Genomic DNA, 114,547 nt, shown 5'->3' with positions numbered 1-114,547 from the left:
GTATTCGTATGCATCTTTTTATTTGACTTTCTTTAGAAAAAAAGGAGATCTCATGATTAAAAAAGTGTTTTTCGATATATTTAGTGCTAAAAAATTCATGTTATGGTTTGGTTTATTTATTAGTACTATATATTTTATCCAATTGATCATACATACAATTTCTTATAGTTTACAAATCTATCCAGAGATTGCAACGGATATCTTTTTTACATTTTTAGTAACCATACCACTTGTTGTCTTATCATTTATTACTTATGGTGTATTAAAAAAAATAGAATATAAATCAACTCATTTTTAAGTTATGATTTTATATTAAAGTATCTATTTATCATTACTTTCTTATTTGGCTTTAAAAACATCAGTAATTCAGTCGGTTATTATATGACCGCTCTACAAGGTATATTCTTAATTGTTTTATTGATAATCTTACTGTCTTTATATAAGCGTTATTATAATGAAGAATATTTAAATAAACATGAGATGTTATATAGATTGTTTGCAGTAATTATTCTACTTGTAAGTATTTTAGCCTTTCAGTCTTTTTATCAAGTAGATTTTGTAGAGGTACAAGGAATATATTATCCTCTAGCTTTTATGTTAGAAGCTGTTGCTGCCAATTACCTAATTAGTTACTTTATATTCTTTGCTCAACTAAGTATTGGTATCCTTTCATTCTTAGTACTATATTTCCCTGGTATGAGAAAAGGGATTTTAACATTAGGTATATTAAATATTGTATTAAGTCTGTTATATGTACTTATACCAGATGCCATTTTATATGATTATTTCAGTTATTATGATATATACTATTACATAAGCATTGCACCATTTGTAAGTAGTCAATTTGTTTTACATATTGGTGTTGGTATGATTATTATGCATGCTTTAATGTATGCTAAAACAAAAAAAGAAAAGCCTATTAAAGTAGAAAAAGAAGATTCACTTAAAGTTATTGAAAAACTTTTTGAACTTAAACAAAAAGGTTATATCACAGAAACTGAGTTTGAGGAATTAAAGAAAAAAGAACTAGATAAACTCATAGGGGAGTAAATATTGGAAATCATTAATGGTCATGAAGTAGAATTTGATGAACTCAATCATGCTTATTACGTAGATGGTATAAGAGTTTTAAGTGTGTCTCAAATTTGTAAACTTGAAAACCAAGAAATGTATCTTGGGGTTGACCAACAAACACTTAATAATGCCGCTAGAAAAGGTCAAGGGTTACACAAAACCCTTGAACTCTATGAACAAGAAGGTATTATTGATCATAGAAGCCAAGAACTTTCAAACTATATAGAAATCAAAAAGAAATTAAATCTTAAGATGCAACATACAGAACGTATGATCTTAATTGAAATTGATGGAAAAGTGGTTTGTGCTGGCAGATTTGATTTAATGGGAACCATAGAAGGTATACCTGCATTAATTGACTTTAAAAGAACTAGTCAAATTCATCATAATTATGTAAAACTACAATTAAACCTCTATGCCTTAGGACTTAAACAATCATACGGCGATATTGTTAGTAAACTTATGATGATTAGACTTAGATTCAATGAGGTCGACGTTGTACCATTTGATATTGATGAAGATTACACCTTAAGTGTATTAAGAAAATATGTTAAACATGATGCAGTCTAAATGACTGCATTTTTTTATTCAATGACTCATGTTATAATAAACAATCATAGAAGAAATGCTGGTGAAAGAATGGATATCATAAACGGACATAAAGTAAATTACAGCGAAAGCGATGAAACCTTTTATGTTGATGGCAGAAGAGTTCCTTCAATTAGTGAAATCTGTATGGAAGAAATAAAGGATTGGACTTTACCTAATGCCACATTTAGTATAGAATCCATTGAAGGTAACCAAAGACTATCTGAATTAATTGAAATATATGAAAGCACAGGAGCAGTCGATTTTAACAGTCCTGAACTTATAAAATACATAGAAGTTAAAAAAGAATTTGGCATCACCAAAAAATATGAACCACATTTCGTTATACTGGAAGTAGAAGGTAGGGTCATCATTGGTGATATGGTAAGTTCACTTGTTATGATTGATAATCAATTAGTGTTGATGATTGTTCAAAGAGAATCGTTTGTTACCGATGAATTTATGAAACTTCACTTTAATCTATCTGCATTAGGTATTAAACAGACATATAATCAAGATATTCAAAAACTGATGTTTGTCAAACTTTTTGGTGAAACCATTGATGTTACGGAATTTGAAGTAAATTATGAAGCATCAATCCAAACATTAAAGAAATATATCAAGTAAAAAGCAGTCAAATGACTGCTTTATTTTTTGGTTAATTCTAATTTATCAGGTTCTAACTCTAAGCCTGCAAAGAGTACTAAGAGTGGCATCAAATGAATTGGTGCATAATAGGTATTATCAACTAATCCATGTACATGCGTGATGATTAATAGTGATGCAACGATTAATATCTTAAATCCCCATTTACTAACAAATGATTTAATGATTTCAAAGTGATGATAGATTAATGCAAAGAGCCCAATTAACCCCATGGTAGCCAGTGTATGTAAGAAGGTATTATGATAGCTTCTAAAGCTATTGTTTTCCCAAACATCAGAATACCAACTCTTACCCCAAATTGGTGATTCTAAGAAATACCTAATAGCATCTGTCCAGTCTTCCTCACGACCATTTAAGAATGAGTTTGTAGACATAAATGAGATTAAGAAATCATACATGAAGATAACAACTAAGATAGCAAGTAACCCTAAGATAGATGCTGTAATAACGATTGGTTTTTTATACTTTTTATAATCGATTTTAACGTATCTAAAGAATGCGTATATGAAGATAATACCAAATGCTACAACACCTAGATAAGCGCCACGTGAAGTCGTTAACACGATGGTAACAATTGATAAGATTAATGCTAATCCATAAAGAATTTTATTTATAATTTTCTTATCTGTAAATAAGTAATACATTGGTATTGGTAATAAATATGCTAAGACCCCACCAATTGAATTGCCAACGCCCCAACCAACATTAAGTCTGACATAGAATCCATCTTTAATATAACCCCAGCGCTCGTCGATTGCTAGTTTTAAGATATCAATCATTGAACCTGTACCAGCGTGATCAATAAAGTAAATGATGATCATAGTTAAGGTTTGAAGGATGACAACTAAACTTAAGTAGAATAAGGATTTGAATAAATACTCAAGATAAGGCTTTTCATTGGTTGAACGGTAGAATACATAAAGCATAGTATAGATTAAGCCCATTGATGAAATCATAACAATTGAAAACTCAAATGGTTTACCATCTAGTACATAGCCTAAGATTGATATTAAGTATGCAGCACTAAAGATTAATAATGATAACCCTAGTTTTCCAAGGGTTAGTTTTACCTTATAGTAGATAAAGTGGAAGATAAACGCTAGAACTAATATACCAATAACAACATATAATAACCAAAGCTCATTTAATGCTTCCATTCCCATATCTTGATTAGAAAGCATAATAATTGCATGTGGAATTAATGGGAATGTATAAATTGTTTCTTTATAGAAGATTAGAATTACTGATATCAATAAGACAAATAAAACAATACCAAAGAATTCTAATGAATCAAAAGAAGGTTTTGGTCCGATGGAATCTGTATTTATTAACCAAAATAAGAAGGTGAATAAAGAGATTCCAATTAGATAATATTTACTTTGTAGAAATGTTTCAAACTTTTGTCTCATCGATAACCTCTAATGTTTCATCAGAAATATGATCAAATACTGCAAATGACACATAAGTAACAATTGAATAGAATACGAAGTATTGTGTATTATCAATTAAACCATGTAACTGTGTCAAAATGTAAGTAAATAAGAATGCAGCCACTGCCTTATGTTTAATGTGTTTCTTGAATAAAGTACCAATTTGGAAGAAGTGGAAGATTAATACCAAGATTCCAAAGATACCACCAGTTGCTAGTACATGGAAGAATGTTGAATGGTAGACAGTTAATCTATTTTCATTACTATTTAGAATATATGATTCTGTATACCAACTCTTACCAAAGATTGGATAGCGTAGGAATTCACTCCAAGCACTATGTTCATGATCCCACCATAGTGTAATACGTCCAGTTAACATTCCATTTGGATCATCCATATCAATGGTTGAAAAGAATGAATTCCAAACTTCTTTAACAATGTTAGATAATAAGATCATAATAAAGCCGACAAGGAGTAATGAAATAACTAAATTAATCAGTTGTCTCTTATCACGTTTAAAGATTGCGTAAATAAAACATCCCAGTGCTGAAATTGTAATTGTAACAATACTACCTCTAGAATCAGATATATAGATCCAAAAACCAATCCAACCTAGTAATAACCAAGGGAAGATACTCTTTGGATATTTATGTAGATAATAGATGATTGATGAAGAGAAGAGGACTAATAAAATTGTTAAGTCATTAATATTACTCCAACCAGGTAAGAAATTAGTTGGGAAGATAATTAAGAAATCTCTTAATACATTATCGCCTTCATAAAGCGATAATCCATATAACCAACCAGAAAATAGTTGAAGTGATAGCATAATCCCCAGTAAAGCAAGTACTCTCATTAAATAATGTACTTGATTACCCTTGATCGTATTTGCATAGAATAGATAAATATAAGCATAGATGAATCCTAATGAGGATAAGAGTAAGGATACCTCATTAATTGGGGTATAAATCAGTGGAATAATAAAATAAAGGATAACAAAGATAAATGAGATACCTAAACTGTGTAATTTAATCTTTACTCGATAATTAATTAGGTGGAATGCCATCCCTATGAATACTAAAGCTAAATGAATAAAGATTTGCCATGCTTCATGAATTGAATCAATATCAATTTTAGTAATCCCAATTGAAAAGATAATTGATAGTAGAATAGGAATGGTATAAGTCGTATTCTTAAAAAACACCAAGATAACAAATAATGGGAGGGTTAATAAGAACATACTATATAAAGTAGTTGAGATAATCATATCCTCTGGAACATAAAATCTAAATGTCCATATAACAAAAGATATAAGGACAATAAGTGCAGGATATATATGACCTTGTAAAAAACGCTCTATTTTTTCTTTCAAGATAAACCTCTAAAGATGCTAATATCTTTTAATATAGTGTAACATATAAAAATAAAAAAAGGGGACTAAAAGTCCCCCCTATTAATATCCTTGTTCAAGCATCGCTTGATAAATGAACGAATCGAAAAAAAACTAAAATCAACCCCCAGTTAATAAAAAAATATACAAAATGTATAAAAATTATTTAAATAGTTAAAAAGATATGATATAATAGAAACCATATCAAAGGAGGTATTTGTATGATTAAGTACTATATGACTAATATGACTTTTTATGGAATTAAGAATGTATCTAAACCAATATCGTTTAAATTTTATCCTAGTACATTCTCTAAAGAAGTTGATTTATATAAAAAAAATATTAAAGCTATATATGGAGCAAATGGGGCTGGTAAATCAGCATTTGCTCACACCATGTACATTTATAAAATGTTAACAACTCAAAATTCAATTTTAAGTGATAATTTATTTAAAAGTGAATTAAAGGAATTGTTAAATAAAATTACCAATGAAGTATTTTTTAATGTTACTTTTATGGTATATAAAGGTAATCAAGTGTTAAGTAAATTCCGTCATGAATTATTATTGAAGAAGGCTGATGAATTCTATATTGAATATGAAAAACTTATTGAGGTTAAAAAAGATAAAGAAATTGAATTAGCCTACGTTAAAAAAGGAAAAATTTTAAATACGAAAATGTCTGAATCTGTAACAAATAATTTTAATAATTTGTTACTGAAAAGAACGCTAATTGATGTTGCAAATGAGTACCAATTAGGTATTAGTGACACCGAAATCAAACAACTTGATTTTTATGATAAAGTTTATTTACCATTTATTGGGTTTTCAAATAGAATTGAAGTTAAAACAGATTTAACAGACTACCATGGTTTCTATTTCAATGATAATAAGAATGAGTATGGTGAAACTATTGATGGAGTAGGTATTACAGGAATTTTTGGAACGGATTGGATAGTAAATAAGAGATCTAAAGAATCTTTTGAAAAGTTCATTTCGAGAATGGAAAGTTTTATCAAAGTTTTCAAGAAAGATTTAATGAAAATTGACGTTGAATATAAATTTAATTCTCAAGATACCTTACGTTCGAATCTAATTTTTCAATATAAAGATTTTCCATTACATGTTGAATTTGAAAGTGCAGGGATAAAAAAATTAGTAACATTATTTGCTCTATTTGAGGAAAAAGAAAGAGGATCAATTATTATTGTTGATGAATTAGATTCCAATATTAATGATGTATATTTAATGAAATTACTTGAATATTTTGTTAATAATCCAAAGGGACAACTAGTTTTCACAACACATAATATTACTCCAATGCAAGTCTTGTCAAAATCAAAATTTGCGATTGACTTTATTACAGAAGATGGGGAAATTGTAGAGTGGAAACAAAATGGAAATTATAATCCTGCAAAAGTATATCAAAATGGATTGATTGATGGATTACCTTTTAATATTTATCCATTTGATTTTATTGGTATTTTTAGTGAGGATTGATTTCTATGATAAAAAAACCAAAGCAAATTATTTTCTGCGTGGAAACCAGCGATAAAGAAAATTCAGACTCTATTTATATAAGAGAACTTGTTGATTTTTATTATGGTAACACATTCAAAACTAATAAAATTACCTATGATTTCATTCCATTAAATGGGAAATTCGGATATAAAAATACAGAAGTAATCAAATTAATAAAAGAAAAAAAGAAACTTGAAAAGAATACCGCTATTATCTATGTCCTAGATAAAGATGATCATTTAGTCAACCCAAGAGCAAATCAATTTATCTGTGATGCTACTAAATATTGTGAAATGAACCAGTATCACCTGATTTGGTTTGTTGAAGATATTGAGCATGTTTTTCTCGGACGTTCATCGAAAGATAAAAAAATTGACGCAAGAAAGTTTAGTAAGAATCGAAATATTAGTTTAATAAAATCAAAATGTTTTAAATATGATAATCCACAACATTCGGGTAAGAGTAATGCTTTAATAGTGTTAGCTAGTATTTTAGGTGATCCCGATCAAAATGTCAATTAATAATCTATAAGCAACTATTTCAAAGTTGCTTATTTTTTTAATATCCTTGTTCGAGCATTGCTTGATAGAGTCTGATAAATGATTTAATGTTTGCTCCCTTAACTAAATCATATGGATTACCATATAGGGTAGCTACTTCATAAATAGAATCAAAGATATTTTTCATAATTTCTTTTAACTTTAAATCAACAACATCAAAGGTCCATTGTGAGTGTGAAGCATTTTGAGCCATCTCTAAACCTGAAACTGAAACCCCACCAGCATTCGCTGCTTTACCTGGAACAAATAAAACTTTGTTTTCAATTAAGTAGTTTGTTGCATCCAAAGTAGTGGGCATATTAGCACCTTCTAAAACTGCCATGATGCTATTTTGAACTAGCTTCTTAGCATCATCTAAATCCAATTCATTTTGAGTTGCACAAGGTAGTGCGATATCTGCTTTAATGCCCCATAATGATTTAGGGTTAGTGTAAAACTGAGTTTCTGGATATTTAATAAAATATTCTTGAATGGATAGTTTCTCATCTCTTAATCTTTTTACAAATGCGATATCTAAGCCGTTTTCGTCATGAATAACACCATCTAATCCCGACATAGCAATCACGGTTGCACCAAGAAGTGTTGCTTTTTCAGCAGCTGGAATTGAGACATTTCCATAACCAGAGATAATAACTTTTTTACCCTTTAAATCTGTGTTATGGAATTTTTTTATTAAGTGTTCAGTCATATAAATTAAGCCAAAACCTGTGGCTTCATTTCTAACATAACTACCACCATAGTTAACACCTTTAGAAGTTAGGACGCCGTTATGTCTGTTAGTTATTCTTTTATACATACCAAACATATAACCAATTTCTTTGGTTGATACACCAGAGTCAGCAGCAGGTATATCAATATCTGGTCCTGAGTATTTCATGAGTTCAATCATGAATGCCTCACAAAATCTTTTAATTTCGTTTTCGCTTTTACCTCTTGGATTAAAGTCAGCACCACCCTTAGACCCCCCCATAGGAATACCGGTTAAAGCATTTTTTAGTGTTTGTTCAAATCCTAAGAATTTGAAGATAGATTCATTTACATTAGGATTAAATCTAAGTCCACCTTTATAAGGTCCTAAGGCTTGATTGAATTGAACCTTAAACCCACGGTTAACTTGTAAGCATCCATGATCATCTTCCCATACAACTTTAAATGATGCAGAAGTATCAGGTTCAACCATACGTCTTACAACATCTGTTTTGATCACTTCAGGGTGTTCGTCTAAATAATCTGTAATACTACCAAAAAATTCTAAAACTGTTTGTAGGAACTCAGGCTGATTAGGATATCTTTTTTGTAAATCAGCATATAGTTCTTGTAGATAAGTATTCAATTTTGTAATCCCCTTATTATGTTATTATTTTGAAATTCAAAGTATATTCCAAAAGTTATTATACACCAATTTAAAATTAAGGGTTAAAAAAGGTTTTTAAGATAAAAAAAGATGCTAGCAGAAACTAGCATCTGATTTCAAATTTATTTTTTAGCAACTAAAACTTTCTTTAATCTAGCAAATCTTGGTAAGCCATTTTCTTTTTGAAGTTTAGTTTCACCTTGGATTAATGGTAATGCATAATCGATATAGTCTTGAGTTAAACCTTTACCATCAGGTAAGATCCATTCTGCTGGGACTTTACGTTCTGTATTAGCAACAATCTTTAAAGGTAATAATGGGAACTTAGCTTTGTACTTAGCTGAATTTTCATCACGAACGATACCAACGAATTTATCAGTTGTACCAGCAACAGCTTTTTTAACTGCGATAGAACCAACTTTGAATGCTTCTTCAATATCAGTTTGTGAACCTAAGTGAGCAGCAGCACGTTGTAATAATGAGAATTCGATTGCACGTGTTTTAACGCCGAATTTTTCACCTACGTGTTTAGCTAAGATAGAAGCAGTACCACCAAGGTTAGCATGACCAAATGCGTCTTTCTTGATGTCAGCTTCTAATTCAGGAATGTATTTACCTTCTTTAGTTTTAATACCTTCAGAAACGACAACCATTACTGATTTACCAGTCTTAAGTAATGAACCAACTTGTTCGTAGAACTTGTCGATGTCAAATGCAACTTCTGGTAGATAGATTAAGTCTGGTTGTACGCCACCAACTGATGCTAATTGAGCAGCAGCTGTTAACCAACCAGCGTTTCTACCCATAACTTCAACAATAACGAATTGTTGAGTGTTATAGACAGTACCGTCTAAGTATAATTCCATGATTGATGTTGCTACGTATTTAGCAGCAGAACCATATCCTGGTGAGTGGTGGATACCGAATAAGTCGTTGTCAATAGTTTTTGGAACCCCAACAACACGACATTCCCAACCTGATTTCTTCATGAACTTAGAAATCTTTAAGCAAGTATCCATTGAGTCATTTCCACCGTTGTAGAAGAAATAACGAATGTTATATTTCTTGAAAACTTCAAGTAATCTATTGTAATCAGTTGCATCTTTATTTACGTCTTTTAATTTATAACGTACAGAACCGATTGCAGAAGATGGTGTATATTTTAATCTTTCTAATTCAGCTGGATCTTCTTGTCTGATATCATAGAACTCTTCATCTAGAATCCCTCTAATACCGTGTTTAGCGCCATAGATTTCTGTGATTTCTTCATGCTTTAATGCTTCTAAGAACACACCTGCAGCAGAAGCGTTGATTACAGAAGTTGGACCGCCTGATTGACCTAAAAGAGCAGCACCTACTAATTTAGCTTTAGCCATTTTAAAGTACCTCAACTTTCTTATTTGCACTACTAATTTATCATACAAATTACATATTTGCAAACACTTGTAATTTCTTTTTGATATTAATTTATTTATATAAATAATCATGTTATAATATGTAAGTCGTGAGAGGAAGTGACGAGATTAATGAGGATAGCTGTATTGACCTCTGGTGGAGATGCACCAGGGATGAATGCTGCAATTAGAGCGGTCGTAAGAAACGGTATAGAACAAGGACACGAAGTTTATGGCATCTGGGATGGATATCGTGGGTTACTTGAAGACCGATTCTTTCAATTAACATCTAAAGATGTTTCGGGGATGCTATCTCAAGGGGGAACAATGCTTGGTACAGCACGTGTACCGGAATTCAAAGAAGTGCCAGTACAAATGGTGGCTTATGACAATTTAAAGAATCGCGGGATAGATGCTTTAATTGTTATTGGTGGTGATGGTTCATATCGAGGTGCACTTGCGCTCCATGAACTAGGTATCCAAACTATTGGTATACCAGGTACTATTGATAATGACGTTTATGGAACAGACTATACAATCGGTTTCCATACGGCGTTAGACACAATCGTAGATGCGATCGATAAATTACGCGATACATCTAGTTCACATCGCAGATGTTCAATCATCGAAGTGATGGGACGTACTTCAGGGGACTTAGCGTTATACGCTGGTATCTGTGGTGGTGCCGAGTTCATCATTACACCAGAGAACCCATTAGATAAAGAAAAACTCATTAAAACTCTGAAAAAGCACCATGAAGAAGGCAGAAGACACGCGATCATTGTTGTAACTGAACAACAATTTGATGTACACAAATTGGCTGCAGAAATCACTATTAGAAGTGGATTCTCAAGCCGTGCGACCGTCCTTGGATATATCCAAAGAGGTGGCTCACCAGTTCCAGCTGACAGAATTCTAGCATCACGTATGGGAGCTTTCGCAGTAGAAAAAGTTATGGAAGGATTAAGCGGCGTATGTGTTGGTGTTAAAAATGACGAATTAGTCACATCACCATTATCAGAAATCATTAATCATCCAAAAGAACGTGCAGAATTGTACGATTTAGTAAGAAAAATCAAGTAAAATAGAGTAGAGATAGAGAAAGGTATTCAATTTAATGAAAAAGACAAAAATTATTTGTACACTTGGACCAGCATCAGAAAATAAAGAAATGATGACTAAATTAATTAAAGCTGGTATGAACGTTGCTCGTTTCAACTTTTCACACGGTGATTATGAAGAACACGGTGGTCGTTTAAAAACTTTAAGAGAAATCAATGCTGAATTAGGCACTTATGTTGCAGCATTATTAGACACTAAAGGACCAGAAATCAGAACACATGAATTCGACGGTAAAGTTGAAATCGTTAAGGGTTCTGAAGTTAGAATTGGATTTACTCCAGTTTTAGGTAATGCATCTAAATTCTCAGTTTCATATCCAGGTTTATTCGACGATATGAAAGTTGGAGAAATTGTAACTGTTGATGATGGTTACTTAACATTAGAAGTTATTGCTAAAGATGAAGCAGCTCGTGAATTAGTAACAGTTGCTAAAAACACACACACAGTTAAATCACGTCGTGGTGTAAACGTTCCAAACGTTGTATTAAACATGCCATTCATTTCTGAAAAAGATCGTTCAGATATCGAATTTGCTGCTAAGATGGGTTATGATTTCGTAGCTGCTTCATTTGTACGTCGTGCAGATGATGTTAAACAAATCAGAGAAATCTTAGATAACGCTGGTGGACAAAGAGTTCAAATCATTGCTAAGATTGAAAACCAAGAAGGTGTTGACAACCTAGATGAAATCATCGAAATCGTTGATGGTATCATGGTTGCTCGTGGTGACTTAGGTATCGAAGTTGCTAACGAATTAGTACCTATGTATCAAACAGAAATGATCGACAAATGTTTAGTTGCTGGTAAGATTGTTATCGTTGCAACTCAAATGTTAGAATCAATGCAAAAGAACCCAAGACCTACACGTGCTGAAGTTTCAGACGTATTCAACGCTGTAAGAGAAGGTTCACACGCAACTATGTTATCAGGTGAATCAGCTGCTGGTGATTATCCATTTGAAGCTGTTTCAACAATGGCTAGAATTGATGCTAAAGCAGAAACAGTTGTTGACTATGAAGTATTCTTAGATGGTTTCTACAAAGGTGAATCAAATACTGATGCATTAGCTAATGCTGCTGCTAAATTAGTATTAGATTACGAAGTAGATGTTATCTTAGCTGATGGTTTAGAAGTTGCTAAATCAATTTCTAAGTTCCATCCAAAAACTCCAGTAATCGCTATCGTTGAAGATGCGGCTGAAGCAAGAAGTCTTGCAATCAACTTTGCTGTATACCCTGTATTATCTTTAGATGAAGCAAATGACTTAATCGAAGCTTGGGGTATTCAAGCTGGCGAATTCGTCTTAGAAGTTTCTAAAGACTCAACTCGTTTACTACAAATCCAATAATTAATCAACCATATAAGGCTATTTTCCGAAATAGCCTTTTTTGTTCCTTTAACTACCCAAATTATATTACTTCGTATATAATAAGAGTACTATACTAGATAGGGGTATACCATCTTGAAAAAGTTTAAACAAGTGTGGAATGGCTCACTCGTTCGTTTTGTCGAATATGGGCTTGATAGTTTTATCATGATATTTAGTTTGATGACTGCCATTCAGATTCATCACTCATTTGCTTATGGCTATTTATATGGTTGGGACTTAATTATTGGTAAGTTCTGGCATTTTTATTGGCCTTTTTTACTTGTCTATGTACTTGTTACATTAATTGTATTAAAGATCTATAATGCGACTGTTATTAATAATACTTACAAGAATGCAATGGTAAACACAGCACTCGCATTAGTCTTCATGAATGCACCACTCATTATTTATAATTTCTGGCGATACGATAACTTTATTTTTGAACCCTGGTATTTATTTGTTGTCGTTGGTATTGAGATTGTAGTCTATGCAATTTATAAACGTATTTTCTATAAGATATTAGTTAAATACGACAGACAATATGCACTAATGGTTGGTCCTAAAGAAGAGATTGAATTACTGGCATCAAAATATATGTTATCTAAAGTGCCAAACCGTTTAATTAAGTATATTTATTACACGGATGAGAAAACAAAGATTGATTCATCAATCTATAATTTAATCGATGAAGTAGATTCAGTCTATATATCAGAAAACTTAGATACAAAAGCTAAAGAACTAATCTTAGATTATGCAGCTTATAAAAACTTTAAAGAAGTTTATGTCATACCACGTAAAATGGATGTCTTATTGATTGACTCAATATTTGAAACAATTGATGATTCACTTGTTTTACACGCTAAGAATATGCACTTATCAATTGAAATGCGTTTCTTAAAACGCACGATTGATTTAATTGTTTCATCGATTGGTTTAATTGTTGCAGCAATTCCAATGATATTTGTTGCATTAATTATTAAACTACAAGATGGTGGTCCAGTCTTTTATAAACAAGAAAGATTTAAACGATATAACCAACCATTTTACATTTTAAAGTTTAGATCAATGACACATAAACAAACCAAAGAACAAGAACAAACGCTAGCGACCAGAAATGATGCTAGAATTACTAAATTTGGCAAGTTTATCCGTGCGACTAGACTTGATGAACTGCCACAATTATTTAACGTCTTTAAAGGTGATATGAGTTTAGTTGGTCCTCGTCCTTATATGAAGAGTGTTGTGGATGAGGCTATGGAAAAAAATCCTGATTTCCTATACCGTAGTAATGTAAAACCTGGTATTACCGGTTTAAGCCATATTTATGGTAGATACGATACAACAAGCGAAGAAAGACTACGTTACGACCTCTTATATGTACGTAAATGTAGTTTATGGTTAGATATTAAAATTGTATTCTTAACGATACTTGTTATGTTTAATAAAGATGCGGGTCTTGGCCGTGCAAGAGAATTAACTTTCGCTGAACTTTTAGACTTAAAGGAGAGGGAACTCAAAAAGCTTGACGATTGTCAAAACGAAGTTTTTGAAGTTTTAGACAAAACGAAGTAAAATGGATTAATCACAGGGAGCAATTAAACATGAAACAAAATTCATTTGTATCAAGGATCAAAGTGTATAAATACTTAGTTTTTGACGCAATCTCGATTCTCTTAAGTTATCTATTAACTATTTGGTTATTAGATTTCATGGGTCTAGCTAACAGTTATGAAGGGCTCATCACTGCATTATTAGTCATCGTACCGACTAAACTTATTATCTACCTAGTAGTTGGTATTTACAGAATACTTACGCGTCATACTGGTTTTGAAGATATTGTAAGAATTATTGGTATCGTTATAGCAACCAACGTCGTTATCGTTGTATATATCATTTTATCTGGCGCTAAGTTTATGCCAGTATCTTCCTATGTCTTTATTACATTAATTGAAATTACAGCAATGATTATCCCTCGTATATTAAGAAGAATTAATAAACTTATCTCTCACAATTTAAGATGGATGAAAGCCATTGGTGCTAGAACCTTAATTATTGGTGCAGGCTCTGCTGGTGAATTAGTTGTCAAAGAAATTTATAAAAATAAAGATTTAAATAATATTCCTTCAGCATTTATTGATGATAACCCAGAGAAAATTGGTAAGAAGTTAATGGGTGTTGATATTGTTGGTACCTTAGAAGATGTTAGAGATGTTGTCTTAAAGTATCATATTGAAGAAGCCATACTAGCTATTAAAGATTTAGAAATTGCTCGTCAAACAAAACTTATTAATGAACTTGTTAATATGCATGTTAAGGTTAAACGTCTGAATTTAATTGAAGACTTTAATGAATCATCTAAACCTGCACTTGTTGATATTAAGGTAGAAGATTTATTAGACCGTGATCAAATCATTTTAGATAATGAAGGTATTGAATCATTTATTAAAGATGAAGTTGTTATGGTGACTGGTGGTGGTGGCTCAATTGGTAGTGAATTATGTCGCCAAATCTTTGATCTACAACCTAAACAATTAATTATCTTTGATATTTATGAAAACAATGCATATGATATTCAAATGGAATTAATGAGAAAATCTCAAAAAGATCACAATACTAAATATCCTGATTTACAAGTAAGAATCGGTTCAGTTTATAATAAAACACGTTTAGAAGAGATTTATAAACAGTTTGAACCAACCATTGTTTTCCATGCTGCAGCTTATAAGCATGTGCCATTAATGGAAGATAGTGCAGTTGAAGCAGTTAGAACGAATGTACTTGGTACGTTTAATGCCGCAACTTTAGCTGATAAATATGGTGTTAAAAAGTTTGTCTTAGTTTCAAGTGATAAAGCAGTTAGACCAACCAATGTGATGGGAGCTACTAAACGCTTTGCAGAACTTGTCATCCAATTCCAACAACAAAAAGCTAAAACAACAATCTATTCAGCAGTTAGATTTGGTAATGTCTTAGGTTCGAATGGTTCTGTTATTCCATTATTTAAAAAACAAATTGCAGATGGTGGTCCAGTAACTGTAACCCATAAAGATATTACTAGATACTTTATGACAATTCCTGAGGCTGTAGGGTTAATCTTACAATGTGGTGTTTATGCCAAACGAGGCGAACTATTTGTCCTTGATATGGGTGAACCAGTTAAGATTTATGACTTAGCTAAGAAGATGATTAAACTTGCTGGATTTAAACCGGACGAAGATATTAAGATTGAAGTTGTTGGCTTAAGACCTGGTGAAAAACTATATGAAGAACTTTTAGTAGATTCTAATGCAGAAACCCTTCAAAAGACTTCAAATAAGAAGATTTTCACAGAGGTTGTTGATAATCAATTACCTTCAATAGAAGGCATTGAAGATTTAATTGAAAAATATGATCACTTAAGCAATGAAGAGGTTAAAGAATTTGTTGCTAAAGTGGTTGGTACATATACAATTACAAATTAAAAAGCACTTATTACAGTGCTTTTTTGATGTAGAACTGAATCGGTTGTTCACATGTTAAAATTCAATAAATTATACATAAATGATAACGTTTTTTTGATAAAATACGTATATTTCACAAAATAAAACAACGGCTATATATATTTATATATAGCCGTTGTTTTAATAAAGTGTTGTTTATCCGTTGAAAATTATCATTTTTGTAGTATAATACTATTGAACTAACTTGTGATGGATAAAGCTGGGTTACCGTATGGTAGTAGGCGTAATGCTTAGAATTCCTTTGCTCCTAGGGTTGGTTCTTTTTTTTATCTTTAATGAGTTTTTTATAATTAATGAAAATATCGGGATCTTGTTGAATATCGTCAATAATTTTTTGTACAAGTAATATTGAATAGGTATATGATTGAGTTTTTCCAACAGAATGTTTGTAAGCAAATTGAGAGTTATCTTTAACATTATGAAATTTGATATATAAATCAAAAGTATGAGTGTTGAATGTTTTCTTGGCATTGTCACTGACCGGAGTGAATTCAATACCTAATTTCAATAATTCTTGATTAACATTATCGAGTACCATTTTGCTAGATAGTGGATGGGATGTATTCGGATCAACTATTTTATGAACAACTAATAAGTTAGCTTCTTTGTTTGAAGATTTAGCATATGTGAAATCTGCATCCTCAATATTTTTAACTTGTTTTATTGTCATTTGATAACTAACAGCTAATCCTCGTGGTACCGCATTATTTGTACTATTTTCAACAAGTATTTTTTTTAAATAAGTTTTTGTTGAACCTCTTTAGGGTATTTGCCTAATGCCTTTACAGTTTCATTTCCCGATGGTATAAACATTGTCATATAATTTGTTAATAGAATATCATTTATACTATGATTAAATAATTGTGTTAATTTATTGCAGTAATTTTGAGTACATGCTAGGAAAATCTCGTTAAAAAGTGTTGCATATTCAGGGATGATTAAATGATTTGCCATATTTCTTAGTCCAACGACTGATTCTAAATTTATTCTGACAGGGTCTTTAGAATTGGTCATAACCCTTTTTATCGCGTCTGAAAGTGAAATGGTTCTATTAATATTCTTATTATGATAATGAATAGATTTATTAATAGATAATAAATATGCCTTTAACATGAGTTCCCATGCATTACACATAAAAAAAGTGAAACCTTCAATTTTATATTTTATTGTTGGTTTGTTATAAATTTCAATTGCCAAAAGAAATGCTTCTTTACTTTTCTCAAGCATTGATTCAATTAATTCATTCTTTTTGGATTTCATAAATTTCACCTCTATTGATAGAGTTTTTGATTATATTATACTTCATTTCAAATAAAGAAAAAAAGACGGATTTTTATCTCCGTCTTAAAATTTGAATATATAATCTGTATAGTAGTTATAGTCTTCGTTTACATCAAGAATTGGAAGACCTAATTGACTTCTTTGACATTCAATTGCAATACTACTATATTTAGCACCTTTAGCTGCCACACTAAGATCAGTTCTAGATGCTGCATTTTGAGTGAATACTACCATCGTTGGATAGTTTGAACGAAGTTTTAATGTAATACCGTCTGCTGATAATCTTAAAAGTTCTTTATCTTTATTAGAATAATAAATATCATCTAAATGGTTATTATCATCAACAACTAAAACTTTAGGTGTACTAAAGTCTTTAAAGGTCCCTTTCACATCAATGATTTCATTAAATATGTTAGAATCTTTAGAGCGGATAGCAGTTGTTGTTGAATCAATGAAAAGTACATGATCTTCAATTGTTGGCTTATTAGTTAAATTGAAGTATGGGTGAACCGTTAAGTTACATAATGTTTCTTTGTCAGTTTTAGCAATATGTGTAACTCTTAGAGTAGAACCATTAATGATTTCATAAATGACTTTAATCATCATGTTTCCATAATAATGATTTTCTAAATCTTTTGAATAATAATCAAATTCAATCTTTTCAGCATTTACTTGATTGACATTAAATACTTGGTGTTGAATACCTTTTGGACCACCATGTTTAATAGATTCAGTTTCAAATTTTACATATTTTCTGGTTGTTTCTGTATTTGGTAAGAAACCAGCTGTACGACCGATTGTTCTACCATAAGATGTATTTTCAATAAAATCATCCTCAGTTAATGGACGTGACATTACAGGCTTTAAATCATTATCTTTCTTTAACCAAATTTGAACCATAGATGCTCCAAGAGATGTAAGTTCAACCTTGATTAAATTGTTTTCTAAATAGTAGTAGTTTAATTTATTCATTTTAAGACCTCGTTTATTATAAGAAACGTTTGTTTTCGCATGGTCATTATAACATGTAATGACTGAAAGATTTTTAAGAAATCGTAAAAAAACATAATTCTTATGTTTACATAAACGCTTTCTTTTAATATAATATGTTTAATAACCTTATATAAACTCTTATACAAAATCTTTATGGTTAGCGGAAGCTAATGCATTTTACTTCATTGTGCTTTATATGAAGTCATATTAAAGATTAAATTTTCATCAAGTTTTTCTTACATCACGCATTTAATCTATTATATAACACCTTTCTTTATAAATCTCGCAAGGTTCTTAATCCCCTTAGGCCTTTGCGGGATTTTTATTTATTGAAAAAAATAATAAAGTTGATTTCTTTCCTTAAATAAGCCATTAAATGAAAATTAATACCATTCCTATCACAAAATATTTTCAAGAAATGAAAAAATTAATCATATCAATTGACAATGATAATTCTTTCAATTAAAATCAAGCACATGATTGTGGAGGTGTGCGATGGTTAAATACACAAAAGAAGATATTTTCAAAAGTATCGAAGATCATGATGTTAAGTATATTAGATTAATGTTTACCGATATGCTAGGTATCATCAAAAATGTTGAGGTGCCAGCATCTAAAATTGAAAAAGTATTAAATAATGAACAAATGTTTGATGGATCTTCAATTGAAGGTTTTGTAAGAATCCAAGAAGCTGATATGTATTTATATCCAGATTTAAACACTTGGTTAATCTTACCTTGGGAACCAGTTAAAGAAGGCAGTGTGGCTAGACTTATTTGTGATGTCTATCGTCCAGATAAAACACCATTTCCGGGGGATCCAAGACTTCAACTTAAAAAACAACTTAAAGAGATGGAAAAGTTAGGATTCTCTAAGTTCAATGTAGGGGTTGAACCAGAATTCTTCTTATTCAAACTCGCTGAAAATGGACAAATCGGTATTAATTTCACAGATGAAGGTGGCTATTTTGATTTAGCACCAGTTGATGCAAGTGAGGATGTCAGACGTGACATCGCACTTGAACTTCAAAAGTTAGGCTTTGTTATTGAAGCATCACATCATGAAGTTGCATATTCACAACATGAGATTAATTTCCAATTTGATAATGCATTAGAGGCTTGTGACAACATCCAAACCTTTAAGTTAGTGGTTAAGAATGTCGCTAGACGTCATGGTTATCATGCCACCTTTATGGCAAAACCAGTGGCAGGTATTAATGGCTCTGGTATGCATACGAATACCTCACTTGCAGACAAAGAAGGAAATAATGCGTTTTATGATCCAAATACTAAGAATGGATTAAGCGAAACTGCAACTTACTTTATTGGCGGCATTCTAACCCACGCTAGAGAGTTTTGTTTAGTAACTAATCCTACGGTAAATTCATATAAAAGATTAGTGCCAGGTTATGAAGCACCATGTTATGTCTCATGGAGTGAAGCAAACCGTTCAACCATGATTAGAATTCCAGCCTCTCGTGGTAGATCAACAAGAGTTGAGGTAAGATCAGTTGACCCAACTGCCAATCCATATCTTGCTATGGCAACAATCTTAGCCTCTGGTTTAGATGGTATTCAAAACAAACTCTATGTTAAACCGGTTGAAAAGAATTTATTTACATTAGACGATAAAGGTAGAAGTGAACTAGGTGTATATAACTTACCTGATAATTTTAAAGAGGCGATAGATGAATTTGAAAAATCTGATTTCATGAGACAAGTTATAGGTTCTCATTTAGCAGATAAATTAATTACAGCTAAAAACAAGGAATGGGATAGTTATCGTACATATGTCTCACCATGGGAATTAAAAGAATACTTGAAGAAATATTAGTGGTTTGTTAGAAGTAACTAAATGAACGTTTATTGGGTATAATAAAAACAGTACATATACATAAACGGGATAAGCTATGGACAATAAACAAATTACTTTCAAATTAATCGAAGCTGCATTAAATAGAGAACAAATTACTTTTGAATTAGAAGATGAAAATGGTTTATTAAAATTACTTTTTGAAAACGGGTTAATAGGGCTTGTTTTTAATGCAATTGATGAGAAGAGTTTTAAAGAACCAAAACATTATCAAAAATTAAAAGAAATCTTTGGTCAGTATGTATCCAAAGATATCCAACAATTAGCCCTATTAGAATCTTTAAAGAAATTATTTTCTGATAACAAAATAGATCACATTTTCTTAAAAGGGGCTCATCTTAAATTGTTATACCCTGAAACCTATATGAGAGGTATGGGGGATATTGATTTATTAGTTAAAAAAGAACAATTTGAAGCAGCGAAAACTTTACTTGAATCAAATGGATACAAGTTTCAATCAGCAGAAGCACATCATCATGTTTATGATGCACCAGATGGTAGTTCAGTTGAATTGCATCAAAGTCTAACATCGTATTTTGAACCAGAGTTTGATCCCATTCTTTCTCAAGTTTGGGACTACATTTTAGAAAGTAGTAGTTACACTAAAGAACTAGTACCAGAATTTGAATACTTACATTTATTAGTACACTTAGTAAGACATATTAGAACATCTGGGGTTGGTATAAGAAGTGTTCTAGATTTAGATATTTTTTATTCTAAACTAGTTAAGAACGAAACATTATTAATGAAGTTTCTTGAAGAAACTAATTTAACATCCTTTTTCAATAAAATTGTCAAATTAAATCAAGTATTTAAAAATGAATCGACTCCAGAACCTGAAGATTTAGAAGTGATAGAATATATCATCTATTCAGGAATACATGGAAATGGTTCAGAACACGATCGATATTTAACAAAAAGAACCTATGAAAAAACTAGACAAAGTAAAGGACGTTTTAGATATTTCTTAGGTGAGGTATTTCCTAGTCGAAATAGACTTAAAGAAGGATATCCATATTTAAAGAAACATCCTTGGTTATTACCATGGGCATGGTTTGTAAGAATTTTAAAACAGCTGTTTAAACCTAAAAACACAATAAAACGCATAGAATCAATGACAGATGATAAGAACATGGAGAAGGTGGATAGAATTTATACGTATTTAGGTTTATAAGTTAACTGCGAATAATAAAGGGGATCCATCATGTGTGGAATAGTAGGATACATTGGTAAATCCAACGCAAGAGAAATCATTGTTACAGGTTTAGAACGACTTGAATACCGTGGTTATGACTCTGCTGGTTTAACCGTTTATAATGAAGAGAAAAATACGTTTGATATCTTTAAAGATATCGGACGTGTTTCTATTTTAAAAGAAACAACTAAGAAAGTATTATCTAGTGTTGGAATCGGACATACCAGATGGGCAACACATGGAAAAGTAACTACGCAAAATGCACATCCACATACTTCTAGTAGTGGCAGATTCATAATCGTTCATAATGGTGTGATTGAAAATTTTCAACAACTAAAAGAACAATACTTAAAAAATGTTACATTTAGAAGTGATACAGACACTGAAGTTATAGCTCATTTGATAGAAGGTTTTGCATCATATATGCATGTTGAAAATGCGATTTTAACAACACTTAAATTACTTCATGGGTCTTATGCATTATTAATTATTGATCAACATGATAGTAATACAATATATGCTGCAAAAGATAAACCACCACTACTAGTTGGAATGGCTGAAGATGGCGTTACAATCACATCTGATGTTTTAGCACTTGCTGGATACTCTAATAAATATCATGTCATGGATGATAAGACTTTTATTGTAGCAAATTCATCACAAGTTAAACTTTATAACTATGATCATCAAGAAATAAAAGTTAAATGGCAAGAACTTAAAATTGATGTTACCTTAACGGAAAAAGGTATCTTTGATCATTTCATGTTAAAAGAAATCAATGAACAACCTGGTGTCTTAAGAAAAATCATTAGTGAATACTTTGATAACTATCAAATTAAACTCAGTAAATCACTTATCAAATCAATTAAAGAATCAAATAGAATCTATATTCTAGCAGCAGGTACGTCAATGCATGCTGGTTTAATTGGCAAGTATTTCTTTGAAAAACTAGCTCTTAAACCAGTTGAGGTTCATATTGCAAGCGAGTTCGCATATAACATGCCGCTTTTAGTTGAAAGACCATTTTTCATTCTAATTTCTCAAAGTGGTGAAACAGCAGACTTAAGAGCTTGTCTTCAAAGACTAAAACAATTTAAATACACAACACTTACCATAACAAACGTCATTACATCAACACTTGCAAGAGAAGCAGACTACAAATTAGAAATTTTCGCAGGGCCAGAAATTGCAGTTGCTTCTACTAAGGCCTATGTTGCACAAATGGCAGTCCTAGCAATTCTTGCATATGAACTTTCTGTTAAACAATTTGATATCAAGTTAGAACTTGCAAAAGTTGCGCAAGCAATTGAAAACTTCTTATTTGATCCAACACCAATAAAACATTTAGTAGAAAAAACAATTGTTAAAGAACATGCCTTTTATATTGGCCGTGGTATGGATTATGCACTAGCATTAGAAGGTGCATTAAAACTAAAAGAAATATCTTATATTCATACAGAAGGATTTGCAGCAGGTGAACTTAAACATGGTACGATTGCATTAATCGAAGAAGGCACCCCAGTTATAGCAATCATCTGTGATGAGGCAATTAATATGAACACACGTTCTAATTTACATGAGGTAAGAAGCCGTGGTGCAGTTCCAATCATTATTACAATGGATTCTTTAAAACAAAAAGACGATGATATCGTCTTAGATGATGTTTATCCATTGTTAGCACCACTGTTAATGATTGTACCTACACAACTTATTGCATATTATGCAGCATTATCTCGTGGATTTGATATTGATAAACCAAGAAATCTAGCCAAAAGCGTTACGGTTGAGTAGTTTCGTAAATCAATATAGCTCATATTACTTGTAATATGTGTTTTTATGTGTGATAATAAAATTGTTCGATAACAAAACGAACAACTTTAGAGGTAGCCATGGATAAAAATCATTTCTTTTTTAAACCGACACCACTCTTAAAAGAATATCAAATGTTAGATTTGATCGCTAAAAATTCAAATATCACACAAAGAGAATTAAGCCGCAGTTTAAATGTGGCTCTTTCAATGATTAATGAGTACTTAGAAAAAGCTGAAGAAAATGGTTATATTATTAAAAACTACAAATCAAGTAAAGATGTCGATTATCATATTACATCTAAAGGTATTGAAAGAATTAAACTTCTAAATATCAGATATTTAAAAAGTGCGCTAGATGTTTATACATCTGCTAGAAGTGAAATGACACTTTTCTTAACTAGAATAATCAAAGATGGTTATAGACAGATTGTTTTATATGGAGCAGGGGATGTCTCTGACATTCTACTTAGAACATTAAATTATGATCATAGTTTGAAAATAGAAGTTGTAGGTATCATTGATGATAATCTAGATAAACAAAATACATCAATGCATGATATTCCAATATACCCTACAAATAAACTCTTAACTTTAATACATGATGGCGTGTTAATCTCGACATATCTTCATAAAGATAAAATTGAAGAAAAACTAAAAGCTTTAAATTATAACACTCATAAAATTATTCATTTATTTAAGGACTAACATTATATGCTATTTAAAATCTTTAAAAGAGTTATGGATTTCCTATTATCATTCATAGGATTAATTGTATTATCACCAATCTTTTTAATCATTATTATTCTCATTAAATTAGATTCTAAAGGACCAATTCTTTTTAAACAAAAAAGAGTTGGTAAGAATAAAAAACACTTTAATATTTTAAAGTTTAGAACAATGAGAATAGATACACCAAAAGATACACCTACTCATCTTTTAACAAATCCAGAACAATGGATTACTAAAATGGGTAAATTTTTAAGAAAAACAAGTTTAGATGAAATACCTCAAATAATTAATATCTTAAAAGGCGATATGTCCATTATCGGTCCAAGACCTGCTTTATGGAATCAATTTGATCTAATTGAAGAACGTGATAAATATGGTGCAAACAATATTTATCCAGGTTTAACTGGTTATGCTCAAATTAAAGGTAGAGATGAACTAGAAATCGTTGATAAAGCAAAACTTGATGGTTATTATGTTTCTCATATGGGTTTATGGTTAGATATCAAAGTGTTCTTTGGAACAATCTTCAGCGTTCTTAAATCAGATGGTGTTGTTGAAGGTGGTACTGGAACAAAAAATAAGAATCAAAAGAAAGAGAAGAAAGAAGATAAAGTATGAAACGTGTTTTAATTACTGGAGCAAATTCATACATCGGCATGAGTGTTGAAAAATGGTTATTAAAAGAACCAAATGAATACTTTGTTGAAACACTGGATATGAAAGATCCTAATTGGGTTAATTTTGACTTCTCTAAATTTGATGTAGTGTATCATGTTGCAGGAATTGCACATGTGTCTTCTAAAAAAAGTATGGCACCACTATATTTTAAAGTAAATAGAGATCTCGCAATCCAAACAGCAACCAAAGCTAAAGAATCTGGTATTAAGCAATTTATCTTTATGTCTAGCATGATCATTTATGGTAAAGATAATAAGATTGGTGATTTTAGACATGTAGATGTTAATAAATATGCACCGATAAATGCATATGGACAAAGTAAATTAGAGGCTGACTTAGCTATTCAAGCAATGTCTGATGATACTTTTAAAACAGTCATTATTAGAACTCCAGTTGTATATGGACCAGGAAGTAAAGGAAATTTTCCTAAACTTCAAAAGTTAGCACTTAAATTACCAATTTTACCGAACTTGAATAATCAAAGAAGCATGGTTTATATCGATAATTTATCTGAATTAATCAAACAAACAATTTCTTTAAATTTAAATGGTATTTTCTATCCTCAAAATGATAGTTATTTGTCTACAGTGAAAATCATGGAAATAACTAGAATTAATGCAGGGAAAAAGGTGAGAAAAACTAGATTCTTTAACTGGTTAATTCATCTATTTGGTTTATTTGTTCCATTCATCAATAAAGTGTTTGGAAATAAAACATATGATTTAGAGTTATCAAAATACAATTTTGAATATAATCTTGTAAGTCTTGAAGAAAGTATAAAGAGATCAAAAAGATAATGAAAAAAGTACTCATACTTGTTAACCATGATATTGTCATCTACAACTTTAGAAAAGAATTAGTACAAGAATTAATAGCACAAAATTATGAAGTATATATCTCATCACCATATGGTAATAGAATAGATAAATTAGTACAAATTGGTGCTAAATTCATAGAAGCAACTATTGATAGACGTGGTATTAATCCTATTAATGATTTAAAACTGATTAAATACTATAAAAAAATTATGAAAGAGATTAAACCTGATGTTGTATTAACTTATACTATTAAACCTAATATCTATGGTGGTATAGCAGCAAAAGCCTTAAATATCCCTTATATTGCCAATATTACTGGTTTAGGGACGGCTGTTGAGAAAAAAGGTCTACTACAAAAAATCACAGTCGCTCTATATAAATATTCTTTTAAGAAAATTAATACTATTTTCTTCCAAAATGAAGAAAATATGCAATTTTTCATCGATAAAAAAATCGGCATAGGTAAGCATCATTTGTTACCAGGTTCTGGTGTGAATTTAGAACAATTTAAAGTTGCTCCGTATCCAAGCGATGATGTGATTAGATTTGTATTTATTTCTAGAATCATGAAAGAAAAAGGTGTTGACTTCTATTTGGAGGCAGCTAGACATTTCACTTCAAAATATAAAAATGTTGAATTTCATGTTTGTGGTTTTTTAGAGGAAGATTATAAAGAAGTAATTGATAAGTTAGTTGCCGATAAGATAATTATTTATCATGGTTTGGTTGACGATGTTTCATTAATACACCAAGATATGCATGCAATTATTCATCCAACGTATTATCCAGAAGGAATAAGTAATGTTCTATTAGAAGCAGCAGCAATGGGGCGTCCTGCCATCGCATCAAACAGATCTGGTTGTAAAGAAGTGATTGAACATGGTAAAACTGGGTATCTATTTGAAACAAAGAATCAAAATGATTTAAACAATCAAATTGAAGCATTTATTTCTCTTACTAATTTAGAAAAACAACAAATGGGTTTAAATGCAAGAGATAAAGTACAAAATCAATTTGATCGTAATTTTGTCGTAAGCAAGTATTTAGAAAACATGCAGATGTTTTTGTAAAAAAACAAAATGCATCGATAATTGAGGATAAAAATATGCGAAGTACTATTATATATATTGGTGGATTTAAACTACCAGATAAAAATGCAGCAGCACATAGAGTGATTGGTATCTCTAAGATGCTGCGAAAATTAGATTATAATGTTGTTCTTGTTGGAATAAACAATGATCTTTCTAAAATGAGAAAAATTGATAAAATTTATGATTTTGAAGCTTGGGAAGTTCCATATCCGAAATCAAATAAGTCTTGGATAAAGTACTTAACAAATATAGATACTTATAAAGAAATACTTAAATCGTATGATAATGTTAGTCATGTTATCTTATACAATTATCCTTCAATTGCATTAAACAAAATCAGAAAATACAACCAAGACAATAATATTAAATCAATTGCTGATATTACCGAATGGTACGGGACAGAAAATGAAAACTTTGCCTTTAAAATAATCAAAGGTTTTGATACGTTCTATCGTATGATAAAAGTACATAAAAAACTTGATGGTTTAATTGTTATTAGCAAATATCTTGAAGATTATTATAATCAAAATAGTGTAGTAAGAATACCTCCTACGGTAGACTTAACTGATCCCAAATGGACAATTGAAACTGAATCTCATTCAAAATTTCCTAAATTTATATATTCCGGAAACATTGGTCGATCAAAAGATAATTTAAACTTAGTTTTAAGAATACTTTCAGGATTAAATGCCAATGTTAACTTTCAATTTAATATAGCTGGTATTACAAGAGAAAAATATTTAGAAAAGTATCCGAATGATTTTGAAATTGCAAATGATAAACGTATAAAGTTTTTAGGTTATTTGAGTCACATGGATAATATCAATGAGATAAAAAAATCAAATTATGTGATATTTTATAGAGATAATAGTAGACAAAACAACGCGGGTTTTCCAACAAAATTCGTTGAAGCCATATCCCTAAAAAGAATAGTCGTAACAAACAATATATCAAATGTTTCAGATTATCTTATCAATGAATTTAACGGATATCTAATTGATGATAATATTGAAGATACGTTATTAAAAATAATTAATAATCATCAAAAGAATCATGAATTTATTAAATCAAATATTGATTCAACGGTATTTGATAATAACAATTTCATAAATTTAATCAAAGAATTTTTTGAAAAAAAGTAATGAGGTTTATATATGAAAAAGGTAATGTTACATGTTGTAATGCCAAATCAAATTAGTGGTCCAAATATAACGGTAAAAAATATAGCTGAAGAATTGGCTAAAAAGTATGAAATATCTTTTTTGAATCAAAACTACCACGCAGGTGGAAAAATAAATAAGGCTCTTATAAAAGATTTGTATAGTCAAATTTTAAAAGAACAACCAGATCTGGTCCATATATCAGGATTACAGTCGGCTGGTTATCATGCTATGGTGGCTGCAAAGAAAGCAAAAGTAAAAACAGTATTAACTATTCATGGCTTTTCAAATAGTTCTACAAAAATAAGTAAGTTAAAAAGATTTTTATTTAATTCATATTTTGAACCTTATCAAATCAATCATTCTGATGTAACTTATACAGTTTGTGAATATGCACTTAAAAATAAAATTTTAAAAAATAAAAAAAATATTTATGGATTTGTTTATAACCCAATTGAAGAGAAACAACTTATCGATAAACAAATATTACATAAGATCGTAAATAAAAAAAATGGTGAGGTCATTATATCTTTTGCAAGTAGAATAGTGTATGACAAAGGTTATGCATTTACTATTGAACCAATTAAAAAGATAGTTAATGATTATCCACATGTAAAAATTGTATTTATTGGAGATGGAGAATTCTTACCTGAATTGAAAAACCAACTTCAAAATTTTGATCGCATTTATTTTTTAGGTCAACGAAACGATGTTATTGATTTATTATCTGGCTCAGATATTTTTGTTTTACCAACACTTCATGAAAACTTATCAAATGTATTATTAGAAGCAGGAATATCAAGAAATGCAATCATTACTACTAATGTAGGTGGGAATCCTGAAATTATTGATAATAACAAAAATGGTTTTTTAATTGAATCTAAAAATTCAGAACAACTTTTAAATAAGTTGGAAGAACTCATAAACAATGATAAATTAAGGGAACAATTTAGTGTAGAAATATATAATAAGGTTAAAAATGTTTTTAATACTAATGCAATAATTAATGAGATTTCATTTATCTATGATTCAGTCATTGATGGAAAAAGAATAAATAAAAAAGACTTTAACAAAAGATAAAAAGGAATAAGATGGAAATCAATAAACGTGGAATTTATAATTTAATATTTATTATTGTGTGCTCGATTCAAATAATCTTTGTAGTTTTTCCACCATTACTAACCATTCAAAATTCATTAATAATACAATTATTGTTAATGTTTTTTCAGCTTGTTTTAATATTTTTGTTTGATTATGAAAAGTTTAAAAATAGAATTAATTACTTACTGATAATTGGAATTACTTTTTCAAGCATTGTTTTATTCACCTATTTAGCTGGAAATGATTTTGTTGGTAACAGGTATATAAGTTTATTTTCTTTGGTATTTATATATTTTATTGCACAATTGAATTATAACAACAATAAGAAAATTATATTTTTAGTGTCAATATTTTACTTAACATCATTCGTTATTACATTTGTGAATCTAATCAATAATGGACATATCATGAGACTGATAAATAATACTTATGATCCTAGAAATGTCGAACTTTTATTACAAGGGATAGGAAATTATAATTTTTTATATACTACCATATTGATATATCCGTCAATATTATTTTTATCTTTTTCAAAAATCAAGTATAGAAACATTTTTAGAATTGTTTTATTATTAATGATTACTTTCATAACACTTTCAAATTATTTTACAGCATTAATTATCTGTGTTTTTATTACATTTTTAGCAATCGTACTTCATTTTCAATTACAAAAAAGTTTAATCTTTATTATTTTTTTTACAGTTGTCGTGGTTATTTTGACAATTACGTGGCCAACACCAGCAATAACATTAGTTGATTTTATTAGTTCGATAATTCCCGATGGATTAACTCAAACAAGATTAGAAGGATTTAAGAATACATTAATTGAAGGTAGTATGATTGAGACAACAAGATGGGCTCTAATGGAGACGAGCTTAAGAACTTTTTTTGAACATCCAATTATAGGTTCTTCATTTGTTAAACCTATTGGAGATAATTTATATGATAGTACTGGAAATCATTCTTTCTATTTGGATACAATTTCATTTTTTGGAATTATTTATACTATAGTGATATTCTGGTTGATTAATCAACCCATTTACAAAAATTATAACAAATTAACGAAAATAACCAAAAATTATGTACTATGTTTCTTTACTACATTAACATTTATATTATTATTCAACAATGCCGCTCCAACGATGATATACGCTTTATTGATTTTTATAACTGTAAAAAATTATTTGAATAAATCAACAAACTTAAAATATAATAACAAGGTATAAATATGATGAAAATTTATGGATTGATTTTAAATTTATTTGCAAAAATATTTGGTTTCGGAGATAAAATTTTTAGAAAAATATTCTATTATCCTTATGTAAGAGTTAAATTTAAAAAAATAGGTAAAAATGTTTATATTGGTAGAAAATCTAATATAACTTATAAAAATGTCATTTTAGGTAATCGGGTTTATATAGGTTATGGAGCATGGATAAATTCTGATAAGGATATCGTTATAAATAACGATGTTATGATTGGACCATTTGTTAAGATAATTGGTGGAGATCATAGAATTGATTTGATTGGTAGAAAAATGAACAGTGTAGGTATAAACGAAAAGTTAGCAGAACATGATCAAACAATCGTAATAGAGGAAGATGTTTGGATTGGTGCAAATGTCACCATTTTAAAAGGGTTAACTATAGGAAGGGGCTCTGTTATTGGTGCTAATTCATTAGTTACGAAAAGTGTTTTACCTTATACTGTTTATGTTGGCAGTCCAGAAAAAAAGATTAGGCAAAGATTTACTAAAGATGAAATAATTGAGCATGAAATAATTCTAAAGAAAACAAACTAGAAAATTATGTGCAAGGTAGCAAAAAGGAGAAAAATATGTTTAAAGATAAAATTTTATTAGTTACAGGTGGCACAGGATCATTTGGTAATGCTGTTGTTAACAGATTCTTATCAACTGATATTAAAGAAATTAGAATTCTTTCTCGTGATGAAAAGAAACAAGAAGATATGAGAAAGTTATATAACAATGACAAATTGAAGTTCTACATAGGGGATGTAAGAGACTACAATTCAATTGAAGGTGCATTTATTGGTGTCGACTACGTTTTCCACGCTGCAGCTTTAAAACAAGTTCCTTCTTGTGAGTTCTATCCGATGGAAGCAGTTAAAACAAATGTTATCGGTTCAGATAACGTCATTTCTGCATGTGTTAAAAACAAAGTTAAAAAAGCTATATTCTTATCAACGGATAAAGCAGCATACCCAATTAATGCGATGGGTATGAGTAAAGCTATGATGGAAAAGAACGTGATTGCACGAAGCCGTCAATTAACAGAAGGTGATACTGTGTTATGCTTAACTCGCTATGGGAATGTTATGGCATCACGAGGTTCTGTTATTCCTCTATTCTTAGATCAAATTTCGGTAAACAAACCAATTACAATTACTAACCCTGAAATGACTCGTTTTATGATGACATTAGAAGATGCAGTTGATTTAGTACTATATGCATATGAAAATGGTAATCAAGGTGACTTATTTGTTCAAAAAGCACCGGCTGCAACAATTGATGTTTTAGCTAAAGCTGTACTTGACTTAAAAGGCGTTTATCAAGACCCAGTCTACATTGGAACTCGTCATGGTGAAAAACTATACGAAGTTTTAGTTACTCAAGAAGAAATGATTAAAGCGGAGGATTTAGGTGAATTCTTCAGAATCCCTGCAGATAACAGAAACCTAAACTATGACAAGTTTGTAGAAAAAGGAAGCAAAGCATTACAAGTTGTAGATTCATATCATTCTCATAATACAGCAAGACTTGATGTTGAAGGTATGAAGAAATTATTATTAAAGTTAGATTTATTTAAGTAGGATTATTATGAAGATTTTAGTGACTGGAGCCAAAGGCTTTATAGGTAAAAACTTAATTGTTGAATTGAAAAATAGAGGATATAAAGATATCTTCGAATATGATATTGATTCTACTATAGATGAACTAGAAATATACACTAAAGAATGTGAATTTGTTTTTCATCTTGCAGGTGTAAATAGACCAAAAGAAGAAAAAGAATTTGTTGAAAGTAACTTTGGATTTACTTCAACACTTCTTGATTTACTTGTCAAATATAATAACAAAAGTACCATTATGCTTTCATCATCAATCCAAGCTGAACTTGATAATCCTTATGGAATCAGCAAAAAGATGGGAGAAGATTTACTCTTTAATTACAGTAAAAAAACTGGTGCAAAAGTTCTAGTTTATCGCTTTGTTAACGTATTTGGTAAATGGTGTAGACCAAACTATAATAGTGCAGTCGCTACGTTCTCATACAATATTGCAAGAGACTTACCTATAACAATCTCTAACCCTGCTAATGCTGTAAACCTTGTCTATATTGACGACTTAGTTAATGAATTAATTAACGCATTAAACGGTAATGAAAATAAAAAAGATGATTACTGTTATGTTGAACCAACATACAAGGCTACACTTGGTGAAATTGTTGATTTGCTAAATTCATTTAAAGCAAGTCGTGAAAATAGACAAATTCCTAATACAGAAAATGAATTTGCAAAAAAACTATACTCAAATTATTTAAGTTATTTACCAAAAGATCAATTTGCATATGATTTAAAAATGAATATTGATCATAGAGGTTCATTCACAGAATTCTTAAAGAGTCCTGACAGAGGACAAGTTTCAATTAATATTTCTAAACCTGGCATTGTTAAAGGTAATCACTGGCATCACACTAAAAATGAAAAATTCTTAGTTGTAAGTGGTAAAGGTGTTATCAGATTTAGAAAAGTTGATGAAAAAGAAGTTATTGAATATTTTGTTAGTGGTGAAAAATTACAAGTTGTAGATATTCCACCTGGGTATACTCATAATATTGAGAACTTAGGTGACACTGATATGGTTACAGTGATGTGGGCAAATGAAAAGTTTGATCTGGAAAGACCAGATACATACTTCGTGGAGGTTTAATATGAAAAAACTTAAAGTAATGACAGTTGTTGGTACACGTCCAGAAATTATTCGTTTATCAGCAGTAATGAAAAAACTAGAATCAGAAGAGGCGATTGAACATATCTTAGTTCATACTGGTCAAAACTATGACTATGAATTAAATGAGGTATTCTTTAAAGATTTAGAATTGAAAAAACCAGATTATTTCCTTGATGCTGCAACAGGTGGTGCAGTTGAAACAATTGGTAATATCTTATCTAAGATTGATCCAATTCTAGATGAAGTAAAACCGGATGCATTCTTAGTGTTAGGTGATACTAACTCATGTTTAGCAGCAATCGCAGCAAAACGTCGTCATATTCCAATTTTCCACATGGAAGCTGGAAATAGATGTTTTGATCAACGTGTACCTGAAGAAACTAATCGAAAGATTGTTGACCATATTGCAGATATCAATATGCCATACAGTTCAATTGCTCGTGAATACCTATTAAGAGAAGGTATTGCACCAGATAGAGTAATTAAAACTGGTTCACCAATGTTTGAAGTATTAAACCAACATATGGATAAAATCCAAAAATCTGATGTATTAAAGAGACTTAATTTAGAACAAGGTAAATACTTTGTTGTTTCTGCACATAGAGAAGAAAATATTAGTTCCAATAATTTCTTTGACTTAGTTGATACTTTAAATGCGATTGCAGAAATCTATCAACTTCCAATTATTGTTTCAACTCACCCAAGAACAAGAAAGATGATTGAAGCTAAAGGTGTTAAATTTCATCCATTAGTTCAAACATTAAAACCACTAGGGTTTGTTGACTACAATAAACTTCAAATCGAATCTAAAGCAGTATTAAGTGATAGTGGAACAATCAGTGAAGAATCATCAATACTAAAATTTAGAGCACTAAATATAAGACAAGCACACGAAAGACCAGAAGCAATGGAAGAAGGTGCTGTTATGATGGTTGGGCTAAAACAAGAAAGAATCCTTCAAGGACTAAAAGTTGTAGAATCACAATCAAAAGAAACAATTAGATATGTTGAAGACTATTCAATGCCAAATGTTTCTGAGAAAGTATTAAGAATTATTTTAAGTTATACAGACTATATAAATAGAGTTGTTTGGAGTAAATAAAGTTTAGATTTGAAAGATAAATAGTAGTAGAAAGGCATTAGTTAATCTAATGATAATGAATTAATATGTATAAGCATAAAGCAAAAAAAAATATCACAACTTCAATTATCTTTAAAATCATTATTCTTATATTAGGCATTTTGGCTAGAAGTTTTATCGTTAATTACTTAGGGAATGAAATAGCTGGTATTTACTCTTTATTTATTAGCATACTAGGTTTCTTATCTGTTGCAGATTTAGGCTTAGGGACAGCAATTGTATTTAGCATGTATAAACCCATGAATGAAAACGATATTAAAACAGTTTCTGCTCTTTATTATCTTTATAAAAAAATATATTTTTATGTTTTTGCAATAATAATATCATTTGGATTAGTTATCATACCATTTCTACACAATTTCGCAAAAGATGTAACTGATTTTGATAATCTATACGTAAACTATATAATTTATCTTTTTGCGACAGCTATAACTTATTTATATGCATATAAAACCTCTTACATAAATGCTAATATGGATAATTACATAACTAACAGTATAAGATCGATATTTCAGATATTAGAGTATATTATACAAGTTATTGTGATTATTTATACTAAATCATTTTTGTTATTTTTAATAGTTCATCTAATTAGTAATATTTTACAATGGACTATAACAAATCTGATTTTTGCGAAAAAATATAAGACTAAAATTATCGATTATACATTGTTAGACAAAAATATTAAAGATGAAATTTTTAAAAATACCAAAGCAATGCTATTTCATAAAATAGGCGGGTTAATGTCACAAACTATGGATAGCATTTTGATTAGCACATTTGTAAGTGTAACGATTTTAGGTATTTATTCAAATTATGTGTTAATAATTACCTCAATGACAGGAATTCTTTCATTGTTTTTCACTTCGATTACAAATGTCTTAGGTAATTATTTCACAACGAAATCAAATGAAAGTTATTATTCGTTATTTAAGAAGATTTACACAGTGAATTTCATTTTAGGTATTATTTTTTTCTTAGGTTATTATGCAATTATTGATAATTTAATAACATTATTATTTAATTCTGATGTTCTACTTGATGATACTTTTGTTATTATAATTTCAGTAAATTATTTTATTCAATTCATGAGACACGCAACTATTAGTTTTAAAGATGCAAGTGGCAAATTTTACGAAGATAGATATAAACCTTTATTGGAAGGCTTTACAAATCTGACATTATCAATTGGTCTATATTATGTGATTGGTATTTATGGGATACTTGTAGCTACAATTATAACAAATTTATTTATCACACACGTTATTGAACCATTTGTGCTTTATAAACATGCTTTCAATAAACCAATTAAAAGATTCTATATTATAAATTATCTTGGAATGATCTTATTTATAGTTTTAATTTATACTTTAAAAATACTACCTATAAATCAATTAGAGAATATACTCTTAAATGGGTTGTTAAACGGAATTCTATCAGTGATGATTTCGATTGGAGCATTAGTTTTAATCTATATTTTCGTAAAACCATTTAGATTTAATGTGAATTTATTATTTCAAGAATTTATTAAAACTATGAGAAAAAGATAGGAGTAAGTATGGGTAAGTATTTTGGTACAGATGGAATTAGAGGTAAAGCATTTATTGATCTAAGCGCTAATTTCGCTTTTAAGTTAGGCCAAGCAATTGCTAAAAAATTTAAGCCTAAGACAATTGTTATTGGTCAAGATACAAGACTATCTTCTAATATGCTTGCATACGGTGTTGCATATGGTGCAGCTCTTGCTGGTGTGAATGTATTGATTTCTGAAGTTGTTTCAACACCAATGATTGCTTATTATTCAAAAAATAAAAATATCATCGGTGTAATGATTACCGCATCACACAATCCATATACTGACAATGGAATTAAAGTGATTAAATCAGGCTACAAAATGCTTGATGATCAAGAAAGAGAACTAGAAGGTTATATTGATGAGACATCTATTTTAAAATCACCCAATTTTGGATTGATTCAAAATACAGATGATGTTGAAAAAGAATATATTAAAGTTTATGAAAAACTAAATATTCCTTTTGCTAATAAACTAATTAGTTATGATTCAGCTAATGGTTCAACATATAAAATCGCTAAAAAAATCATTGAAAAATATGCCTCAAATTCATTCCAAATCGGTAATGAACCCGATGGATTAAATATTAATCGAAGTGTAGGCTCAACACATATAGAGGCAATTAAATCTAAAGTTCTAGAAACTAAGTCATCTATTGGATTAAGTTTTGATGGAGATGGTGATCGTATTTTAGTTGTAGATGGTGATCAAAATCTATATGATGGTGATTTAATAGTTTACATTATAGCTAAATACTTGAAATCAGTTGATAAACTTAAAGACAATAAAGTAGTATTAACTGTAATGAGTAACCCTGGAATACTGAAGGCATTTAGAGATTTAGGAATTGAAGTCATTAAAACAAGTGTTGGGGATAAATACGTTTCAGAAGCACTTATAAAAGAAAACTTAACTATCGGTGGAGAAAATTCGGGCCATATTATTTTAAATGAAATCCTACCGTCAGGTGATGGATTATTTGCAGGTATGTATCTATTAAAAATACTTACTGAAAATAACATGGATTTAAAAGAATATACTAAAGAAGTGGAAATGTATCCACAAAAAATGGTCAACATTAAAAATGTTGATAAGAATGTTGTTAAGTTAGATGAAATCAAACAATTACTAGAAGAAGCTCAAAAAGAACTAACTTCTGATTCATTATTACTGGTTCGTCCAAGTGGTACTGAAGATTTAGTTCGTGTTACAATAAGTTGTAAGGATGAATCTTTATTAGATTCATGGATGAATCGAATTGTTGAAAGAATTAAAGTTTTAGGGGAGAAAAAATGAAAAACTATGCATTAGTATTAGCAGCTGGTAAAGGCACAAGAATGAAATCGGAAACTCCGAAAGTCGCTTTTCCGATTTTAAGAAAACCAATGATTGAGTATATTGTTGAAAACATTGAAAAATCAGTTGTTGATGAGATTTATCTTGTTTTAGGTTATAAACGTGAAGTTGTAGAAGATATTATTGAAGATCGCGCTAAATATGTTTATCAAGAACAACAATTAGGTACAGGGCATGCTGCAATGATGGCTGCATCAGAACTTGGGGATAAAGAAGGCCATACATTTATCATGCCAGGAGATGTTCCATTAATATGGTATAAATCGATTAATCGAATGTTTGAAACTCATCTAGAAAATGGTAATGATTTAACAGTTGTTACAGCAATTTACGATGATCCAGAAGGTTATGGAAGAATAGTTCGTAATCCTCAAGGACAAATAACAGGTAATGTTGAAGACCGCGATGCTGATGACTATCAGAAGACAATCAAAGAAATTAATACTGGTATTTATATCGTTAACAATCAAAAATTCTTTAAAGAACTAAGCAAACTAGATAATAAAAATGCTAAAGGTGAATACTACATTACTGATATGATTAGCATCATGCGAAAAGATTATAAGGTTGGCACTTATACTGTTAGAAATAATAGTTTAGTGATGGGTGTCAATGATCTTTATGCAATTAGTAAAGCTGAAAAGTATTTACGTGAATACATCAATAAAGAACATATGCTAAATGGTGTTTCAATGATAAACCCAGAAACTATCACAATTGGGCATAATGTGATTATTGAACCGGGAGTAACCATTAACCCAAATTCAACTATAACAGGCAATACAATTATTAAAACTGGTGCGATTATAGGACCGAATTCTGAAGTCCACAACTCTGAAATCCATGAAAATGTTCATGTTCGTCACAGTTATGTTTATGATTCAATCGTAAGAAAAAATACGACAGTTGGACCGTTTGCTCATTTAAGAGACCATGCTGATATTGGTGAAAGTAACCGTATTGGTAACTTCGTAGAAGTTAAGAAATCTTCAACTGGCTTTAATACAAAAGCTTCACATCTTGCATATATTGGTGATGCAGAAGTTGGTTCAAATGTAAACTTTGGTTGTGGTACAATCACAGTTAACTATGATGGTGTAAATAAAAATAAAACAGTCATTGGTGATTGGGCATTTATTGGATGTAATACAAATCTTATTGCTCCAATTACTATTGGTGATAACGTGTTTATTGCAGCAGGTTCAACAGTCACTAAAGATATTCCAAGTAATTCGTTTGCGATTGCAAGATCTCATCAAATTACAAAAGAAGATTATAAGAAATACTTAATTGGACCAAAATTAGATAAAGAAGAATAAAAATAGGGAGAACTTGACGTTCTCCCTTTGTTTTACTTGATTAAGTATTCTAATAATTTTAATGCTGCTTCATTTGGTCCTTTCTGTTCATAACCATCAATAGCCAGCTTAGTATAAATTACACCAACTGGTATCTTATTCTCAAATAATTTTTCAAAATATTTATCAAGTAGTGGTTTTGCAATATCTTGATGCTGTGCTGGTCCAAATGGGTTTGCAAAGAAACTCTTCGTCATACCAACTTCACTCGTTGTACCTTTAGCACGTCTTGCGCCTTCTTCAAATACTTTAACAATCTCATCTAGATTATCTGAGATTTCTAACCCCTCTTTAGTTTCATCATAGTTGTTGGCATAAAGTACTAAATCTACTTTATGTTTTTTCATAATGAAATCATATGTAGAAGCAGGCAGTACAACTCTTGCATTTACTTGGTTAGGGTTTAAGAATACTGCTCTATCGATTTGTTTATAAGCATATCCTTGATCCAAATCATCAAGTCTTACAAAGGCTCCAATTTCAGAACCACTTGATAAGATGTGATTGTTTGATATTTCAAATGAACCCATATCGTCATACACAATATCGATAGAAGAAATGTACTTAGAACCAACTAATCTGAGTGCTTCAATCGTTTCTGATTTACCAGCGCCTGAGTCACCAATAATAACGACATTCTTTTCAATACCATTTCTAAATCTTAATTTGAACATGGCACCATGAATAGGAAGTTTACCTTCACTCATGCTTCTTACATTATAAAGAGTTAACAACATCTTTTTAACATAACCGAAGTAGTCATTTTTATCAGCAGTTGAAACAAATCCAATATGAATATCGTGATTTTTATCGTGATGATAGACACCATCAAATGATTCATCGTTTATACCGTAGATATAGATTAAATCTGGCTTTTTATCTTTATACTCTTCATAACTTGCTGATTCAAATAAAGAACCTAAAGTTACTGCATATTTTAAGAATTTTGTATGTGTATAAACATATGCTAAATATGGTCCGATTTTAAGTGCTGAAACGATATAATCATTTTTATTGATATCAAGTGTTTCTAATGGGTTTTGATCAACTGGTTTAAACATACCAGTTCTCGTATTTGATTTAGAATAAATCATTAATGGTGGTTTGATTAAAATACTTGATACAAATCTTTGTTCAGGAAGTTTAGTATAAGGTGCATCATAAACCCATGAATTTGTAACAATTGATAGATTAGCTTGTGTACCTGCTGGAAGTTGTCTTAACAGATTATATGTTCTATTTAAAATCTTTTGAGAGATTGTACGATATAGTCTTAATACTAGATTTGAGAAGTTATCTGAGTTATCAATTAATCTTTGATTAATCGATTGATTATTATCAAATCTACTACGGTTAAAGAAACCAAATCTTTCGATTTTTCTCCAGTAATCATAAAAGTTTTCAACGAATGTATATAAAGAAATTCTAGTTTCTTCATTAGAATCTAAATTATGTGTTTTAACAACTGTTTTATATTCCCAAACAAGTAAATCTTTAAAAAGGGATAAAACTCCAGTTGGTTTTAACTTTAAGATCCAGTTAAAATCACGGTTTCCTGTTTCTTTAATATGTGCTGTATATCTTTGAAGTAATATAAAGAATGGTCTTGAATCTAAGATATTACTTTCAGTGTCACAAGGAATTCTACCAAATTGAATATAAAAAGTTTGATTGTCTAAATAAAAGTCTTTCATTATATGTCCCTAATCCCTATAAGTTTAATTTATTATAACACAATAGAAGGCATACATAAGTATGCGTGTTATAATATTTTCGATAAGAAAGTAGGATATTTATGAAACTAAATGATCAAGAACTACATGGTTTAAGAGATATGATTGCTAAAACCAGTAGTAAAGTAATTAATAAATATAAAGAACTTAATAAGGTTGAGAAAAACACAAATATTTTATTCATGGGAGACTCTATGATTGAGTATCTTGATGTTAAATCCTCTTTTCCAAATTTAGACGTTTTAAACCGTGGTGTAGCTGGTGCTACAACTAAACTTATATTGGAAAATTTAGCAGATATTGTTGGTAGTATTGTTCCTAATAAATTATTTATTTCTATCGGCTCAAATGATTTATTCTTATTACGATCAACCCCGGATGAAGTTATAGAAAATGTGATAAATGTATTTAAAACCCTACAACAAAAATTTCCTGAAACTAAATTATATTATCTATCGACGACACCTGTTTTAAAAGAAGGAACTAAACTTTATAAAAAAATCTATGTTGCAGGTAGAACAAATGAGGAAAACCAGTTAATTAATAAGGGTCTTCAAAATGTTTTAGAAAGTATCAGTGTTACATTTATTAATCAGTATGATGGTCTAGTTGATCTAGAAGGATACTTGATTGAAAGTTATACTCCAGATGGTATTCATTTAAACAAAGAAGGTTATAAAATTTATTCAAAAGAGATAGAAAAATTTCTTTAAATTTTCAAAATTAATATAAAATATTAAAGTTTTAACGCAAAGTATATGAAAAAAACTTTGGTTTTTTCTTTTTTACCCCTAATTATTTTCACTTACTGAAATTTATTTACAATATTTGAGATTCAAAGTATAAAGCGCTTTCATAAATTGAAAAGTGGACTATAATGAAGGCAGAGGGCATACAAAAGAAAACTTTTGTACAAAAAAACATAGGAGGAAAGAATGAAAAGAAAATTTTTAGTTTTGACTATGCTTTCTTTATCACTTGTTCTTGCTGCATGTACAGATATCATAAATGCAGCGTTTTCATTTGACGAAGAAGAGGTTACACTTGAAGTTGGTGAAACATATGAATTAGCATATGAACTCACAGAAGGCTTCGAGTTAGAGTTTAGCTTTTCACAAGAAGGAATTGTTTCTATTTCCGGTAACACAGTTACTGCATTAACAGTTGGCACTGTTGATGTAACTGCAACCGTTAAGGGGACAGAAATTAAAGACACAATTAAAATTATCGTTGTTGAACAAGAGCCACAAATTATTCCAGTTTCATCAGTAACTATTGCTGGTGGAAGTGCTGGTGTTGTTGGAGGAACTGTTACTTTAACCGCAACAGTTTTACCAGCAAACGCTACGAATAAAACGGTTACTTGGTCAACATCTGATGCAACAGTAGCAACTGTTTTAAATGGTGTTGTCACATTACTTAAAGAAGGTAGTGTAACAATCACTGCTACAGCAGATGGAAAGAGTGCTACCCATAGCATTACAGTAGCAACCGCTGTTGTTAATGTAGAATCTGTTGAAATTACAGGGGATGAAGCAGGTGTGGTTGGAGAAACTGTTGAACTTTCTGCAACTGTTTTACCAGCCAATGCTACAAATAAAACAGTTACTTGGACTTCAAGTGATGAAACGATTGCAACCGTACAAAACGGTGTTGTTACATTATTAAAAGAGGGTAGTGTGACAATAACTGCAACAGCTGATGGTAAATCAGATACACATACAATCGTTGTATCTCCACTGATCATTCCAGTTGAATCTGTAGAAATTTCAGGATTAACTGAAGGTTTAGTTGGTGAAGAGATTACATTATCTGCAACAGTCTTACCAGCTAATGCTACAGATAAGGCAGTTACTTGGGAATCTAGTGATGAAACACTTGCTACAGTAGTAAATGGTGTTGTTACATTATTAAAAGAAGGTACTGTAATAATTACTGCAACAGCTGATGGTAAATCAAATACTCATGAAATCATTATTACTGTACCAAGAGTATCAGTGGATTCAGTTGAAATCTTAGGACCTTCAACAGGTTTAGTTGGTGATGATTTAGAATTAACTGTTCAAATCTTACCACTAGATGCAGAATATGATGAAGTTACTTGGAGTGTTAACATTAATGCATTCGCAAGTGTTAATGATGGTTTATTAACATTAAAACGTACAGGTACAGTTTTAGTAACTGTTTCAGTTGATGGTAAGACTACAACTAAAGAAGTAACCATTCAAAGTGTTGTTGCATCATTAAATGGAACAAACTATGGCTCAATCCAAGCTGCCATTAATGCAGCTGTCTCTGGTGATACAATCATCATCAAAGAAGGCACACATAATGAATCATTTACGATTAATAAGTCAAACCTTACTTTCCAACCAGAAGCAGATAAGAAAGTTGTTTTAACAAACCTTATCAATATTGCAACTAATCTACAAAATATTACCATTAATGGTTTTGAATTTACTCAAAATGCTCAGTTTAAATCAACGGGTACATTAAAAGGATTCAATTTTACTCATAACCATGTTTATGATTTAACACTAACACCAAATGCATATGCACCAGTAAACCGTATCAATGTGAATGCGTTTATTCAATTCTACCGCTTAGCAGATTCTGATCTATTTGGTGATATTAATATTGAATCAAATATCTTTGAAAATATCGAAGCGGATATTATTTCACTTGACCGTACAATGGTTAATACAGAAATTAATATTTTAAATAACCAATTCTTAAACTTTGGTGTTTCTGCTATTCGTTTTGATGGTGGATACAACAATGGTACATATAACATTAAAGAAAACATCTTCATGAATGATGAATTAAGTGCAGGTTCAGCAATTACATTTAGAGCGTTTGCTCCAACAGCTGGCAATGTACAAAATATCTACATTGAAGAAAACTACTTTAAAAACATTGGTACATTATCTAAAGGTAGAGACGGTGATCAACCAGGTTCTGGTGTCATCACATTCTCAACATTTAATGCAAATGATACAAATATCTATATTAGAGATAATCATTTTGATCATACATTTAATAGCGTTCACTTAAGAGGTGCGGCGACTAAATGGTCTGCAACAGTATCTGGAAATACATTTGAAGATTCATTAGGTTATGTATTATTTGACCAAGTGAAACTTGCTACATTCGAAAATAACCTATTCTTAGATAGATTAGGTGAAGAAGTAGATGAAGCAAGAATTATCAATAATACTGCATCAACATTTAGAGTTGTTTCAATTGCTCTACCAGTCTTAGAAAGTTTTGAAATTGGTGGTAAAGATGTTGTTGAAGTAACTGATGTTGTAGAATATGAATTACTTGCAACCCCACCTTACTTTGAATTTAGTAATGTTGTTTGGGCATCAAGTGATGAAGAAATTGCTACAATCGACCAAAATGGTAAAGTAACATTTATTGCTGCAGGTAGTGTAACAATTTCTGCAACATATGAAGATGTAACTGTAGAACTATTAGTTGAAGTCGTACCTAAGACTGCTGCATTCTTAAACGGTCAAAACTATGCAACAATCCAAGAAGCAATTAATGCTGCTGTTGCAGGTGATTTAATTGAAGTTAACTATGGTACATTTAGTGAAAACTTTATAATTAATAAATCAATTTCATTAGTTGGTGGACCAAATACAATCTTAACTGGTAAGATCACAATTGCTCCTAACCAAACAGATATTTCAATTACTGGTTTCAATATGACTGGTGGATTCCAAGTGATCTCAACTGGTACACTCTTTGGATTTGAATTCAGTAATAACCATGTATATAACACTACAACTGTGGGTTCTGGATATCTTCCAAACTCAAGAGTTAATGTAAATGCGATTATCCAATTATACCGTCTTGCTGATACCAACGTCTTTGGTGATATCACAATTGAAAATAACATCTTTGATGGTATTCAATCAGATATTATCTCAATTGATAGAACAGCAGCAGGCAGAGAAATCAACATTAGATTTAATCAATTCTTAAATTACCAACTATCAGCAGTTCGTATTGATGGTGGTTACAATAACGGGACTTTAAACATCGAAGAAAACTTATTTAGAAACGATGTTAAAGGTGGACAAAATGCAATTTTATTTAGAGCATATTCAGCATCAAGTGGTAACCTACAAACAATTAACATCTTAAACAACGTATTTGAAAACATCGGTAACGTTACAAATAACCCAACAGATAGTTATCCACAATCTGCAGTTATTGCAACATCAACTTATAACTCATTAAATATCGACTTTAATATCGTTGGTAATGAGTTTACTAATACTCACAACTCAATTCACTTAAGAAAGAATGAAAATACAACTAAAGCGGTTTGGGATGTCGATGTGTTAGAAAATAGCTTCATTAACCCAACCGGATACATCTTTAGAGAGGATGGTAACATCGCAGGATTCCAAGATAATTCGATTTTAGATGAAAACCATAATCTATTAGATGAATCAAGAATTAATATTACATTAACAGCTTCAAGTCATATCATCCGTATTTTAGATGTAACAGCTGAATATGTAGTTATTACATACACATTTAATAAAGATACAAATACTTATGACATCGTTGAACAAGTATTAACTGGTGTTGTTGGTTCAACTGTAAAAATTACACCTCAACCTAAATTAGGATTCTATACAGAAAAAGAAGAGTATGAAGGTGTGATTAAAGCAGATGGTTCATTAGTGATTGAAATTGTATATGAAGAATTTACTGCAACATTCACTTATAACCTTGTATTAAACGGTGGTAACATGTTCTATGCTAATCGTGAGGCAATGGTTTTAGATTGGCTTGCTGACTATAACCTATTTGGTGGCACATCATACACATTAACAACCATTCCAACAGATACCTTTGGTACATCATCAACAAATATGCATACATTCTTCTATGATGCAAGATTTAGAGATAAATGGTTGTGGGTTGCTAAATATTTATCAGTAGTTGGTTCATCAACAAATAAACCAGCAGCTGCTAATATTATTTCACGTGCAACAGCTCAAGCATTTGAAGCTGTGAATCCTAACTACAAATATGCATGGAGTTATGAAGTGCGTGGTTTCATGGCTGGTCGTAAGTTTGTAGAAAATGCTAACTGGCAATCATCTGATTATAGTATTCAAGAACTTAAGAATGGATTCTGGTCATACTTAATTGCTGACCGTCAACAAACTGAATTCTTATCAACTGAAGAAACTTTAGTGCTTCCAACAAATGTATATTTAGAAAACTATGAGTTCTTAGGTTGGTATGATAACCCAGAGTTTACTGGTTCTCCAATTACAGAAATTACTGAATCTAAAACACTTTATGCTAAGTGGGCAGAGAAAGATCCTATTACTGCACTAGCTATTTCAAATGCAGTATCACAAATGTTTAAAGGTGATGAATTACTACTTGATGTCGTGATTACACCAGAAAATGCATTTAACAAACAATTAATCTTCTCAACATCTAATGATAGAGTATTAACAGTAGATGAAAATGGCTTAGTAACAGCAGTTAATGCTGGTCAAGCTGAAATCACTGTAACTAACCACAATGGCACTGTTTCAGTCAAAATGAATGTCATTGTTTATCCAAAAGATAGCTTTACACTAGAATTCTCTGAAGGCTTCAATGGTTTCATTAAAGTCAATGATGAGTTTACAATGACTGTTGTACCATTTGGACAAAATGCAGAATTAAGAACATTCACATTTGAAGTTGAAAATGCTGAAATGTTAGAATTAACAGAAGAAAATAACTTTAAAGCACTACAAGCTGGTACAACGCATATTGATATCTTTGAAGGTGAGGAATTAGTATTCACTTACACAGTCCATATCCAAGAAGCATTAAACCCAGCAGAACGAGTAGATGCTCTACTTTCATTATTAGCATCAGCTAACAATAATGTTGTTAGTGGCTTAAATGTCATTACTTATTACACTGCATCTCAAGAATGGTCAGATCCAAGATATGAATCAGTCAATGCATTCTTATTTGATGAATTAGTTATTGATAGAACTTCATTCCCAGCTGACCCAACGAAGTTTAGTAACACATTAAAACCTTCAACTGAATTTATCTTAGTTCATGATACAGCTAACCTAAACGGTGGCTTAATGACACACGGTGCATTCTTTGCTAACCCAGCAAACCAAGTAGGTATCCACTACACAGTAGGGGATTACGGTGTACTTGGTTCACTTCCGGATGCATATGTAGGATGGCATGCTGGTGATGGTTCATCATATACCTTCACATGGCAACCAACAGGCATCCAAGCTAATGGTAACTACAACCCAGTGATTGATATATCGGTTGATGGATACTTCACATTCAATGGTACTAAATCAACAATTCAAGCACCTCGTGGTAATTCAAACCAAATCCTTGATAAGTCTTACTTCACAATGCAAGGACCGGTTTGGGATATCCAAGGTGGACAATATGTCATGGCTCCTCATTACTTTGATACTTCACAACAAGCTCGTGGTGTTATTGGTGCTAGAGCTGGTAACAAAGTATCAACTGGTATTGAAATGAACATTAACAAAAATGCTGATATCGTTGATACAGTACAAAGAACAGCAAAACTCGTTGCATGGTTATTAGATTATAATGATCTAGAATTAAACAGAGTGATCCAACATAATACAATTACTGGTAAGGGAGACCCTTACACGCTAAACAATACAGTTTGGAACGGTACTTGGTATTGGGAACGCTTCATGCAACATGTAGCAATCGAATTAGAAGTACTACAAGAATATTCTGATGCAACAATTGAATTTAGTTCAAATTCACCACTTGTATCTAATACAGGTAGAGTTGTTGTATTTCCAGAAGAAACAACAGAAGTAGAATATACAATTACTGTAACAATTGGTGGTGTAACTAAATCAATTACATTAACATCAATCGTTCCTGGTGTTCAAACTTGGAATCAAAACTATGGTTTCTTTAAACCAACACAAGCTTGGGCTAAAGCAGATTACAGAAAGTAAAGTAATTAAATAAAAAAGGCATAAATCGATAGAATTATGCCTTTTTCAATATCAGAAATCTAAATTTAGTTTTTAAGTAACTTCAAAATTTCGATTTTTTTAATACGTTCGAGTGAAATGAATGAAATAAGTCCACCAATTAATAAAACCGTTAATCCTGTATACAAGAATAAAGTAAAATCTAGATTAATTAAATTAATATTCATTTCTAACTCCTCTTTATAGTAAGTATTAATTAAATTGACATTAATGAGGAATATGATTGTTGATAACATATATGTTATGCCAATAATCATTAAATTCATAAAACTGAATATCAACATGATATGCTTATTCAAGAATCCTAACGACTTTAAAATACCAATATTATATAAATGATCATTGACTGAACTCTTAATAAAGAAGAAGAGCATAGCTATGAGTAAGATGAATGAAACATTGGTAAATATTATTAAGAACGTATTTAGTCCTGTGACAAATACTGTTGCACGCATTGCATCAAATGCTATATAAGATGTAAATTCTAAACCAATACTTTTAATATATTGATGGAATTCGATAAAACTATTTAAATCATATTCACTAAATGTATAGGTGTATTGAAGTAAGTCCAAATCCAGTGTATCAGGTTTAATTTCTGTTTCAAAAAAGTTACTTTCAAAGAAAATTGCATGATTATCTTTAAATATAATAGCTTTAATTGTAAAATTTTCTGTTACTTCATTTCCGTTTTTAACATAAGTTAAATCAAAACTTGTGTCTAAGTAAGGCTCCATATCAGCAGGTACTTCAAAAGTATCATTCGTTATTAATATAAGCATCGGAACGGTTAAAATAACCTCGTTTGGTAATAAATCTAGTGAACCAATAAATGAGCTTTCATCAATGTCCACTAAAGAAACTCTATTTACAAAATTAACTAAACCTAAATCTGTTGTCGTTTCAATATCATTGTTTAAATGGTCAACCAATTTAACAAAAGTATTTTGATTCATTTTTAAGACATCATAAGTCGTTAATAGTCTATCTTGAAATTGGGTACTAAAATCTTCATTAAAATTAGTTAGCATAACATCCTTAATTTTAAATGAGTAATCACCTAAAATGATGAATGTATCAATCAAATTTTCATATGAATCAATTAAAGTAATGTTATTTTCTCTTAGCATTGTAGCTTGATAATCTGTAATGATGATTTCATCATCAAGTAAATCATTTCTAACTTCAATAGTCCTAAATATTTTCTGAAGTGAATTTACATTAAATAGAGACATTAATGTGGTATCGAGTTGTTCAACATAAACCTTATTAAAGCTTAAATTTGTAAATGCACTAAAGTCAAGATCGTCATAAGTATCAGGGATAACTAAATTCATTTCATTATTAGAAATATAGATTTGCTGATTGGAAGTACCTTTGTTTGCATGATACAAGAAAGGACTTTCTTCAAATAGATTAAAGGCAAGTGTAAACATTAATGAACTTAAAGTCATTAGCATAAAGAACATCATAAAAAATGATTTGAATTTAAATGTCTTGTTGATCTTTAATGATGTTTGAACTAATTGTTTTAATTTAATTTTTGAAGATGTCACTGTAAAGGATGTTTTATGATTTGATAAATCTTTTATAGGAAGTGTTGATGTTTTCAATTTTCCATAATCAAGTTTGACAGTAAAATCTGAATACTTTTCAGCAAATTCAATATCATGTGTAATAAGAATAACTAATACATCTTTTGAGATTTCTTTTAGAATTTCAAATATATTGATACTATTTTCTAAATCAAGTGAACCCGTTGGTTCATCAGCTAAAATAATTTTGGATTTCTTAAGTAATGCACGTGCAATAGCAACCCTTTGTTGTTCACCACCAGAAAGGTTGGATACTTTTTTATTCAATAAATCCTTTATATCTAGTTTTGTTAAGATGCGATTTATTTCTTGATCAAGTGGTTCATCGTTAGCAGAAAGCGTTTCAATAAGTTTTAAATTTTCGTAAACTGTTAAGTAATCAATTAAGTTATGATCTTGAAAAACATAACCAAAATAATTGTTTCTTACTTGATTCCAAGTGTCCGAATTAAAGGTCTTTGTATCTTTTCCATCAATTAAATAATTTCCATCTGTTGGGAAAATAATCCCAGATAAAATGTTTAACAGTGTGGACTTGCCACTACCTGATTTACCAATAATTGAAACTAAACCTTTATCCGGAAATGATAAAGTTATATTAGTCAGTGCGTATACGGTGTTTTGGTCACCGTATTTTTTTGATATATTTATTAGTTCAATCATAAAGTCTCCTTTATAGATATGCGATATTATTGTTTTTTAAATCATTATAGTAAAATCTACCATTAGAATTTAATGAGTACTTAAATATACCTTCAGATAGTGAATCATAGATATATGTGTATTTAACATTTTGTTCAATTAGTTTATATCCAATTCGAGTGTTTTCGTACCACTTTTCACCAATCGCCCAGTTACCTTGAACAACATTGGTACTATATTGAGCTTGGTAAACTTGTATTACATAAACATCAAAGTTTGCACGCAATTCGTATACATAATAACTTGATGTATTAACTAAAACACTGTAAGTTTCCGAGGTTGTTTGAGTGTAAGTGTGTGTGTAATTATTCTTGATTGAACCACCGATTTTAGCTTCTACAGAGGTATTTGTACTTACCTTACCACCAATATTTGCCCCCATATAGTTTAGTCCACCAACTGTAAGTTCTGTACTGTATGAATAGGACATTCCTAATTCATATTCTACCATAGTTTCATAGGTATATGAGGTTCCTGCTGTAATCGTTCTGGTATGGGAGAAAGTACCTCCAGCTGAAATGAAAATAGTTTCATTTTTAAGTTTTTTGATTCTTGCATTTAGAGGCTTGGAGTATTTATATACCACATAGTAGATGTCACCATAGGATGAATAATCCTTTTGAAGGCCCCACCAAGACTCAAAACTTAATAAATCTTTATTTGATGCAACACCATAATCGACTCTTGTTGCATTTCCAAAGGTCGTGTTTACAGGTGTTTGGGATGTATAACTTGTATATATTGTATTTATTGAAGGTGTTGCAGCGAATGAAACTTCACCTTGAAGTAAAAAGATTGATATAATAAATAGTAATAATATAGAAATTTTTTTCATAGTTATATTATTTTGATTGAACCTATCATACCACGCACTGACTAATAAGACGAACTTCTGATGTATAACCCTTTAAATTTTATCTATTTCATTTGTATTTATTTTTAGACCATGATTTGATATCTCAATGATCTCAGGATGTTTATCTTCATTTGTAAACCCAGTTGAGCGTTTAATTTCAATCTCATTAACAATCAAAATTTCCGGATGGTTGTTGAAACTATTAGAGCACATGTAATCCATATGACAACTCACCATTACTGTTAACATTAAAACAAATAACATCATTTTTTTCATATAATCACCCCCTTATAATTCAAAGTATAAAATTGTATTAAACTAAATAATAGGGCAAAACTGTCCTAACAAATTGGAGGAGATATGAATATTGACTTGTATTCAAAAGAAATAGCTTTATTTTTTGATAAACTGCGTTTTCAACGGAATATGACACAAGAAGAATTTACAGATGATATCGTTTCATTAAGACAGTTTAGACGCTATTTGTCTGGTGAATATCAAATTCCACAAAAAATATTCAATAAATTATCTAATAAACTAGGATTTAAACCAGAACATCTCATTTTAGAATTTGAAAGTGATAAATTTCAAGAAACCCAATTATTGAATAAATTAAACAATTATATAGTTAATAAAGATTTTGAGTCTGCAAAATTGATATTTAATCAAATTGATGTGGAACATCTTATTGATACAAATAACACGCTAATTTATAAGTATTCACTGTATTTAATGCATTTTTATCAAAATATAATCACTCCAAACCAATATATTTTAGAGATTAAGCATTTGGTTAATTATGATTCGATTTTTAATAAGAATATCTTGTCTTCAACTGAAATCATTTTATTATCCTCACTATTACCTCTAAAAGCTTTTGAAGACAAAATTAAAGTAATAAATATATTAGAGAAATACATTAATCAACAAAAAACAATCATTAGTGGTCATAATGACAGGTTATTATTACTATGTCTATATTACATTGCCTTGTTTTATGGTTCACAGAAGGTATACAATAAAGTCATTGATTATTGTGCAAAAGCAATTGAATTTTGTCATAATCTGAAATTAAGTTATTTACTTGAAGACTTTTACTATTATTCAGCACTTGCATACCATGCAATTAATGATAAAGATAAATTTGAAGAGTTTCTTTTTAGATGTTATTGTATATTGAATGCAGAAAACAATCGATCAAAAATCAACAAATACTATGCATTATTTGTTAAAGACTTTGGTATTGAAGTGGAATCTGAAATAATAAAATATATAAAGAATAAATAAATGAATAAGGTATTATGATTCAAATTTGGATAGGAGAGATGATGTTAATTTTATTTTTGCAATTTGTCATTCATCTTTTCATATTTAATGTTCGATTTTCTGATTGTAAATGGTTAAGATTCAACGAATCTAAATACCTTAAATCACAAGAAGGTCATATACTGACTTTCTTGTTATTTTTTTAATTTGATGTTAAAATTGATTAAATAAATATATTTATTTATAACCTTTAGAAAGCAAGGTGAGGCTATGTTCAAACTTGTATCCCAATTCCAACCATCAGGTGATCAACCAGAGGCTATTAAAAAGTTAATAACAAACTTTTCAAATAATAAAAAAGAACAAATTTTACTTGGTGCTACTGGTACAGGTAAAACCTTCACGATTGCTAATATCATTCAAAAACTTGGTAAAAAGACTTTAGTACTTGCTCACAATAAAACCTTAGCTGGTCAATTATATGGTGAGTTGAAATCATTATTTCCTGAAAATAGAGTAGAATACTTTATATCTTATTATGATTACTACCAACCAGAAGCTTATGTTGTATCAAGCGATACCTACATTGAAAAAGATTCATCAATTAATGATGAAATTGATGAACTAAGACATAGCGCAGTTGCATCACTACTTTCAAGAGAAGATGTTATAGTTGTTGCATCTGTTTCGTGTATCTATGGTATTGGGGATCCTGATGATTATAAGAACGCAACAATTTTCTTAAGAGTTGGAGAAGAATACGGTAGAAACAGACTTTTAAATAAACTTGTTGAACTTCAATATGCAAGAAATGATTTAGATTTTCACCGCGGTACTTTTAGAGTGCGTGGTGACAATATTGAAATTATTCCTTCTAACCAAAGAGATTTAGGTATTAGAATTGTCTTCTTTGGTGATGAAATTGAAGAAATCATTTTATTTGATGTCCTAACCGGAGTTTCAAAAGAGAAAACTATGTTTGCTACTATTTTCCCTGCAACACTCTTTATGGCAAGTAAAGAAAAAATGGCAGAAAGTATTAGAAGAATTAAAAATGAACTTGCAGAACAAGTTCATTTCTTCCAATCTGAAAATAGACTATTAGAAGCCCAACGTATTGAAATGCGTACTAAATACGATATTGAAATGCTGGAAGAAATCGGATTTACTTCAGGGATTGAAAACTATTCAAGACATTTAGCATTAAGAGAAGCTGGTGAAACACCTGCAACCTTAATGGATTTCTTTGGCGATGATTTCTTACTTGTAATTGATGAATCTCACGTGACTGTTCCTCAAATTAGGGGGATGTACTTTGGTGATAGATCTAGAAAAGAAAACTTAGTTAACTATGGTTTCCGTCTACCATCTGCCCTAGATAACAGACCATTAAAATTTGATGAATGGGAAGCAAGAAAAGATAAAGTAATTTATTTATCTGCAACCCCTGGACCTTATGAACTTGATAAACAACTTCCAGTCATTGAACAAATCATTAGACCAACCTATCTACTTGACCCTGAAATTGAAATTAGACCAACAGCAGGTCAAATTGATGATTTATACTTTGAAATTAAAAAACGTATAGAAAATAATCAAAGAACTTTAGTAACAACGCTAACGATTCGTATGAGTGAGGACTTAACCAATCACTTTAAAGAATTAGGTTTAAAGGTTGCGTATTTACATAGTGAAATTAAAGCACTAGAAAGAACAGCAATTCTTCGTGATCTTCGTTTAGGTAAATACGATGTATTAGTTGGTATTAACTTACTTCGTGAAGGTCTCGACCTTCCGGAAGTAGGCTTAGTAGCAATCCTAGATGCAGATAAACAAGGTTTCTTACGTAGTGAACGTGCCTTAATCCAAACAATTGGCCGTGCCGCCCGTAATGTTAATGGTCGTGTCATCATGTATGCAGATCAAATGAGTGAAGCCATGAAATTAGCGATTGATGAAACCAATCGACGTCGTGCAATCCAAAAAGCATACAATGAAAAACATGGTGTTGAACCAGTAACAATTACTAAAGAAATTAGAGATAACATTTCAATTAAAGGTGAAGTTATCAAAGATGGTAAAGTTGATAAACTATCTAAGAAAGAAATTGAAAAAGAAATTAAACGTCTAGAAGTCTTAATGAAACAAGCAGCTAAAGACTTAGACTTTGAAAAAGCAATGGAAATTAGAGACTTACTCTTTGAATTGAAGGCAGGTAGCTAATGAAAATAGCCATACTATTAATTATCCACAAGATAAATAATCAAGTGAATCAACTCATTGAAACATTTGAAAAAGATAAATTTGATATCTTTATTCATGTCGATGCTAAAGTTCAAGATCTTTCAAAATTATCATCTACAAGAAATGTCTATGTGATTGAAAACAGAGTTTCTGTTGAATGGGGAGCTGTTTCGATGAACAGAGCCCATATCAATTTATTAGAAGCAGCATCTAAAAAAGGCCGCTATGCTCACTATACATTAATTAGTGGACAAGATTTACCAATTAAACCAACTAAAGATTTATATGATGAATTAGTAACCAATAAAGATTTTACTTACATGTTAATCCATGATGATGAAGCATGGATTAAGAAACAAGAGATTAACATTAAACTTAAATATCCAAAATTTATGATGAAAAGAAATCTATTTGCTAAAGCCACTAAAAAAGCGTATCAAATATTATTTGGCTGGCGTAATAAAGAAACGCATAGAAAGAATTACTTTGGTTCAGTTTGGATGAGTTTAAGTTCTGAATTTGTTGAGTATTTATTTAATTACTACAACATAGAAGAACTATTAAAAGAATATAAGCATGGCTTATGTGTAGATGAAACGATGATGCACACAGTCTTTATGAATTCACCATTACGAGATAAACGTAAAGACTACTTAACTTATGTTGACTGGTCAGAACAAAAACCAAGTCCAAAGACTTTAACGATTGCTGATTATGAGCAAATAATAAACTCAGATAAGTTCTTTGCTAGAAAGTTTGATTCAACAGTTGATAACGAAATTATAAAAAAAGTACTACAAGCTATTAAGCACTAGGAGAAAATGAATATGAATGAAATTAAATGGAATTTAGACGACCTATATTTAGGTTTTGACGATAAATATAAAGCTGATATGGATAAGTTCAACTCGCTTGTTGAAGACTACGCTAAGTTTTTACAAGCAACACCAACATCACCTAAAGCATATATTGAAGGTGCAATTAAGTTTGATGAAGAATTAACAGTTTTATATCGTACGTTAGCATCATTTGCTAGTTTATCAACAGCAACTGATGTAACGAATAATGAAGCCTTAGGTTACTTATCAAAACTATCCGCAATCTACAGAAAGTTAACAGCTCCAAGTGTTACTTACACTAGATACTTAGCAACTGTTGATTTAGATGAACTAGCTAAAGATTCAGATAAAATCAAACTTTATTTATCTAATTTAAAGAATGACCAAAAAGATGCTAAACATTTATTAACTGAAAAAGAAGAAGTTTTATATGCTAAACTTGCTGAACTTTCTAGTATGTCTTGGTCTAGACTACAACAAATTGCTACTGCTAATTTAAAAGCTGAAGTTCAAGGTAAAGAATATACATTCTCTGATCTTCGTGGTCTTGCTTATGATTTTGATCAAAAGATTAGAAAAGAAGCATACGAAAAAGAACTTGCTGCATTTGAATCAGTAGATGATTTTGTTGCTATGGGTTTAACTAATATCAAACGTGAAGTAAACACCATGATGGAACTTCGTGGATATAAATCAGCCTTAGAAAAAACATTAGATCAATCAAGAATGAGTGAACAAACGTTAAATGCAATGATTGAAGCAATGAAAGACTTCCGTCCTCACTTTGCAAGATACATGAAGGCTAAAGCTAAATACTTAGGCCATGAAGGTGGCCTACCTTGGTATGATATGTTTGCACCCGTAGGTCAATTAAACAAAACTTATTCTTATGAAGAAGCTCAAAATTTAGTTGTTAATGCATTTGGTAGTTACTCATCTAAACTAGCAGGTTTTGCTAAGACAGCATTTGATAAAAACTGGATTGACGTTTTCCCTAAAAAAGGTAAACGTGGTGGTGCATTCTGTTCTAACCAACCTCAAATTGGTCAATCAAGAATTATGCTAAACTTCACAGGCTCACTTGATTCAGTTTCAACCATGGCACATGAATTAGGACATGGTTATCATGGTGATGTGATTAAAGCTAACCAACCACTTCATTGGTCATATCCAATGCCACTTGCTGAAACTGCTTCAATCTTCTGTGAAACAATCATGACCCAATATTTATTAACCCAATTTACAGATCCAAAAGAAAGACTTTCTATCCTAGAAGTAGGCTTACAAGGCGATACTCAAGTCATTATTGATATTCTTTCAAGATTCATTTTTGAATCAAAAGTATTTGAATCAGCAAATCGTCCAATTTCAAAACATGAAATGAATACTTGGATGTTAGAGGCTCAAAAAGAAGCATATCAAGATGGACTAGATCACAATAATCTACACCCATACATGTGGTTAGTTAAAGGTCATTACTATTCAGCTGGTTTAAACTACTATAACTTCCCATATGCATTTGGTTTATTATTTGGTAAAGGGTTATATGCTCAATACTTAAAAGATAAAGAAAACTTCTTAAAACGTTATGACGATTTACTAGCATTAACGACTAAAGAAGATGCAGAAGTGGTTGCTAAATCAATGGGGATTGATATTACCCAAAAACAATTCTGGCTAGACAGCTTAGAAATGATTAAAAAAGACATTGATGAAGTCGTATCGCTCTTTAACATATAAAAATATAACAGTATGTTATAATAAATTTGATAAGATGTTCGCTTAAAAAGGAGAAATAAATATGGATTTTGAAAACCAAAATCAACAGGAATCTGGGATTAGTTTAGCTGATATCTTTAGGGTTATTAGAGTAAACTGGATTCTTATTACAGCATTCACTTTAGTTGTTACCATTGCAGTTGGAGTTTATGCTTTTACATTAGTTCCAGATCAATATAAATCAACAAGTGAAGTTTTAGTTCAAGTACCAGTAGGTGGTGGCAGTGGTGAAGATGGTGGAATTAACTATTTAGATACACAAAGATTAATTCAAACAGCTTCAGAATTCGTTAAGAGTGATTACATTATTAACAAAGTAAAAACATCTGGGTTAGTAACTGATCCTGATCATACTGAAAAATTAAATGGAATGTCTAATACTTTAATTAGACGAGGTATTGCAGTTTCATCTTCAACAACTTCATTCATCATTAGAATTAGCTTCACATCTACTGATGAAGATTTCTCACAAGTTATGGCAGCAGCCTTAACTGCGGTAGTTATTGATAATGATGTTGATATGTTTGAAAACAAATTTGTTGAATTAACATCAGCAGGTATCCCTGAGAATGACTCACCAAATAAGATTTTATATATCATTGTTGGTGCAGTTGGTGGTGCTATCTTAGGTATGGCGTTTGCCTTTATGAAATTATTATTTAGTAATGCTTATATGACAAAAGAACAACTGGAACAAGGAACTAAGATTCAAGTGATTGGTGTTATTCCAGAATTTGATGTTAAAGAGAGAAAGAAAGCATGAGAAGACGTAAACTATTCCAAAAAGAACGTTTAGCAGATTACAGCTATATCGTATCTAAAGAACAACCAATGTCATATGTAGCAGAAGCTTTCCAAAAAGCTTTAGTCAATCTTGAATACGTCAACGTTGATGGTAACTTAAAGGTTATTCAATTTACTTCGTCCCTAGCTGGTGCTGGTAAAACAACCTTTGTTTCTAATCTTTCATTCTTAATTGGTAAGAAGGGTAAGAAAGTTGTTTTAGTTGACCTAGACTTAAGAAAACCTAAAATTAATAGAATCTTTAAAGCACCAAATGAAGGTGGCGTTACAGATTATCTAGCAGGTAAAATTGAGTATAAAGACTTAATCAAGTATTCAGAAGAATTACATACCTACTACATCGTAGCAGGTGAAAAAACAACAGCTGTTGTAAACGTCTTAGAAGCTCAAAAATTAAAAGACCTAATCGCAAAACTTCGTACAGACTTTGATTATGTAATTCTTGATTCACCACCAGTTATTGCAGTATCTGATGCACTTTATATTACAAGACTAGCAGATGGTGTGATCTTCGTTGTTGCTCAAAATGAAGCTAAAAAAGCAGTCATTAATGAAGCAATCAACACATTAAGACAAAACAATGTTAACATTATTGGTTCAGTATTTACTCAAGTTGATATCAAGGAGAATGAACTCTATTCATATACTTATGGTTATGGCTATGGTTACACATCTAAGGACGCACCAGAAGACGGTGAATAATTATGATTGATATGCATAACCATATTCTGCCTTTGGTAGATGATGGTGCTAAATCCTATGAGATGGCACTTAGTATGCTAAAAATGGAACTAGCTCAAGGTATTACAAGAGTTGTTCTAACGCCACATGTTCAAAACCGAGTTCAAAAAGTTTCTAGTAAAGAATTAAAACCAAGATTTGAAGCATTCAAAGCATACGTAAAAGAAAAACTGCCAGAGATGACACTCTATCTTGGTGCAGAAGTAAAATATGATGCCTTAAAAACAACTGATTATGAAAGGTTTGTTTTTGAAGGTACAAAGTACATCTTAATGGAATTTTCAACTAAAGAACATGATCCAATTTCAGATGTCATGTATGATTTGATTGCTAAAGGATTTAAACCCATCTTAGCCCATATTGAAAGATATCCATATCTAGAATTAGATGATATCATACGTATGAAAAATGATGGTGTCCTAATCCAAGTAAATGCTGGTGCGATTTTAGGCAGTGATGGATTTGCTACTAAAAGACGCGCTATGAAGTTAATAAATTTAGAATTAGTTGATTTAATTGCGAGCGATGCTCACAATACATTAACTAGAAAACCAAATGTATTACCGGCTTTAAATAAAATAGCCAAGAAGTTTGATCAAAATAAACTAAAGGAGTTTAAATTATGAAGGATTTCGTCATCATAACAGATTCAACAACAGACTTACCAGATCAACTTGCAAGAGAACATAATTTAGTTGTTGTACCACTTAAGTTTCATGTAAACGATAAATCTTATGTGAACTATTTAGACAACAGAGAATTAGATCCAAAAGCATTCTACGATATGATGAGAGAAGGGGCACAACCTACAACTTCTCAAATTAATCCAGACGAATACTTAGAAATCTTATCTCCAATCTTAAAAGATGGTAAAGACATCTTAGTGTTAGCCTTCTCATCTGGATTATCTGGTACTTTTAATTCAGCGCGTATTGCTACTGAGGAATTAAAAGAACAATTCCCTGAAAGAAAGATTTTATTAGTAGACACAAAGAGTGCTTCCTTAGGGGAAGGTCTCTTAGTCACGTTAGCAGCTAAGAAAAAACAAGCTGGTGCTTCAATTGAAGAAGTTAAAGCCTACGCTGAAGAAATGATTCCAAAAATCGCTCACTGGTTTACAGTTGATGATATTGGACATTTAGTCAGAGGTGGTAGACTTTCTAAAGCTGCAGGTTTCATTGCAAAACTAGCAAATATTAAACCAGTATTATCAGCGTCAAACGAAGGTAAATTAGAAGCGCGTCATAAGGCTATTGGCCGCAAACGTGCGATTAAAGGATTATTTGATGAAATGGTTAAAACTGCCTTACCTGGCCCTCAAGTTGTTTACATTGGACACGGAGATGACCAAGAAGCAGTTGACTATCTAGTAAGTTTAATCAAAGAGAAGTTTGAAGTTTCTGAATTAGTTGTTTCAACGATTGGTCCAGTTATCGGTGCCCATACTGGTGCTGGTGTACTTGCATTATTCTTTATTGGAACTCAAAGATGATTGACAAGGATTATCGTTTAGCACTACTAATCGATGCAGATAACATTTCTCCAAACTATCTAGACATCATTATCAGCGAAGCAAATAAACACGGGAAAATCACCATAGCGAAAATCTATGGTGATTGGTCCCAAGAGCGTTTAAAAACGTGGAAAGCTAAAGCTGAAAAATACTCTCTAACCTTCGTACAACAATATGCAAATCTTTCTAACAAAGGCAATGTTTCTGACTTCACCCTAGTTATTGATGCCATGGACATTTTATATTCTAATAAAGTGAATGGATTTTGTATCGCCTCATCAGATTCTGACTTTACAAAATTAATCATTCGTCTTAAAGAAGATAATATGTATCTCATTGGTATGGGCGAATCAAAAACACCTGAGGTTTTAGTTAATTCATATGAAAGATTTTATTATATCGATAAAATCCTAGAAGAACTTCAACCTAAGAAACAAAAGAATGAATCAACCAATACAAACTCATTAATTACTAAGATAGAAACAATCTTATCTGAGTTAAAGAAAATTATTGATGACAATTTAGAAGATGATGGTTGGGCTTACTGGTCATTAGTTGCTAACCAACTAAGAAAGAAATATCCAGGGTTTGACCCAATTAACTACGGATCTAAATTAAAAGCTTTAAATTTCTTTAAAACATTTAGTGAATTTGAAGTAAAGAATGAAGATAAAGTAGCATATATAAGATTGAAATAATCAAATTAGATTAAATTTCAGAGATGATACCTACTAAGGTATCTTTTCTTTATAGGTACATACGGATTAATAGACTTATAATTCTTTGTGTACTATAATAATTCTACGAGGAGAATGAATATGAAAATTACTGTCTTTGGCCTTGGCTATGTAGGGCTATCAAATGCAGTGTTATTATCTCAATATCATGAAGTTGTTGCTTATGACATCAATCAAACAAGAGTTGATTTAGTAAATGCAAGAAAAAGTCCTATTGTCGACCACGAAATAAATGAATTTTTAGAAACAAAACAATTAAATTTAATAGCGACATCTAATGTTGAATTAGCATTAAAAGATGCATCGTATATCATTATTGCAACCCCAACAGATTATGATCCAAAATTAAACTACTTTAATACAAGTAGTGTTTATAATTCGATTAAAACCATTAGAGAAAAAAATAAGTCAGCATATATCATTATCAAAAGTACAATTCCTGTTGGATATACTAAAGAACTTCAAGAAGAATTTGGTACGGATCATATTATTTTTTCACCTGAATTCTTAAGAGAAGGTAAAGCATTGTATGATAATCTTTACCCATCAAGAATTATTGTAGGTAGCCAAAGTGAAGCTGGCAAAATTTTTGCTGATTTATTGAAAAATGCTAGTTTAAAAAAAGATGTTGCAGTATTACTTGTTGATTCAACCGAGGCTGAAGCAATAAAACTATTTGCAAATACGTTTTTAGCACTACGTGTAGCATTCTTTAATGAACTTGATACTTATGCTGAAGTTCGCGGTTTAAGTACTAAACAAATCATTGAAGGTGTTTCACTTGATCCTCGAATTGGTGATTTCTACAATAACCCTTCATTTGGTTATGGTGGATATTGTCTGCCAAAAGATACTAAACAATTACTTGCGAACTACCAAGATGTACCGAACAATATTATTAGTGCAATCGTTGATGCCAATAGAACTAGAAAAGATCATATAGCTGATATGATTCTTGCTAAAAAACCAAAAGTTGTTGGTATTCATCGACTTGTGATGAAGAATGAGTCTGATAACTTTAGATCATCTTCAATTCAAGGCATTATGAAAAGAATAAAAGCTAAAGGTATTGAAGTTGTGGTTTATGAACCCGTTTTACAAGATGATGAATTCTTTGGCTCTAAAGTCATTAAAGATCTAGGAGCATTCAAAAAAATGTCAGATGTCATTGTAGCTAACCGTTTTTCTTCAGAATTAAAAGATGTTGAAGAAAAAGTTTATACAAGAGACTTATATCAAAGGGATTGATTATGAAAACTTATTTAGTAACAGGTGGTGCAGGGTTTATTGGTAGTCATTTAGTTGATTTCCTATTAAAGCACAACCATAAAGTTGTGGTCATTGATGACTTCAATCAATATTATGACCCTCAGATTAAATGGAATAATATTAAAGAACATCAACAAAATCCAAACTATACTTTAGTTCAAGGAGATATTTGTGATTTTGAATTATTAGAAAGCATTTTTAAAAATAATAATATTGATACAATTGTTCATCTTGCAGCTAGAGCTGGCGTTCGTCCTTCACTCGAGGACCCTATTTTATATCAAGAAGTCAATGGTAGAGGAACTACAAATATTTTAGAACTTGCTAAAAGATATGGTGTTAAAAAGTTGGTCGCTGCATCATCATCAAGTGTTTATGGTAATAATGAGAAAGTTCCATTTAAAGAAACTGATGTTGTTGATTTCTCAATTAGCCCATATGCAGCAACTAAAAAAGCAAACGAAGTTTTAGGACATGTTTATCATAAACTATATAACATGGATATGATCTTTTTAAGATTCTTTACAGTATACGGCCCAAGACAACGTCCAGATTTAGCTATACATAAGTTTGCAGGATTAATCTTAAATGAAAAACCAATTCCATTCTATGGTGATGGTTCTAATGCAAGAGACTACACTTTCATAGAAGATATCATTGATGGTGTAACGAAATCCATTAAATACGTTGAAGAAAACAATAATGTTTATGAAATCTTAAACTTAGGTGAATCAAGTCCTATTAGACTAGATTACATGGTTCAAACATTAGAAGAAGTCATTGGTAAAAAAGCGATTATAAATAGACTTCCAATGCAACCTGGTGATGTTAATCAAACTTATGCTGATATCACTAAAGCTAAGAATTTAATCGGTTATGACCCTAAAACAGATTTCAAAACAGGTATCGAAAAGTTTATTAAATGGTATCTTAATAAATAATGATTATTTAAAAATATAGATTAAAGATGTGTATAGATTAACTTTTTATACACATCTTTTTTTGTATTATAACAGTAGAAAACTGCATCATAAACGAAACGTTGTAATCTCTTTTTCCCATACATGATATAATTGTTATGAGGTAACTACAATCTATGATTGAATTTTCTGTCTTAATGTCAGTATATAAAAAAGATAACCCTATTTGGCTAAAAGAAGCCCTTGATTCAATGGTGAATCAAACGCTTTTACCATCAGAAATTTTAATTGTTCAAGATGGTCCAATTACAGAAGAGCTATCAAATATACTTTCTGAATATAAAACTAAATATCCAATAATTAGAACACATGCTTTTGAAACAAACCGAGGTCTTGGTTTAACACTCCGTGATGGGATGTTATTAACTAAGTATGATTATGTTGCTAGAATGGATTCAGACGATGTATCTGTCTTAAATAGGTTTGAACGACAAGTCGCATACTTTGAAGCGAATCCTAAAGTAGATGTCGTTGGTTCTTCAATTATTGAGTTTGAAGATGATCCATACACATCAATTATTTTACGTAAACTTCCTGAAACACATGAAGAAGTTTTTGAATTCTCAAAGAAAAGATGCCCGGTTGGACATTCATCAGTGATGTTTAAAAAGTCTGCTGTGTTACGTGCTGGTAACTACCGTGATTTCTATTTAGTTGAAGACTATGACCTATGGGTTAGAATGTTAAATTCAGGTGCTATATTTTATAACTTCCCTGATTGTATTACATACATGAGAGTTAATAAAGATTTTTATCGTCGTCGTGGCGGTATTAAATACTACAAATCAATTAATCGATTTAAGAAGTTATTAAAAAAAGAAGGACATATGTCCACTTTCCAATATCTTAAGTCAAATACAGCATCACTAATCGTGTGTCTCATGCCAGGTTTCTTAAGAGTCTTTATCTACAAAAACTTACTTAGAAAAAAGAAGAAGGATTGATGATTATGTCATTAAAAGTTTATATTGCTACCCATAAACAATATCCAAAGGTGAGTAAATACATTGATGAAAACTATGAATTTATTCAAGTTGGTGCACATAATAAAGATAGAATACCAGGCTATTTATCAGACCACGATAAAGATTTAATCTCTGAGAAAAACGATACATACAGTGAATTAACCGCACTATATTACATTTGGAAAAAAGATAAGAATGATTATGTAGGTTTAGTTCACTACCGAAGACTTTTTTCACCTAAATCAATAAACATCTTTAAGTATCATGGTTTAAAAGGGGATAAAATAAAAAAATACTTAGAAAAGTATGATATTATCCTACCAAAAAGACCTAAGATGAGAGTTACTGTCAAAGAGAATTATGAACGTAACCATTATATTCAAGACCTTTTCTATGCTAGAGAAGTTATTGAACATAAATATCCGGATTTTTTAAAAGCATTTGATGAAGTGATGAAGTCTAAACGTCCATATTTATTTAATATGTTTATTATGAAAAAGGAATTATTGAATCAATATGCAGAATTCTTATTCACAATTCTTTTTGAAGTAGAAAAACATGTTGATATATCAAGTTATGATCAATACCAAAGAAGAATCTTTGGCTTTATCTCAGAACGTTTATTTAATGTTTGGGTTTTAAAAGAAAACTTAAAGGTCAAAGAATTAAATATTATTGAAATTGAAAGAAATCCTTTTGTTGAAACTATCAAAGCTATACCTAAAAAAATAGTAGGTATTAAAGGGGATGTCAAAAGATGAAGAAAATCAAACTGCTTCATATCTTAACAGAACTCCAATTAACTAATGGTATAACAAGTTATGTTATGAACCATTATCAACGACTAGATCATGAGAAATTCTCAGTTGATTTTTTGATTGCCAAAACAGCAGATCAAAAATATGTTGATATGATTGAAAAATATAACGATAGAATCTTATATTCACCAAAGATTTCGATGAAGAATTATGCTAAGTTTGTTAAGCATGCTAAAGAGTTATTTCATGAACATAAGTATGATATCGTCCATTCTCATGAATTTAACTGGGGTATGCCATACCTAAGAGAAGCTAAGCGCGTTGGTATACCGGTTCGAATCTTCCATGCCCATGCGACTCAAAGTAGTCCAAGTTTAATTAAAAGATTTAGAAATGCACTTTTAATACCAAAAACAATTCATGCAGCATCTGATCTTTGGAGTTGTAGTGAAATTGCAGGTAAATTCTTCTTTAAAGATAAGGCATTCTTTTTATCGCACAATGCGATTAATGAAGAAAAATTCCAATTTAATCAAGAGTACCGAGAGGATATTAGAAATTTATTAAATCTTGATAACAAGACTAAACTTATTGGTTTCTTTGGCCGTTTTGAGGCTCAAAAGAATCCAATGCATACGCTAAATGTTTTTAAAGAACTGTTAAAACTTCGAAGTGATATTCATTTATTAATGGTTGGTTCAGGTTCTTTAGAGAAAAACATTTTAGAATTTATTAGTAATGAGAAACTAGAATCTAAGATAACAGTCTTTTCACCAAGAAGAGATATCTATAAATTCTATTCAGCAATTGATTTATTCTTATTACCTTCTTTATATGAAGGTTTACCAGTGGTTGGTGTTGAATCGTTATTCTCAAACCTTCCACAAGTATACTCAACCAATATTACAAGCGAAATTAACTTAATTGATTCAATTCATTATTTACCATTAGAATTATCAACAGATATGTGGGCAAGAAAAATATCAACTTTTCTTGATATGAACGTATCAAGAGTATTAAATGACACATCTAAATTAAATGTATATAAAATAGATTATCAAGCTAAAATGGTTGAGGATAAATACTTATCCTATTTTAAAGGAGAAAATAATTAATGTATGATTATTTAATCGTAGGCGCTGGTATCTTTGGTTCAGTCTTTGCATATGAAGCAAAAAGACGTGGAAAAAAAGTACTTGTTATTGATAAAAGAGATCACATTGGTGGCAATATGTATACCAAAGAAATAGAAGGTATTAATGTGCACATGTATGGTGCACATATTTTCCATACCTCTAATAAAGTTATTTGGGAGTACATTAACCAATTTGCTGAATTTAATCATTATATCAATAGTCCGGTTGCGAATTTCAAAGGTGAACTTTATAACCTACCATTTAATATGAACACTTTCTATCAAATGTGGGGTGTCAAAACACCTAAAGAAGCTATGGATAAAATAGAAGAACAAAGAGCTAAATACTTTGTTGAACGCCCTAAAAACCTAGAGGAACAAGCAATCAACTTAGTTGGTTATGATATCTATGAAAAGTTAATTAAAGGTTATACAGAAAAACAATGGGGTAGAGACTGCAATCAATTACCTGCATTTATTATTAGAAGATTACCAGTTCGTTTTACTTTCGATAATAATTATTTTAATGATACATACCAAGGTATCCCAATTGGTGGGTATACAAGGATATTTGAAAAACTTTTAGATGGTATTGAAGTTCGTTTAGGTGTGGATTATTTTAAAGATAAAAATCATTTTGATCAACTTGCCAAAAAAGTTTTATATACAGGTCCAATTGATCAGTTCTATAACTATGAATATGGTGTGCTTGGTTATCGATCTTTACGTTTTGAACATGAAGTGTTAGACCTTGAAAACTATCAAGGTAATGCAGTTATTAACTATACAGATAGAGAAACACCATTTACTAGAATCATTGAACATAAACATTTTGAATTTGGTAAACAACCAAAAACAGTTATCACAAAAGAATACCCTGATCAATTTAGTCAAGGTAAAGAAATGTATTATCCAATCAATGATGATCAAAATAATGAAATGTATAAGCAATATAAAGAAAAAGCAGATAAGGAAACTAAATACTTATTTGGTGGCAGATTAGCAGAATATAAGTATTATGATATGCATGCAGTCATTGCATCTGCTTTATCAATGGTGAAAAAAGAACTTCATGAAGAAAGCTAGTGTTTCTAAAAACTATATTTATAACTTAATCTATCAAGTACTAGCAGTCATCATCCCAATTATTCTAAAACCATATTTATCACGTGTTTTAGAACCAGACGGGATGGGGCGTTTTTCATTTACTAATACATTTATGACATACTTTAGTTACCTTGCACTTTTAGGTGTACAACTCTATGGTACTAAAGTCATTTCACTCGCTCAAGATGATCCATATAAATTAAAGAAAACATTCTGGGAAATATTAGGTTTAAAAGCAATAACATCAGTGATTGCTATTACGTTATATTTCACAGTTATGCCACCTTTAATTGGTGATGAATTAATTTACTTCCATGGTATTTGGTTATTCGTTAATTTAATTGATATTACTTGGTATTTCACAGGGTCTGAAAGATTTAAATCAATTGTTATTAGAAATTCAATTATAAAAATCTTAACAGTTGTTTCAATTTTTGTCTTTGTTAGAACAAAAGAAGATATTTATATTTATGCAACAATCCTAGCAGCAGCAGAACTCTTAGGTCAGCTGATCTTATGGTTTTCAATTAGAAAAGAAACTGTTGTTAAAGAACTTAAAACTTTAAAAGGAGATTTCCATCCTTCGTTACATATTAAGGGTACATTAACCTTATTTTTACCACAAGCAATTATTCTTTTATATACATCATTAAATACAACCATGATTGGGTTTATGTCAGGACAAGAACAAGTAGGTTTTTTTGATAGTGGTGCGATGATTGTCAACACCATGCTATTAATCGCAACATCGCTTGCAATGGTGATGGTGCCAAGAATCAGTAAACTGAATGAGGAAGGCGATAAGAAGAAAATTACAGACTTACTCAATAAAAGTGTTCATGTAACAACTTATCTTGCTTATCCGATGATGTTTGGATTAATTGTCTTATCTCATATCTTTGTTCCTTGGTTCTTTGGTATGGATTATCTACCAGTTGTTGATATCCTTGCATTATATAGTATTAAAATTAGTTTAGTTGTCATTTCTAATGTGATTGGTGTCCAATACATGATTCCAACAAATAAGAATAAAGGATTTATTATCTCTGTCTCAACTGGGGCAATTATCACATTAATTTTAAACTTTATTTTTATTCCAATTTATGGTGCATATGGTGCAGTTATTGTTTCTTTAATCGCAGAAGCACTGGTAGTACTTGCACAAATCATTTTAATCAGAAAAGAAATCAATTTTACATTAATTATTTTAAAAACATATAAAGCAATGATCGCTAGTATCTTAATGGGATTAGCTGTATACTTCATGGAGCCAGTGATATCAAGTGGCATCGATAAAATGATGAATGGTACATTTAGTTATGAAATAACTACTGCTATATTATTAATGCTTTATGCTATTTTAGGTGTGATCGTTTATTTCACAGTGAACCTAATTTTAAGAACACAAGTTCAACAAGATATTTTAAAAAAGATTTTTGGTATATTTTCAAAGAAAAAATCTTGATTTAAATAAGACAATTTCACACAAAAGTGATACAAGGATAGTGGTTGAAAGCTATCCTTTTTTTATCTAAAAATGTGTAAAACGTTTTCAAAAGCAACTAAGTTGTTTATATTTACATTTGATATAAAATTAAGTCGCGATTTCGATTTAGACATCAAACTATATATAAAAAAAAGATAGATCCACAAACTTTTTTGTGGATGGGAGGACTTTATGAAAGTAGTAGTTATCGGTTGTACGCATGCGGGTACAGCAGCAGTAAAAAATATTTTAGGTCAAAACAAAAACATCACTGTTAATGTTTATGAAAGAAATGACAACGTATCATTCTTATCATGTGGTATTGCACTATATGTAGGTGGAATTGTTAAAGATGTAGATGGTTTATTCTACTCATCACCAAAAGAATTAGCTGAACTTGGTGCTAATGTCTTCATGGAACACGAAGTATTATCAATCAACTATGATGCTAAAACACTTGAAGTTAGAAATTTAAACACAAATGAAGTATTCACTGATTCATTTGATAAATTAGTTTTATCAACTGGTTCATGGCCAATCGTACCAAAGATTGAAGGTATTAATTCAGAAAACGTCTTATTATCAAAGAACTTCAATCAAGCAAATGAAATTATCGAAAAATCAAAAGATGCTAACAAGATTGTTGTTGTTGGTGCTGGGTACATCGGTGTTGAACTAGCTGAGGCTTTTGAATTAATGGGTAAAGAAGTTGTTCTAGTTGATGGCGAATCAAGAATTATGCCTAAATACTTAGACCCAGAATTCACAACGCTTGCTGAAAAAGAATTTACTGACAATGGCATTAAACTTGCTTTAGGTCAAAAAGTTAAAGGCTTTAAGACAGAAGGTAATAGAGTAACTCATATTACAACTGATAAAGATGAATTTGAAGCTGACTTAGTCATTATGTGTATTGGTTTCAGACCTAACACTAAATTATACGAAGGTGTTTTAAAAACTACACCAAATGGTGCTTTAGTTGTTAATGAATACATGCAAACATCAAACAAAGATGTTTACGCATGTGGTGACTGTGTGAACGTATTCTACAATCCAACCAATGAATACAGATACATTCCACTTGCAACAAATGCAGTAAGAATGGGTACATTAGTTGGTATGAACATCGAAAACAACGTTGTTAAATATCGTGGTACTCAAGGTACATCAGGTATCAAAATTTATGAATTATCAATCGCATCAACCGGTTTAACAGAAGGTGTTGCTCGTGATATGGGTATCAACTATGGTGCTTATCTATTACACGATACAAACCGTCCTGAATTTATGCCAGAATATGAAGAAGCATTATTAAAATTAGTTTACGACAAAGATACAAGAAAAATCTTAGGTGGTCAAATCCTATCTAAGTACGATTTAACAGATAAGATGAATATCTTATCAGTAGCAATCCAAAATAACATGACTATTGAAGATTTAGCATTCCAAGATTTCTTCTTCCAACCACACTTCAATAAACCATGGAATTTATTAAACATTGCAGCTTTAAGAGCAATCGCTCAAGAAGCTAAAAACTAATCCTTCGTTTACCCCTTTATTAAAATGCGCAAGCTCAACAAAAAAAGGTAACCAGAATATGGAAGCCTTTTTTTATTTATCACCAACATAAAGAAATAACATGAATCCACATTCATGTTATAATACATAATAAATAGAATAAATTAGTTAGTTATGATGCAAAATCGCTTCAAATATAAGATAATAAGAATATAAGGAAGAGATTAGAGGGCACAGGCTAGATGTTTACAGAGACAAAAAGACATATTATAAGACTCGTCATAATCTTTGGAGTTTTACTCCTGTCTTTTTATGTGTTCTATATCTTTTTATTAGACACAACATTTAAAAGAGAAGCCAATCTCATTGCACATAATGAACATGAACTTAGAACGCAAAGTCTTGATGATATGCTTCATGGATTGTATGATGCTTATCAAGACAGTATCTTAAATTGGAATACTAAACAATACACCACTGAACTTAATCCTTTAGTGCCATTTAACATGTATACAATCTCACCTTTATCAACTTTATTTAGTGATGAGGTTGATGATACCTTAGTCTTAGTACTTAAAAAAGAAGGTGAACAAGAAGTCGCATATAAAGAAGTAGAATCAGTCTTTGCTAATCAAGGTGTCGTTTTATCTGACACACAATATGTAGTTGCAACATCTGGCTATATCTTATATGCGAAAGACCAATCACTCATTTCAAAAAATTTCTTTAACACAAATCTATACCCTTCACAATATTTTGGTACACTAGATAACTTAATTGGAAAAAACTCACAAGCTCACTTTGACTTCCAATCTAATAATGAAAGTTTTATTTTATCATTCCATAAATTAGATGGTGACTTACTCTTTATTTCAATTGTTAAACAAGCCCCATATTTAGCAGCTTATTTACCGCTTATTTGGTCGTATTTAACACTTTCTTTATTCTGTGTAATTGCCTTCTTGGTTTTCTCATTAGTGGGTTTAAAATACCGCTATGATGATGAAAAACTTTACAACAAACATAAAGATGAACTACCTCAATCCGTACTTGTGATTGATGTTGGTGGTCTGGGCCAACTTCGTATGGCTAATCCCAAATTCTTTGAGTTAGTCTCGAAAGATGTTGTTAAGATGATCACAGATGTTACTAAAGATAAAATCAACATTAAAGAAACACTTAAGATGCAAAAAGCTTTCTTCATGGGTATTGAAACAAAAGAAGGTAAGAAAGATTTTAGATTTGTTATTGTAAAGAAAAAACGTGGGTATTTACTCATTGGTGAAGAAGCAAATAAAGTTACAGGTTTTGAAGGTAAATACCGAGATTTTGCCTTAAATAATCAAATCACTAAATTACCAAATGAAATGTTCTTAAAAGAAACACTAGAAAGCATCGATAAGAACAGAAAGTTCTCAATTGTTTCTTTTGCTGTTGAGGATTTTGATACAATTCAAAATACCATTGGACGTGAATTTGCTCGTCAATTTATAAAAAAATTAATTGATGAAATTAAAAAACACATGGATAAAGAAACCATGAAGTTTTATCATTTTACAAATGATCGCTATACAGTTTTAGTTCAAAATGTTTTAAATTATGATATGGTTGATTCATGGGTTCAAAATGTGAGTGAAAAAATCAATAATTCCGTCATTTTATCGGATTTACCATTTACTGTATCACTAAAAGCTGGTATTGTTCATAATCAAGGTAAAGTGATGTCAATGGATAATGATTCAATACTAGAAATCCTAGAGATTACTACAGAACGTGCATTAAAATCAACTGTTTATTCTCATGTACTATATAATGAAAAGTTCTTAGAATACACTTCTAAAAACCAACAAATGGAATTAGACCTACAAAAAGGTATTGCAAATGACGAGTTTGAGATGTATCTACAACCTCAATACAATGTTGAAACCAATAAAACTGTAGGGTTTGAATTACTCCTTCGTTGGAATAATCCAAAATATCAAAAAGAATCTCCTGCATCCTATGTTAAAATTGCAGAAAAGTCTAATTTAATTATTGACCTTGGTCGTTTAATCATTGATAAAGTATTTACAATTGCTGAAAGTTTTAATAAAACAGATATTGAGTTTTCATTTAACATTTCGCCAAGACAACTTGTTCAACCAGGTTTTATCCAAGAATTAATCGACTTTACAAAGAAATATGATGTTAACCCAGAAAGAATTGCTATTGAGTTAACTGAAACAATTTTAGTTGTTTCATTTGATTTAATTATCGAGAAGTTTAAATCATTAAAACAACTAGGCTTTAAAATTCATTTAGATGACTTTGGTACTGGGTATTCATCCTTATCTTATTTAAAGACATTACCAGTTGATGTCATTAAGATTGATAAGAAGTTTGTTGATGAAATTGAAACATCGTTTACCTCTCGCCAAATCTTAAAAACAATGACCATGCTTGGTAAGAATTTAAAATTAGGTGTGATCTTTGAAGGGGTCGAAACTGAAAAACAAGTAGAAATCATTAAAAAAGAAGGCGGAGAGATTATTCAAGGATTTGTTATTGCACGTCCAATGCCTCATAAAGATGCAAAGGATTTCTTAAAGAAAAAGAAAGTAGGATTTAGTGAATAATATGGTAGAGATTATGATAACAATCGTTGTTACACTAGCTCTTGATGGTGCAGTCTTTGGAATCTTTATCGTTGTAAAAAAAGAATCCATTAGATATCGTGATGAAAAACTTTTAGTTCAAGACCAAGTTGTACCGCTGAATACTTTAAGTGTATTAATTGATCGTACAATTAAAAGAAATAGTAAGAAGAATAAACCATTTACGTTATTTCTAATTGACTTAGACCATTACCGTGATATTGTTGATACCTTCAATGAAGAAGAAGAAAAATTGATTATGAGTTATGTCTCTAATCATATTAAATCAAGTCTTCCTGAAGAATCTGTGATCTCACAAGGTATTAAACCTGACCAATTCTATGTCTTTATTCCAGATAGTTTTGATCATTCTAAAATTATTTATCTGGCTAAACAAATTAAAAAAGATTCAGAACGTAAGGTGCATATCCTAGATAGTGTCACCATTAAGAAAACAGTAAGTATTTCAATTGCAACATTCCCGCTACACGGTAATACTAAAGAGCACTTATTCCAAGCATTAGATATTGCTATGTATATCGTTAAGAAAAATGGTGGTAATGATATTAAGTATTATTCAGAAGAACTGAATCAAGGTAAGGAATATCTTGATTTATATCATGAAATTAAAGAAGCAATTCAAAAAGAAGAATTCTTGTACTACTATCAACCAATTGTTTCAACTGAGGATAAAACTAAAGTGCTTGGGGTTGAAGCACTCTTACGTTGGCAACATCCAACAAGAGGACTCTTAGCACCAGGTTCATTCTTGAGTATGGCAGAACAATCTGGTGAATTAGATGAAATTGGTATTTGGGGTGTAGAACAAGCGCTCCTCTTACAAACTGATTTAAGTCAGCTATATCAAATCCATGACCTAGTGGTCAATATTAACGTTTCTCCTCGTCAGATTCTAAATGAAGAAACTTTTACAATCTTCCAAAGATTAATTCAAAAACATAGAACGAAAGCAGAATTAGTAGCGATTGAAATTCCAGAATTCTCGCTTTACAAACAAAATGAAATATTTAGACGTAACTTAATTAAAATTAAAACCTTAGGATTCCAAATTGCAATCGATATCTCAACGACAGATTATGACGTATTAGACATCGTAGAACGATTTAAGATTGACATGATTAAGCTCAATCGAGAGTTCTTCAAACTAGAAGAAAATTATAATAAACGTAAGTATTTAAAGATGCTTATTGATTTTGTCGAGTCACAGCAAATCAAACTGGTTGCAGAAGGTATAGAAACTGAAGAACAATTTCAGGATATGTATACAAAAGGCGTCTCATATGCGCAAGGTTATTTTATCGCAAAACCTTTAGATCAAACACAGTTATCGGCTTTCTTAAGACAATCTGAGGATTAGAAATTTGTCGCATACATTTTTGTTGACACTATAAAAAAACGTGATAAAATACTAGTATACGAAAAAGGCAAAGCTAGAGAAATCTAGTGACGCAAAACTATAGGACCTGTCAAATGGTAGCCAGTTGCCAACAATTTATGTGGCACTGGCTTTTTGTTTTTTAAACGAGGTAACGAGGTAACCATGGCGTTAAGTAAAGTATGGGGCATTGGTAAAACCGTTAGAAATGCCACTAAATTTTCCAAGTTAATATTCCTCTTCATTCCACTGTTTGGATTCTTATCCGTAACAATGGGGGTCGTATCATTTTATGGACAATACACTGGGGATATGTCAGTAGCAATTGATCAATTTTCTGACAGTTCAATTAGAATCTCAGAAGATTCAACATTTGCTGAATCACGTACTGTTCTAAGATATCCTGGGATGAGTTTTGTCAACCAAGCATCCTACGAAGGTGTGATGGCATTCCACTATCAAAATGTCATACAAACTCCTGGATATTACCTTCCTGATGTTAAAGATAAAGATAGAGAAGTTATTGCATTCACATTCTACTTAAAGAATATGAACGAGGCGGCAACCATCAACAGGTTGAATTATAAGATTCTATTTTTAGAAACCTCAAAACATATTGAAGAACACTTAAGAATTATGGTGGTCGTTGATAATGTTGCAGATGTCTATGAATATCAATCTTATCGAATCCCAGGTGTGCAGTCACTATCATTTGCATCAAGACAAGTTGCAGTTGATGGTAATATCTTCCAGTTAAAAGCTCAAAACACAGTTAAAATTAGCGTCATACTTTGGATTGATGGATACTTAGAAGATTATTTAAAGAGTATTGGTAAATACACCGAAGAAGATTTAATGGGTGGTAGACTAAAACTCCAAATGATTTTCTCGGTAAACGAAGAAGGCTCATAATGCTTAAGAAAATATATGCAGCGTTATTTGCACTCACGTTAATATCCATTACATTAACCACCTCAGTATACGCTTGGTTTAACACTTCAAAATCATCACTCGTTGATGGGGTTGAAATGGGAGTAGGAGAAGATGATAATTTGTACCTATCATTAGATGGTATAAACTATCACAAGAATATTACACAAGAAATGTTAAGGGAACATATCGGTAAGACAACTAGATTAACCAATATCACCTCACCGGATGGCAAAACCTTTTACGCAAGTCCAACATCTACAAGAGTTTATGCAGATCCAAGGACTGAATACCTCACATTTGATGTCTACTTCAAAGTGATTACCGATAATGAAAATGAAGCAGCGCATCAAAAATTTGTTTACCTAGCAGATAGGAAAACACCAAGTTTCGAACTTGCACCTAACACCAAAGGAACATTTGTTGTAAGTCGTGGTGTAAACTGGACATCACCAATAGATTTTAATGATGGTGACATATATGTCACAGCAGGAGAAAATCGCTTGTATCACGCGTCTGACGCTGTTAGAATAGGAGTTGTAAATGATGAACAAGAATTATCATTTATATATGACCCTTCTGAAAACGAAGCACGTGGATACGGAAAATTATTTGGAGCACTTGATTACTACGAAAGAAGATTAGGTGTTAGATTAGTACCACCTGAAGCACCAAATAATATGATTTATCGTTTATCTAACTTCTCACCACTACAAGATGATATCGCACTAGATAAAGTAAGTTTAGTCGCAGAAACTATCCTAGTGAATGAAGTAGATGGCATCTATGAATACAGAGGACATGCTACAGTGTCTATCTGGATAGAAGGATGGGATCCAGATTCCATGGATGCGATTCAAGCAGACGCTTTACTTATTAGCCTAAGATTTAAAGCGGCTAGATTTGAAAATTAATTAGGGTTATAAATGGTTAACAGCCAATAACAAGAAAATAGTTTATAAATATTAAAAAACATTCTCAAGGAGAGGAACAAATATGAAAAGTTTAACAACTAAATTCGCTTTATCAGTACTTTCATTAGTACTAACAGGCGTAGCATTATCAGTAGGTATCTACGCATGGTTCACAATTAACAACACAGCTGCAATTGATCCATTCAGTGCACAAGTTAGAGCTGGGGAAGGTATGTATATTTCTCTAGATAAAACTACTTGGAAGACTAATATTACAACAGCTGAAATCGTTGCTTACTTAGATTCAAAAGTTGGTGACTTAGATGCATTCAGATTTGATGCAGTTACATCAGCAAATGCTTCTACATTCTCAAAAGTAACTTATGATGCTACTGATGGTTTTGATTCAGTAACTGCAACAGCAAACGGTGATTACTTATCATTTGATTTATACTTTGCAGTATCTGCAAACGTTGATGGTATTAGAGTAACTACACTAGATGTGACATCAAATCCAACTTCATGGATTCCAACTGGTGAAACAACACCTATGACTCAATCAGTTCATAATGCTGCTCGTGTTGCTATTTTAAATGGTACAGATGCTACTGTATTCCAATCAGAAGCATCAGTTGCTGGTAGTGACGTAGTTGGATTTGGTTCATCATTTGGTACAAACACAGCTGCAGGTCTATTTATTGATGAATATCAATTAGATTCAAATGCAACAGCTGCATTCCAAAGTTTATATGATCAAGCTGTTCTTGACACTGAAGCAGGTATTGGTTCAACTGTTCAATTTAATGCAAACTACACAACTCCAGTTGTTGTTGCTGAAACATTCTTAAGTTCAACTACAGGTTACGATGTAACTTCAATTACTGGTACAATTGGTACTGACTTACAAATCGCTGTGTTAACAGTCAACATTTGGGTTGAAGGTTGGGACCCACAAGCATTTAATGCTATTTTATCTGGTATCTTATCAGTTGAATTTGCATTTGATGCATACCTAGTAGAATAATAATATTTGATTTTTTAAACACGGAAAGAACACCTTCAATTTGAAGGTTTCTTTTCGTACACAACGACAAAAATTGACTATATAATTTATAAATTATAAATAAGGAGCAAGACTCAATGACTAGCAAACAAAAAACTTTTAAAGTCTTAAGCATCATAGGCAATACGTTATTTTATTTACTTTTAGCAGTTTTGCTCCTATTTTCAATTTCTAACCTTTCAATGAGAACTGAAAAAGACTTACCGAATTTATTTGGTAAAGGATTTGTATCAATCTTATCAGGTTCGATGGAAGGTGAAGAAAAAGACTCATTTTCAAAAGGTGATCTTGTATTCCTAGACATCCTAGATGAAGCAGGAAAGGCATCAGTCAAAGTTAATGATATCGTCGTTCATTATGACCCAATCCTTAAAATTCATATTATCCACCGAGTGGTATTCATCGAAGATAACACGATTGTTACTCAAGGGGATGTAAACGCAAGATTAGCAGGTAGATACGATGGTACGAATTATGTTCCACAAATGCAGATTGAGATTTTCCAAAGAGAAGCAATCATTGGTAAATACACAGGAAGCTTAAGTGGTGTTGGTAATGCGTTACAAACATTAAGAAGTTCAGATGGCTTCTTGCTATGGATTGTCTTACCACTTCTCGTACTATTCACATTTGAAGTAGTTGTCTTAGTAAGATCACTACTAAAATACAACAAAACAAAACTTGAAAAGAAATATGCTTTAGAAAAAGAAGCATTAAAACAACAACTATTAGAAGAATTAAAGAAACAACAAGCAGAAAATAACGATAAGTAAAATTTATCGAAGAAAGGTAAAATCACATGAGTGAATTTGCAACTTGGTATATAGAATTTATACAAACAGTTTTCGAACACATTGTAAATTTCTTCACATCACTATTTGATATTATATACAGATTGATTTGGGCAAATCCAGTTAGTTATATTGACTCATTTGCTTTATCATCTGTTAATTTTACTGCGCTTGATTGGATTATTGGTTCATTCATTCTTCTAGTCAACTTAGTATTCGTATTATCACTCTTTTACTTCATCTTTATTCTCTTAAGACGTTACTTTAGGTTCGTGAAAAGAGAAGTATCAAAAGATGATTTATTAATGGAAATAGCTGATTTAAACCAAAAACTAATTGATTTAACTGATGAAAAGAACGCGATTCTAACGCTTAAATCTTCAGATCTTGGTATGCCAGTAAACAGAAGATCTGTTACTGGTGCGTTAAACAAACTTAACGAAGATGAAGAAGAAAACAAAGAAACAGAAAATACAGGTCGTTTTACAAAACTTATTACTGTTGATGAAACATATAAATTCAGTATCATGCAAACTAACATGACTGAACTTGATATGGTAGGGCTTCCTCAGTTAGTTGAAAGATTTATTAATTTTGCTGCTTCACAGTTAAAACTTTATTACAGTCCAAAAATTGTATCAATCTTCTTTGCTGGTATGGCATCTTCTAAGACATTAATTCTAGAAGGTATCTCTGGTACAGGTAAAACATCATTACCATATGCAATGGGTAAATTCTTCAATAATGATACATCTATCATTTCGGTTCAACCTTCATGGCGTGACCGTTCAGAAATGATTGGGTATCTAAATGAATTTACCAAGAAGTTTAATGAAACTGACTTCTTAAAAGCAATCTATGAAGCAACTTATCGAACCGACTTAAATTTCATTGTCCTAGATGAAATGAACTTAGCTCGTGTTGAATATTACTTTGCAGACTTCTTATCAGTACTCGAAATGCCAAACCCTAGAGAATGGTTAATCGATATTGTACCTGATTCAGTTGCAGGCGACCCAATTCATATTCATGAAGGTAAACTCCTACTACCACAAAACATTTGGTTCGTAGGTACAGCTAACCGCGATGACTCAACATTCGCGATTACCGATAAAGTGTATGACCGTGCTGCATCTATTGAATTATCTGTGAAAGCTGATTACATTGATGCTCCATTTACTGAATCTATTCATATGACTTATGATTACATCGAAGGATTATTCAAGCAAGCATGGAAAGATAATCCAATTTCTCAAAAATCTTTAGAAAACCTTACTAAATTAGACAAGTTCATTACAGATAATTTCCAAATTACATTTGGTAACCGTATTATGAAACAAATTCAAACTTTCGTTCCAGTCTTTGTGGCATGTGGACAATCAGAAGTTGATGGACTTGACTACATTGTTACTAGAAAGGTCTTACGTAAGTTTGAGTTCTTAAACTTACCATTCTTAAGAAAAGAATTGGATGAATTATTAGTTGTAATTGAAAAACTCTTTGGTAAAGGTACATTCCCTGAAGCCAGAGCAATGATCGCAAACTACAAAAAACAAACATAAGGTGACAACATTTGAAACAGAGTTACGATTTAGATTTATTCTACAACATGTTAATATCAAACCTTGATGATTTAGAAACCGACACGGATTTCCCGGCTTACTTTTATCAAGGACTTTATGATGGTTCGAATAAATTAAAAAGTTTCACTGTTCATGAAACCAAAAAGTTTGATGATTACTGGATATCCGCAATCGAAGCTTATTATCCATCAATCGATAAAATCGCTAGAAACTATAAATCCGCATTAAGAACTGAAGAAGATGTAGTGATTGTTGAAAAAGCAAGAAAAACTAACTCTAGAACAATTAGACACCTTGCTGCAAATGCACATCTACTAAGAGAACAAGAAGATAAAAAAGGGCATAAAGAACTCGTTCCAACTAAACTACTTGTTCAAGAATCAGAAATTGAATATGGAATCTATGAAAATAGATTTGTAGCAACACTCATTAGTAGACTTTCTAAATTCGTTTCAGACCGTGTGAAAATCTTAAAAGAAGATATTAACACTAAAAAGTATCACACCGTTGATAATAATGTTGAATTTAAAATTGATTCATCAGTTTATAAAATCAATATTAACTTAGAAGAAATTGAAACGATCGAAGAAGGTAGTGTTCAAGAAGAAAATAAGTTAATTCTAAAAAGAGCTGAGGAATTAAATAAACGATTAAACAACTTATTAAATTCAGTGTTCATGAAAACACTAAAAGCATATAAGCCTGTAAGATCACCAATTTTAAAGACACAAATCATTCTTAAAAACGTTGATTATAAAAACTGTTATCTCTTATGGCAATACCTAGATCAATATAATAGCTTAGGTTTTGAATTGATCAGAGATGAAAAACAAAAGAGATTCTCAGAAGCATATCGTAAACATTTAAACCAAAATTCATTATTTGCTTTTGCAACACTTATGTACCATGATAAGTTTAGAGAATCTGGTCAAAAGCTTGAAATGCGAAAATTCAGACTTAAAAAAGCTGAATCATTAAAAATCAATCCAGAAGATTTAATCATTGACCCTAAAGAGTATCAATTAGAAGATACAAAGATTAACGAGTTTTATTTAAATAAAAACAAACAAATCTTTAAAAAAGTCATTGATCAATACATGGAATCAGAACCAAAGTATGAAGTTGCTTTAAAGAAAGCAATGAAGGATACTATTGAGATTACAAACAGTTTATATAAATCTTACTTTGAAGTGGATGCAGATGATGATGTGTTTGCAAAACTGATTCAACATACGAATCCAAAAGAAGATTTAGAGTCAGCTGACCAAAAGTTCAAAATCGCTCAATTAGTGAGAGAACTTAAAGAAGCGGATTATAAGCAAGCAATTGCATTAGAGAAGAAATGGTATCAAGCAACGCTTAACTATCAAAAGAATTTCTTCAAATGGGTTCAAGAAGAAAATGCAGACTTCTTAAAGAAGGAAGCACAAAAAGTTAAAAAAGCACATACTCAATATCTTAAACTTGAACGTAAAAAGATGTTAGAAGATTTAAGATTACAAGCTGCTAAGAATAACGAATCCTTAACTGCAATGAGAAAGAAATATAAGGATGCATATCAAAAAGAAGCCAAACGTATTGCTGAGGCTCAAAGACTTAAGGCACAGCGTGAACGTGAGCGCCTAATTAAAGAAAGAGATTTAGCTAAGGCTAAACTTGATAAACAACGCGCACGTGAAAAAGCTAAACAACAAGCATATGTTAAAGCTCAACGTGAAAAGATTAAAACATCTCATCAAAAAGCAATAGAAGCACTTAAAAAAGGTAAGATGAAATGAAAAAAACCTTAAACATCATTGGGACCATCTTAATCAGTATCATTATCTTATTCACACTGATATTTGTTGTATTATCAGTGGTAAGTTTTGTGAATAAGAAACCAATAAAAATTATGGGTTATGGATATGGTGTTGTAGAGACACAGTCCATGACGCCTATGATTGTTCCAGGTGACTTTGTCATTATCCAAGAACAAGCAACTTATGAAATTGGTGATGTGATCGCTTATACATCGGTAGAAGGTATAACAGTTGTGCACCAAATCATAGCAGAAACAAGTTTTGGATTTGAAACAAAAGGTATAAATAATGAATTTTCAGATGTGATTAGGGAAGGTTATATCACTCTTGATCGCATCCAAGGAAAAGTAACATGGTATGGTGGTCATGAATTAGGATATCTAATCATTGATAACCGTGCGACATTAATTGGACTTAGCGTGATATTAATTGGAATTGTATTTATTATGCAAGTCGTTAGTGTTATCAAACAAAAGTTAGCTCAACAAAAACTAGAACACGAAAGTGATTTAGAAAAGTTGAAAGAAGAAGTACAAAAAGAATTAGAACAATCAAATGAAAACAAACAAGATTAAAAGGCAAACTTAGGGCAACCTAAGGACGCAAAGCTATAGGGTCTTAAATATAAATAAGATAGCCAGTTGCATCAGTAAAAGGGAAGTTTATGAAACAATTAAGAAAGTTTTTCATCTTAATATTCTTCATAATGATCTCGGTTGCTTCGATGGCAACTGGCGTTTTTGCTTGGTTTGTGACATCAGATGGTGCTAAAGTCGGTGAATTCACTGGTGGTATGCGTTCTGATATGACATTGGATATTCAAATTGACCAATCAGAAATCTTCCTAGGTGATCGCGTTCGTGACCTTGTATATATTACAGAGGCTGATTTCCATACTGTTGGATTTGATTTCTATGGATTAGGTTCAATTCTAGAATTAAACCTTGAAAACACAGGAAGTAACCCAATGCAAGCTAAAGTAGGTTTAAATGCAAATGCTGCACCAGAATATGGAATTTATGCAGGTGTAAATGGAGCATTTAAATACTTAATTATAGATAATCCATTATCGGTAACTGCTAAAATGTGGGAGTTACAACAATCATCTAATATGTTTGCTGCAATGCAAGCTCATAATGCGATTGGGGTAACAATTCCAGCAAACACTACAAAAGCAGTCTATGTCATCATCTGGGGTTATTATGATGGCTTACCACTTGCACAAAAAAATATTTATCATTCTATAGTTTATCGTATGACAATTAACTTAATTGCCTAAGGAGTTATTAAATGTTTAGAAAATTAGTAATCCTAATTTTATCAGTCATAGTTACCTTATCGACCGCGATAGGTATTTATGCTTGGGTTACTAAACCATCTTCAGGCATTGACTTAAACGTAAGTACAAAAGAAATGTTTTCTGCAAGTACTGAAATGAAATTAGGTACAACTTCACTAAACTCACTCCATGCACAATATAATTCAACCGACTATACAATTAACTTCACAAACACACAAATTTCAAGTGCAACCACAGGTGGTGTGATGCCACTTTCTGTATCTGTTGCAGTTGAAGCATTTAAGAACATTAAAGTAAGATTAAAACTTGTTGAATATTGGACAAACTCTAGTGGTGTTTCAATCACAAGACCAAATGTTTTTACTTGGAATTACGCAACAAGCTATAGAGAAAAAATCGATTCAGCAGGTTATTTCTACTATAGCGAAATAATCTTAAAAGATGGTAGTGACGTTATTTCATTTATTACATCAGCGAATGTTAACACCGATAACTTATCTGCCAATACGACAGTTAGATTATCTGTAATTATTTCTGCTGTACAAGCCAATAGAGAAGATATTTGGGATACTGAAAATCATAAGACTAAAACATTCACATTCTCAAGTAATGCGAATAATCAAAACATAAATGTGGTCTTCAGTGGTGTATCTAATGCGATGTATGGCCGTGGTGTTTACATTGAATTTAAGAATGCGAACTATCACTATGTATATATTTGGCATAATAGAACATCGATGACTCGTCAAATGAGTTTCCAAGCGGGAACTTATACAGTTTCAATTAATTTAGTGAATCATTTAGACTTTAATGTAACAAGATCAGGAAATAATATTACAATTACAATTCTTTATGGTAACCAAGGTAACTGGGGTTATGAAGATATTATTTTCTCACCAACTATGATTGCTGTTTGGCAACCGGGCGTAACTTATCCTAAAGATGCGATTGTCTATTACCGTGATGATGATGGTGGTGGCGTAAATGCTGGTTATTATTCTGCATCTCGTTCAAACACTAACATTCATCCAGATCAATTAGGATGGGACTGGAGAAAATTATCTCCTTATTATGAATCAGGTACAATGTATCCTGCAGGTACAGTTGTATTCTATAACGGTGCATTCTATATTTCTAAGACCAATAACAGTGCTGCAATTACTGAAGCATGGGCATGGGAAAGATTAGATAGAGCCTATAGTAGCGGTAATACATATGCTACTGGCGATGTGACTTATCATACAGTTGGTGATGTCACAACTTGGTACTATGCATATGGGTCAGTTGGAGCATCTCAAGCATCCCCTCAAAGCTGGCAAAATTTCAGAGCACTAGGTTTTACTTATAATAGTTTCAATATTCAAAAATATCGTCAAGGTGAATATGTTCTGCATAATGGTAATTATTATGTAGCAACGACTAACCAACCATATGAAGGACCTTCGGCAAGTTCACAAGTTTGGAAACAACTTGGAATGAACTGGACCAATGTTCAAAGTTATCCAGCTGGTCATATCGTTTTTTATAACTCAAATTACTATATTGCATTAAATAACATTAACGCATGGGCAAGTGCTCCAGGAAGTAATTCAAATTGGCAATTAATCACCCATAGAGGTAATTATACAACATCACCTTCCCCAGCTTATTCAAGATATCAATCCGTCATCTATAATGGTAAGAGATACTTCTGGAATCAAGCAGGAAATGCACCGGCTGGTAATCCTGATGTAACAACTGGTTGGTGGTTATTAGGCGAAGAATGGCATCCAAAAAATACATATGTTCAATATGACTTAGTTTTCTGGGATAATTCTTACTGGACATTAAGAAGTGGCACTTCAACAAATCAGGAGCCTGGGGTTTCTGGTCAATGGCAAGAACTTTCTGACCGTTGGACACCAACAAATATTTACTTAAACAATCAATATACAAGAAGTATGGTTATCTATAATGGTATGCTCTTCATGTGGACAGGTGCCAATAACACTAATTCATCAACACCACCAAGTACTGCAAATAACGGTTGGATAGAATTAACTGAAATTTGGCGTTCTTACAATACTTATGTTGTGGGTGACAGAGTAATTTATGACGGTTCATTCTGGGAAGCCCTACAGTCTCCATATGATGGTAGCGGAAATCCAATTGTTCCAGGTACTAACTTCCAAGTATGGAAAGAGTACCAAATCATTTGGGATCCAAATAGAACATAATAGTTTAAACAAAAAAGGCATTCATTTGGTTGAATGCCTTTTGTTTATTTACTTACTTATCTTTATTATTTAAGAACATTAAGATATCGCGTTTAAGTTCTCGTTCAAGTGAGAATTGTTTATTATTTTCGGTTTTGAATGTAACTCTAAGGGTCAATACATGAAGTCCATTTTCAACAATACCAATAAATTTTGGTCCTTCAGTAATAAACGGTTTATCATTATATCTTTCTAGGATTTCAATAAATGGTTCACTATAGAATATCGATAAATCAGTGTAAGGTGAGACGTGGAATTCAACAACTCCAACAGAGTCACTCATACTAAATTGTGTGATTACTCTAATATCACCATTATTGACTAATCTAATTTCATTTTTCCAGTTAACTAATTTTGTTTTTCTAATGCCGATTTCTAGTACAGTACCTTTAAAATCACCAATTTGAATGACATCACCAACATTAAAGGATTGTTCAAATAAAATAAAGAAACCTGAAATTAAGTCTTTAATCAATTCTTGTGCACCAAAACCAAAAGCAAACCCTAAGATACCTGCAGATGCTAATACCGGTGCTAAATCAATGCCTAACTCAAGTAGAATCATCATAACAATAACAAACCAGAAAGCATACGTAATTAATGATACCACTAGAGCTGCAATTGTTTTTTGACGTTTGACCAGTGATTTCTTATTTGCACGTTTTAATGAAAAGACGATCAACTTGGCAACAAAATGGATGATGTATGCAACCAAAACCCAAGCCAAAATCATCGCTAATTTAACGATTAAATCAACAATTGAAACAGATGAAATGAATGATGATAACCATTCAGTTAAAAAAGTTCGTAATAAGTCCATAAAAAACACCTCATATGTAGTGTATCACATATAAGGTGTTTTATAAAGATTAGAAGGCAGGTTTAGCAGCCCAACCGTAGTTTTCATTGATCCAGTTACGTACTTTATCGCTTGTTAAGTATTCAATGAATTTCTCGATTTTAGCATCATTTCGATTGTCTTTTCTTGTAACAAATGAAATAGCATAAGTAGCGGTTAATTCATTTAATTTTTCTGCAAATAAGAATTCTGAATCATCACCTAGATTAATTGCTGATTTAGCATAAGAAGGATACATGACTGCAAGTCTTCTTCCACCATCTCTATAAGCAAGTGGTGTTAAACCTAATGATTTTTTCTCGAATTTTAGATTGAATGGATTAGACTCAATATCATCTAATGTAGCAGTTACTGTTTTACCAGGTTTTAAAGTAATTAAACCAGCTGATTGAAGCAGAATAAGTGCACGAGGTAAATTAACAACATCTTCTGGAATATAAACTGTTTCACCATCTTCCATTTGAGTTAAATATGTTTTAGGATCATAATAGTCACTGTATAAAGAGAAGATTGAGTGGTAAACCGGTTGTGCGATCACTAATTCAGCGTTATTAGCTGAATTAAAGAAATCCATAAAATATTGGTGTTGGATTAAGTTACCATCAATTTCACCATTCTTTAACGGTGTGTTAAGTAAGTTATAATCCATTTGAAGTGTTTCAACTTTAATACCTTCAGCAAGTAAGTCGTCTTTGATTAAATCAACGATTTCAGGCATTGGGTAGAAGTTAACTCCAATTGTAAGTACATCATCTGCTTGTCCACAAGCAGTTAATGCTGTTAAAAATGCGAATGTTAATAAAATAAACACTTTTTTCATTTCTTATAAACTCCTTTTCTTTTTATCTAGATATGATGCAAGAACATTACCTAGTATTTGTATAATTTGAACCATAATAATCATTATAATTGTAGAAGATATCATTAATCCCATACCAACAGGTGAATAGTATCCGTTTTGAATTGCAGTATAGCCTAAGCCACCACCACCAATTAAGTAAACGACTGTACTATAAGCAAGTAAACTAATAATTGAAGTTGTGTAACCAAGAATTAATCCAGATCTAGCTTCAACGAAGATGAAGTGGATGAATAATTGGAACTTATTTGCACCCAACGACTTAGATAAATCAAATATTTGAGGATTTAAGTCAGCAATTGCTTGTTCGACTTGTCGTGAGACGGTTGCAATACCAATGATTGAAAGGGCGATGATTGAAGGAATAAATCCGTATGACCTTCCAAACATTGCAAAACTTATTGGTGTAATAATGACCATAAGGAGGATAAATGGAATTGACCTTATGATAGATACTAACACTGATAGGGTATAAGAAATCCATTTCTTCTCGTAAATCTTACCTCTACCATATAATGATAGGATTACACCGATAAATGTACCAATTGGAATTGATATTAGTGAACTGTAAATCAATAATTCAATCGTTTCATAGGTTGCATTAATTAATTCTTGTTCTTCAGCTAAGGTGAGTAGAAGATTAAACATTTACATCACCCCAAATCGTTGATTCATAATTAAACTCTATTTCTTTTGATTTAGTAATTGAATCTAGACGTTTAATTGATCCATTTTCTAAGAGAAGTACTCTATCACAAATAAACTTAACCATCTCAATTTGATGTGATACAAAGATGATTGTTGGATTAAACTTCTTATGAACATCTTTAATTAAATTTAAGATTTCATATGCAGTTTCTTCGTCAAGAGCAGATGTTGGTTCATCGCAAAATAATAACTTTGGTTCTGTGATAAGCGCTCGTGCAATCGAAACTCTTTGAGCTTCACCGCCAGATAAAGTTATTGGATATTGGTCCTTTTTGGCTTCTAAACCAACAAATTTCAGCAATTCTAAAGCTTTTTCATACCTTACTTGTTTAGAAACACCTAAAAGTTTAAGCGGTAGTGCTACATTCTCTATGGTTGATAGATTATATAACAATGAAAAGTTTTGATAGATATAAGATGTCTTACGTACAATCGATTTAATTTCTGAATTGTTTTTATGATCAATTAAGTTTCCAAAAAATGATAAAGACCCTGTATCAGGTTTCATCTGTAGTGACAAGATTTTTAATAAAGTGGATTTACCAACACCACTTTTACCGACAATACCGAATACCTCACCTTCATTAACATTAAAAGAGATGTTTTTCAGCGCATTTGTCGTTTCTTTTTTGGAGTTAAAAGATTTACTAATACCAATGAGTTCTATCATATGATTACCTTTAACTTTTTATTTCCTCTATATTATACTTAAAAATGGAGTAAATTAAATACTTATTGCATAATCTAGAAAATTTGTAACACATTTGTAAAAAAAGACTAGTTTTTGACTAGTCTTTTATCTTTATTTTAGAGCTTTTTCAATCAATTCTATTTCTTCATTGGTGAAGGTTAAATTTTCTAATGTTTTTAAGTTTTCTAATAATTGAGGTAGTTTTGAAGTTGAGATTAAAGTTGATGTCATTCTCTCATCTCTTAAGCACCAAGCTAGTGCCATTTGAGCAATTGATTGGCCACGACGTTTGGCAATTTCATCTAATTTTCTTAACTTAGCTCTTAATTCATCAGTGATATCTTTTTCTTTTAACCACAATGAATCCGGGTTTTTAGCTCTTGAATCTGCTGGAATATTATGGATATATTTATTAGTCAACATGCCTTGAGCAAGTGCGCTGTAACAAATTGTGCCACCACCAATTGAAGTTTGGGTATCTAGAAGGTTGTTATGTTCAATCCAACGATTTAACATTGAATAACTTGGTTGTGTAATCACATAGGGTACATTAAGTTCTCTTAAGATAGCATATGCAGCTTGAAGTTGTTCAGAATTGTAGTTTGATAAACCTACATATAATGCTTTCCCTTGTAAGACAATATCTCTAAGTGCTAGCATTGTTTCTCTTAAATCTGTTTCATGATCATATCTATGGTGATAGAAGATATCAACATAAGGAATACCCATACGTTTTAATGATTGATCAATGGAACTCATTAAGTACTTTCTAGAGCCACCATCTTGATATGGTCCATCCCACATTCTGTAACCTGCTTTTGTTGAAATAATGATTTCATCACGATAAGGCATTAATGCTTCTTTAAGAATTCTTCCAAAAACTAATTCAGCATGACCTGGTCCTGGACCATAATTATTAGCAAGATCAAAGTGTGTAATACCATTGTCAAATGCACAAAGAATCATTTCTTTACATGCTTCATAATCATTGTGTTCACCAAAATTTTGCCACAGTCCAAAAGATAATACGGGTAATTTTAATCCGGATTTTCCAAGTTTTCGATAAATCATTTTTGAGTAACGTTCTTTATTTGCAATATACATATAAATACCTCCTAATATTAATTATACCCTTTCTATATATAAAGAGAAGAAAAAACCAAGTCAGACGACTTGGTTATTTTGATTCTGCAATTAATTTTACGATGTTAGTGTAGATTTCAACAGCTTTTTCCATTTGGTTGATTGAAGCAAACTCTAATCTACCATGGAAGTGGAAAGCACCAGTACCAAGGTTTGGTGTAGGTAGGCCACCGTAAGTTAATCTTGCACCATCTGTACCTCCACGAATAGCTTCAAAGTGTGGAGTTACATTTGCCATCTTGGTTGCAGCTACTGCAAAATCAATAATATGTGGATGTTGTTTAATGATTTCATACATGTTTAAATATGAATCTTTAATATTTACCTTAACTGCTTCATAGCCATACTTTTTATTAATATATTCAGCAATTGTGTAGAATTCTTGAATTTGTTGTCTAAATAAAGTCATATCGTGGTTACGAATGATATATTTAGTAATTGTTTCTTCAACCTTGCCATGAATGTCAGTTAAATGATTAAATCCTTCATACTTTTCTGTAATTGCAGGATCTAAGAACTTAGGCAACATTGAATGGAATTCCATTGCCAGATGTAATGAGTTGATCATTTTATTCTTAGCACTACCTGGGTGAATTGAGATACCAGTGAATGTTAATTTAGCAGCTGCAGCATTAAAGTTTTCATATTCGATACCGCCAACTTCACTACCATCAGCAGTATATGCAAAATCTGCTTTAAACCAATCGTAGTTGAAATGATCAGCCCCACGTCCGATTTCTTCATCAGGTGTGAAACAAATATAAATGTCACCATGCTTGAATTCTTTATTTTCAACGATTCTTTCAACTAATTCCATGATTTCAGCAACACCGGCTTTATCATCTGCACCAAGTAAGGTATTACCATCAGTTACAATGATATCCTCACCTAATACTTTCTTTAAGTCATGATATTGTTCTGGTGCCATCGAATATTCATTATTTAATTGAATCTTAGAACCGTCATACTTTTCAATGATTCTTGGGTTTACATTTTTACCCGGTGCATCAGGAGAAGTATCAACGTGTGAGATGAATCCAACTGCTGGTACCTTTTTATCTATATTAGAAGGTATGCGCGCGTACGTGTAGCCTAAATCATCTAAGAATGCTTCAACACCCATCGCCTTTAATTCTTCTAAAAGCACTTTTGATAAATCTTTTTGTTTAGAAGTAGAAGGTACAGTTTGTGAATCATGATCAGATTGAGTATCAATTTTGACGTATTTGATAAAACGTTTTGTTAATCTTGTCATTGTTTAACCTCATTTCATGACTATATTATACTATTTTTTCCCTATATAACAAAAAATTAAGTTAGAAATTAATATTTTTAACACAAAAATTAAAAAAATTAAGGTCGATATTAATTATTTTAATTTTTTTAAATAAATTTATTGCAGAAGTATTGACATATCAAAACATAATCAATATAATTAAGGTGTAAATTAAAAAAATTAAGGAATTTACAAAAAAAATGACAAAAAATAAAATACTAAATAAAGTTTCACGAAACAAAATGTCAGTCGAAGAAGCTTATAGAAAGTTATATAAGCCTAAACGTGAAAAAAGGATTTATCCAAAAGCGCATTTTGTAAAACTATCAATTCAAGTCGAAGAAGGAAAAGGTGTGAATTTATTCTTAAAAATCTTATTCCTACTACCGATTCCAATTTGGTTAGTTAAATTCATCTTAAATAAAAATATGAATAAATCAGAGATGGATCAAGAAACACTTGAATCTGTGAAATCAATGTTAGAAGTAAAAGGTTGTAGCTTAGTCGTACAACAGAAAGACGCATTAATTAAAATGCGAACCATATAATAAAAATAAAATATCAATCAAAGGGGAAATCAAATTATGTTATTAGCAATCTTACTATTATTACCAATTCCAATCTGGGCAATTATGTCAGTTTTAGATTCAAGAGGTAAAAGACCAATCGCTGACCAAACAGTCATCAATGAACTTGCTTCATTAGTAGAACTTGAAGGGTGCAATTTAGTTGTTAAACAACAAGATGTCTACAATAGAGTTCGTACAATCTAATTAAATTTAAAATCATAAGGATAAAGGGGAAATCATTATGTTACTAGCAATCTTACTATTATTACCAATTCCAATGTTAATCGTTAAACTTGTTTTAGATAATCAAAAAAGATATCGTAAAATAAAACATGAAGCTAAAGCAGTTAAACAAATCTTAGACTTCAAAGGATTCAATTTAGTACTTGAAAAACATGACGGTTATGCAACAGTGCATTCAGTCTAATAAGAAAACAAAAAACAAAAAAACAAAAAGGAAAAAGAATAAATGAAAAATTTAAATCCAGTAATTACTTGTTGTCCAGTATGTAATCATGACCTACACATCACACACTTAGAATGTGATCATTGTCATACCAAAATCCAAGGTGACTTCGGATTCTCGAAGTTTAATTATTTAACACCAGAAACTTTATTATTTATTGAATTATTTGTCAAAAATCGTGGAAACATCAAATCAGTAGAAAAAGAAATGAATGTTTCATACCCAACAGTTAAGAAGTATTTAGAAGAAGCCATCGTAGCTTTAGGTTATAAACCTGATGCTGATGAAAACGATGAAGCAATCGATGAAATTCATACAGCAAAAGCTGAAGGGAAAAAAGCAGTAGTTTTAGATGCTAAACAATTAAAATTAGACATCTTAGACAAAATTAAAGACGGCTCATTGTCAGTCGAAGAAGCATTAGGAAAAATTAAAAATCTAAAAGGCGGTAAATAACCATGGCAGATCAACTTAAAGAAGAAAGATTAGCAATCTTAGAATTATTAAAAGACGGAAAAATTAACTCAGAACAAGCAGAAGCATTACTACAAGCATTAGCACCACAAGCTCCAAAAGCACCAGAAGCACCAGTGTTTGTTGAACCAAGAGGCGGAAAGAAAGATGCCTTCAAGATGTTACGTATCAATGTAGATGGTGAAGATGGTGAAAAGGTTAGAATCAATGTACCAATTGAATTTGCTAAAGTATTAGGCAAAGGCAAATTTGGTAATGTCAACTTAGATGAATTTGATATCGACATTGAATCAATCTTAGAAATGGTACAAAATGGTGCCAATGGTGAAATTGTTTCAGTTGAATCAGAAGACGGCGCAAAAGTTAGAATTGTAATCGAATAATCATCAATTAATTTCGGGAGAGCTATCAAGCTCTCCCCTTAATAAGGGGAATAATTTATGGAACAAACATTGCGAAAAAAGCAAGGTGTTTTCAAAACGCTCAAGAAACAGTTTAAAGAATTTAAAACATATAAACGTAGAATTGTATACTTTTACATGATATTAGGTATCATTTCGACAGCAATAATCAATTTATCTGGTATTTATTTAACAAAATTAATTATTGACGGATTAACTCAATATGGTGCTCAAGAACTTTATTACTTTATTGCAACCTTGATCACAACCATTGCATTATTCATGTTCTTTAAACGATTTGCAGATGCCAAAACAGATGTCATATTTATCGAAGTTAGAATTAAACAATTCTTAGCTTATAATAGGAAGTTTATGGAAGTTGATTATCCATTCATGGAAGATAAAGATTTCCAAAATAAATCGAAGACTGCCTTAGATTCACTAGGTGGTGACATGGATGGTTTTCAAAGAAACTATGCCTTAACATACACAATCTTAAGTATGTTAGTCACAATTATTGCTACTGCAACACTTGTAGGTGCATTTAATTTCTGGTTAGTTATCGCAACACTCTTCACATGTATTGTATCTGCTTATGCACAATACTTAATTGGTAAATTCGATTACTCAAAGCGTGATCAATTATCAGAAGAGTTTAGAAAAGAAAGATATTTCTATGATACAACTTATGATTTCTCATATGGTAAAGACATTAGAATCTATCAACTACAAGAACCACTTGAAAAAGAACACAAGAAGTCAGTAAGAAGTTTAACCAGTGTGATTAAGAGTCTTGCAAGACATGACTTTAAAGCAGGTCTTCTAGAACTTATTCCATTATTGCTTCAAGATATTCTAGCTTACGTTTTAGTTATTATTGCATACTTTGCCGGTCAACTAACGATTGCTGAATTATCAATGTATTTAGTTGCAGTTGCATCACTATCAAATAACTTACGCATTTTAGGACGTGATGTCGCAAGAATTAAATCTGGTAGCAGATTTGTTGCTGATTATTATGATTTTATGGAAGACCAATCGTATGTAAGTTATGAAGGTTTATTAGAACCGTTAACAGAAACATTTGATATTGAATTTAGAAATGTATCATTTAAGTATCCAAAAACTGAAAATTGGATCGTTAGAAATTTATCGTTCAAAATAGAAAAAGGGGAAAAGTTAGCAATCGTTGGTGCTAACGGAGCTGGTAAAACCACTCTAGTTAAATTAATTTGTGGGTTATTCAAACCAACTGAAGGTGAAATCTTAATTAATGGTATTAACACACAAAATTTCGACAAACGTCGTTATCAAGAAATGTTCTCAGTTGTCTTCCAAGACGTGCACGTATTTGCTGCATCTGTGATTGAAAATGTCACTGGTCTACAAGATGATGAAGCATCAATCAATCGCGCTAAAATGGCTTTAGAAGCGGTTGGTTTAAAACAAAAAATCGAAAGTTTACCAAACCAATATGATCAACAAGTATTAAAAGTAATTGATGAACATGGGGTTGATTTCTCAGGTGGTGAACGTCAAAAAATAGCTATTGCAAGAGCGCTCTTCAAAAATGGTCCAGTGGTTATCTTAGATGAACCAACAGCAGCCCTTGATGCACTTGCAGAAGCTAAAATTTATGAAGAATTTAACGCACTTGCTGGTAACAAAACATCCATCTATATTTCACACCGTTTATCCTCTACTAAGTTCTGTGATCATATCGCATTATTTGATGGACAAACATTAAAAGAATATGGAACACATGATGAATTAATGAATCAAAAGGGGATTTATTACAACATGTTTGTTACACAAGGTAAATATTATCAAGAAGGGGTCCTTGGGGAGGATGTAGAAAATGTTCAAAACATTAGCTAAATTTATCAAATTAACATTCAAAATTAATCCTTTATTCTATCTAATATCATTCCTTCAAGCGATTCTTAACGTGTCAAAAATGTTTATTGGAGTATATGCAGTTAAATGGATTATTGACTTAGTTCTTACTGCATCATATGAACAAACAGTTCGACTTGCCATTACGGTTGTTTTAATTCAAATTGGTCTCTTATTCTTAACTAAGCTTTTAGATCAAGTTTTAAGAGTTGTCAGATTTGAACTTCGTTATGATTTAAACCGATATGTAACAAGTCGTGTGATGAGATTAGAATATGAAAAGTTAGAAGATCCTTATTTCCTAGATTTAAGAGAACGCGCTAAGTTTGCTATCGATAATCAAGGTGTTACTTGGATGCTTCTTGAGTATATGACAACATTTACATCAAGTATTATTTCAATTCTATCTTTAGGACTCATTCTATTCTTCTTTGACTGGATTATGATTGTTGTCTTACTTGGTGCCTTAGTCTTACATGTCTTAATCTTTAATATGTCAAATAAGTTCCAATTGACATTAACCAATAACATGATTCCAATCAATAGAAGATTCGGTTATTATTTGTCAACACTACTAAATGTTGAAAACCAAAAAGATTATCGTTTTACCAATTTAAACAAACTTGTTCATGAAAAAACAAGTGAATTTACAAATGAAACAGTCGGTTTGATAGAAGATATTCAAATGGGTATGAGTAGATTTAGCTTTGCTAGTGATGTTATTAACTATGCAGTTATGGGGTTCTCATATATCTATATTGCAATTAAGACACTTGCTAATATCATTCCTATTTCAGATTTCATCTTATACACAGGTACAACGATTCAACTTGGAGAACAATTAGCATCAGTCGTAGGTACTGTAGCTGATTTAAAACGTAATGTTGAATGGATTAAACCATATTTTACATTACTAGAAATCCCACTTCAAGATGAACTACATAAAGGTAATCTTACTTTGGGTCCAATTGAAACAATTGAATTTAAAAATGTATCATTTAAATACCCTAAAACTGAACAAATGATTTTAAAGAATATCTCATTTAAAGTGAATAAAGGTGAAAAGATTTCAGTGGTAGGACTTAATGGTGCCGGTAAAACAACATTAGTTAAATTACTATCCAGATTCTATCAACCAACAGAAGGTGAAATATTGATCAATGGGATTAACATTGATGCATATGAATATAAATCTTATGTGGAGAGAATGGCAGCAGTATTCCAAGACTTTAAAATATTTGCTTATACCATTGCTCAAAACATAGCCGGTCATCCAAATGACCCTCAAGGTGCACAAGATGCAGCTAACAAAGTATCTCTTTCCAAAAAGTTAGCTTCACTCGAAAAAGGTATCGAATCATATTATGGTAAGAGTTTATATGAATCAGGTATCGAGTTATCCGGTGGTGAAGCTCAAAAGATAGCAATTGCTCGTGCACTATACAAGAATTCAGATTTAATTATTTTAGATGAACCAACTGCTGCTCTAGATCCAATAGCAGAAGCAGAAATTTATGAACACTTCAATGACTTAGTCAAAGAAAAAACAGCTCTCTATATTTCGCACCGTATGAGTTCATCTGTATTTTGTGACAAAGTCTTAGTCCTTAACAATGGTGAAATTGAAGATTATGACAAACACCAAAACTTAATGAAGAAAACTAATTCACTATATTATGAACTATTCACAACACAAGCTAAAAATTATCAATCTTAATTTAAATAAAAATTAAGCCATATTTGATATAATTTTTAATAAGGAGTTAAGCAATGATCTTTTTAAAACACTTTAGACACTACTATATTAAATATGGATTTGGATTCCTACTTGGTGTAATCATCTTAATCGGACTAGATTATTACCAATTAGAGATTCCACGAATTATCAATGAAATCATCACAGGGGTTGAGGATGGCGTATTTACGCAAATATCTGATATCTTTGGATTATTACAATTTATTATTGTAATCGTAATTGGAATGACGCTAGGGAGATTTCTCTGGCGTTATCTGCTATTCGGAAATGGACGTAAAATTGAAACAGATATCCGTGAACAAATGTTTAAAAAAGCGACCGAATTATCTCAAGATTTTTATTCTCATGAGAAAATCGGCGGCTTAATGAGTTATTTCATTAATGACTTAAATGCGGTTAGGGAACTCTTTGGATTTGGTTTATTAACCTTAATTGATGGTTTATTCCTAGGAGCGTTTGTCTTAATTAGAATGTTTTCATTAAACTGGGTGATGACACTATATGCATTTATTCCAATCGCTTTAATGGGTGTACTTGTTTTCTTCCTAGAATTAAAGATGGAAAAGAAATTCAAACTTCGACAAGAAGCATTTGAATCAATGAGTGATTTCACTCAAGAATCATTTACTGGTATTACAGTGATTAAAGCTTATGTTAAAGAAATCTATGAAGCATTAACGTTTGGTAAGAGAAGTAAAGATGTGTATGATAAGTCAATGGAGCATATGCGTTATGCCGTTATTGTAAATATCATTATTGACGTTATGATTACACTTGTTGTCTTATCAATCTTAGTATATGGTTCAGTTTTAATTGCCTATGGTAATTTAAATTCAGGTACCATGACTGAATATATCTCATATTTCTTCACATTATTATGGCCAGTATTTGCAATTAGCTGGTTCATGAACTTAAATGGACAAGCTCAAGCTTCTGCAAAACGTATATACAAATTCTTAGAAGCTAAAGTTGATATTACAAATCATAAAGATGTACTAGTTGATGTGAATTTGGATGGTTCAATTTCAGTTAAGAATTTAACATTTAAATATCCGGATGCTGATAAACCAGCACTTGAAGATGTTTCATTCGAGATTAAAGCTGGAGAAATGATTGGGGTATTAGGTAGAACTGGTTCTGGTAAATCTACCTTAGTTGAGTTATTCTTACGCGTTTATAATACCGATTACGGCATGATAAGTTTTAGTGGTCATGATATCAATGATATCTACACTAAGTCGTTAAGAGATGCGATTGGTTATGTTCCACAAGATAACTTCTTATATTCAGATACGATTAAAAACAATATTGGATTTGCATTTAAAGAACAACTGGAAGATGAAAAATTAATTGAAATTGCTAAACTTTCAGATGTTCATGATAATATTATGGATTTCCAAATGAAATACGAAACCATGCTAGGTGAACGTGGTGTCACAGTCTCTGGTGGTCAAAAACAAAGAATCTCAATTGCAAGAGCACTGGCTAAAGATCCAACGATTTTAATCCTAGATGACTCTGTATCAGCAGTTGATACTAAAACAGAAGATGCAATCATCTCAAATCTTAGAAAGATTAGAAAAGGTCGAACAACTTTAATGATTGCACATCGTATTTCAACGGTTAAAAAATTAGACAAAATAATACTTCTTGAAAATGGAAAACTCATTGGCTTTGGTTCTCATAAAGAACTGATGAAGTCAAATGCAGTTTACCAAGAGATGGTTAAACTCCAAGAACTAGAAGCATTAGTAGGGGAGGGTGAACATCATGCGTGATTTTAATGACAACTCAGAAGTTAGACAAGATAAGCATATTGTTGTTAGACTCTTATCTTACTTAAAACCATATACTTGGAAGTTTATTGGTTCATTCTTATTAATGATTGTTACTACCTTTGCTAATATGGTCTTACCATTAGCATCAGGGTTAGCAGTCGACTTAATGGCTAAACCAGAAGCAGTGATGCCGCTTGAAATTAAAATGTTGATTTTAGGTATTGGAGCTGCTGTCTTACTCATAATTATGATGGCATCAGTTGTTATAGGTTTTTACCAAAACATGATGCTACAACATATTGGTCAACAAGTGACACATGATATGAGAATTGAAGTCTTCAAACACATTGAAAACTTATCAATTGGTCAAATTAACCAATTACCAGTTGGTAAACTAGTGACTCGTGCAACCAATGACCCAGGTAATATTTCTGATATGTTTACAAACTCACTTGTAAACTTAATTAGAAGTGTGATGATGATTTTAATTATTGCTATTATCTTATTTGTTATTAACTGGCAAATGGCATTAATTACGATGACAACGATGCCTGTCATCTTTGTTGCATCTTACCTATTTAGAAAATATTCAAGAAAAGCATATCGCCAAGTTAGAAATAACGTTAGTGAAGTGAATGCTTTCTTATCAGAAAACTTATCAGGTATGAAGATTACGCAAGTCTTTAACCAAGAAGAAAAGAAATTTAACGAATTTAAAAAGATTAACAACAACTTAAAAAAATCATACCTTAAAGAAATTGTTACCTTCTCTATTTACCGTCCAGTTATTTGGTGTCTAGCGATGGTTGGTACAGTACTTGCCATATACTTTGGTATATCAGCAGTACTAGCAGGTAGCCTATCTGTTGGTATGTTCATTTCATTCTATGTATATGTTGGTCAATTCTTTGACCCAATCCAAAACATTGCTGATCAATTCAACTCACTTCAAAATGGATTCTCATCAGCTGAAAAGATCTTTGACGTCTTAGATACTAAACCTGATATAGTTGATGATCCTGATGCGATTGAATTAGAGTCATTTAGCGGTAATATTGAATTTCGTGATGTTTGGTTCCAATACATTCCAGATGAATGGGTTTTAAAAGGTGTTTCATTTAAAGTTAAACCAGATGAAACTGTAGCCTTTGTTGGTGCAACAGGTTCAGGTAAAACAACAATTCTACAACTGATTGTTAGAAACTACGATATTCAAAAAGGTCAAATCTTAATTGATGGTATTGATATTAAGAAAATCAAACGTTCTTCATTACGTTCATTTGTCGGACAAATGCTACAAGATGTCTTCCTATTCTCTGGAACCATCCGTGATAACATCACCCTACATGATGAATCCATTAGTGAAGAAAAAGTGGTTGAAGCATCAAACTATGTTGGTTTAAACCATGTATTAAATAAATTACCAGATGGATTAAACCATATGGTGCGCGAACGTGGTAATAACTTCTCAAGTGGAGAAAGACAATTAATCTCATTTGCAAGAGCTGTAGTATATGAACCAAGACTCATGATTCTAGATGAAGCAACTGCTAATATAGACTCAGAGACTGAAGCAATCATTCAAGAATCATTAAAGAAAATGATGAATATTTCAACAATGTTAATTGTTGCACATCGCTTATCAACAATTCAGCATAGTGATAAAATTATTGTCATGAGCAAGGGTGAGATCAAAGAAATGGGTACTCACCAAGAATTATTAAAACAAAAAGGTTTATATTATAACCTTTATCAGTTACAATATGACAAACAGGAGGAGATTCTCAATGCTTAACAAAGAACAACTTCAAGAGTTGCTCCAACTCGGATTAGAAACAGGAGCAGATTTCTCAGAAATCTTCCAAGAAGATACTTACTCAGGAAATATTCGTGTCAATAACGGTGATGTTATCGGTGTTGGTATGGGTAATGTTCATGGTGTAGGTGTGCGTCTTTTACAAGGAATCGATGAAGTCTATGGTTTTACCAATGAAACAACTTATGATGCAGTTAAGAAATTAATGCTTAATTTAAGAGGTTCATTTAAAGGGGAAAGAAACATTGCTAAACCTTTAGGTGAAAAGAAACCTTATAAATACACAGTTAAAATTCCTCATAATGCATTATCACCAGAAGTTAAGAGTCAAAAATTAGTTGAATTATCAAACATTATCAAATCAGGTAGTGATAAGATTATTCAAGCTGGTGTGACATTAATCGAATGGGAACAAAAAGTATTAATCGCTAACTCAAATGGTATTTTCCAAGATGATGTTAGAACATATACGCGTGTTGTTATGTCAGCAACTGCTCAAGATGGTAATTTAATGCAAGATGCATATGAAGCACCAGGTAGAAATATGGGCTTTGAAATCTTTGATGAGATAGATTTCAAACAATTAGCTAAAGAAGTATCAGAATCAGTTATGACTTATCTTTATGCAGATAACATGGAGCCTCAAGAACTTCCAGTTGTTATCCACAATGGCTTTGGTGGTGTGATCTTCCACGAAGCGGTTGGTCACCCACTTGAAACATCTGCAGTTTCTAAAGGTTTATCTCCATTTGCAGGTAAACTAGGCGAAAAAGTAGCGAGTGATGTTGTTACTGCTTATGATGATGGTGATGAAGAAGGTCAATGGGGTAGGAGTACTTTCGATGATGAAGGTAACAAAACTCAAAAGAATTTATTAATTGAAAATGGTATTTTAAAAGGTTATTTATCAGACGTTAGAAATGGTAAGAGAATGGGTTACCATTCAACTGGTAGTGGTCGTCGTCAAAACTATAAATATGCACCAACTGCTCGTATGAATACGACTTACATTGAAAATGGTAAAGATAACTGGGAAGATATTATTAAAGACACACCATATGGTTTATTTGCTAAAAAACTTGGTGGTGGTACTGTAAACCCTGCAACTGGCGAATTCAACTTCGCAGTGTTAGAAGGTTACATGATTGAAAACGGTAAAATCGGTAAACCAGTACGTGGTGCAATGTTAATTGGTCACGGTGCTGAAGTTATTAAATTAATCGACCGTGTTGCAAACAACAAGACATATGGACAAGGTATGTGTGGTGCGGGATCAGGTTCTATTCCAACTGACGTTGGTCAACCAACTATCCGTGTATCTAAGATGGTTGTCGGTGGTCAAGGGGGAAGTCGCTAATGTTTAATAAATGGATCCAATTAGGTCTTAAAAAAGGCTTTACAGATGTAGAAATCTACTCAACAAGAAGTAAATCACTATCAATTGAAGTCTATCAAGGTAAAGTTGAATCATTCTCAAACAGTGATGTAACAACTGCTAGAATTAAAGGTATCTTTGATGAAAAATTAGTTTCAGCATCAGTTGAAAATTTAACTGATGAAGCAATTGAATTAGTTTTCGATAGATTAATTCAAAATGCTAAAGCATTAACTGTAAAAGAACCTGCAATTATCTTTGAAGGTAGTAAATCTTATCCAGAAGTTAAAGACAATGAATTTGACTTCGATAAAGTTCCTGTTGAAAAGAAAATTGCCTATTTAGTTGAATTAGAAAAAGAAGTACTTAAAAACGAATTTGCTAAACAAGTTGAATCAGCTGTATATCAAGAAGAATTTGGTTCAACAACAATTGTTAACTCAAAAGGTTTAAACTTAACTAAGAAACATAACTTTGCATATTCACTTGCTTATTCAATCTTTGAAAAAGATGGTGATATCAAAACTGGTTATGATATTAAATTAATTAAGAGTTTTGATGAATTAGATCCGGTTAAAGATGCAGAGGCAACAATTAAAGATGGTGTACGCAAACTTGATGGTAAATCATTAAAAACTGGTTCATACGATGTTGTCTTTAACAACAAACGTTTCTCAGATATGTTAGCTGTTTACTCAAGCTTATTCTCTGGTGAAGCTGCTTATCGTAAGATGACTGCTTTAAAAGATAAAAAAGGTGAAGTGATTGCTAATCCTGCAGTAACAATTTGGGATAACTCATTGCATGAATTATCACCATTTAAGAATTCATTTGATGATGAAGGGGTAGCTGCAAATCCTAAGAAAGTCGTTGATAACGGCGTATTTACTGGGTTCTTACATTCATTAAGAACTGCTGCATTATTTAATGAAGAACCAACTGGTAATGCTTTTGGTGGAGGTATTGCTCCTGCAGGGCTTTATTTAGAACCAGGTAATCTATCAGTTGATGAAGTCTTATCACCAATTACTGAAGGTTTCTTTGTTACAGACTTAGTAGGTCTTCATGCTGGTGTGAATACAACATCAGGTGACTTCTCACTACAAGCTGCAGGTGTTGCTATTAAAGATGGTAAACTTGATCATGCAGTTAAAATGGTTGTCTTATCAGGTAATTGGTTTGATGTCTTAAAGAACATTAATAGAGTTGGCAACGACTTACAATTCCAAACATCAGGTTACGGTTCACCAACAGTTTATGTTGGTAAACTAGTTGTTGCTGGTTAAGAAAAATAAGTTTTGAAAATAGCCATATATATTTATCGTATATATGGCTTTTGTTTTCTTTATCGTTGTTAAAGTGGTAAAATAGGAGTGTTAATTACATAAAAAGGTGGATAACATGAGAAATAAAACCGTTGTTATTGGCTCGGGTAGACTTGGTGCTTCAATTGCATCAAAACTTGCAAGTCAAGGTAAGTTAGTTGATATTATTGATAAAGATAAAATTGCTTTTAGAAAATTAGATGATGATTTTTCGGGCAATATTATGATGGGTGATGCAACTGAAATGGAAGTATTAGAAGCAGTTAATCCAGATTCAGTTCAAAGTTTCGTTATTGTGACTGGTGATGATAATGTCAACATATATATTGCGCACGTAGCTTTAACTTTTTTTGATATACCAAAAATTTATATTAGACTATTTGATACTTCAAAAGGCAAACTTATTCACAACACAAGAATTAAAACGATCTATCCTCATAATCTTTCAATCGATGCGTTTGCTAAGTTAGAAAAAGGTGATTCAGAATGAGAATAATTATTGTTGGTGGAAAAAACGAAGCAGACTATATGATTGGAATGTTTTTGAAAGAAAAACATCAAGTATTAGTCATTAATGAAGATGAAGAAGCTGCTAAATATATTGCAGATCATTATCGTATTCCAGTTATGGTAGGTGACCCTACAAAAGCCTATGTATTTGAAGATGCAAATGCATATGATTATGATGTTATCGTTGCTTTAACTGAAAATGATATTGATAACTATATTACGTGTTTAACTGCTAAAAACTTATTTAGAGTTAAAAAAGCGATTTGTCGTGTCCTTAATCCTAAACGAGTTGACCTCTTTAAAAAGTTAGGGATTCATACGGCAATTTCATCTATTTATATGCTTGGGCAAATTATTAAAGAAGAAGCCAATGTTAAGAATATGTTTAAAACCTTAACTATGGAAGATGATCAAATAACAATTACTGAAATTGAAGTCATCGAATCATATGGTTTACATGGAAAACAAATCATGAATTTAAATTTACCACCAAGAATTAATATTTCCTGTATTTTACGTGGTAAACATACGATTATTCCAAATGGTAAAACTACTATTGAATTAGGTGATAAACTTTTAATTGTCTCTGCAACTGAAGATCAAAAATCAATTTATAAGATGTTAAACGAGAAATAATATGGAAGCTATTTTACAAGATGTTAAAACAGTCAGAGGTTATAAATTACTTTTAGGTTATCTAGGGGTTTTTATTGCACTTGCTGGTGGGATTCAGTTGCTTGCACTGGTTGGACTCTTATTTAACATAGAAGATATGACTTATTTACCGCATTTTTTAATTCCTGGAATATCTTCAATTGTTATTGGTATCTTATTAAGTTTCTTTATTCGAGGTAAGCATTTAGCTAAGTTAGAACGATTTGAAGACGCAGTGTTTTTGGTTTTAATGTGGATTATTGTTATCTTTATTTCAAGTATGCCTTTTATGATGTTTGGTGCAAATTTTACCCAGGCTGTTTTTGAAACAACCGCTGGTTATACAACAACTGGATTATCACTTTTTGATGCCGATACACTGCCTAGAATATTTGTCTTGTACCGAAGTTTCTTAATGTTATTTGGTGGTGTTGGATTAGTCTTAGTACTAACCTCAACGATTTCAGACCGATATGGATTAAAGCTATATAATGCAGAAGGACATTCTGAAAATTTAATTAGTAATGTCGCAAAATCAGCCCGATTAATCTTAGGTATTTATATTGGATACGTAGTTATTGGTACAATTCTTTTCATGATATTTGGTATGACTTTATTTGATGCAATTAACTATTCTATTACATCAGTCTCAACTGGTGGATTTGCTCCTCATAAAGAATCCCTCGGGTTCTACGATAGTATTGGTATTGAAATCATAGCTATGGCATTAATGATTTTAGGATCAACTAACTTTTTGATTCATACCTTTTTAATTACTGGGCAATTTAAAAAAGCATTTAAACATGCGGAATGGATTGTTTTAGTTATTGCCATTTTAATTGGCGTCACATTTATCACCATAAATCTTACAGCAACACTTAATTGGGAAATAGGTTATTCATTTAGGGTTGCTATCTTCCAATTCGTTTCAGCCATAACAACCACGGGTCTTCAAAATATACCAAACTTAAACATCCTACCACCTCTTACCATTGGTATTATTATTTTAATTATGATTATGGGTGGTCAAGCAGGTTCAACTACTGGGGCAATTAAACAAAGTAGAGTGGCACTTGCAGCTAAAAGTAGTTATTGGTATTTACGCGATAAAATGAGTGGAAAAAGAACTCTTCGCAGTAATTTTATTTTAAGATTTGGTCAATATGAAAAGGTCAACGATGTTGAAATTAGACATAATTATGCATTTATCATTTTATATATGACATTCTTATTAGCAGGAAGTTATGTTTTTATGGCATTTGGCCATAGTTTTGAAAATTCATTTTTTGAATTTGCATCATTACTTGGTTCTGTTGGATATTCAACCGGAATCATTTCAATGCAGTCTCCTGACCTAGTTTTATGGACAGGAACAATTGGCATGTTTGTCGGTAGACTTGAAATAACAGTGATCGCGATTGCGATTATTAAGATTTATTTAAATCTTACTAGAAAGCACATACTGTAAAAAAACACAACTAAAATTATGTTTTTTCAATATATCGAAAGATTTTATGAAAACGTGTGCAAAACATTTAGTAATTAGGTTTATTCGTGATACAATAACCTTGAAATTACGATACAAACAAAACCAATTTTATATTTTGACGGGTCATACGGATTGACATGTGTATATGATTACCATGGGTTTTGTATGTCGTTTTACAACTTTAAGAAAAAAAGCTAAGGAGTGTTTAGATGAAAGCAATAGAGAAAATTTACCAAGCTGAACAAGAAGCATTAAAGTTGAAAGAAGACGCAGCAAAGAAAGTTGAAGCTCTACAAAAAGAGTTAAAAACTGAGATTGAGGCTTTAGAAGTGAGTTATAAAGAAGCTTTTGAAAAAGCATCTTTAGACTTACAAAAGAAGTTTGAATCTGAAAAAGCTAAACTCCAAAAAGATTTTGAAGTAGAACTTGCAAAAGTGCGTCAGTCATTCAAAGAAAAAGCGCTTCAGATTGAAAAAGCATATAAAGATAAGTTAATTAAAGAGGTTATAGAAGAATGATTGTTCCAGTAAAAAAGGCACAACTTTTTGTCTTTAACAACCAAAAGGAAAAGACACTAAAGCTATTACAAAGACATGCCTTTTTTATGCTGACTGATAATCACCACACAAATAATGTGGTAGATGAAAAACTAGAAAAAGTAGGAAAAGTCATTGAGTTATTAAAACCTTATACCATCAAATCATTTGGTCCTGAGTTCATTGAAATCGATGAAAAGAGTTTTGAAACAATCAATGAGAAAACTTTACTTTCAGTTGATGAAGTATTAGCCTTAGGTGATAAGTTAAACGAGAATAATGAAAAACTTAAAGCGATTAGAGCTAAAATCGAATTAATTGAGCCTTATTATGATCTAGATATTCCGATTTCCCAAATTAGAAAAATCAACACCGTTGATGCAACATTCGGTTCTATTGATTTAAAACAAGCGCCTAAATTTGAAGAAGCTTTGAATCAATTTGGCAGTCAGTTTGAAGTTTATGAAAAAGGTAATAAATTACGACACTATGTCGTATTAAATTTAAAACAAAAAGCACTTCTTAAAGAAATTAAAGTTTCTGGCTTAAATCAAGAATTAAAACCAAAACAAGACTTACTTACAAAACTTGAAGAATTAAATTTAAAGATTCAAAAATTTGAAGACCAAAAGAAACAAGCCTTACAAATTTTAAATCAATTAGGTAAATCATCAAATACTTCAAAAAAAGTAATTAATGAATCAGTTATTCATGAAATTAATGCATTATCTTTAGAGAAGTCGAAATTAAAAGATGATATCAAATCTTTATATGAAGCAATAAAAGCATTAGAACCGTTTAGTTCATTAGATTTAACACTTCAACAAGTTAAAACATTAAAACTTGTGGAGACAAAATTTGGTCGTATGCGACTAAAGTCTAAGAATCTAGAAGCACTTATGCATAATAAAGATTTTGAAGTTACATTATTTGATGCAACTAAGACGCATCAATATCTATCAATTAGTTACCTAAAAGATAGACGTGATGAACTTCTAAATAAAATCGTTGAATTTGAATCAATTGAGTTTGATTATAAAGATTTAAAGGTATCTGATTTAATCACCGAAAAGAAAGCATTAATCAATATAAATGAAAAAAGACTTGTTGAAATTGACGATGAACTTAAATCATTTAAGCCACATGTTGATGATATTGCAAAATTAACAAGTATTCATAATGTCTTAAAAGGTTATATATTACAAATTATTGAAACAGTCTCACAAGATGAAATCTTTAAAGCATTCAAACTGAAACTGATGGAACTTCTACAACTTTCATATGTGAAAATCTTTGTAGAAGAAAGTAAGGAAGATACCTTATCTATAAAGGTTCATCTCAATCAGCAAGATTTATTTAGAGTGATTGTTACTGACAATCGATTCGAAGTTGCTGAAATTCCAAATTATGTTCAAAAGACTGCCTTAATCATGGAAGGTTATTCAAATGAAGTTCATTTACTTGAGATTGAGATTTCTGAAATTGAAAGTAATTTAAGCCGTATTGCAGAAACAATCAATGATTACAAGATTTTATATGATCAACTCTCCAATGACTTAGATATTAAAAATGTAGATTATGCTCAAACAGCATTTACGAATTACTTAGTAGGTTGGATTATTGAATCTAAAGTTGAAGACCTAAGAAAGAGTTTAGATGAAGAAGAAATCATCTATGAGCTTGATTTAGTTGAACCAGCAGAAGATGAAGTTGTACCAACTGCACTAAAGAATAATCGAATTGTTGAACCGTTTGAATCAATCACCAATACATTCTCACCACCATCTTCAAAAGAAACCGACCCAAACCCTTCAATGAGTATTTGGTATTGGTTAATCTTCGGATTAATGATGGGGGATATTGGTTACGGTTTAATTATGTTAATTGGATGTTTCGCTGGACTTAAGATTTTAAAACCAAAAGGTGGTTTAAAATCTATGATGACAGTATTTGGATTCTCTGGGTTATCCACAGTAATAGCAGGTATTTTATATGGTTCATTCTTCGGATATGAAGTAGGTATCTTACCAAAGGAATATACCTTAACACTATTAGATAAACCAGTTGAAATGCTCATATTCTGTATGGGGCTAGGTATCCTTCACATCATTACTGGTTTAGTTATTAAATCAATTAATTTATTGAAAGATAAAGATGTTCTAAGTTTCCTAGGAGATGCACTCTCATGGATCTTAGTCTTAATCGGTATCGTCGTAGCGATTATACCAATGGCATTACCACTTGGTGATTTCGCTTCAATTGTTACAAACATCGGTGTAATTCTAGCAATTACAGGAGCTTTATTAGTCGTTCTATTCACTGCACATGCAAAGAAGAATGTGATTACAAGAACACTCTTTGGAATCATTGGCTTATATAATGCAACCTCATTCTTAGGAGATATTCTATCTTACTCAAGAATTCTAGCACTCGCATTATCCGGTGCAGTCATTGCATCTACAATGAATATGCTAGCTGAAATGGTGATGGGCATCCCATATATAGGCATTATCTTTGCACTACTTGTTTATTTAGCGGGTCACTTATTCAACTTTGTGATGAATATGTTATCAGCTTATGTTCACGCAGGTCGTCTACAATACTTAGAGTTCTTCGGAAAATTCTACGATGGTGGCGGCACATTATTTAATCCATATCAATTAAAAATGAAGTACATCTATTCCATTAAAAAATAAAAATAAAAAATAAGAAAAAATTAGGAGGAAACGTAAATGGAACTTTTATTAATCTTAGAAGATGGTCAAACATACATCAACGAAAACTTAGGATTAATGTATGCATTATTAGGGGTAGGCTTAGCTGCGATTTTAGCTGGTCTAGGCTCAGTTTTAGGGGTTATGATTGCTGGTAAAGCATCAGCTGGTGTATTATCAGAAAAACCTGAATTATTCGGTAAATTATTCGTCTTACAAGCATTACCTGGTACACAAGGTATGTATGGTTTCTTAATCGCAGTTATGTTAATGATTAAGTTAAACATTTTAAGTGGAGCACCAATTGCTTTAACAAATGACGAAGGTTTATTATACTTAGCAGCTGCATTACCAATTGCAGTAATTGGTTTATTATCAGCGATTTATCAAGGTATTGTTGCAAGATCATCAATTTTAATGACTGCAAAACAACCTGAAGGTTCAACAAAAGGTATTATGATGACTGTCTTAGTTGAAACTTATGCGATCTTAGCACTTTTAGTCTCAATCTTAATGTGGTTAGGCTTACCAGGAGCGTAAGATAAATTATGAGTCAGACGATTGAACAAATTATATTAGAACAAGCTCAACAAGAAGCTAAAAAGTTAATCGCTGATGCATCTAGTGAAAAGAAAAGTCAATTAGCAGAAAAAGAAGCATTATTGAAAAAGCAAAATGATGCTAAAATTTCTTTAGTAGAAGACGAATATGAAGGGGCAATTGCTTTAGTTAAAGCTACTTCTGAACGTGATCTAAAATTAGAACTTGAAAAAGCTAAACATGAACAAATCTTAGGATTATTCGAAAATGTATTAGCTTCACTTAAAGCGCTTAAAGGTAAAGAACTTTTAAACTTTGTTGCAGCTAAAATTAAAAAGGAAACTGTTACTGGTTATGAGACGATCAGAGTTTCTAAAAAAGATTATTCATTATATAAAGATGCATTATCTACGAATACTGGCGAATTAGTGGATGCTGATTTACTAAATGCAGTATTAAAAACTAAATATAAACTATCAAATAAACTACTTGATATTGAATCAGGATTCGTTTTAGAAGGTGACGTTTACGATTTAAATTTCTCCTTTGAAGCAATGGTTGAAAAATTAGAAAAGAAATACGAAAAAGAGATTTACGAAAGGCTAGGATAATATGTCTGATTTAGGATATATCAATGGTGTCATTAAATCCAAGTCAACTGAACTTTTGGATCTTAAACAAGTTGAACAATTAAATAACCTATCCAAAGATGTTCTTTCAACTACACTTGAAAGTATGCAAATCTTTAGAAAAGATATGACTAAAGATGATGCATTCTTGAAAGATGAGATTGATTTAAAGGATTTTTTAACGTCGTTATTTACAGAAAAACACCTGATATTCCAAATGTTCTATCTAACAGAAGATCACCGTGTATTATCTAATGTCTTTAAAAAAGAATTATTAGGACTTGAAGTTGAAGTAGATAACCAATTATCTAATTTCAAGAGTAAGGATGTTTATGATTGGCTAGAAAATGATGCTGATGTAAAGAAACTATATGAAAGTTTAAAAGATAAATCAAGTAAAGAAATATCTGATGCAACATATAAGTTCTTACAAGAAAAGATCTTTGCTGCCAGTAAAAAATCAAAAGACATCGCATTCTTAGAATACTTTAAGAAATTTACAGATATGCAAAATCTAATTCTCTACTTTAGATCAAGAGTATTTAACTTAAATATTGAAACCTTTTATACATACTTTTTAGAGGGTGGAAGATTGAGTAAATCAACTTTTGAAGAAATGGATAAAGTAGACATAAAAGAAGCTTTTGTTATCTTAGGTAGAACATATAAAACATCAAGTTTTAAGTCAATTGAAAAGTTAGGAAAACATGATTTCCTAGCAGTCTTATGTATTGATTTAGAACAAGATTTATTAGACATCATTGAATCTTTAAGTTATAACTTAGATGGGTTATCACCAACCATCGAATACATCTTAAGAAGACGACATATTATGCGTTCTATTAAGGAAATCTATTATAAAAAGGAGCGTGAAATAAATGGCTGATATGATGGCATTTTCAACCAATCTAGCATTTACCTCCTTAAATAGTGTTGGAATAAAAGTCTTTCATGACACAAAAGAAAATTTAGAAAAAACAATGCTTGAGGCACTGCAAAACGATGTTAAAATCATTATTTACGATTATGAAATGGAGAACTTTGTTCAAGGTTTAATCGAAAAATATGATGACAAAATGTATCCCATCTTCTTGAAATTACCGGTTGGTGGCAAGCATGAAGATACATTGAAAGAATTGAAAACGATGATTGAAAAATCAATCGGTATTTCAATTATTTAAAGGAGAAACTTATATGGAAAAACATGGAATAATTACAAAAGTTTCAGGTCCACTAATTGTTGCCAAAGGGATGGCTTCTGTTCAAGTCTATGACGTCGTTAGAGTTTCTGAAAAGAGACTTATTGGTGAAGTCTTAGAACTACGTGGTGATTTAGCATCTATCCAAGTATATGAAGAAACTGCGGGTATTGGACCAGGTGAACCTGTTTACTTTACCAATGAACCATTATCAGTTGAACTTGGACCAGGGCTTCTTGAAGGGATTTTCGATGGTATTGAACGTCCACTCGATAAAATCTATTTAGAAGCTGGTGCTCAAATTCCACTAGGTATTGATTTACCAAGATTAGACAGATCAAAGATTTGGAATTTTGAAGCTAAAAAACAAGCAGGGGATAAAGTATCCGGTGGTGAAGTATTAGGTACTGTTCAAGAAAATGATGCAGTAACACACAAAATCATGGTGCCACCAAACTTATCTGGCACACTTAAAAAGATTTCAAATGTAAGTGGTAATGTTGATACTGTTATTGCAGTCTTAGTAGATGCAAAAGGTATTGAACATGAGATTACAATGAAACAAAATTGGCCAGTACGTATTAAACGTCCTTATGCAAGAAAATTACCTCCAACTCAACCAATGGTAACTGGACAAAGAGTTATCGATACATTATTCCCAATTGCTATTGGAGGTATTGCTGCAATCCCTGGACCATTCGGTTCTGGTAAGACAGTCGTCCAACATCAATTAGCTAAATGGGCTGATGCGGATATTATTGTTTATATTGGTTGTGGTGAACGTGGTAATGAAATGACTGACGTTTTAAAAGAGTTCCCTGAACTGGTTGACCCAAAATCAGGTTCATCTTTAATGAAACGTACAGTTTTAATTGCAAATACATCAAACATGCCAGTTGCTGCGCGTGAAGCATCCATCTATACAGGTATTACAATTGCGGAATACTTTAGAGATATGGGCTTTAAAGTCGCAATTATGGCTGACTCAACTTCACGTTGGGCTGAAGCACTTCGTGAAATGTCTTCTCGTCTAGAAGAAATTCCAGGTGAAGAAGGATATCCAGCTTACTTAGGTTCTAGAATTTCTGAATTCTACGAAAGAGCAGGTATGGTCGAAACATTAGGTAAAGAAATTGGAGCAATCACAGCAATAGGTGCTGTATCACCTCCTGGTGGTGACACCTCAGAACCAGTTTCACAAGCAACACTTCGTATTGTTAAAGTATTCTGGGGATTATCTGCATCCCTTGCATATCGTCGTCACTTCCCGGCGATTGATTGGTTAAAGAGTTATTCTTTATACTATGATGATATGCTTAAATTCTTTGATAAGAGTGTGAATCCAAATTGGAGTAAACAAGTTCAATTTGTTAATCGCTTATTACAAGAAGAAGCTGGTTTAAACGAAATTGTTCGTTTAGTCGGGGTAGATGCATTATCAAGTGAAGATAGATTAAAACTCTTAACTGCACAAATCGTTCGTGAAGACTACCTTCACCAAAATGCGTTTGATTCAGTAGACACATACGCATCCCCTCAAAAACAATACTTATTATTAAGTGCAATCTTAGAATTTAATAAGTTAGCAAATAAAGCATTAAAAGATAATAAAACATTTAAAGATATTGAAAATTTACCAGTTAGAGAACGTATCGGACGTTTCAAATATGTTGAAGAAAGTAAAGTTGATCAAGAAATTAAAGGTATCTTTACCGAAATGGAAGATCAATTTGCACACTTAGAAAGGGAGTAAAGAGATGGCAATTAAAGAATATAAAACAGTATCTGAAGTTGTTGGACCTTTAGTCCTTGTTAAGAAAACTGAAAATGTTAAATTTGACGAACTTGTTGAAATCAAACTAATGAATAATGAAAAGCGTTTTGGTCGTGTCTTAGAAATTGATAACGATGTAGCACTTGTTCAATTATTCGAATCAAGCCAAGGTTTAAAGATTGATGATGCGAAAGCTATCTTTTTAGGACATGGATTAGAACTTGATTTATCACCACAAATTTTAGGACGTGTCTTTGATGGTATGGGTCGTCCTATTGATAACAAAGGTAATATTATTTCATATGCACGTGCAGATATTAATGGTTCACCATTAAACCCAGTTGCACGTGATTATCCAAATGAATTCATTCAAACTGGTGTTTCAGCAATTGACGGGTTAAATACACTTGTTCGTGGTCAAAAATTACCAATATTCTCAGGTTCTGGTTTACCACATAACAAATTAGCAGCACAAATTGCTAGAAATGCTAAGGTTTTATCAAAAGATGACAAGTTCGCGGTTGTATTTGCTGCGATTGGTATTACATTCGAAGAATCAAACTTCTTTATTGAGTCATTCAAAGAAAGTGGTGCAATTGATCGTACAGTTATGTTTGTAAACCTTGCAAATGACCCAGCAATCGAACGTATTGCAACACCTCGTATGGCAATTACGGCTGCTGAATATTTAGCTTATGAACTAGATATGCACGTACTAGTCATTTTAACGGATATTACAAACTATGCAGAATCACTACGTGAGATTTCTGCAGCTAGAAAAGAAGTACCAGGTCGTCGTGGTTACCCAGGTTATATGTATACAGACTTAGCATCATTATATGAACGTGCAGGTCGTGTAAAGGGTAAAAAAGGTTCAATTACTCAATTACCAATTCTAACAATGCCTGAAGATGATAAGACTCACCCAATCCCTGACTTAACAGGTTATATTACAGAAGGTCAAGTCATCTTATCTCGTTCACTACACAATAAAAATGTCACACCACCAATTGATGTCTTACCATCACTTTCTCGTTTAAAAGATAAAGGTATTGGTAAAAATAAGACAAGAAGCGACCATGCGGATGTTTTAAACCAATTATTTGCAAACTATGCACGTGGTAAAGAAGCTAAAGAACTTGCAACAGTTCTTGGTGAATCTGCATTAAGTGATATTGATAAACTATATGCAATCTTTGCAGATCGTTTTGAAAGAGAATATATCTCACAAGGATTTGAATCAAATAGAAGTATTTTAGACACTTTAGAATTAGGTTGGGATTTATTAAGAATTCTACCTCGTTCAGAATTAAAACGTGTATCTACTAAACACTTGGACGAATACTATCAACCTAAAGAGGATTAAAAATGGCAGATATTATCAATGCTACAAGAATGGAGTTAACGCGTCTTAAAAATCAATTAGTAACAACTCGTAAAGGGCATAAGTTATTAAAGGATAAACAAGATGAAATGATGCGTAAATTCTTAGCACAAATTGAATCATATAAACAACTAAGAACTAAAGTTGAACAACGATTCTTACAAGTTGTTGATGATTTTACCTATGCCAAATCCTTCCATACAAAAGAAGAGTTAAAGGATAAGTTTATGGTTCCATCAACGGAAGCTAAACTTTCAGTTGGTACAGTATCTGTAATGAGCGTACCAGTTCCTGAAATTAAAATCGAAGAGTTATCTAAATTTGAGTTAACCTATGGTTTCCATGGAACCAACCCAATCTTAGATCAAATCGTACTTAACCTTTCAGACTTACTTCCAGATTTAATTTTACTTGCTGCATCTGATAAGAAAAATCGTATCTTAATTAAGGAAATTGAAAAGACAAAACGCAGAGTAAATGCGATTGAACATATCTTAATTCCTGAAATTGAAGTAAACATTAAAACAGTTAAGATGAAGATTTCAGATGCTGAACGAAGTAACACAGTCCGTGTTATGAAATCTAAAGATTTAATCATCAAAAAGAACCGTAAACAAAAAGAAGTGGTGTAGCGTTTGCTACACCTTTTTTTGTGTAAATTTTGCGTCATTTGAAGCTAAAAAATCATGATAACTTGCTCTAAAGACCGTCATTTTCGATTTTTATAAAATCTTTATTATTCTCCTTTATTTTTCTGAACAATAACATATAATATTATATGTAATAAAAAATAATTAAAAATAATTGGAGGAAAGATATGCAATTAATTATTACAGTTTTAATCGGTATCATCGTGTTTTTAGCATTAGCGATTTTTGGATCAATTGAAATAAAAAAACGCTCACCTAAAGGATTTTTAGGTAAATATCCAAAAGTTTTATTCATACTTACAATCCTCCCAGTTCTATTCATCTTTACAGGTTTATACGTTCAAGTTGGACCTAATGAAGTCGGAATTATCTATGATGAACTTGGTGGTGGAGTTTTAGAAGAAACTTATGACCAAGGATTACACTTTAAAACACCTTTTAGACATGTAACAACAATCTCAACAACCAATAGAACATCTTACATCAATGTGTTTTCTCAAACTGAGGATTCAATCTATGCAGAATTCGATATTACAGTGATTTATAATATTAAAAAGTCGGATGCTGGATTATTCTATCGTACAACTGGTAATACAGATATTAAAGATGATCAATTAAACTCGATTGTTAAAAAGAATCTTCAATTAGTAACAACTCAATATAATGTCTTTGATATCATGGGTAAAGACTTAGAGATGGTAAGAAATCAATTTTCAGAAGCATTATCAACAGATCTTTATGAACTTTTTAAAATCACATTAGTTTCAGTATCAATTAACGATGTAGATGCTGGTAGTGAAATTGAAAAGATTATCCAAGATAAAGCAAAAGCAATTCAACAAATTGAGATTGCTATGCAAGAACAAACACGTCAAGCAGTTATTAATGAAACAAATAGAATTAAGGCGGAAACTGAGGCTGAAATTGCATTAATTAAAGCTAGTTCAGATTTAGCAGTTGCTCAAAAACAAGCAGAAGCTCAATCAGTATTAAATGCAGTTGCAGTAACAGCTATTCAAACAATGTATGGTGCACAATTTATCGATAATGCATCAAGAGTTGAATTTGAAACAAATGGTACTGGTGGTTACTTAACTATCCAAGAAATTGGTGAAATTGTTGTTAAACAGTTATACTACAATGTTTGGGATGGTAAATTACCAACAGTTATTACTGATGGTTCTGGTATTATCATTCAACCGTAATTAAGATTAATAAAAAAGCCTAAATAGTTTAAAC

General features: G+C 31.3%; 98 protein-coding genes and 2 riboswitches. Of the genes, 81 read left to right on the top strand and 17 right to left on the bottom strand.

Annotated features, from left to right (window positions below; all coding sequences use genetic code 11):
* The first annotated feature begins 52 nt into the window (after positions 1-52).
* From PG914_RS01605 to PG914_RS01590, 4 genes are all read left to right on the top strand, one after another.
* Positions 53-298: a hypothetical protein gene (locus PG914_RS01605; protein ID WP_488821945.1), complete on the top strand. Its 246-nt coding sequence runs from the start codon at positions 53-55 to the stop codon at positions 296-298.
* 83 nt (positions 299-381) lie between these two features.
* A complete protein-coding gene (locus PG914_RS01600; RefSeq protein ID WP_488821944.1) occupies positions 382-1,050 on the top strand; it encodes an SHOCT domain-containing protein in 669 nt (222 codons plus the stop codon).
* A gap of 3 nt (positions 1,051-1,053) precedes the next feature.
* Positions 1,054-1,644, top strand: a complete 591-nt coding sequence (locus PG914_RS01595; RefSeq protein ID WP_488821943.1) for a PD-(D/E)XK nuclease family protein — start codon at positions 1,054-1,056, stop codon at positions 1,642-1,644.
* On the top strand, positions 1,645-2,289 hold the full coding sequence (locus PG914_RS01590) for a hypothetical protein (protein WP_488821942.1): 645 nt from the start codon (positions 1,645-1,647) through the stop codon (positions 2,287-2,289).
* Positions 2,290-2,309: 20 nt separating this feature from the next.
* Here the strand turns inward: PG914_RS01590 and PG914_RS01585 are convergent, their stop codons facing one another.
* Together PG914_RS01585 and PG914_RS01580 are read right to left on the bottom strand one after the other, a co-directional pair.
* On the bottom strand, positions 2,310-3,737 hold the full coding sequence (locus tag PG914_RS01585; RefSeq protein WP_488821941.1) for an O-antigen ligase family protein: 1,428 nt from the start codon (positions 3,735-3,737) through the stop codon (positions 2,310-2,312).
* The gene (locus tag PG914_RS01580) at positions 3,721-5,130 is read right to left on the bottom strand and encodes an O-antigen ligase family protein (protein ID WP_488821940.1); all 1,410 of its coding nucleotides are present in this window, start codon (positions 5,128-5,130) and stop codon (positions 3,721-3,723) included. Before PG914_RS01580 ends, PG914_RS01585 begins: the two co-directional genes overlap by 17 nt.
* A 239-nt stretch (positions 5,131-5,369) precedes the next feature.
* Here PG914_RS01580 and PG914_RS01575 point away from each other — a divergent pair, with 239 nt between their 5' ends.
* Positions 5,370-6,647 (top strand): AAA family ATPase, encoded by a 1,278-nt coding sequence (locus PG914_RS01575; protein ID WP_488821939.1) that lies wholly within the window; start codon positions 5,370-5,372, stop codon positions 6,645-6,647.
* Between the two features lie 5 nt (positions 6,648-6,652).
* Positions 6,653-7,189 (top strand): hypothetical protein, encoded by a 537-nt coding sequence (locus PG914_RS01570; RefSeq protein ID WP_488821938.1) that lies wholly within the window; start codon positions 6,653-6,655, stop codon positions 7,187-7,189.
* Positions 7,190-7,226: 37 nt separating this feature from the next.
* On the opposite strand, the gene gdhA is transcribed toward PG914_RS01570, so the two are convergent.
* Both gdhA and PG914_RS01560 read right to left on the bottom strand, forming a co-directional pair.
* Positions 7,227-8,570, bottom strand: a complete 1,344-nt coding sequence (gene gdhA, locus PG914_RS01565; protein WP_488821946.1) for an NADP-specific glutamate dehydrogenase — start codon at positions 8,568-8,570, stop codon at positions 7,227-7,229.
* Between the two features lie 134 nt (positions 8,571-8,704).
* Positions 8,705-9,958, bottom strand: a complete 1,254-nt coding sequence (locus PG914_RS01560; protein ID WP_488821937.1) for a 6-phosphofructokinase — start codon at positions 9,956-9,958, stop codon at positions 8,705-8,707.
* Positions 9,959-10,108: 150 nt separating this feature from the next.
* Between PG914_RS01560 and pfkA the strand changes: the two genes are divergently transcribed.
* From pfkA to PG914_RS01540, 4 genes are all read left to right on the top strand, one after another.
* Positions 10,109-11,059, top strand: a complete 951-nt coding sequence (gene pfkA, locus PG914_RS01555) for a 6-phosphofructokinase (RefSeq protein ID WP_488821936.1) — start codon at positions 10,109-10,111, stop codon at positions 11,057-11,059.
* A gap of 34 nt (positions 11,060-11,093) precedes the next feature.
* Positions 11,094-12,446: a pyruvate kinase gene (gene pyk / locus PG914_RS01550; protein WP_488821935.1), complete on the top strand. Its 1,353-nt coding sequence runs from the start codon at positions 11,094-11,096 to the stop codon at positions 12,444-12,446.
* A gap of 114 nt (positions 12,447-12,560) precedes the next feature.
* The gene (locus PG914_RS01545) at positions 12,561-14,039 is read left to right on the top strand and encodes a sugar transferase (protein WP_488821934.1); all 1,479 of its coding nucleotides are present in this window, start codon (positions 12,561-12,563) and stop codon (positions 14,037-14,039) included.
* Between the two features lie 29 nt (positions 14,040-14,068).
* A complete protein-coding gene (locus tag PG914_RS01540) occupies positions 14,069-15,928 on the top strand; it encodes a polysaccharide biosynthesis protein (RefSeq protein ID WP_488821933.1) in 1,860 nt (619 codons plus the stop codon).
* 286 nt (positions 15,929-16,214) lie between these two features.
* On the opposite strand, the gene PG914_RS01535 is transcribed toward PG914_RS01540, so the two are convergent.
* The 3 genes from PG914_RS01535 to PG914_RS01525 form a co-directional block, all read right to left on the bottom strand.
* Complete coding sequence (locus tag PG914_RS01535) at positions 16,215-16,637, bottom strand: hypothetical protein (protein ID WP_488821932.1); 423 nt, start codon at positions 16,635-16,637, stop codon at positions 16,215-16,217.
* A gap of 65 nt (positions 16,638-16,702) precedes the next feature.
* Positions 16,703-17,227 (bottom strand): DUF3644 domain-containing protein, encoded by a 525-nt coding sequence (locus tag PG914_RS01530; RefSeq protein ID WP_488821931.1) that lies wholly within the window; start codon positions 17,225-17,227, stop codon positions 16,703-16,705.
* Between the two features lie 84 nt (positions 17,228-17,311).
* Positions 17,312-18,220: an aldose epimerase family protein gene (locus PG914_RS01525; RefSeq protein ID WP_488821930.1), complete on the bottom strand. Its 909-nt coding sequence runs from the start codon at positions 18,218-18,220 to the stop codon at positions 17,312-17,314.
* Positions 18,221-18,736: 516 nt separating this feature from the next.
* Here PG914_RS01525 and glnA point away from each other — a divergent pair.
* From glnA to glmU, 17 genes are all read left to right on the top strand, one after another.
* The gene (gene glnA / locus PG914_RS01520) at positions 18,737-20,074 is read left to right on the top strand and encodes a type I glutamate--ammonia ligase (protein WP_488821929.1); all 1,338 of its coding nucleotides are present in this window, start codon (positions 18,737-18,739) and stop codon (positions 20,072-20,074) included.
* Positions 20,075-20,150: 76 nt separating this feature from the next.
* Complete coding sequence (locus PG914_RS01515) at positions 20,151-21,287, top strand: nucleotidyltransferase domain-containing protein (protein WP_488821927.1); 1,137 nt, start codon at positions 20,151-20,153, stop codon at positions 21,285-21,287.
* Positions 21,288-21,317: 30 nt separating this feature from the next.
* Complete coding sequence (gene glmS / locus PG914_RS01510; protein WP_488821926.1) at positions 21,318-23,099, top strand: glutamine--fructose-6-phosphate transaminase (isomerizing); 1,782 nt, start codon at positions 21,318-21,320, stop codon at positions 23,097-23,099.
* A 98-nt stretch (positions 23,100-23,197) separates the two neighbouring features.
* Entirely contained in the window at positions 23,198-23,824 is a 627-nt protein-coding gene (locus PG914_RS01505; RefSeq protein WP_488821925.1) for a winged helix-turn-helix transcriptional regulator, read from the top strand.
* A 6-nt stretch (positions 23,825-23,830) separates the two neighbouring features.
* Positions 23,831-24,466: a sugar transferase gene (locus PG914_RS01500; RefSeq protein ID WP_488821924.1), complete on the top strand. Its 636-nt coding sequence runs from the start codon at positions 23,831-23,833 to the stop codon at positions 24,464-24,466.
* A complete protein-coding gene (locus PG914_RS01495; protein WP_488821923.1) occupies positions 24,463-25,323 on the top strand; it encodes an NAD-dependent epimerase/dehydratase family protein in 861 nt (286 codons plus the stop codon). The genes PG914_RS01500 and PG914_RS01495 overlap by 4 nt, the downstream gene beginning before the upstream one ends.
* Entirely contained in the window at positions 25,323-26,414 is a 1,092-nt protein-coding gene (locus PG914_RS01490) for a glycosyltransferase family 4 protein (RefSeq protein WP_488821921.1), read from the top strand. Before PG914_RS01495 ends, PG914_RS01490 begins: the two co-directional genes overlap by 1 nt.
* A 35-nt stretch (positions 26,415-26,449) precedes the next feature.
* Positions 26,450-27,577 (top strand): glycosyltransferase, encoded by a 1,128-nt coding sequence (locus tag PG914_RS01485; protein ID WP_488821920.1) that lies wholly within the window; start codon positions 26,450-26,452, stop codon positions 27,575-27,577.
* Between the two features lie 12 nt (positions 27,578-27,589).
* Positions 27,590-28,675 (top strand): glycosyltransferase, encoded by a 1,086-nt coding sequence (locus PG914_RS01480; RefSeq protein WP_488821919.1) that lies wholly within the window; start codon positions 27,590-27,592, stop codon positions 28,673-28,675.
* Positions 28,676-28,686: 11 nt separating this feature from the next.
* Positions 28,687-29,922: a hypothetical protein gene (locus PG914_RS01475; protein ID WP_488821918.1), complete on the top strand. Its 1,236-nt coding sequence runs from the start codon at positions 28,687-28,689 to the stop codon at positions 29,920-29,922.
* A 2-nt stretch (positions 29,923-29,924) separates the two neighbouring features.
* On the top strand, positions 29,925-30,497 hold the full coding sequence (locus PG914_RS01470; protein ID WP_488821917.1) for an acyltransferase: 573 nt from the start codon (positions 29,925-29,927) through the stop codon (positions 30,495-30,497).
* 35 nt (positions 30,498-30,532) lie between these two features.
* Positions 30,533-31,528 (top strand): polysaccharide biosynthesis protein, encoded by a 996-nt coding sequence (locus tag PG914_RS01465; protein ID WP_488821916.1) that lies wholly within the window; start codon positions 30,533-30,535, stop codon positions 31,526-31,528.
* 7 nt (positions 31,529-31,535) lie between these two features.
* Positions 31,536-32,645, top strand: coding sequence for a capsular polysaccharide biosynthesis protein CapF (locus PG914_RS01460; protein WP_488821915.1), 1,110 nt, complete (start codon positions 31,536-31,538; stop codon positions 32,643-32,645).
* Position 32,646: 1 nt separating this feature from the next.
* A complete protein-coding gene (wecB, locus tag PG914_RS01455; RefSeq protein ID WP_488821914.1) occupies positions 32,647-33,768 on the top strand; it encodes a non-hydrolyzing UDP-N-acetylglucosamine 2-epimerase in 1,122 nt (373 codons plus the stop codon).
* Between the two features lie 65 nt (positions 33,769-33,833).
* Positions 33,834-35,357, top strand: a complete 1,524-nt coding sequence (locus PG914_RS01450) for an MATE family efflux transporter (RefSeq protein ID WP_488821913.1) — start codon at positions 33,834-33,836, stop codon at positions 35,355-35,357.
* Between the two features lie 8 nt (positions 35,358-35,365).
* A complete protein-coding gene (locus PG914_RS01445) occupies positions 35,366-36,676 on the top strand; it encodes a phosphohexomutase domain-containing protein (RefSeq protein WP_488821912.1) in 1,311 nt (436 codons plus the stop codon).
* The gene (gene glmU / locus PG914_RS01440) at positions 36,673-38,055 is read left to right on the top strand and encodes a bifunctional UDP-N-acetylglucosamine diphosphorylase/glucosamine-1-phosphate N-acetyltransferase GlmU (protein WP_488821911.1); all 1,383 of its coding nucleotides are present in this window, start codon (positions 36,673-36,675) and stop codon (positions 38,053-38,055) included. The genes PG914_RS01445 and glmU overlap by 4 nt, the downstream gene beginning before the upstream one ends.
* A gap of 32 nt (positions 38,056-38,087) precedes the next feature.
* Here glmU and PG914_RS01435 read toward each other — a convergent pair whose 3' ends face one another.
* Positions 38,088-39,788, bottom strand: a complete 1,701-nt coding sequence (locus PG914_RS01435) for a phosphoenolpyruvate carboxykinase (RefSeq protein WP_488821910.1) — start codon at positions 39,786-39,788, stop codon at positions 38,088-38,090.
* Between the two features lie 101 nt (positions 39,789-39,889).
* Between PG914_RS01435 and PG914_RS01430 the strand changes: the two genes are divergently transcribed.
* Both PG914_RS01430 and PG914_RS01425 read left to right on the top strand, forming a co-directional pair.
* Complete coding sequence (locus tag PG914_RS01430) at positions 39,890-40,540, top strand: GDSL-type esterase/lipase family protein (protein ID WP_488821909.1); 651 nt, start codon at positions 39,890-39,892, stop codon at positions 40,538-40,540.
* Positions 40,541-40,762: 222 nt separating this feature from the next.
* Positions 40,763-46,840, top strand: a complete 6,078-nt coding sequence (locus PG914_RS01425) for an Ig-like domain-containing protein (RefSeq protein WP_488821908.1) — start codon at positions 40,763-40,765, stop codon at positions 46,838-46,840.
* A gap of 65 nt (positions 46,841-46,905) precedes the next feature.
* Here the strand turns inward: PG914_RS01425 and PG914_RS01420 are convergent, their stop codons facing one another.
* The 3 genes from PG914_RS01420 to PG914_RS01410 form a co-directional block, all read right to left on the bottom strand.
* The gene (locus tag PG914_RS01420; protein WP_488821907.1) at positions 46,906-49,137 is read right to left on the bottom strand and encodes an ABC transporter ATP-binding protein/permease; all 2,232 of its coding nucleotides are present in this window, start codon (positions 49,135-49,137) and stop codon (positions 46,906-46,908) included.
* Positions 49,138-49,147: 10 nt separating this feature from the next.
* Positions 49,148-50,011, bottom strand: a complete 864-nt coding sequence (locus tag PG914_RS01415; RefSeq protein WP_488821906.1) for a hypothetical protein — start codon at positions 50,009-50,011, stop codon at positions 49,148-49,150.
* Positions 50,012-50,083: 72 nt separating this feature from the next.
* Positions 50,084-50,308: a hypothetical protein gene (locus tag PG914_RS01410; RefSeq protein WP_488821905.1), complete on the bottom strand. Its 225-nt coding sequence runs from the start codon at positions 50,306-50,308 to the stop codon at positions 50,084-50,086.
* A 150-nt stretch (positions 50,309-50,458) separates the two neighbouring features.
* On the opposite strand from PG914_RS01410, the gene PG914_RS01405 reads away from it, so the two are divergent.
* The 28 genes from PG914_RS01405 (at position 50,459) to PG914_RS01270 (ending at position 83,798) form a co-directional block, all read left to right on the top strand.
* Positions 50,459-51,319, top strand: coding sequence for a hypothetical protein (locus tag PG914_RS01405; protein WP_488821904.1), 861 nt, complete (start codon positions 50,459-50,461; stop codon positions 51,317-51,319).
* Positions 51,320-51,568: 249 nt separating this feature from the next.
* Positions 51,569-53,521: an excinuclease ABC subunit UvrB gene (gene uvrB, locus PG914_RS01400; RefSeq protein ID WP_488821903.1), complete on the top strand. Its 1,953-nt coding sequence runs from the start codon at positions 51,569-51,571 to the stop codon at positions 53,519-53,521.
* Complete coding sequence (locus tag PG914_RS01395; protein WP_488821902.1) at positions 53,521-54,357, top strand: beta-1,6-N-acetylglucosaminyltransferase; 837 nt, start codon at positions 53,521-53,523, stop codon at positions 54,355-54,357. The genes uvrB and PG914_RS01395 overlap by 1 nt, the downstream gene beginning before the upstream one ends.
* Before the next feature lie 12 nt (positions 54,358-54,369).
* The gene (locus PG914_RS01390) at positions 54,370-56,121 is read left to right on the top strand and encodes a M3 family oligoendopeptidase (RefSeq protein ID WP_488821901.1); all 1,752 of its coding nucleotides are present in this window, start codon (positions 54,370-54,372) and stop codon (positions 56,119-56,121) included.
* Positions 56,122-56,182: 61 nt separating this feature from the next.
* Entirely contained in the window at positions 56,183-56,923 is a 741-nt protein-coding gene (locus tag PG914_RS01385; RefSeq protein WP_488821900.1) for a YveK family protein, read from the top strand.
* Entirely contained in the window at positions 56,920-57,666 is a 747-nt protein-coding gene (locus PG914_RS01380) for a CpsD/CapB family tyrosine-protein kinase (RefSeq protein ID WP_488821899.1), read from the top strand. The genes PG914_RS01385 and PG914_RS01380 overlap by 4 nt, the downstream gene beginning before the upstream one ends.
* 2 nt (positions 57,667-57,668) lie before the next feature.
* Positions 57,669-58,331 carry a CpsB/CapC family capsule biosynthesis tyrosine phosphatase gene (locus PG914_RS01375; RefSeq protein ID WP_488821898.1) on the top strand — a complete coding sequence of 221 codons (663 nt, stop codon included), beginning with the start codon at positions 57,669-57,671 and terminating at the stop codon, positions 58,329-58,331.
* Positions 58,328-59,197 carry a DegV family protein gene (locus PG914_RS01370; RefSeq protein ID WP_488821897.1) on the top strand — a complete coding sequence of 290 codons (870 nt, stop codon included), beginning with the start codon at positions 58,328-58,330 and terminating at the stop codon, positions 59,195-59,197. Before PG914_RS01375 ends, PG914_RS01370 begins: the two co-directional genes overlap by 4 nt.
* Positions 59,194-59,916 (top strand): NYN domain-containing protein, encoded by a 723-nt coding sequence (locus tag PG914_RS01365; RefSeq protein ID WP_488821896.1) that lies wholly within the window; start codon positions 59,194-59,196, stop codon positions 59,914-59,916. The genes PG914_RS01370 and PG914_RS01365 overlap by 4 nt, the downstream gene beginning before the upstream one ends.
* Positions 59,917-60,036: 120 nt before the next feature.
* Positions 60,037-61,203: a nucleotide sugar dehydrogenase gene (locus PG914_RS01360; protein WP_488821895.1), complete on the top strand. Its 1,167-nt coding sequence runs from the start codon at positions 60,037-60,039 to the stop codon at positions 61,201-61,203.
* A gap of 2 nt (positions 61,204-61,205) precedes the next feature.
* Positions 61,206-62,165, top strand: coding sequence for a GDP-mannose 4,6-dehydratase (locus PG914_RS01355; RefSeq protein WP_488821894.1), 960 nt, complete (start codon positions 61,206-61,208; stop codon positions 62,163-62,165).
* A gap of 155 nt (positions 62,166-62,320) precedes the next feature.
* Positions 62,321-63,148 (top strand): glycosyltransferase, encoded by an 828-nt coding sequence (locus PG914_RS01350; protein WP_488821893.1) that lies wholly within the window; start codon positions 62,321-62,323, stop codon positions 63,146-63,148.
* A gap of 5 nt (positions 63,149-63,153) precedes the next feature.
* The gene (locus PG914_RS01345; RefSeq protein ID WP_488821892.1) at positions 63,154-63,930 is read left to right on the top strand and encodes a DUF4422 domain-containing protein; all 777 of its coding nucleotides are present in this window, start codon (positions 63,154-63,156) and stop codon (positions 63,928-63,930) included.
* Positions 63,927-65,042, top strand: coding sequence for a glycosyltransferase (locus tag PG914_RS01340; RefSeq protein ID WP_488821891.1), 1,116 nt, complete (start codon positions 63,927-63,929; stop codon positions 65,040-65,042). The genes PG914_RS01345 and PG914_RS01340 overlap by 4 nt, the downstream gene beginning before the upstream one ends.
* Positions 65,042-66,148: a UDP-galactopyranose mutase gene (glf, locus tag PG914_RS01335; protein WP_488821890.1), complete on the top strand. Its 1,107-nt coding sequence runs from the start codon at positions 65,042-65,044 to the stop codon at positions 66,146-66,148. Before PG914_RS01340 ends, glf begins: the two co-directional genes overlap by 1 nt.
* Complete coding sequence (locus PG914_RS01330) at positions 66,135-67,634, top strand: flippase (protein ID WP_488821889.1); 1,500 nt, start codon at positions 66,135-66,137, stop codon at positions 67,632-67,634. The genes glf and PG914_RS01330 overlap by 14 nt, the downstream gene beginning before the upstream one ends.
* Before the next feature lie 213 nt (positions 67,635-67,847).
* The gene (locus PG914_RS01325; protein ID WP_488821888.1) at positions 67,848-69,194 is read left to right on the top strand and encodes an FAD-dependent oxidoreductase; all 1,347 of its coding nucleotides are present in this window, start codon (positions 67,848-67,850) and stop codon (positions 69,192-69,194) included.
* 221 nt (positions 69,195-69,415) lie between these two features.
* Positions 69,416-71,788, top strand: a complete 2,373-nt coding sequence (locus tag PG914_RS01320; RefSeq protein WP_488821887.1) for an EAL domain-containing protein — start codon at positions 69,416-69,418, stop codon at positions 71,786-71,788.
* Position 71,789: 1 nt separating this feature from the next.
* Complete coding sequence (locus tag PG914_RS01315; RefSeq protein ID WP_488821886.1) at positions 71,790-73,184, top strand: EAL domain-containing protein; 1,395 nt, start codon at positions 71,790-71,792, stop codon at positions 73,182-73,184.
* Positions 73,185-73,240: 56 nt separating this feature from the next.
* A riboswitch (cyclic di-GMP riboswitch) is annotated at positions 73,241-73,316 on the top strand.
* A gap of 51 nt (positions 73,317-73,367) precedes the next feature.
* Positions 73,368-74,114: a hypothetical protein gene (locus tag PG914_RS01310; RefSeq protein ID WP_488821885.1), complete on the top strand. Its 747-nt coding sequence runs from the start codon at positions 73,368-73,370 to the stop codon at positions 74,112-74,114.
* Positions 74,114-75,046 carry a hypothetical protein gene (locus PG914_RS01305; protein WP_488821884.1) on the top strand — a complete coding sequence of 311 codons (933 nt, stop codon included), beginning with the start codon at positions 74,114-74,116 and terminating at the stop codon, positions 75,044-75,046. Before PG914_RS01310 ends, PG914_RS01305 begins: the two co-directional genes overlap by 1 nt.
* Before the next feature lie 82 nt (positions 75,047-75,128).
* Complete coding sequence (locus PG914_RS01300) at positions 75,129-76,070, top strand: hypothetical protein (protein WP_488821883.1); 942 nt, start codon at positions 75,129-75,131, stop codon at positions 76,068-76,070.
* A gap of 116 nt (positions 76,071-76,186) precedes the next feature.
* Complete coding sequence (locus PG914_RS01295) at positions 76,187-76,882, top strand: S26 family signal peptidase (protein WP_488821882.1); 696 nt, start codon at positions 76,187-76,189, stop codon at positions 76,880-76,882.
* Between the two features lie 26 nt (positions 76,883-76,908).
* Positions 76,909-78,462, top strand: coding sequence for a hypothetical protein (locus tag PG914_RS01290; RefSeq protein ID WP_488821881.1), 1,554 nt, complete (start codon positions 76,909-76,911; stop codon positions 78,460-78,462).
* Positions 78,463-78,473: 11 nt separating this feature from the next.
* Positions 78,474-80,261: a DUF2357 domain-containing protein gene (locus PG914_RS01285; protein ID WP_488821880.1), complete on the top strand. Its 1,788-nt coding sequence runs from the start codon at positions 78,474-78,476 to the stop codon at positions 80,259-80,261.
* A complete protein-coding gene (locus PG914_RS01280; RefSeq protein WP_488821879.1) occupies positions 80,258-80,857 on the top strand; it encodes a signal peptidase I in 600 nt (199 codons plus the stop codon). The genes PG914_RS01285 and PG914_RS01280 overlap by 4 nt, the downstream gene beginning before the upstream one ends.
* Positions 80,850-80,931: riboswitch (cyclic di-GMP riboswitch) on the top strand. Its footprint overlaps the gene before it by 8 nt.
* Before the next feature lie 15 nt (positions 80,932-80,946).
* The gene (locus PG914_RS01275) at positions 80,947-81,561 is read left to right on the top strand and encodes a hypothetical protein (RefSeq protein WP_488821878.1); all 615 of its coding nucleotides are present in this window, start codon (positions 80,947-80,949) and stop codon (positions 81,559-81,561) included.
* A gap of 11 nt (positions 81,562-81,572) precedes the next feature.
* Entirely contained in the window at positions 81,573-83,798 is a 2,226-nt protein-coding gene (locus tag PG914_RS01270) for a hypothetical protein (protein ID WP_488821877.1), read from the top strand.
* 52 nt (positions 83,799-83,850) lie between these two features.
* On the opposite strand, the gene PG914_RS01265 is transcribed toward PG914_RS01270, so the two are convergent.
* From PG914_RS01265 to pepT, 6 genes are all read right to left on the bottom strand, one after another.
* Positions 83,851-84,657 (bottom strand): mechanosensitive ion channel family protein, encoded by an 807-nt coding sequence (locus PG914_RS01265; protein ID WP_488821876.1) that lies wholly within the window; start codon positions 84,655-84,657, stop codon positions 83,851-83,853.
* Between the two features lie 49 nt (positions 84,658-84,706).
* Entirely contained in the window at positions 84,707-85,516 is an 810-nt protein-coding gene (locus PG914_RS01260; protein ID WP_488821875.1) for a MetQ/NlpA family ABC transporter substrate-binding protein, read from the bottom strand.
* 3 nt (positions 85,517-85,519) lie between these two features.
* Positions 85,520-86,203: an ABC transporter permease subunit gene (locus PG914_RS01255; protein ID WP_488821874.1), complete on the bottom strand. Its 684-nt coding sequence runs from the start codon at positions 86,201-86,203 to the stop codon at positions 85,520-85,522.
* Positions 86,196-86,933 carry an ATP-binding cassette domain-containing protein gene (locus PG914_RS01250; protein ID WP_488821873.1) on the bottom strand — a complete coding sequence of 246 codons (738 nt, stop codon included), beginning with the start codon at positions 86,931-86,933 and terminating at the stop codon, positions 86,196-86,198. The genes PG914_RS01255 and PG914_RS01250 overlap by 8 nt, the downstream gene beginning before the upstream one ends.
* Before the next feature lie 132 nt (positions 86,934-87,065).
* Positions 87,066-88,058, bottom strand: coding sequence for an aldo/keto reductase (locus PG914_RS01245; protein WP_488821872.1), 993 nt, complete (start codon positions 88,056-88,058; stop codon positions 87,066-87,068).
* Between the two features lie 73 nt (positions 88,059-88,131).
* Positions 88,132-89,352, bottom strand: coding sequence for a peptidase T (pepT, locus tag PG914_RS01240; protein WP_488821871.1), 1,221 nt, complete (start codon positions 89,350-89,352; stop codon positions 88,132-88,134).
* 221 nt (positions 89,353-89,573) lie between these two features.
* Here pepT and PG914_RS01235 point away from each other — a divergent pair, with 221 nt between their 5' ends.
* From PG914_RS01235 to PG914_RS01120, 24 genes are all read left to right on the top strand, one after another.
* A complete protein-coding gene (locus tag PG914_RS01235; protein WP_488821870.1) occupies positions 89,574-89,921 on the top strand; it encodes a hypothetical protein in 348 nt (115 codons plus the stop codon).
* A 36-nt stretch (positions 89,922-89,957) separates the two neighbouring features.
* Positions 89,958-90,146: a hypothetical protein gene (locus PG914_RS01230; protein ID WP_488821869.1), complete on the top strand. Its 189-nt coding sequence runs from the start codon at positions 89,958-89,960 to the stop codon at positions 90,144-90,146.
* Between the two features lie 37 nt (positions 90,147-90,183).
* Positions 90,184-90,369 carry a hypothetical protein gene (locus PG914_RS01225; RefSeq protein WP_488821868.1) on the top strand — a complete coding sequence of 62 codons (186 nt, stop codon included), beginning with the start codon at positions 90,184-90,186 and terminating at the stop codon, positions 90,367-90,369.
* A 42-nt stretch (positions 90,370-90,411) separates the two neighbouring features.
* Positions 90,412-90,864, top strand: a complete 453-nt coding sequence (locus tag PG914_RS01220) for a DUF2089 domain-containing protein (protein ID WP_488821867.1) — start codon at positions 90,412-90,414, stop codon at positions 90,862-90,864.
* 2 nt (positions 90,865-90,866) lie between these two features.
* Complete coding sequence (locus PG914_RS01215; protein WP_488821866.1) at positions 90,867-91,265, top strand: SHOCT-like domain-containing protein; 399 nt, start codon at positions 90,867-90,869, stop codon at positions 91,263-91,265.
* Positions 91,266-91,322: 57 nt separating this feature from the next.
* Positions 91,323-93,161 carry an ABC transporter ATP-binding protein gene (locus PG914_RS01210; protein ID WP_488821864.1) on the top strand — a complete coding sequence of 613 codons (1,839 nt, stop codon included), beginning with the start codon at positions 91,323-91,325 and terminating at the stop codon, positions 93,159-93,161.
* Positions 93,142-94,896 (top strand): ABC transporter ATP-binding protein, encoded by a 1,755-nt coding sequence (locus PG914_RS01205; protein WP_488821863.1) that lies wholly within the window; start codon positions 93,142-93,144, stop codon positions 94,894-94,896. Before PG914_RS01210 ends, PG914_RS01205 begins: the two co-directional genes overlap by 20 nt.
* A gap of 53 nt (positions 94,897-94,949) precedes the next feature.
* Positions 94,950-96,713, top strand: a complete 1,764-nt coding sequence (locus tag PG914_RS01200; RefSeq protein ID WP_488821862.1) for an ABC transporter ATP-binding protein — start codon at positions 94,950-94,952, stop codon at positions 96,711-96,713.
* Positions 96,706-98,508, top strand: coding sequence for an ABC transporter ATP-binding protein (locus tag PG914_RS01195; RefSeq protein WP_488821861.1), 1,803 nt, complete (start codon positions 96,706-96,708; stop codon positions 98,506-98,508). Before PG914_RS01200 ends, PG914_RS01195 begins: the two co-directional genes overlap by 8 nt.
* Positions 98,501-99,886: a TldD/PmbA family protein gene (locus PG914_RS01190; protein WP_488821860.1), complete on the top strand. Its 1,386-nt coding sequence runs from the start codon at positions 98,501-98,503 to the stop codon at positions 99,884-99,886. Before PG914_RS01195 ends, PG914_RS01190 begins: the two co-directional genes overlap by 8 nt.
* Entirely contained in the window at positions 99,886-101,190 is a 1,305-nt protein-coding gene (locus PG914_RS01185) for a TldD/PmbA family protein (protein ID WP_488821859.1), read from the top strand. The genes PG914_RS01190 and PG914_RS01185 overlap by 1 nt, the downstream gene beginning before the upstream one ends.
* 115 nt (positions 101,191-101,305) lie before the next feature.
* Positions 101,306-101,719, top strand: coding sequence for an NAD-binding protein (locus PG914_RS01180; RefSeq protein ID WP_488821858.1), 414 nt, complete (start codon positions 101,306-101,308; stop codon positions 101,717-101,719).
* Positions 101,716-102,375 carry a potassium channel family protein gene (locus PG914_RS01175; RefSeq protein WP_488821857.1) on the top strand — a complete coding sequence of 220 codons (660 nt, stop codon included), beginning with the start codon at positions 101,716-101,718 and terminating at the stop codon, positions 102,373-102,375. Before PG914_RS01180 ends, PG914_RS01175 begins: the two co-directional genes overlap by 4 nt.
* A 1-nt stretch (position 102,376) precedes the next feature.
* On the top strand, positions 102,377-103,861 hold the full coding sequence (locus tag PG914_RS01170; protein ID WP_488821856.1) for a TrkH family potassium uptake protein: 1,485 nt from the start codon (positions 102,377-102,379) through the stop codon (positions 103,859-103,861).
* A gap of 230 nt (positions 103,862-104,091) precedes the next feature.
* Positions 104,092-104,400: a hypothetical protein gene (locus tag PG914_RS01165; RefSeq protein ID WP_488821855.1), complete on the top strand. Its 309-nt coding sequence runs from the start codon at positions 104,092-104,094 to the stop codon at positions 104,398-104,400.
* The gene (locus tag PG914_RS01160; protein WP_488821854.1) at positions 104,397-107,114 is read left to right on the top strand and encodes a V-type ATPase 116kDa subunit family protein; all 2,718 of its coding nucleotides are present in this window, start codon (positions 104,397-104,399) and stop codon (positions 107,112-107,114) included. The genes PG914_RS01165 and PG914_RS01160 overlap by 4 nt, the downstream gene beginning before the upstream one ends.
* 36 nt (positions 107,115-107,150) lie before the next feature.
* Positions 107,151-107,672, top strand: coding sequence for a V-type ATP synthase subunit K (locus PG914_RS01155; protein WP_488821853.1), 522 nt, complete (start codon positions 107,151-107,153; stop codon positions 107,670-107,672).
* An 8-nt stretch (positions 107,673-107,680) separates the two neighbouring features.
* Complete coding sequence (locus tag PG914_RS01150; RefSeq protein WP_488821852.1) at positions 107,681-108,283, top strand: hypothetical protein; 603 nt, start codon at positions 107,681-107,683, stop codon at positions 108,281-108,283.
* Position 108,284: 1 nt separating this feature from the next.
* A complete protein-coding gene (locus tag PG914_RS01145) occupies positions 108,285-109,187 on the top strand; it encodes a hypothetical protein (RefSeq protein WP_488821851.1) in 903 nt (300 codons plus the stop codon).
* Positions 109,180-109,482: a V-type ATP synthase subunit F gene (locus PG914_RS01140; RefSeq protein ID WP_488821850.1), complete on the top strand. Its 303-nt coding sequence runs from the start codon at positions 109,180-109,182 to the stop codon at positions 109,480-109,482. The genes PG914_RS01145 and PG914_RS01140 overlap by 8 nt, the downstream gene beginning before the upstream one ends.
* A 13-nt stretch (positions 109,483-109,495) precedes the next feature.
* Complete coding sequence (locus PG914_RS01135) at positions 109,496-111,253, top strand: V-type ATP synthase subunit A (RefSeq protein WP_488821849.1); 1,758 nt, start codon at positions 109,496-109,498, stop codon at positions 111,251-111,253.
* Between the two features lie 4 nt (positions 111,254-111,257).
* Positions 111,258-112,640, top strand: coding sequence for a V-type ATP synthase subunit B (locus PG914_RS01130; RefSeq protein WP_488821848.1), 1,383 nt, complete (start codon positions 111,258-111,260; stop codon positions 112,638-112,640).
* A gap of 2 nt (positions 112,641-112,642) precedes the next feature.
* A complete protein-coding gene (locus tag PG914_RS01125; protein ID WP_488821847.1) occupies positions 112,643-113,290 on the top strand; it encodes a V-type ATP synthase subunit D in 648 nt (215 codons plus the stop codon).
* A gap of 185 nt (positions 113,291-113,475) precedes the next feature.
* Positions 113,476-114,513: an SPFH domain-containing protein gene (locus PG914_RS01120; RefSeq protein WP_488821846.1), complete on the top strand. Its 1,038-nt coding sequence runs from the start codon at positions 113,476-113,478 to the stop codon at positions 114,511-114,513.
* The last annotated feature ends 34 nt before the right edge of the window (positions 114,514-114,547 follow it).

This window comes from Acholeplasma sp. ORD1043, from assembly GCF_057808485.1.
The sequence above is the reverse complement of the archived record's forward strand: the minus strand, read 5'-3'. Positions and strand labels throughout refer to the sequence as shown.

Coding starts and splice junctions, on each gene's coding strand:
- PG914_RS01395 (WP_488821902.1), top strand. CDS start 53,521: ATGAAAATAGCCATACTATTAATTATCCACAAGATAAATAATCAAGTG.
- PG914_RS01280 (WP_488821879.1), top strand. CDS start 80,258: ATGAAAAAAACCTTAAACATCATTGGGACCATCTTAATCAGTATCATT.
- PG914_RS01590 (WP_488821942.1), top strand. CDS start 1,645: ATGACTGCATTTTTTTATTCAATGACTCATGTTATAATAAACAATCAT.
- PG914_RS01495 (WP_488821923.1), top strand. CDS start 24,463: ATGAAACGTGTTTTAATTACTGGAGCAAATTCATACATCGGCATGAGT.
- PG914_RS01515 (WP_488821927.1), top strand. CDS start 20,151: ATGGACAATAAACAAATTACTTTCAAATTAATCGAAGCTGCATTAAAT.
- PG914_RS01450 (WP_488821913.1), top strand. CDS start 33,834: ATGTATAAGCATAAAGCAAAAAAAAATATCACAACTTCAATTATCTTT.
- PG914_RS01370 (WP_488821897.1), top strand. CDS start 58,328: ATGAAGGATTTCGTCATCATAACAGATTCAACAACAGACTTACCAGAT.
- PG914_RS01155 (WP_488821853.1), top strand. CDS start 107,151: ATGGAACTTTTATTAATCTTAGAAGATGGTCAAACATACATCAACGAA.
- PG914_RS01330 (WP_488821889.1), top strand. CDS start 66,135: ATGAAGAAAGCTAGTGTTTCTAAAAACTATATTTATAACTTAATCTAT.
- PG914_RS01175 (WP_488821857.1), top strand. CDS start 101,716: ATGAGAATAATTATTGTTGGTGGAAAAAACGAAGCAGACTATATGATT.
- pyk (WP_488821935.1), top strand. CDS start 11,094: ATGAAAAAGACAAAAATTATTTGTACACTTGGACCAGCATCAGAAAAT.
- PG914_RS01460 (WP_488821915.1), top strand. CDS start 31,536: ATGAAGATTTTAGTGACTGGAGCCAAAGGCTTTATAGGTAAAAACTTA.
- PG914_RS01505 (WP_488821925.1), top strand. CDS start 23,198: ATGGATAAAAATCATTTCTTTTTTAAACCGACACCACTCTTAAAAGAA.
- PG914_RS01585 (WP_488821941.1), bottom strand. CDS start 3,737: ATGAGACAAAAGTTTGAAACATTTCTACAAAGTAAATATTATCTAATT.
- PG914_RS01215 (WP_488821866.1), top strand. CDS start 90,867: ATGGCAGATCAACTTAAAGAAGAAAGATTAGCAATCTTAGAATTATTA.
- PG914_RS01360 (WP_488821895.1), top strand. CDS start 60,037: ATGAAAATTACTGTCTTTGGCCTTGGCTATGTAGGGCTATCAAATGCA.
- PG914_RS01525 (WP_488821930.1), bottom strand. CDS start 18,220: ATGAATAAATTAAACTACTACTATTTAGAAAACAATTTAATCAAGGTT.
- PG914_RS01230 (WP_488821869.1), top strand. CDS start 89,958: ATGTTATTAGCAATCTTACTATTATTACCAATTCCAATCTGGGCAATT.
- PG914_RS01320 (WP_488821887.1), top strand. CDS start 69,416: ATGTTTACAGAGACAAAAAGACATATTATAAGACTCGTCATAATCTTT.
- PG914_RS01150 (WP_488821852.1), top strand. CDS start 107,681: ATGAGTCAGACGATTGAACAAATTATATTAGAACAAGCTCAACAAGAA.
- PG914_RS01470 (WP_488821917.1), top strand. CDS start 29,925: ATGATGAAAATTTATGGATTGATTTTAAATTTATTTGCAAAAATATTT.
- PG914_RS01325 (WP_488821888.1), top strand. CDS start 67,848: ATGAAAGTAGTAGTTATCGGTTGTACGCATGCGGGTACAGCAGCAGTA.
- PG914_RS01220 (WP_488821867.1), top strand. CDS start 90,412: ATGAAAAATTTAAATCCAGTAATTACTTGTTGTCCAGTATGTAATCAT.
- PG914_RS01275 (WP_488821878.1), top strand. CDS start 80,947: ATGAAACAATTAAGAAAGTTTTTCATCTTAATATTCTTCATAATGATC.
- PG914_RS01135 (WP_488821849.1), top strand. CDS start 109,496: ATGGAAAAACATGGAATAATTACAAAAGTTTCAGGTCCACTAATTGTT.
- PG914_RS01185 (WP_488821859.1), top strand. CDS start 99,886: ATGTTTAATAAATGGATCCAATTAGGTCTTAAAAAAGGCTTTACAGAT.
- PG914_RS01205 (WP_488821863.1), top strand. CDS start 93,142: ATGTTCAAAACATTAGCTAAATTTATCAAATTAACATTCAAAATTAAT.
- PG914_RS01575 (WP_488821939.1), top strand. CDS start 5,370: ATGATTAAGTACTATATGACTAATATGACTTTTTATGGAATTAAGAAT.
- PG914_RS01295 (WP_488821882.1), top strand. CDS start 76,187: ATGACTAGCAAACAAAAAACTTTTAAAGTCTTAAGCATCATAGGCAAT.
- PG914_RS01120 (WP_488821846.1), top strand. CDS start 113,476: ATGCAATTAATTATTACAGTTTTAATCGGTATCATCGTGTTTTTAGCA.
- PG914_RS01305 (WP_488821884.1), top strand. CDS start 74,114: ATGCTTAAGAAAATATATGCAGCGTTATTTGCACTCACGTTAATATCC.
- PG914_RS01200 (WP_488821862.1), top strand. CDS start 94,950: ATGATCTTTTTAAAACACTTTAGACACTACTATATTAAATATGGATTT.
- PG914_RS01130 (WP_488821848.1), top strand. CDS start 111,258: ATGGCAATTAAAGAATATAAAACAGTATCTGAAGTTGTTGGACCTTTA.
- PG914_RS01380 (WP_488821899.1), top strand. CDS start 56,920: ATGAGAAGACGTAAACTATTCCAAAAAGAACGTTTAGCAGATTACAGC.
- PG914_RS01535 (WP_488821932.1), bottom strand. CDS start 16,637: ATGACAATAAAACAAGTTAAAAATATTGAGGATGCAGATTTCACATAT.
- PG914_RS01170 (WP_488821856.1), top strand. CDS start 102,377: ATGGAAGCTATTTTACAAGATGTTAAAACAGTCAGAGGTTATAAATTA.
- PG914_RS01300 (WP_488821883.1), top strand. CDS start 75,129: ATGAAAAGTTTAACAACTAAATTCGCTTTATCAGTACTTTCATTAGTA.
- pepT (WP_488821871.1), bottom strand. CDS start 89,352: ATGACAAGATTAACAAAACGTTTTATCAAATACGTCAAAATTGATACT.
- PG914_RS01225 (WP_488821868.1), top strand. CDS start 90,184: ATGTTACTAGCAATCTTACTATTATTACCAATTCCAATGTTAATCGTT.
- glnA (WP_488821929.1), top strand. CDS start 18,737: ATGGTTAAATACACAAAAGAAGATATTTTCAAAAGTATCGAAGATCAT.
- PG914_RS01385 (WP_488821900.1), top strand. CDS start 56,183: ATGGATTTTGAAAACCAAAATCAACAGGAATCTGGGATTAGTTTAGCT.
- PG914_RS01410 (WP_488821905.1), bottom strand. CDS start 50,308: ATGAAAAAAATGATGTTATTTGTTTTAATGTTAACAGTAATGGTGAGT.
- PG914_RS01435 (WP_488821910.1), bottom strand. CDS start 39,788: ATGAAAGACTTTTATTTAGACAATCAAACTTTTTATATTCAATTTGGT.
- wecB (WP_488821914.1), top strand. CDS start 32,647: ATGAAAAAACTTAAAGTAATGACAGTTGTTGGTACACGTCCAGAAATT.
- PG914_RS01375 (WP_488821898.1), top strand. CDS start 57,669: ATGATTGATATGCATAACCATATTCTGCCTTTGGTAGATGATGGTGCT.
- PG914_RS01500 (WP_488821924.1), top strand. CDS start 23,831: ATGCTATTTAAAATCTTTAAAAGAGTTATGGATTTCCTATTATCATTC.
- PG914_RS01530 (WP_488821931.1), bottom strand. CDS start 17,227: ATGAAATCCAAAAAGAATGAATTAATTGAATCAATGCTTGAGAAAAGT.
- PG914_RS01485 (WP_488821920.1), top strand. CDS start 26,450: ATGCGAAGTACTATTATATATATTGGTGGATTTAAACTACCAGATAAA.
- PG914_RS01350 (WP_488821893.1), top strand. CDS start 62,321: ATGATTGAATTTTCTGTCTTAATGTCAGTATATAAAAAAGATAACCCT.
- pfkA (WP_488821936.1), top strand. CDS start 10,109: ATGAGGATAGCTGTATTGACCTCTGGTGGAGATGCACCAGGGATGAAT.
- uvrB (WP_488821903.1), top strand. CDS start 51,569: ATGTTCAAACTTGTATCCCAATTCCAACCATCAGGTGATCAACCAGAG.
- PG914_RS01570 (WP_488821938.1), top strand. CDS start 6,653: ATGATAAAAAAACCAAAGCAAATTATTTTCTGCGTGGAAACCAGCGAT.
- PG914_RS01560 (WP_488821937.1), bottom strand. CDS start 9,958: ATGGCTAAAGCTAAATTAGTAGGTGCTGCTCTTTTAGGTCAATCAGGC.
- PG914_RS01345 (WP_488821892.1), top strand. CDS start 63,154: ATGTCATTAAAAGTTTATATTGCTACCCATAAACAATATCCAAAGGTG.
- glmS (WP_488821926.1), top strand. CDS start 21,318: ATGTGTGGAATAGTAGGATACATTGGTAAATCCAACGCAAGAGAAATC.
- PG914_RS01195 (WP_488821861.1), top strand. CDS start 96,706: ATGCGTGATTTTAATGACAACTCAGAAGTTAGACAAGATAAGCATATT.
- PG914_RS01475 (WP_488821918.1), top strand. CDS start 28,687: ATGGAAATCAATAAACGTGGAATTTATAATTTAATATTTATTATTGTG.
- PG914_RS01315 (WP_488821886.1), top strand. CDS start 71,790: ATGGTAGAGATTATGATAACAATCGTTGTTACACTAGCTCTTGATGGT.
- PG914_RS01365 (WP_488821896.1), top strand. CDS start 59,194: ATGATTGACAAGGATTATCGTTTAGCACTACTAATCGATGCAGATAAC.
- PG914_RS01355 (WP_488821894.1), top strand. CDS start 61,206: ATGAAAACTTATTTAGTAACAGGTGGTGCAGGGTTTATTGGTAGTCAT.
- PG914_RS01445 (WP_488821912.1), top strand. CDS start 35,366: ATGGGTAAGTATTTTGGTACAGATGGAATTAGAGGTAAAGCATTTATT.
- PG914_RS01190 (WP_488821860.1), top strand. CDS start 98,501: ATGCTTAACAAAGAACAACTTCAAGAGTTGCTCCAACTCGGATTAGAA.
- PG914_RS01600 (WP_488821944.1), top strand. CDS start 382: ATGACCGCTCTACAAGGTATATTCTTAATTGTTTTATTGATAATCTTA.
- PG914_RS01430 (WP_488821909.1), top strand. CDS start 39,890: ATGAAACTAAATGATCAAGAACTACATGGTTTAAGAGATATGATTGCT.
- PG914_RS01210 (WP_488821864.1), top strand. CDS start 91,323: ATGGAACAAACATTGCGAAAAAAGCAAGGTGTTTTCAAAACGCTCAAG.
- PG914_RS01465 (WP_488821916.1), top strand. CDS start 30,533: ATGTTTAAAGATAAAATTTTATTAGTTACAGGTGGCACAGGATCATTT.
- PG914_RS01405 (WP_488821904.1), top strand. CDS start 50,459: ATGACACAAGAAGAATTTACAGATGATATCGTTTCATTAAGACAGTTT.
- PG914_RS01165 (WP_488821855.1), top strand. CDS start 104,092: ATGAAAGCAATAGAGAAAATTTACCAAGCTGAACAAGAAGCATTAAAG.
- PG914_RS01420 (WP_488821907.1), bottom strand. CDS start 49,137: ATGATTGAACTAATAAATATATCAAAAAAATACGGTGACCAAAACACC.
- PG914_RS01490 (WP_488821921.1), top strand. CDS start 25,323: ATGAAAAAAGTACTCATACTTGTTAACCATGATATTGTCATCTACAAC.
- PG914_RS01160 (WP_488821854.1), top strand. CDS start 104,397: ATGATTGTTCCAGTAAAAAAGGCACAACTTTTTGTCTTTAACAACCAA.
- PG914_RS01245 (WP_488821872.1), bottom strand. CDS start 88,058: ATGTATATTGCAAATAAAGAACGTTACTCAAAAATGATTTATCGAAAA.
- PG914_RS01255 (WP_488821874.1), bottom strand. CDS start 86,203: ATGTTTAATCTTCTACTCACCTTAGCTGAAGAACAAGAATTAATTAAT.
- PG914_RS01140 (WP_488821850.1), top strand. CDS start 109,180: ATGGCTGATATGATGGCATTTTCAACCAATCTAGCATTTACCTCCTTA.
- PG914_RS01290 (WP_488821881.1), top strand. CDS start 76,909: ATGAGTGAATTTGCAACTTGGTATATAGAATTTATACAAACAGTTTTC.
- PG914_RS01270 (WP_488821877.1), top strand. CDS start 81,573: ATGTTTAGAAAATTAGTAATCCTAATTTTATCAGTCATAGTTACCTTA.
- PG914_RS01145 (WP_488821851.1), top strand. CDS start 108,285: ATGTCTGATTTAGGATATATCAATGGTGTCATTAAATCCAAGTCAACT.
- PG914_RS01235 (WP_488821870.1), top strand. CDS start 89,574: ATGACAAAAAATAAAATACTAAATAAAGTTTCACGAAACAAAATGTCA.
- PG914_RS01125 (WP_488821847.1), top strand. CDS start 112,643: ATGGCAGATATTATCAATGCTACAAGAATGGAGTTAACGCGTCTTAAA.
- glf (WP_488821890.1), top strand. CDS start 65,042: ATGTATGATTATTTAATCGTAGGCGCTGGTATCTTTGGTTCAGTCTTT.
- PG914_RS01390 (WP_488821901.1), top strand. CDS start 54,370: ATGAATGAAATTAAATGGAATTTAGACGACCTATATTTAGGTTTTGAC.
- PG914_RS01260 (WP_488821875.1), bottom strand. CDS start 85,516: ATGAAAAAAGTGTTTATTTTATTAACATTCGCATTTTTAACAGCATTA.
- PG914_RS01605 (WP_488821945.1), top strand. CDS start 53: ATGATTAAAAAAGTGTTTTTCGATATATTTAGTGCTAAAAAATTCATG.
- PG914_RS01540 (WP_488821933.1), top strand. CDS start 14,069: ATGAAACAAAATTCATTTGTATCAAGGATCAAAGTGTATAAATACTTA.
- PG914_RS01310 (WP_488821885.1), top strand. CDS start 73,368: ATGGCGTTAAGTAAAGTATGGGGCATTGGTAAAACCGTTAGAAATGCC.
- PG914_RS01425 (WP_488821908.1), top strand. CDS start 40,763: ATGAAAAGAAAATTTTTAGTTTTGACTATGCTTTCTTTATCACTTGTT.
- PG914_RS01480 (WP_488821919.1), top strand. CDS start 27,590: ATGAAAAAGGTAATGTTACATGTTGTAATGCCAAATCAAATTAGTGGT.
- PG914_RS01415 (WP_488821906.1), bottom strand. CDS start 50,011: ATGAAAAAAATTTCTATATTATTACTATTTATTATATCAATCTTTTTA.
- PG914_RS01340 (WP_488821891.1), top strand. CDS start 63,927: ATGAAGAAAATCAAACTGCTTCATATCTTAACAGAACTCCAATTAACT.
- glmU (WP_488821911.1), top strand. CDS start 36,673: ATGAAAAACTATGCATTAGTATTAGCAGCTGGTAAAGGCACAAGAATG.
- PG914_RS01180 (WP_488821858.1), top strand. CDS start 101,306: ATGAGAAATAAAACCGTTGTTATTGGCTCGGGTAGACTTGGTGCTTCA.
- PG914_RS01250 (WP_488821873.1), bottom strand. CDS start 86,933: ATGATAGAACTCATTGGTATTAGTAAATCTTTTAACTCCAAAAAAGAA.
- PG914_RS01265 (WP_488821876.1), bottom strand. CDS start 84,657: ATGGACTTATTACGAACTTTTTTAACTGAATGGTTATCATCATTCATT.